Consider the following 112,762-nt stretch of genomic DNA (forward strand, 5'->3'; position numbering starts at 1 on the left):
GATGGCCCTGGTCAGCGGCACGCTCGCGTTCGGCAGCGGCCTGGCGCTCGTCGCGACCGGGCTGCTCACCTCGGGTGCCGACGCCGACTACCGCAACGCCTTCTGGATGGCGACCGGCTTCGCGGTCCTCGCCCTGCTCGCCGTGCTCCTGCTGGTCCCCGCGACCCGCCACAAGACCGGCGGCCGCACCGACTTCCTGGGCGCCCTGACCCTCGGCGCCGCCCTGCTGCTGCTCCTGCTGCCGATCTCCCAGGGCCACGAATGGGGGTGGGGCTCCGCGCGTACGCTCGGCGGTTTCGCGGGTGCGGCCGTCATGACGGCCGTGTGGGTCCTGGTCGAGCGAAAGGTCGACGAGCCGCTCGTCGACATGCGGATGTTCGTCCACCGCCCGGTGCTCATGGCCAACCTCGCCGGCATCCTCGTCGGCTTCGGCATGTTCGCGAACTTCCTGGGCGTCTCCTACCTCGTCCAGATGCCCGAGGCCCTCGCCGGCTACGGCTTCGACGCCTCGATCCTGCGCGCCTCCGTGCAGTTCCTGCTGCCCGGCGCGATCGTGTCGCTGCTCGCCTCGCCCGTCGGCGGCCGGCTCGTCCACCACCGCGGACCGCGCGCCGCCCTGGGCCTGGCCGCCGCGCTCGGCGCAGTCGGCTTCGGCTGGCTCGCCCTGGACCACCAGCACACGGCCTCGGTGATCGGCGCCGGGCTCGTCGTGGGTGCGGCCGTCAGCTTCGGCTACGCGGCCATGCCGGCCGTCATCATGGCCAGCGTCCCGCACCACCAGAGCGGTATCGCCAACGGCATCAACTCGATCTCCCGCTCCACGGGCAGCGCGATCGGCAGCGCCGTCGTGACCACGATCCTGGCCTCGCTGACCCTCGACCACCTGCCCCCGGGTGCACCGGCACTGCCCGCCGAGTCCGCCTTCACCCTCACCTTCGGCATCGGGGCCGCCGCCTTCGCGCTGGTGGCCGTGATCAGCCGGTTCGGCCTGCGCGGCGGACGGACGACGGTGACCCCGCCCGCGACGGCGACCCCGGCCCCGGCCGTGACCCCGACCGGGGCCGTGACCGCGCCCGTCGCCTCAGTCGCGGCCGCTGCCGACCCGGGTCGGCAGGACGTGCAGCGGAACGAGAAGGCGGAAGCCGCCGTCTGAGGCGCGTGTCGCCGGCCCCGGCGGCCCGTCGTGCCTTGCATGGTGGGTGCATGAAGGCTACGGACGTCATCGCCGACGGCTTCGGACGCATCCGGGAGATCGTGCACGAGACCGTCGAGGACCTCCCGGCGGACCGGCTCAACGCCCGCGTCGATCCGGCGGCCAACTCGATCACCTGGCTCGTCTGGCACCTCACCCGGATCCAGGACGACCACGTGGCGCAGGCCGCCGGCCTGGAGCAGGTCTGGCAGGCCGGCGGCTGGGCGGCCCGGTTCGCCCTGTCCCTGCCGGTGGGGTCGACCGGCTACGGTCACACCGCCCGGCAGGCCGGATCGGTCGAGGCCCACTCCGCCGAGCTGCTGCTCGGGTACTTCGACGCGGTCCACGAGCAGAGCGTCCGCTTCGTCCGGGGGCTCGGCGCGGCCGACCTCGACCGGGTGGTGGACGAGCGCTGGGACCCGCCGGTCACCCTGGGCGTGCGCCTGGTCAGCGTGCTGGCGGACGACCTGCAGCACGCCGGCCAGGCCGCCTTCGTACGGGGCCTGCTGGAGCGGCGCTGACCCGGTGAGCCAGGGGGCTCACCCGATCGGAGTCGCCCGCAAGGCGGTACCCCGGCGGGTGCGGCAGCCTCGTGGCACGGGAGGTGCACGATGGAACCGCGCGTCAAAGGGTTCGTCCAGTCGTACAACCGCGAGCGCGGGTACGGCTTCATCCTCCCGCTCGGCGAGACGGAGCCCGTCTTCGTCGAGCGGCAGGACATAGAGCACGATCCGCAGGTCCTGACCGAAGAGCAGCAGGTCACCTTCACCATCGAGCTGGGTCGGGGCCGGATGTCGGCCCGCCACGTCAGACCCTGACGCCCCTCGCCCGATCGCCTCGGCCCGTCACCCCCGGAAGGCGGGCGTGCGCTCCGGCGATGCTTCGGCGAGCGCCCTGGTGACTCCCCCGACGCCTTCGCGGAGCCCGTAGACGGGGGTGTCCGGCTGCTGGCGCCAGGAGTCGTCGAGGCCGCCCGCGTCGACGGTGTCGAAACCGAGCTGGTCGATGAGGGCGCGCACGGTCCTCTTCGCCGCCTCGTCGTCGCCCGCGACGGGCAGCGCGATCCGCTCGGGGTGGCCCGCCGGGCGGTGCCGGTCGAGGATGTCCTGCGCGAAGGTGCCGTTGAACGCCTTGACCACGGGGTGGCCGAGCTGCCGCTCGGTCCAGCGGCTCTCGGTCAGGCCCTCGTCCTCGACACCGGCGATCCGGCCGTCGCGCTGCCGGGGATAGTAGTTGCCGGTGTCGATCACGGCGAAGCCCTCGGCGGCCCCGTCGAACAGGCCGGAGGGCAGGTCGGGCACCTTTCCGAAGGGGATGCTGACCACGACGACTTCGGCGCCGCGGGCCGCTTCGGTGACGGTGACGGGGGTGGCGCCGGTCTCCTCGGCGAGGTCCTTCAGGCTCTGCGGTCCGCGCGAGTTCGCCACGGACACGTCGTGTCCGAGGGCCGTCAGGCGGCGGGTGAGGTTGCCGCCGATGTTTCCCGCGCCGATGATGCCGATCTTCATGAGCTCTCCAGTGCGTGGGGATCAGGTCTCGCACTGGTGACGAACTCCTCACGGCGCCGCGGCATTCCGCCGCGGCGACCGGTTCCGCGGACGGGTGAGGGCGAGCCGGAGGGCCGGGGGCCCGCCATCGGGTCCCCGGCCCTCCTCCGCCGTGCGCCGGGGAGGCGGCCGCCGGAAGTCACCGGGGCCCCGGCACGGCCTCAGGCTCCGCTGGCCTCGAGCATCTCGTCGCGCTCGACGATCTTCACGCGCTCGCGGCCCTGCGGCTCGCCGAGCGCCTTCTCGGCGGCGTCCAGCCGGTGCCAGCCCTCCCACGTGGTGTAGCGGACGGCGCGCTCGGCGAGGAATGCCTCGACGGCCTCCGGCGCGGGCGCGGCCGGGGTGAGCAGGCGGCCGCCCGCGTGGTCGGCCAGCAGGTTGGCGACGGTCTCGTTGGCGTCGCCCTTGGTGTGGCCGATCAGGCCGACCGGACCCCGTCGGATCCACCCCGTCACGTACGTGGACGGCAGGTGGCCGCCGGCCTCCATGACCCGGCCGCCCTCGTCCGGGACGGTGCCCGACTCCACGTCCCACGGGAGCTTGGGCAGCTCGTCGGAGAGGTAGCCGACGGCGCGGTAGACGGACTGGACGTCCCAGTCGGTGAACCGTCCGGTGCCCTTGACGTTGCCGGTGCCGTCGAGCTCGGTGCGCTCGGTGCGCAGGCCGACCACCTTGCCGTCCTCACCGAGCACCTCGGTGGGCGACTCGAAGAAGTGCAGGAACAGCTTGTGCGGGCGGTCGCCGATGTCGCGGATGGCCCAGTTCTCCAGGGTCTTGGCGACCATGTCGGCCTGCTTGTTGGCCCGGCGGGTCGCGATCGAGCCCTCGTCGTAGTCGATGTCCTCGGGGTTAACGATGACCTCGATGGTGGGCGAGTGGTCCAGCTCGCGCAGTTCCATGGGGCTGAACTTCGCCTGCGCCGGGCCGCGGCGGCCGAAGACGTGCACCTCGAGGGCCTTGTTCGCCTTGAGGCCGTCGTAGACGTTCGGCGGGATCTCGGTCGGCAGCAGTTCGTCGGCCGTCTTGGCGAGGATCCGCGCGACGTCGAGCGCGACGTTGCCGACACCGAGTACGGCCACCTTCTCGGCCTCCAGCGGCCAAGTGCGCGGGACGTCGGGGTGGCCGTCGTACCAGGAGACGAAGTCGGCGGCGCCGTAGGAACCGTCGAGGTCGACCCCGGGGATGGTCAGGGCGCGGTCCGCGGTCGCGCCAGTGGAGAAGATCACTGCGTCGTAGAAGGAGTGCAGCTCGTCCAGGCTGATGTCGTTCGGGTAGTCGACGTTCCCGAAGAGGCGGACCTGCGGCTTGTCGAGCACCTGGTGCAGGGCGGTGATGATGCCCTTGATGCGCGGGTGGTCGGGGGCCACCCCGTAGCGGATCAGACCGAAGGGGGCGGGCATCCGCTCGAACAGGTCTATGGACACACCCGGCTGCGCCGCGGCCTCGGACTTCAGGAGCGCGTCGGCGGCATAGATCCCGGCGGGGCCGGCACCGACGATTGCTACCCGCAGAGGTCGAGGCATGACAGGGGTTCCCTTCGAACGACGGCGCGTGGATCACGCGTGATCAAGGGAACCCTAAACTAAGGCAATCCTAACCCAGCACCCGGTATCGCCTTATGCCCCCATCAGCACAGCTTATGGCTTCCCCAAGGAACCCTTGGGTCCATCCCAGGGCGGCGGCTCCGCTTCCTCCCGGAACCCGCTGGTCAGCGCGGACGGCACCTGACAGACTGGATCCGCTTGATCACCCCAGGAGGACACATGGCAGACGAAGCAGAGACCCCGCAGGACGAATCGCCGGCCGAGGAGGCCAAGCGCAAGTTCCGGGAGGCGCTGGAGCGCAACGCCGCGAACGCCCACTCCCAGCAGGCGCACCAGTCCCGCGCGAAGGTCCAGGGCGTCAGCAGCGGCCCCGGCGGCAAGAACAAGAAGGTCCGCCGCAAGACCGGCTGACCCTCGCACGCGAGGAGCTCAGTCTCGCCGTCACGGGCGGCGGGACCGGGCCGCGCCGTCCCCGTCGCCGTTGGGCCACCCGGGTGAGTGGGGATAACCCGGGGCGCCGAAAGCAGTTGATCAGCCCGTCCCGCCGAGGGCGACCATCTCATGCGACCGTGCGACCGGAGGATCCCCCACGTTCAAGAAGTTCATGACCACCGCCGCGGTCACCGCCTCCGTCCTGGGAGCGGGCGCCGCCGTCGCCACCCCGGCGATGGCCATCGGCAACGACAACGGCGTCAACACCGTCAACGGCAACGGCGAGGCGCAGATCTACGGCAACCAGGAGACCCGGGGTGCGCTGAGCCCGCAGGCGAGCCTGGTCCAGGGCACCGCCAACAAGCTCTGCATCGGACTGCCGGCCAAGGTCAACGCCCAGTCGATCCTCGCCCTGGTCAACGTCGGCGTCCAGGACATCAACGTCCTGTCGAACCCGATGAACCAGCAGTGCGCCGAGAACTCCACCCAGGCGAAGGGCGACGAGTCGCTCTCCCACCTCGTGGACAACATCCCGGTCCTCTCCGGCAACCTCTCCGCCGGCAGCTGACCTTCTCTCCCTCCGGTTCCGCGCCGGCGTGGCATGCCACGCCGGCGCGTTTTCGTTTGGTCTAGACCTTGACAGGTTCAGACCATTTCGGTTCAGTGGGCACACTGCTGCCGCCTCCACGGCAACTCCCCCCACTGAAGGAGCAGTTACGTGATACGTGCGCTTCGTCGCCGTGCCCTCACCCTGGCCGCCGCCGCGACCGCCACGGCAGGTCTCGGTCTCGCCCTCCTCCTCCCCACCTCCCCCGCCGCCGCGGCGGCCCCGTGCGCCACCGCCTGGACTTCTTCCGCCGTCTACACCGGCGGCGCGAGCGCCTCCCACAACGGGCGCAACTGGCAGGCGAAGTGGTGGACTCAGGGCGAGACGCCGGGGACCACCGGCCAGTGGGGCGTCTGGGCCGACCAGGGCGCCTGCGGCGGTGGCGGCGGCCAGGAGCCGGATCCGGGCAATCCGTCCGGATTCGTGGTGTCCGAGGCCCAGTTCAACCAGATGTTCCCGAACCGCAACCCCTTCTACACCTACAACGGCCTGGTCGCGGCCCTCTCGGCCTACCCCGGCTTCGCGCAGACCGGCGACGACACGGTCAAGCGGCGCGAGGCGGCCGCCTTCCTCGCGAACGTCTCGCACGAGACCGGCGGACTGGTCCACATCGTCGAGCAGAACCAGGCCAACTACCCCCACTACTGCGACGCGAGCCAGCCGTACGGCTGCCCGGCCGGCCAGGCCGCCTACTACGGGCGCGGCCCCATCCAACTGAGCTGGAACTTCAACTACAAGGCAGCCGGCGACGCCCTCGGCATCAACCTCCTCGGCGACCCGTACCTCGTCGAACGCGACCCGGCGATCGCCATGAAGACCGCCCTGTGGTACTGGAACACCCAGAACGGCCCCGGCACGATGACCGCCCACGCGGCCATGGTGAACGGAGCGGGCTTCGGCGAGACCATCCGCTCCATCAACGGCGCGCTGGAGTGCAACGGCGGCAACCCCGCCCAGGTCCAGAGCCGGATCTCCAAGTACCAGAGCTTCACCCAGCTGCTCGGCGTCACCCCGGGCGGCAACCTGAGCTGCTGACCGGCTCCCGCCGCGCCGCACGCCCCGCGCCCCCGCGCCACTCTTTCTAGTGCGGAGGGCGCGGGGCGCCGGCCAGTGCGGTGGCGAGCTGGGCCCTGGAGCGGACGTCGAGCTTCTGGTAGATGCGGGTCAACCGCGCCTCCACCGTCTTGACGCTGAGGAACAGCTTGGCCGCGGCCTCCTGGTTGCTGGCCCCCTGGCTGACGAGCAGCGCGAGGCGGGTCTCGGCCTCGGTCAGCGCGGCGGCCGCCGTCTCCGTACGGCCGCCCTCCGCGGCCGGCTCCCGCGCGAGTTCGGACCACGGAGTGGCTCCGGCCCGCTCGAACACCTCGGCCGCCGCGAGCAGTGCGACACGGGCGGGTGCGCGCCGCCGGCGGCGGCGCTCCACGCGGGCCAGCGCGAGCAGGGTGCGGCCGCGCTCCAACGGCAGCCGCAGGGTGTCGAACCGCTGCGCGGTGGCCTCGAGGAGCGCGACGGCGGCGTCCGCCTCGCCCTGTGCGGACAGGCACAGCCCGCGGGCCCGGTCGAGTCCGGCGACGACTCCGGTGCGGCCGAGGCCGCGGGCCACGGGGCGTACGGAGTCGAGCAGCCGGGCGGCCTCCTCGGTCGCGTCGGCGGCGACCAGCGCCTCGGCCAGTTCCCCGTGCCAGCGCAGGATCGAGGGGTCCACCACCTTCTGGGCGGCTTCGAGCTCGGCGACCCGGCGCAGGGTGGCCACGGCCTTCGACGCGTCCCCGGTGGCCAGTTCGACCAGGCCGAGAGCGTGCAGGCTGCGGGAGAGGAAGACCTGGTCGTGCTCCTCGTGCGAGGCCTGGATGCCCCGCCGGGCGTATCCGGCGGCCCGGGCGAAGCTGCCGCCGCTCGCCTCGGCCATCGCGGCGACGTACCAGGCGGGACCGGGCGAGAGACCCGCCTCTATCGTCAGCTCCAGGGCCTGGCGGGCCCGCGCGGAGGCCGCCGTGCAGCGGCCGCTGCGCAGTTCCACTTCGGTGAGGCTGCGCAGGACCTCGAAGACGTCCTCCGCGGAGCCGGTGGCCTGGACGGCGGGCAGCAGGACCATCAACTGCTTGCGGGCGTCGTCCAGCCGGTCGTCGAACAGCGCGTGCCGTACGGCGAGGTACTGGGGTGCGTTGCGCATGCCGAGCGGCACCTCGGGGGCGGGCAGGGCGAGGGCCTCGGCCAGGATGGTCTCGGCTCCCGGGTCCCCGAGGATGCGGCCCATGCGGGCCCGCACGGTCAGCGCCATGGCCTCGGCGACCTGGTCGCCGCCGAGTGCGGCGAGGGCGCCGGCCCGCGCGGCGGCGTCGCGGGAGCGGACCGGGTCGCCGTCGCTGAGGTTGTGCTTCCAGGCGATGCGCAGCTGGACGGCGGCCTCCAGGGAGGGGTCCCCGGCGGCGTCGGCCATGGCGCAGGCGAAGGTCTCGTCGAGGGCGCCCAGGGCCTGCCCGGCGGCGTCGATGACGGCCAGCCGGGCCCGGACCCGGCTGGCGGGCGAGGCGTCACGGGCCAGGACCGCCCTGGTGGCGCGGCGCGCGAGGTCGGCGCGGCCGGCCCAGCCGGCGTCCTCGGCGGCGTTGACGAGCCGGGCCAGTTCCTCCCCGGGCAGGTGGGAGGGCGTGCGCTCGGCGGCGAGCAGGCCCAGCTCGGCGGCGAGGGCCCGCTGGCCGCGGCGGCGGCAGACGGCGGCGGCCTCGGTGATCTCCTCGGCGAGCCGCTGGTCGGGGGTGTCCACGGCCAGCGCGCGGTGGCGTACGGCCTGGACGGGGTCGTCGACGGCCTCGGCCAGCGCGGCGTGCCCGGCGGAGCGCTCGGGCCAGCCCGCGTCGGCCGCGAGCGCGGTGGGCAGGGCCCCGGCGGTGAACTCCACGCTGCCGTCCTCTCCCACCCTGACCAAAGCGGCCCGTTCCGCTTCGGCCAGCTCGGCCTCGGCGTCGGGGCGCCCGGCCCGGCGCAGCAGGGCGGTGGTGGGGCGCGCGGCGAGCGCGGCGAGCAGCAGGGTGCGCCGGGCCCGGGCGGGGGCCTCGGCGAGGAGTCGGCGGGCCACTTCGCGGGCCTGTCCGGAGACGGGCAGGGTGTCGGCGTGGTGGGCGCTGCCGTCGCGGGCCCCGGCGGCCTCGGCGAGGGAGTGGCCGAGGGCGAGGGCGAGGCGGGGGTTTCCGCCGCTGGCCTGGTGGATGCGGCCGGCGAGGCGGGCGGGCAGGCCGTGGCGGACCAGGAGTTCGGCGATCTCGTCGGCGCCCAGCGGGGGCACCCGGAGGGCGGGGACGCCGGCGCCGCAGAGGGATTCACCGACCGGTGAACCGCCCTGGACGCATTCGGCGACCAGGACGCGGACCAGGGGCGGGGTCAGGCGCAGGGCGAAGCGGAGCAGGTCGGTGCTCTCGGCGTCGAGCCACTGGGCGTTGTCGAGGACGAGGAGCACCGGGTGGCGGGCGGCGAGCGTACGCAGGACCTCCAGGACGGCGAGGCGCAGCGCGACGTGGTCGCGGCCGGCGCGGGGGGCGTCGGTCTCGCGGCGCAGGAGGGCGATGGCGGTGCGCTGGGGCCCGGAGAGCCGTTCGAGGGCGGCGGCGGGCACGGTGGCCAGGAGGGCCGCCGCGGAGGCTTCGGGTATCCACTGGTCGGCGGCCTCGGGGGCGAGGCGCAGCACCGTCTCGCCGCGGGCTTCGGCGGCGGCCGCGACAGCGCGCACCACCTCGGTCTTGCCCGCGCCCGCGGGGCCGGTGAGCAGGGCGCGGCCGTGCGAGTGCAGCGCCCGGCCGACCGCTTCGACCAGTTCGTCCTGTCCGACGCTCGTGTCAGCGTTCCCCGTCGCCGCCACCACGCACAGCCACCAGCCTCTCGGTCCCCAGTTCCTGTGCCATTCCTGTGAGACGCGACAATACGAGGTCGGATGCCGGGTGGACACGGATTGTGACGCAGAAATCAGGCCGCCGACCGGAAAAGCCCGCGGACCCGCCGATACGTGGGTATCGGCGGGTCCGCGGCGTGGTGCTTGGTCCGTACTATCGGCCCGTCAGGCCGGGTTGGCGGCCGGATCCGGAGCTGATCAGAAGGTCAGGCTCCAGAAGTCGATCTTGCCGGTGTCGCCGCCGGCGTTGTCGTTGACGCGCAGCTTCCAGGTGCCGTTCGCGACCTCGGAGGAGGCGTTGACGGTGTAGGTCTGGTTGATGTTGTCCGTGCCCGCGCCGGTCCGGTTGTGCAGGGTGTAGGCGGTGCCGTCGGGGGCGATCAGGTCGACCTTCAGGTCACCGATGTAGCTGTGCACGATGTTCACGGCCACCTTGAGCGTGGCCGGGGCGTTGCCGGTCTTGCCGGTGACGGTGATCGGGCTCTCCACGGTGGCGTTGTCACCGATGGTGTAGTCCGTGCCGTTCTCCAGGCCGACGGGCGTGGTGGTCACGGCGTTGATCGTCGCGGCCGCGTCGGCGAGGCCGGTGCCGCAGCCGCCGGAGCAGACGCCCGCCAGCGGGCGGGTGTTGTTCTTGATCGCGGCCTCGATCTGGGCCGGGGTCAGCGAGGGCTTGGCGGCCTTGGCGAGCGCGGCCAGGCCGGCGACGTGCGGGGCGGCCATGCTGGTGCCCTGGTAGGGCTTGTAGTTCTCGGCGCCGGGGGTGGTGGTGCCCGCGTTCAGCGTCGAGAGGATGCCGTTCTCGGGGGTGGTGACGGTGCCGGGGGTGTCGGTGCCGCGGCGGGTCTCACCGCCGGGGGCGGCGACGTCGATGCTCGCGCCGTAGTTGGAGTAGAAGGAGCGGTCGCCGGTGCGGTTGCTGGCGGCCACGTTGATCACGTTGTTGCAGCTGGCGGGCGTGAAGCCGGCCGCGTCGCTGTTGCTGTTGCCGGCGGCGACCACGACGGTCGAGCCGCGGCCGACGGCGCCGTTGATGGCGTTCTGGTAGGTGGCGCTGCAGGCGCCGGAGCCGCCGAGGCTCATGTTGATGACCTTGGCGGGGGTGGCGTTCGCCGGGACGCCGGCGACGGTGCCGCCGGAGGCCCAGGTGATGGCGTCGGCGATGTCGGCGGTCGTGCCGCCGCACTTGCCGAGCACCCGCACGGGCTGGATTTTGGCGCCGTAGGCGATGCCCGCGATGCCCTTGGTGTTGTTGGTGGCCGCGGCGATGGTGCCCGCCACGTGGGTGCCGTGCCAGGAGGAGCCGCCGGCCTTGGAGCCCACTCCGCACTCGTTGTCGGTGGCGTTCCAGTCGCCCTCGTCGGCGGCGTTGGCGTCACGGCCGCCGCCGTCGCGGGCGTACGTGGCGTTGCTGATGAAGTCGTAGCCGGCGACCACGTTCGGGGCGATGTCCGAGTGGGCGACGTAACCGGTGTCGATCACGGCCACGGTCACGCCGGCGCCGGTGGTCTTGTCCCAGGCGGCGGGGACGTTCATGCCGGCGGTGGGCTCGAAGAGGTCCCACTGCTTGGTGTACTCGGTGTCGTTCGGGGTGGCCATCGCGTAGGCGCGGGCGTCGACCTCGACGTAGGCGACGTCCGGGTCGGCGCGGAACTGGTCCATCACCTTGGCGGCGTCGGCGGGCGCGGTGGCCGAGCCGAGGTTGACCAGGGCCGCTCCGGTGCCGAGACGGCGGTCGAACTTGGCCTTCTTGCCGGCCTTCTTGCCCTTGGCCGCGGCGTCGTCGGCGGCGGCGGTGTTGGAACTGGCCTCGGAGGCGGAGGTCTTGTATCCGACGATGAGGTTCTCGACCGGGGTGGTGGCGGCGGCCGCGGCGGCCGACGCGGCCGGGACGTCGGCGGCGACGGCCACGGAGGCGGTGGCGGAGCCGGCGAGCAGGGTGACGGACATCGCCACCACGGATATGAGCCTGCGTCTCGATGCGTGCACGAAGTTCCCTTTCGCGGGCCGATTCCGGGCAGGCCGGAGCGGCCGGTCGGTGCAGTGTGGGAGGTGGCCGGCGGCCGCGGGACCGGAGCGAGCTGGTCGAACTCGCCCCGGCCGCCGCCGCGCGCCACGTTGCCCCCGCCTCGACGGTGGGGCGGGACAACGGCGGTACCGGAGATTCCCCCTGGTGGGACGGCATCATGCCATGTGGGGTTGGCGTGTGGGCCGTCGGGTCAGGGGCAGATCACCGATGGGCAGACAGTAGGCAACGCCGGAATGAACTCGATACGGGGAAAACCCTTGTCGACCCCCTGCCGGCCCCCGCGCCGCGACCGCGAGCCGGTCCTCAGGAGGCGGGCCCGCCCGCGTCGTCCGCCGTGTCGTCCGCCGTGTCGTCCGCCGTGTCGTCCGGCGTCTCGCGCGGCGGGAACAGCTTGCGGTAGTACGTCCAGCTGGTCTCGTTCGGTTCGGTCCACGTGTCCGGGGCCCGGGCGAATTCAGGGTGCTGGGCGGCGATGTGGGCGCGGGTGCGCTCGGGGACCTCGGCGTAGGAGCCGAGTTTGCGGCCGCGGCAGTGGAAGGTGAGCCCGCCGGGGCGCTGCCCCTGTTCCATCCAGGGCAGCCAGGGTGACATCCGGGTCCACGCCATCGTGGCGGGGACGCTCGGCGCCTCGGTGGTCAGCACGGTGGCGGGCGCGAAGAACTGGAAGAGCTCCAGGGCCCGGTAGGTGTCGTCGGCCGAGTGGGCCGGGTACTGGGCGACGGGCAGCGGGGAGGGGTAGGCCAGCGGGATCTCCAGGCTGAAGCAGACCTGGTCGCCCAACTCGGTCACGGGGACCGGGTAGGGCCGCAGCCTCTGGTTGGCCGGGTCGTTCCACACGTGCACCACGGGCCGGCCCTGCCAGGTCCGCAGGATCTCCCCGGTCTGCGGGTCCAGGTAGAAGGCGGCTTCCCTGGACAGCAGCCGGAAGCCGCCCGTCTCCTCGTCCTCCACGAGCCGCGCGACGTTGACGCCCTCGAAACCGAAGAGCCGCCGGTACGGCTCGCCCGGACCCCAGGCGTGGACGTCGCCCGTCCACCAGAAGGCCACCTCGGCGCCGTCGAGTGAGGCCCGCGTGCGGGCGAGGGCGCGCAAGCGCTCGGCGGGCGTCATCGTCTCCGCTGTCATGGGCCGTACTCTGCGCGGTCGCCACCCGGACCGGCAAGCGGGTCCCCGGCCACGCGGCGGCCGACGCGCCGCCGGTGGCCGACGCGGTGCGGACCTCCACCTCTGCGCGGACCGCGCAGTGACGCACGTCACGTGAACCGGCCCGGCGCTGCCGGCGTGTTCCGACCGCACCGGTAAGCCAGGAAGACGGAGAGGGTGAGATGGCCGGACCACTGTGGCCCCGCACTCGGCGGGGCTCGACCGATGAGGCACTGATCCGGTCGGTCTACGAGGAGCACGGCCATGCCCTGCTCGCGTACGCCACCCGGCTGACCGGGGACCGGGCCGCCGCCGAGGACGTCGTCCAGGAGACCCTGATCCGCGCCTGGCGGCACTGCGAGGTGCTGGTCAACGGGAAGGGCTCGGTGCGCGGCTGGCTGCTCACGGTCGCCCGCAACATCATCACCGACCGCTACCGGGCCAGGGCCGCACGGCCCCCGGAGGTGTCCGGGGTCGCGGCCGCTCCCCCGGTGGAGGAGGACCACGCCGATTCCGTCGTGGACACGATGACCGTGCTCGGGGCGCTCGACCGGCTCTCGCCGGAACACCGGGACGTCCTGCGGGAGCTGTACTACCGCCAGCTCAGCGTCGCCGAGGCCGCCGACCGGCTCGGCATCCCGGCGGGTACCGTCAAATCGCGGTCGCACTACGCGCTCAAGGCGCTGCGCGACGTCTTCCGCGACGACGCCGGCGGGGGCGGCGCATCTTCCGGACGAGGCGAACGGCCGGGCAGGCCGCCCCGGCAGCCCGGCGGACTGCGTGAGGTGGTGGCATGAACCGGCAGCGGCACATGGAGGAGGAGCTGCTCGGCCCCTACGTGCTCGGCGTCCTGGACGGCGCGGAGGTCCACCGGGTCGAGGAACACGTCATGGGGTGTGTGCGGTGCCGGGAGGAGGTGACCGCCTTGCGCGACATCGAGGCGGCGCTGGGCGAGGTGCCCGAGGAGGCGTTCCTCGACGGACCGCCGCAGGGCGGCGACCTGCTGCTCCAGCGCACCCTGCGCCAGATGCGGGGCGAACGGGCCGGTCAGCGGCGCCGGCGGGCGGCAATCGCGGGACTGGCCGCGGCGGCGGCCCTGGCCACCGTGTTCTGGGCCGGTGCGCAGCTGGGCGGCGGTGATCGGGGGGCGGTCGCGCTGCCCCGGCCCTCCCCGACGGTGTCGACGGTCCCCTCGCCGCCCCCGCCCGGGACCACGCTCGCCTCGGCGACGGATCCGGGCACCGGCGCGCGGATGACCGTGCGGATGACCCCCGCCGGCCAGTGGGTACGGGTGCACGCGGCGGTCACCGGGGTGCCACCCGGCGAGCGGTGCCGGCTCGTCGTGGTCGCCGCGGACGGCACGCGCACCATCGCGGGCGGCTGGGTGGTCGGGCGGCAGAGCGGCGAGGGCAAGGGCGCGTCGCTGGACGGCTCGGCCGCCGTGGACCCGGCGGAGGTGACGGCGGTCCTGGTGGAGAACGAGGCGGGCAGGACGTTCGTGTCCGTACCGGTGTGACCCGGCGGCCCCGGCCGCCGGGGCCCGAACCACCCGCCAACCCGGACTGATCGCCATATTGCGGTTCATGACATCCTGTGGCGTCACAACTCGCCGGACGGGATCGGCGGACGTCCGGGGAATATGGGGAAAGTCCATGAGGCTCTGCTTCCTGGTGGAGGAGCACTACCGCCACGACGGCATGCCGAACGAGGTGATCCGCCGGCTGACCGCGTGGGGCCACCGGGTCGACGTGGTGCGACCCGGCGGCTCGCTGCTGTGCATGACCGAGGCGGTGGGCGCGGGTTCGTACGACGCCTGGGTGCTCAAGACGGTCTCCGGCGGGCCCGGCCTGACCCTGCTGGAAGCCGCGGCCGCGGCCGGCCTGACCACGGTCAACGACGCCCGCTCGATCCGCGGGGTGCGGGACAAGGCGCTGGCCGCGGCCATCGGCCGGGCCCGCGGGCTGCCCCTGCCACCGACCTACGCCGCTGCCCGCCCCGACCTGCTGAGGGAGGTCCCGGCGGCCGAGTACCCCCTCGTGGTCAAGCCGGCCGACGGCAGCTCCGGACGGGCCGTGCACCTGGTGCCCTCGCCGGAGCGTCTGGAGGCGCTCCTCCCCGCCCTGGCGGGCGAGGGGCTGCTCATCGCCCAGCCGTACGTGCCCAACTCGGGCATCGACATCAAGGTGTACGCGGTCGGGGGCGAGCTGTTCGCGACCGAGCGGTGCTCCCCGCTGCACCCCGACCCCGCGGTGCGCGAACGCCGCGTGCCGCTGCCGCCCGAGGTCGCGGCGATCGCCGCGCAGGTGGGGGTGGTGTACGGGCTCGACCTGTACGGCGTGGACGTGCTGCTGGGGCCGGACGGGCCGGTGGTCGTGGACGTGAACGACTTTCCGAGCTTCCGTCAGGTCCCGGACGCGGTCGAGCGGGTGGCCCGGGCCGTGCTGGACCTGGCGCGCAGGGGCGGCTCGGGCGGCTTCCCGTCGGCGCCGGCCGGCTCGTACCCCCGGCCGCTGTCGATCCCGGCTCAGCTCTCGGTGGGCACGCGGGAGGGCGCGTGAGGATCGGACTGATCACTCCCGAGCCGGGTCATCCGCTGCTGGCGGCCACCGCGGCCCTGCTGGCGTCCGCACACGTCGTCGAGGCGGTCGACCCGGGCTCGGGCGGGGAGGTCCGCGGACCGGCGGCCGACGTCTACCTGCTGAAGTCGCGCACCGCACCGGCCCTGGAACTCGCCCGGCAGCTGGAAGCCCGGGGCGCCGCGGTCGTCAACACCCCGGCCGCGACCGCCCTGTGCCAGGACCGTACGGCGATGGCGGAGCTCGCCCTGCGGGCCGGGCTGCCGTTCGCCGCGACCCGGACCGTCGGCCCGCTCGCCGCCTGGGCGGCGAGCGGTGAGCCGCTGCCCGGCCCCGTGGTGGTCAAGAGCCGGCACAGCCGCCGGGGTGATCTGGTGGCCCGCGTGGACGACACCGCCGGGCTGCGCGCGCTGGCGGCGCGGTGGCCGGGGGAACCGGTGGTGGTGCAGGACTTCGCGCCCAACAGCGGCTGGGACCACAAGCTGTGGGCGATCGGGGAGCGGGTCTTCGCGGCCGCGCGCCGCTCCGAGCTGTCACCGGGCGGACGCGGGCCCGACGTGCCGCTGGCACCGGCCGAACTGCCCGCCGGATGGGCCGACCTGGTGCGGGCCGCGGGCGCCGCCTTCGCGCTGGACGTGTACGGCGTGGACATCATCGACGCCGGCGGCGGGAATCCGCTGATCGTGGATGTCAACGCCTTCCCGGGGATCCGCGGGCAGTCGGGCGCTCCGGAGGCCCTGGCGGCCCTGGCCGTGCGCCGGGCAGCGGCGTCCGGGGGCGGGAGGTCCGGGGGCATGGCGTCCGGGAGTGTCGCGGCCCGCTGAGGGGTGCGGGATGGGGCGGATGCGGGCCGGGTGCCTGGGCGCCCCGGGGGACGCGGGCGTCGGCGTGGCGCTGGGCGTGTTGCTGTACGAAGAGCACCTGCGGGCCCGCTGGTGGCCGCTGCCGCAGCTGTTCGGCCTGGCCCTGATCTGCGCGAGCGTGCTCGCCTTGGCCCGGGCGCCCCTTCCGGAGCAGGCGGGGCGGGAGACGGTCTGACCGCTTCTCGTCCGACCGCTTCTAGCCGGGGTCGCCCGCCGCGACCAGTCCCGTCTCGTACGCGGCGATCACCGCCTGGGCGCGGTCGCGGACCGAGAGTTTGGCGAAGAGGGCGGTGATGTGGTTCTTCACGGTGGACACGCTGAGGTCCATGGCCCGGGCCATCTCCGCGTTGTCCAGGCCCGTGGCCATCAGCCGCCACACCTCCCGCTCGCGCGGGGTAAGGGCGCCCAGAGCCGCCGCGGGCGGCTCCGGTCGGCGTGGGGCCAGGACGTAGGCGGAGATCAGCCGGGTCAGCAAGCGGGGCGCGACCGCGGCCTCGCCGGCGTGCACCACCCGCACCGCCGCGACCAGTTCCTCCGGGGAGATGTCCTTGGGCAGGAAGCCGTAGGCCCCGGCGCGCAGCGCCGCCACCACGTACTCGTCCATGTCGAACGTGCTCAGGGCCAGCACCCGGCACCCGGGGAGCGTCCGCGCGAGCCGTTCGGTCGCGCCGACGCCGTCCAGCACCGGCATGCGGATGTCCATGACCACGACGTCGGGCCGCAGCCGGTGCGCGAGGTCCACCGCCTCCTCGCCGTCACCGGCCTCGCCCACCACCTCGAACGCCGGGTCGGGGGCGAGGATCAGGGCCAGGCCGCGCCGCACCAGCGGCTGGTCGTCCGCGATGAGCACCCGGATCGCCTGCGTCTCCGGTTCCCCTACGGATGGTCCGCTCATCGCCGGTCCGCTCATCGCCGTGCCCTTCATCGCCGGTCCGCTCAGCGCCGGATCGCTCATCGCCGAGCCCCTTCCGCGGCCTCGAGCGGCAGCCGGGCCGCCACCCGGAACCCACCCCCGTCGAGCGGTCCGGCCTCCAGTGTGCCGCCGTGCAGGGCGACCCGTTCCCTCATGCCCAGTAGACCGTAGCCGGACCCCGCCGGTGCGGCGGTCGTCCCGGGCCCGTCGTCCGACACCTCCACGACGAGCCCGTGCGTCCCGTACGTCAGCCGTACGCAAGCCCGCGCGCGGCCCGCGTACTTGCGCGCGTTCGTCAGGGCCTCCTGGACGATGCGGAACACGGTCAGGCCCACGCTCGGCGGCAGGGGGCGCTCCGCGCCCCGCACGTGCAGTTCGACGGGCAGCCCGGCCCGGCACGTCTCGCCGACGATACGGGCCAGGTCCCCCACCCCGGGCTGCGGGGCGGTGGGCGGCTCCTCGGCCTCGTCTCCTGCCCGCAGCACGTCCAGCAGCTGGCGCATCTCGCTCAACGCCATCCGTCCCGACCCCTCCAGGGTGACCAGGGCCTCGCGGGCCACCTCGGGGTCGCTCGCCAGGTTGGCCCGGGCACCGCCGGCCATCAGCTGCATGGTGGTGATGTGGTGGGCGACGATGTCGTGCAACTCCCTTGCGATGCGGCGCCGTTCCTCGGCCACCGCGCGGTCGGCGAGCAGGATGCGGTGGGCTTCGTTCTCGCGGTGCCGGCGGTTCACCGCGGCGGCGGTCACGAGGACGAACAGCGGGTTGGCCACGCTGCCGACCACGTCCACGGGACCCGCCTGGGCCCACCGCCCCAGCAGCGGCAAGACCGCGCAGGCGACCGCCGCCCCCGCCACGACCGCCGCGCTCCGGGAGCGGGCGACCGTGTAGAGCGCGACGACGGCCGTCGCCGTGAAGTGCTGCCCCACCGGCACACTCAGGTTCAGGGCGAGGTCGAACAGCAGCACCACCGCGAGCGTGGACAGCGGGGCGCGCCGCCGGGCCAGCAGCGGCAGTGCGGCCACGAGGAGCAGCACGCAGCCGGCCGGCGGGACGTACCCGTGGTCGACCTGGCTACCGAGCGAGAAGCTGAGCAGGTCGGCGACGGCCGCTCCGACGGTGACCAGCGCGTCGTTGCGCGTCCAGGAGGTCCAGGGCGCCCGCGGTGTCACGGGGGGCCGGGGTGCGCCCGGTGTCCGAGGTGTCTCCGGTGTCCGGGGTGTGCCCGGTGTGCCCGGTGTGCCCGGTGTGCCCGGTGTGCCCGGTGTGCGGGGCGTCTCCGGTGTCCGGGGGGTCGCGGACGTCCGCGGCGCTCGGGGTGTCCGGGGCATCCAGGGCATCCGCGGCGCCCGGGGCATTCCGGGCGTCCAGTGCGTCCACGGCATCCGCGGCGGTCGGGGCGCGCGCGGCGCACGCTCGGCACGCCGCGGTCCAGGGGAGCCGGCGCGTCGGCTTCCCCGTGCGGTGGCTTCCTTCGGCATGGTGTGGTCCTCCCCCGCGGCCGCCCCCGCCGACCGCCGGTGCGCACGACCGGCTGTCGTCTCGTGATCCATTCTGGCACCGCTCCGCGACCCCGCTCCGGGCCCGGGGGCCGATTCCGGCCTGGGACCAGGGTCCCGGGTGGCGCTCCGGCCCGGCCCCCGCTCCCGGGTCCCGTCTCGTCCCGCGCTCGGACGATTCGCCCGCTTCCCGCTGATGAGCTGGAGATCGGCCGGGAGACCCCGGCGTACCGAACGATGCCGAAGGACGACCACGTGATCCGCGCCTTGACCGGGTTCTCCACCCGAAGCCCCTGGAAGGTGATCGCCGTCTGGGCGGTGCTGGGCATCTTCCTGACCGTGCTCAGCCAGCCGCTCGTCTACCGGGTGACCGAGACCCAGAGCGGCGCGTTCCTGCCCGCGCAGTACGACTCGGCCGCAGCGCTGAAGATCGCCGAGGACAAGTTCGGGGTGAAGGCGGACGGCAACGCGGTGACCGTGCTGGTCGCCCGCGCCGACGGCGGGCCCCTCACCGAGGCCGACGAGCGGCGCGTCGCCGCCGTCGCCGGGGAACTGGGCAGCAGGCGCGTGGAGATGCCCGCCCCGAAGGAGGAGGACCCGCCCGCCTTCCTGAGCGAGGACCACGCGCAGACCCCCACCGTCAGCCCTGCGATGACCGCGCCGGACCGCAGCTTCGGACTGCTCTCCGTCCGGCTGACCGGGAACTCCATGGACCCCGGCCTCCAGCGCGTCTACCGCGCGTTCCACGACCGGGCCGAGGAGGCGTTCGAGGAGGCCGGGATGCGCACCGGGTTCACCGGCGGCCTGGCCGACCTCACCGATACCGCCGACGCCGAGAAGACCACCCAGACCGTCGTCGGCATCGCCATGGTCGGACTGATCGTGCTCATCCACATCCTGGTGTTCCGCAGCGTCTTGGCTGCTTTCGTACCGCTGCTGGCGGTGGTGGTCGTCGGTGGCGCGGCGGCGGGCACGGTGATCGGCGGCGCGATGCTCAGCGGGATCAGGCTGGACCCCTCGACCCCGAGCATGATCAGCGTCGTACTGATCGGCATCGGCGTCGACTACTTCCTCTTCCTCCTCTTCCGCTTCCGCGAACAGCTGCGCTCCCGGCCGGAGCAGCCGGTCCGCGAGGCGGCGGCCGAGGTCAGCGCCCGGGTCGGCACGGCCGTCACCTCGGCCGCCCTGACCATCGTGGCCGCGTTCGCCACCCTCGCGATCGCGACCTTCGGGCAGTTCCGCGTCCTCGGGCCGGCCATCGCCGTCTCCGTACTGGTCATGCTGCTGGCCGCCCTCACCCTGATGCCGGCGCTGCTCGCGGCCACCGGGCGCCGGATGTTCTGGCCCTCGCGCGCCCTCGGTCGGCAGCCCGCCGAGGGGGCGGCCGCTCGGCTCGGGGCTCTGGTCGCCCGCCGTCCGCTGTCCCTCGTCCTCGCCTCGGTCGCCCTGCTGGGGGCCCTCGCGGCGGGACTGGCCGGCATCCGGATGGACTTCGGCCAGGGCGGCGGACACGCCGACACCCCGGCCGCGGTCACCGCCGCCGAGATCTCCCGGGCCCTGCCCGCCGGGGTGTCCGACCCCGCCACGGTCTACGTCACGGCGCAGGACGGCGGCACCCTCACCGCCGAGGGGATCGAGGCCCTGCCGCGGGCCCTCGGCGCGGTCGACGGCGTCGGCAGGGTCGGCGCGACCACCCTCAACGAGGACCGCACGGCGGCCCGTTTCGACCTCTACCTCACTCCCGGCCCCCAGACCGAGCAGGCCCGAGCCCTGGTCTCGGGGCCCGTCCGCGAGACGATCGCCGGCGCCGTCCCGGCAGGGGCCGAGGCTCATGTCGGGGGGACAGCCGCGATCTTCGCCGACATCTCCACCGCCGTCGACCACGACCTGAGGATCGTCTTCCCGGTCGCCGCGGTGCTGATCGCGCTGATCCTGTTCGTCCTGCTGCGCAGCCTGCTGGCCCCAGCGATCCTCATGATCGCCGTCGTCCTGGGCTTCGCCGCCACCCTCGGCGCCTCGGCGCTCCTCTTCCAGCACGTGCTCGACGAACCGGGCGTCAACTTCGTCCTCCCGCTGGTGCTGTTCCTCTTCGTCGTCGCCCTCGGCACCGACTACAACATCCTGATCAGCGACCGGATACGCGAGGAGATGGAACGCCCCGGACCGGCCCGCGCGGCCGTCGCCCGGGCCGTACGGCACACCGCGCCCGCGATCGCCACGGCGGGCATCGTCCTGGCGGCCTCCTTCGGCAGCCTCGCCGTCAACACGAACCCCTCCACCCGCCAGATCGGCTTCGCAACGGCGCTCGGCATCATGCTCTCGGCGTTCGTCCTGTCCATCGTCCTGGTGCCCGCACTCGCCGCGATCCTGGGCCGTGCCACGTGGTGGCCCCTCCGCCCGACCCCGACCCGCGGCGCCCACCACCAGCCCGTACCCCGAGCCCCGCACCCCGACCAGGCCCACGCCCACTCCCGCACCCCCGAACCCGACCGCGCCGACGACCGCCTCTCCGTCGACTAGGACGCACCCGGCCGACAATCGGTCCCGTTCAAGCACGCGGACGGCAGCATTCGCCGCCCCCGAGAGCCCCGGGACATCGCGGTACCGAGCCCAAGGCCCTCCCGAGGTGTGTCTCCGCGGGCGACGCGGAGCTGGTCTTCTATGCGGCACGGCCCCTTCGCATGTCCGGAACACCCGCCCCGCCGCGCCAGGCCGTGGCCTCCGCCCTGATCGCCGGGCTCCGCCCGTAGCCGACGGAGGGCGGCATGTGCCGCTCCGGCGAGCCGCCGTGCTGCCTCAGGCCGCCGTGCGGCGGCGCAGGCGTCGGCGGCGCAGGAGGACCACGGCCGACCCGGCGAAGGCGAGGAGCGCGGCGGTCACCGCCAGGAACCAGACGGGGATGCCGTGCCCCACCGTGAGCAGCTCGGCCCGGTGGACGACCCTGCGGTACGGGGTGTCCTGGGCGGTGGCCCGCAGTTCGTGGTCGCCGTCGATGCGGCCCGGTTCCGGGAAGCGCTGCTCGATCGCCGTGAGGAACACCGGTGCGCCGCCGGTGAGTTCGGTCAGCGGTCCGCCGCCCTCGGGGGTGACCTTCCCCGCGAAGGTCACCTCGGGGGCGGATCCGCCGATCGTCGAGCTCGGTTCCATGCGGTGGTCGGCCAGGACGTACAGGCCGAGGGACTGGGGGGTCTTCGCCATCCGGGAGAGCCGCATCGGGTAGACCGGTTGGGGGCTCTCGAAGCGGATCTTCAGCGGGTCCAGGTCCCCGCGCAGCGGCCTGCCCGGCTGCCGTGGGGCCAGGCGTACCGCCACGTACTCCCACCTCTGCTCGACGTACGGCCTGACCTCGGTGGCGAGCCGGTCCGGGAGCTCGAAGCCGTTGGCCTCCAGCCAGTTCTCCAGGGCGTCCGGATCGGTGGCGGTCAGGCGGGCGACGTCGAAGTCGCCGAGCTGCTCGCGGCCGACGACGCCGACCCCTGCGTCGGCGCCGCCGGGCGGTGGTGCGCCGGCGGTGTCCCCCCGGGAGGAGAAGGGCCAGTCGCCCTCGCGCGGCCAGAAGTAGCTCCGGGTCCTGCGTTCGGGCCGGGTCAGCCGGGAGAGTTCGCCGAAGACCTTCCCGTCGCCCAGTTCCACCGTGGCGCGGCCCGGCACGGGCATGATCCAGGCCGCCCGGTGCGCGTCCCCGGTGACGGTGAACCGCATCACGATCTGCTCCGTACGGCCGTCCCAGCGCACGACGGAGGTCTCCCGGTCGACGCCGATCCGGGACTGCCGGTCGGGCACCATCGCCCCGCATCCGCACGCATGGGCGGGGTTGACCAGGGCGCCCGCCTGGGTCGCGAGCAGGGTGATCAGCAGGGCCGCGATTCTTCGTCTCATCCACACGCGGTCTCAGACGAAGGTCCTCGAGATCCGGTTCCGGTTCCGGTTCGGCCGCCCGTGCCGCAACGGGGAGGGGCGGCTTCGTCGAGGACGTGGCCGCGAGTCCGGGCGACTGCACCGACCTCCGCTCCACGCCGAGTGGTGTTCGGGGTCACGTCCTTCGGCAGGAAGCCGCCGGCTCCGGCGGCGAGGGCGGTCAGCGTCATCACCCGGCAGAGCCGGGGACCTCGGCGAGGATCCGCCGGGCGGCCTCCAGACCGTCCTGCTCCGGCACTGCGGATGTCGAGCAGGACAACGCCGGGGCGCAGCCGGCGCGCCGCGGCCACCGCTTCGGCTCCGTCGGCGGCCCCGCCGACCACGTCGATGCCGCGAGCGGTGAGGATCATCCGGAAGCCGGTGCGGACGAGTTCCGGTCGCCTGCGATGACCGCCCGGGGCGCGGGCCCCAGGCGTGGACCCGGCGGGCGCGGTCACGACCGGTCAGCCGGGGTCCTCCGCGCCCTGCCCTGCCTCGTGCGGGTCGCCGTCCCCCTCGGGGGCGTCGCCCGTCAGGGCCTTCAGGCGCCGGGTGGCGGTGTCGGCCGCCCGGCGGGCCGTGCGGGCCGCCCGGTCGGCCTCGCGGTGACGCCTCTCGGCCTCGGCCAGGACGGCGTGCGCGTGGTCGCGGGCCGCCCGCGCGCGCTCCATCTCCGCGTCGGCGGTCGCCGCCTGCTCGACCGCCCGCTGCCGGGCCTCCTCGGCCGGCCGCAGTTCGCCCTCCCGGGCCGCGGCCACCCGCTGCGCGTCCTGAGCGGCCGCGCGGGCCGCGGCCACTTCGCGGTCGGGGCGCCGCTCCGGCTTCGGCCTCGGCTTCGGCTTCGACCTCGGCTCCGGCTCCGGCTCCGGCTCCGGGGCAGCGGGCCGTGCCGGCGCGGAGGGCGTACGGGCGGGCGCGACGGGCGGTACCGCGCCCGGATCCACGCCCGGGAACTCCGTCGACGGCGCCGGGGACTTGGCCAGCCGGCCCGAGGCCCATGCCTCGGCGGCGTCCGGGTCGGCGAGGGCGGCGTACAGGATCTGCTCGACCTCCCGCAGCACCGTCTCGGAGACGGCCGTCCCGGCCTCTTCCGCCAGCCGCAGCGCCTCACGGGCCAGGGCCCCGATCACCACGTGCTGCTCATGGGACAGCGCGCGCAACCGCTCCCCGTCCAGGGACCGGTGCGCCGCCCGCAGAGCGTCCCCGAGCCCGCGGAACCGCTCGACCTCCTCCGGTTTCGTCCGGACCAGAAGGTTCGAGGTCCAGGCCGCGAGCGTGGGCCGGCGCAGGCCCGCGATCCGCTTGCGCGCGGCCGCGTCCCCGTCACGTTTCGCGCGGGCCGCGGCTTCGTCCCGCGCCGCCGTGAACCGCGTCGGCGGCAGGGCGTACAAGGTGTCGACGACCTCTTCCACATCCACGCGGCCCACTGTCCGCCATGCGCGCGCCTGAACGGCGGGCCGCCCGCCCCCGCGCGCCGCCCGGCGGGCCGGGGGGCCAGGGGCCGGCGGCGACTCGCCGGCTCAGCCGCTCGCCGCCTGTCGACTCGTCGCCGACGCGGCCGTCCCGCAGCTCCACAACCCGGTCGGTCAGTTCGTTCAGGGCCGGGCCGGGCCATGGGGCGTGAAGGGCACCGTGACCCCCTCGCTCCGCACCACCGCGCGCAGCGGCCGCAGGATCGCGCGCCCCGTCTCGGAGTCCGGCCGGCCGGTCGGATCGTCCGCGTTGATCAGGTCGGGTTCCTCGGTGGGAGCGCGGGCCGGGGCCACCCCGCTGCTGCCGGCCTTCGGGGGCGCGTGCGCCACGACGACGCCGGTTCCGACGGGAGCGCCGAACCGCGCCCCGCCGCCGAATTCGTCACCTTCGCGCCCCGGGGGTCGTTAGGGCCTGGGGGTTGACTCGGGGGCGAAGGGATGAGCGGAATGCGGCAGTTTCCTCTGGAGATGCACCACGTGGCACCCGGCCGGGTGGTCGAATGGCGGCTGAGGTCGCAGGCGGCACAGGTCGGCGGCCCCGACGACGCGCCGGGCAGGAGGGCCTCGTTCAACCAGGAGAAGCACTTCACGGTCGCCGAGGAGAGCCGGGCCGCAGACGACCCCGTCGCGTCATGGATCGCCGTCACGTTCGAGGTTGCCGGACAGCTGGACGAACCGGCGCTCGCCGAGGCCCTGCTGGCCTTCGTCCGGCGCCACGAAGTACTCAGGTGCGCGTTCCGCCGACTGGCCGGGGAGCTGGCCTGTGAGCCCTTCGATCCCGCCGAACTCGCCCTCGAGGCGGAGACCGTGGACACCTTCGACACCGCCGGGGCCCTGCGGGACTTCCTCGTGGAGCGGTTCACCCGGAGCATCGACACGCTGTCCTGGCCGCTGTTCGTGATGGGCGCGGTGCTGCGCGAGGACTCCGCGACGGTCTACCTCGCCTTCGACCACATCGTGTGCGACGGCATGTCGATGCCGATCGTCGCCCATGAGGTGCTGACGGCCTACGAGGCGCTGTGCCGGGGTGAGGACACCGGACTGCCGCCGGCGGCCCCCAGCTACCTCGACTTCGCCGACGAGCAGCGCCGGCGCTACCTCTCCATCGACGCGGACGACGAGCGCCTGGGCTACTGGAAGGAGTTCATCGCGCGCGGCGGGGACTTCTTCCCCCGCTTCCCGCTGGACCTCGGCGTGCAACCGGACCGCATGTACCCGATCGTCAACGAAGCCTCCACGCTGCTGGACGCCGCCGAGGCCGAGGTCTTCGAGAAGACCTGCCTGACGGTCGGCGGCAAGCCCTTCATGGGGGTGCTCGCCTCCGTCGCGGTCTGCCTGCGCGAGGCCGGCGGACCGGGCCTGTACCGGGGCCTCATGCCGGTGAGCGAGCGCGGCCGGGAAGGCTGGGGGAACTCGGTGGGCTGGTTCGTCAACACGATGCCCATCGAGTTCGACGCCTCGCCCGGCCGGGACTTCGCCCAGGTGATGGCGGGGGTCCGGGCCGGCTTCGGGGAGATGATCGGTCACATCGACGTACCGTTCGTGCGGGCCTGGGAGCTGCTCGCCCCGCGGGAGTTCGCCGCCCGTTCCTGGCCGTACCCGGTGAACTTCTTCTCGTACATCGACATGCGCAAGTGCCGGGGTGCCGAGCGCCACGACGACTGGCGGCCCACGACCCACGTCTGGTCGGCGCGCGCCAACGGCGCCTGCTCCTGGTTCCAGCGGGACACGGACGGGCTGCACATGAACTCCCTGTACGTCGACACCCCGGCGGCCCGCCGCACGATGGGCGATTTCCAGGAGGCGCTGCGCCTGACCGTCCGGCACGTGGCCCGCACGGGCGGCTTCCGCCGGCCCGTCGCGCTGACCGCCCCGCGCCGGCCCGGTCGGACCCCGCTCGACGCGGCCGCCGGATACGCCCGGTAGCAGGGGCCGGCGAGGAGCCTGTTCGGCGTGACCGGCGGGTCCTCCGGCGGGGCCTGCCGTCACCGGGATGCGGTCCGGGACGGGCCCGGCGGGGTCACAGCCGTTCGGCCCGCCGTCGGAGCAGGGCGCGTTCGCGCTCGTTGCGGGTGAGCGAGGCCGCCCGTTCGAACTCGGCGCGGGCCTCCGCCGGGCGCCCGAGCCGCTCCAGCAGGTCGCCCCGTACGCTCGGCAGCAGGTGGTAGGCGCTCAGGGCCGGTTCCCGCGCGAGCGCGTCGACCAGCGGGAGCGCGGCCTGCGGTCCCTGCGCCATCGAGACGGCGACCGCCCGGTTGAGCTCCACCACCGGGGAGGGGACCAGGGTGACGAGCCGCCCGTAGAGGGTGGCGATGGCCGTCCAGTCGGTGTCCTCGTAGCGGACGGCCGCCGCGTGGCAGCCGGCGATCGCGGCCTGGACGGAGTAGGGGCCGCTGCCGGCGTGCCGCATGGCCTCGACGCCCCGGCGGATGAGCAGGCGGTTCCACCGGGCCCGGTTCTGGTCGGCGAGCAGCACCGGTTCCCCGTCGGGCCCGGTGCGCGCGGCCGTCCGCGACGCCTGGAACTCCAGCAGCGCGGCCAGGCCGTGCACTTCGGGTTCCGCGGGCATCAGTGCCGCGAGCACGCGGGCCAGCCGCAGCGCGTCCTCGCACAGGGCGGGGCGCACCAGGTCCTCGCCCGCGGTGGCCGAGTAGCCCTCGTTGAACACCAGGTAGATGACCTCGAGCACGGACGCGAGCCGGGCCTCGCGGTCGGCTCCGTACGGGACTTCGAAGGGCACGCCCGCCGTGGCCAGGGTCCGCTTGGCCCGGACGATGCGCTGGGCGACGGCGGACTCGGAGGCGAGGAACGCGCGGGCGATCTCCGGCGTGGTCAGGCCGCCCATCAGGCGCAGGGTGAGCGCGATCCGGCTCTCGGTCGCGAGGACCGGGTGGCAGGCGGTGAAGATCAGCCGCAGCAGGTCGTCGTCGATGTCCTCCGGGTCGGCCGGTTCGGCGGGGGGCGCCACGTCCTGAAGCGTCCGGCCGACCTCCGCGAGTTTGCGGGCGTACGTCTCCTTGCGGCGGACGAGGTCGATGGCCCGGTGCTTTGCCGTGGCCGTGAGCCAGGCTCCCGGTCGGTCCGGGACACCCGACTCGGGCCACTGCTCCAGCGCGGCGACCAGGGCGTCCTGGGCGAGTTCCTCGGCGATGCCGACGTCCCGGACGATGCGGGCGACGCCGGCGATGATGCGCGCCGACTCGATCCTGAACACCGCTTCGACCGCCTGGGCCGCACTCACTGCCGTCACGGCCACCCATCAGAGCAGCCGTGACGCGGCAGGGCAAACGCGGTGCGGCTCACATCTCCTGGATCTCCCGCACCTCGGCGCTGACGTTCCACTCCGCCGGGTGGATCTCCAGGAACCGCCTGGTCCACTCGATGGCCTCGGCCTTGTCCTTGCACTGGCTGAGGGAGTAGCCGCCGACGACCTCCTTGGTCTCGGTGAACGGGCCGTCGGTGTAGCTGATCTTCCCGCCGGACCAGCTGAGCCGGGTCGCCTCGGAGGTGGGGAGCAGTCCGGCGGTGTCGAGCATGACCCCGGCCTTGGTGATCTCCTCCAGCAGGGCGCCCATGCGCTGCTCGAACTCGGGCGGGAAGGAGACGTCGGTGGGGAGCTCCTGCTCGTTGATGCGGATCATCGTCAGAAAGCGCGGCATGGTGACTCCTCGATCGGGAGGGCGGGGGCTTTCCCTGCCTCTCACCCCTGCGTCGAACGGGAGACGCCCGGATCGACAGCTCTCCGGAAGATTCTTCAGAGGATTTCCGGGAGCCGCCACCGGTGCCCTGCCGCCCCCGAGCCCGCGAGCCATCCCGCAGCCCCCGCAGCCCCGAAGCCATGGCTCTGTAGCCCTGCCGGCCAGTGCGCAGGAGAAGACGGTGCCCTCGGTCCGGCCCGCCTTCTCAGCGGCTGTCCCCGGCCCAGTCCCAGCAGCCGGGGTCCGCCGCCCGGCGGCGGTAGTGGGCCCGGCCGCCCGCCCCGTAGCGCCCTATCTCCGTGGGCAGGCGGGCCTCCTCGGCGAGCTGCCGGCGGCTCCAGCCGGTGATGTCGAGGAGGAGCCCGTCCAGCGGGCCGCCCACGAGCTCGCCGTAGACGCGCCCGGGCCGCGGGCCGGGGTCGGGGTCTTCGTGGTCGGCGCCGTAGACCCGGCGCCGGAGCATCCTGTCGTCCATGCCGTCCAGGTTCCCAGGCACCACTGACAACCGGCTCGCGCGGGCAGCGGGGATGATGGGGGTGCCTCCCCGGTACGGGCAGGCCCGGGAGCGAGGAGCGGCACGCATGGCACGTCGGGTACACCAGCCACAGGAGGACCAGGAGTTCGACTTCATCCTCTCGATGGCACCGGGGCCGGTCCTCGCCTACTTCTGCGGTACCTGGCCGAAGGCCCTGGAGGCGTGCCGCGCGATGGACGCGGTCGTCGGCGACCTGGCGGAGGAGTACGGCACGCGGCTCACCGCCGTCCGTACCGACATCACCCGCTGCCCGGAAACGACCAGGCGTTACGGCGTGGCCGGCGCTCCGACCGCGGTCCTGGTCAAGGACGGCGAGGTGGTCGCGAGCCAGGCAGGGCCCATGGACCGCGCGGAGTTCCGGGCCTTCCTGGACGCCCGTCTCTGAGGTCGCGGGCAGCCGGCCGGGGCCCTGTGCGCCAACTCGGGCGATCTGGCCGAAAGTGGCATAGGGGGATAGGTGCCTGAGGCATGTAATGGAATCCGGCACATCGGAACCATCGCCCGCGAGGTGCTCATGTCCTTCACGTCGGAGACCGTTGCCTTCCCCCAGGACCGAACCTGCCCCTACCACCCGCCCACCGCCTACGAACCCCTGCGGGAGAGCCGGCCGCTCTCCCGCGTCACCCTCTTCGACGGCCGCTCCGTATGGGTGGTCACCGCCCTCGCCGAGGCGCGCGCCCTGCTCGCCGACGGACGGCTGTCCACCGACCGCCGCAACGCCGGCTTCCCCGCGCCCAGCCGGCGGTTCCAGGGCGTGCAGGACCGGCGCGCCGCGCTGCTCGGGTACGACGACCCCGAGCACAACGTCCAGCGCCGCATGCTGATCCCCTTCTTCACCCTGAAGCGGACGGCGGCCCTGCGGCCGCACATCCAGCAGACGGTGGACCGGCTGATCGACGAGATGGTCGCCGCGGGCCCGCGGGCGGAGCTGGTCTCCGCCTTCGCCCTCCCGGTGCCCTCGATGGTGATCTGCGCCCTGCTCGGCGTCCCGTACGCCGACCACGAGTTCTTCGAGGGCGAGTCCCGGCGGCTGCTGCGCGGCCCGGAGCCCGCCGATGTGGAGGACGCCCGCCGCCGGCTCGACGAGTACCTCGTCGGGCTGATCGGCCGCAAGCGCCGGGAGCCCGGGGACGGACTGCTCGACGAGCTGATCGCCCAGCGCCTCGAGACCGGCGAGATCGAGGTCGGGGAACTGGCCGACTTCGCCGCGATCCTGCTGATCGCCGGCCACGAGACCACCGCCAACATGATCTCGCTCGGCACCTTCACCCTGCTGCGCCACCCCGAGCAGCTGGCCGAGCTGCGGGCGGACCCGGCGCTGCTCTCCTCGGCCGTGGAGGAACTGATGCGCTTCCTGTCGATCGCGGACGGGATGCTGCGGGTGGCGACCGAGGACATCGAGGTCGGCGGGGTCACCGTCGCCGCGGGTGACGGGGTGGTGTTCTCCACCTCCGTGATCAACCGCGACGGCACCGTCTTCGCGGACCCGGACGCGCTGGACTGGCACCGCCCCGCCCGCCACCACGTGGCCTTCGGCTTCGGCATCCACCAGTGCCTCGGGCAGAACCTCGCCCGCGCGGAGATGGAGATCGCGCTGGGCACGCTCTTCGAGCGGCTGCCGGGGCTGCGGTTGGCGGCCGAACCCGACCTGATCCCGTTCAAGCCCGGAGACACCATCCAGGGCATGGTCGAACTGCCCGTGGCGTGGTGAGGGCGGTGCCGGGCGGGCGGCTGCACGTCGAGATCGACACGGGCGTCTGCATCGGCGCGGGCCAGTGCGCGCTGACCGCCCCCGGAGTGTTCACCCAGGACGACGACGGGTTCGGCGAGGTGCTCCCGGGACGCGCGGACGGCGCCGGGAGCCCGCTGGTCCGGGAGGCGGCCCGGGCCTGCCCGGTCTCGGCCATCTCGGTGCGGGAGGGCTGAGGCCCGAAGGACGTTCGCCGCGGACACCGCCTGCCTGACGGCGCCGCTCGCCGCCGACCCCCCTCCACCGGGAGCTGCGCGAGCGGGCCCGGGCGCCGGCTGGGCACCGCGCCGTCCGGCGAGCCGCCGCGGAGCCGGCGCGCGAAGGCCCCGCCGGAGGAGACCGGCGGGGCCTTCGCTCACGGGCACGCCCCGCGAAGCGGCACTACGAGAGGGGGACCACCCGCTCGGCCTGCGGGCCCTTGGGCCCCTGGGTGACGTTGTACTCCACCTTCTGGTTCTCCTCCAGCGACCTGAAGCCGGAGGCGTCGATGGCGGAGAAGTGCACGAACACGTCGGGCCCGCCGTCGTCCTGCTGGATGAAGCCGAACCCCTTCTCCGAGTTGAACCACTTCACGGTGCCTGTTGCCATCTGGCTGATCCTTCTCGACGTTCCACTGCGGGCCGCACACGCGGCCGTCTCGATCCTGCCCAAGGGTTCCGCACAGCACACGCCGGACGCGGCCAACCGGGGGCGTGCCGCGCATTCGAACTTCTGGTCGTGTCGTCCGTGGATCGGGGGAAGGCCGGTGCGCCAGGCCCGCCGCAGCGCCTCGGCACCGCGCCTCAGGCCCGGCCCTCCGCGGCCGGCACCGGCGGGACGGAGCGGGGCCGGGCAGCAGCAGCCGCCCCGGCCCTGCGGGGTCCGCCGAGCCGGCAGCCCAGGCAGTCCGCGTGGCCGGCCCGGGCGGCGGAGTCCCGGGTGCGCCAGTCCCAGTCGGTCTCAGGGCGGGGGCCGCTCGGCTTGCCCCACCCGGCGAGGTGCAGGAGCCAGGTGACGATCCCGGCCGCGGCGACGACTGCGAGGCCGATCAGGATTCCGGGGGGCCAGGCCGCGCACACCGCGAGCCCCGCGCCGGTGAAGCCCAGGAGGGCAAGACCCGTACCGGTCCAGCCGGCAACCGTGTGGCCGAGGTCGACGTGGCCGTGCGCACTCATGGGATTCTCCCGGGGTCGGACAAGCGGCAGTAGGCTCGGAGCAAGACCTTTTATCTCACGAGCTAAGTAACTTAGATGCTAAGGAGTATTCGCGTGCAGGGCAAGCCCCGCCCCGCGGCCACGGCCGGGGAGGCGCTTTCGCGCATGGACCAGTACGTCGCCCTCGGTGTCATCGCCCAGCAGGAGGTGGCGCAGCTCCTCGGGCTGAACGTCACCGATCTGACCTGCCTGGGCCACGTCCTGGGCGCCGGGGACACCCCCCTCGCCGCCGGTGAGCTCGCCCAGCTGACGAACCTCACCACGGGCGCGGTGACCGGGGTCCTCAACCGGCTCGAACGGGCCGGGTACGCCCACCGCCGGCCCGATCCGGCCGACCGGCGCCGCGTCCGGGTGGTGCCCGACCCGGTGGCGACCGCACGGATCTTCGCCGTGTACCAGCCCTTCTACGACCGGCTCGGCGCCTTGTTCGCCGACTACACGCCCGACGAGGTCGCCGTGATCGCCGACTTCTTCGGCCGGGCCGCGGCGGAGGCCCGCGCCCACCTGGCGCTGGTACGGGCCGGGGAGCCGGGGGCCGGGCCGCAGGACGGAACGCCCGGCTCCCCCGCTGGTACCATGGGCGGTTGACCATCTCGTTTCCCGCAGCACGCACATCCTTCGAAAGGTCCTGCATGAGGAACCCGTCAGCTCATGGCCGATTCGGCGTGAAGGGCGGCGCCAAGACCGGCGGCAAGCCCGCCGCCAAGGCCCCCCGGAGCACCGGGCCGCAGGGTGAGTTCACGATGCACGAGCCGAAGGTGCCGGGACTGCCGCCGGTGACCTCCTTCTCCGAACTCGACCTGCCCGCCGAGCTGACGACGACCATGGCCCGCCTGGACGTCAAGGAGCCCTTCCCGATCCAGGCGGCGACCCTCCCCAACGCGCTGGCCGGCCGGGACGTCCTGGGCCGCGCACGGACCGGTTCCGGCAAGACCCTGGCCTTCGGCCTGGCCCTGCTCGCACGGACGGCGGGCCAGAAGGCGGATCCCAAGCGCCCGCTGGCGCTGGTCCTGGTACCGACCCGCGAACTGGCGCAGCAGGTGACCGAGGCCCTCACCCCGTACGCCGAGGCCCTCGATCTGCGGATGGCCACGGTCGTGGGCGGGCTGTCCATCGGGCGGCAGGTGAGCGCGCTGCGCGCCGGCGCCGAGGTCGTGGTGGCCACCCCCGGGCGCCTGAGCGACCTGATCGGGCGGCGCGACGCCCACCTGGAACGCGTGCGGACCACCGTGCTCGACGAGGCCGACCAGATGTGCGACATGGGCTTCATGCCCCAGGTCACCGAGATCCTCGACCAGGTGCACCACGCGGGGCAGCGGATGCTGTTCTCGGCGACCCTGGACCGCAATGTGGACCAGCTGGTGCGCACGTACCTGAAGGACCCGGTCTCGCACTCCGTCGACCCGCAGGCCGGCGCGGTGACGACCATGGACCACCACGTCCTCCACGTCCACGCGGCCGACAAGATCTCGGCGGCCACCGAGATCGCGGCGCGCGACAAGCGCGTGCTGATGTTCCTCGACACCAAGCACGGCGTCGACCAGTTCGTGAAGCACCTGCGCGCGATGGGGGTCCGGGCGGAGGGCCTGCACAGCGGCAAGTCCCAGCCGCAGCGCACCAGGACGCTGGCCCAGTTCAAGACCGGGGCGGTGAACGTCCTGGTCGCGACCAACGTCGCGGCGCGCGGCATCCACATCGACGACCTCGACCTCGTGGTCAACGTCGATCCGCCCGCCGACCACAAGGACTACCTGCACCGGGGCGGCCGTACCGCCCGGGCCGGCGAGTCCGGCCGGGTCGTCACCCTGGTCGCACCGAACCAGCGCCGGGACATGGTCCGGCTGATGTCGGACGCCCGGATCAGGCCGACGATCACCCAGGTGCGGTCCGGCGAGGCCGCCCTGAGCCGGATCACCGGTGCGAAGGCCCCCTCCGGGGTTCCGCTGTCCGGATCCGCGCCGACGGACGCCAAGGGCCGGCCCTCGGGTTCGGACCTCGGCTTCCGCGGCATCGGGACCCGCCCGGGCCGGCCGGGCCGGGGCAAGGAGTCCCGCAAGACGGCGGAGGCGCGCCAGGCCGCCGAGGCCCGCCGCGCGGCCCGGGTCCGCAAGGGCATCTGACCTGGGGCGAGCGGGGCGCGTAGCGACGCGGGGCGCGCGGTGTACCGACCCGGGGTGTGCGTGTGCGGTGTACCGTCCGCGGACCGGTGCGCCCTGTCGGGTTGGGGGGCGCCGAGTCGTGCGCCGCGTACCGCGGGCGTATGGAAAAACGCATACGCCACGGCAACGGCTCTGCGGCTCCCATGGAGCCATGAACCACAGCGCACCCCTGTCGGAACGGCCGCGCCGCACGCGCGGGGCCGTCTTCCTCGGCCTCGCGGTCCTCGCTCTGGCGAGCGCCCTGTTCGTCATCCGCCGGCCGCTCCTGATGTCCGCTCCGGCGTGCTTGGCCGGGCGGTGGCACGGCTGCTTCGACACGTTCAACGGCGTGGTGCTCATGACGCTGGTCGCGCTGCCGCTGTCCGGGCTGGTGGTGTGGGTCCTGGCGCGCCGGCGGCGGGCCGCCGGCGGGGCGGCCGCCTGGCGGACGTCGCTGGCGGAGGTGGGCATGGTGCACGGAACCGTGCCGTTCGTCTGGATGATCCTGATGCCGGGCGGCGAGGTGGGCGCCGTGCCCGGCCGGGTGAGCCTGGTACCGCTGGTGGACCTGGTCACCATGGGCCTGCTGGGGATCGCCGGCAACCTGCTGGTCTTCGCGTCGCTGGGGTTCTTCGCGCCGATGCGCTTCGCGGCGCCGGCGTCCGTGCCGCGGATCCTGGCGCTGGGGGCGGGCTGCTCGGTCCTGGTCGAGACGGCGCAGTACGTGCTGCGGCTGGACCGGGTGTCCTCCGTGGACGACGTCCTGGTCAACGCCGCCGGCGCGCTGCTGGCCGGGCTGGCGTCGCGCCGCTGGTGGCGGACCGCGGCGCAGGCGCCGGCGGACCGGCCGCGCCTCGCGCCGGCAGCGGCGGGCTGAGCCGTGGGCCCGCCGCCGTCCACACACCGGCGGTATCCCGTGCTGCTCAGGTCCTGTCGTCGAAGTGGCGCCGGTCAGGCCCGCGGCGTCCGGTGCCGTGCATCGCACGGCGCAGGGGCGCCCGCGTACGGGACGTACGCGGGCGCCCCCGACAACGCGGCGAGGTGCGGTGCCGGGCGCCGCGGGCCAGGCGGGACTTCGACGACAGGACCTAGGCTTCGGACATGCGCGTACTGATCGTGGAGGACGAGCCCTACCTGGCCGAGGCCGTCCGTGACGGCCTGCGGCTGGAGGCGATCGCCGCCGACATCGCCGGCGACGGCGACCGCGCCCTGGAGCTGCTCGCCGTTCACTCCTACGACCTGGCGGTCCTCGACCGCGACATCCCCGGCCCCTCCGGCGACGAGGTCGCCCGGCGCATCGTCGCCTCCGGCAGCGGCATGCCGATCCTGATGCTCACCGCCGCCGACCGGATGGACGACAAGGCGTCCGGGTTCGGTCTCGGCGCCGATGACTACCTCACCAAGCCGTTCGAACTGCGGGAGCTCGTCATGCGCCTGCGGGCATTGGACCGCAGGCGCGCCCACGCCCGGCCGCCGGTGCGGGAGATCGGGGGCCTGCGCGTCGACCCCTTCCGCCGGGAGGTCTTCCGCGACGGGCGCCACGTGGCGCTCACCCGCAAGCAGTTCGCGGTGCTCGACGTCCTCGTCAGCGCGGAAGGGGGCGTCGTCGGCGCCGAAGAGCTGCTGGAGCGGGCCTGGGACGAGAACGCCGACCCCTTCACCAACGCGGTCCGCATCACCGTCTCCGCCCTGCGCAAGCGGCTCGGCGAACCCTGGGTCATCGCCACCGTGCCGGGGGTCGGCTACCGGATCGCCGCCGACGCCGACCCCCACCCCGGACCCGCACGTCCCGGCGGTACGCATGCGTAGGCGGTCCGGGCTCAGCGTCCGGCTGAAGCTCACCCTGAGCTACGCCGGGTTCCTCGCCGTCGCCGGCGCACTGCTGCTCGCCGTGGTGTGGGGGTTCCTGCTGCGCTACGTGCCCGACAACTCGCAGGGGCTGCTCGGGGTCTCGCCGAACCGCTACCTCCTCGTGCGCACCTTCGCCCCCGCCGCAGCCGTGGCGATGGCCTTCCTCCTCGTGTTCGGCCTGGTCGGGGGGTGGCTGCTCGCCGGCCGGATGCTGGCCCCGATGACCCGGATCACGGCGGCGGCGCGGCTGGGCGGGGCCGGCTCGCTGTCCCACCGGATCGGCATGGCAGGCCGCCGGGACGAGTTCCGCGAACTCGCCGACGCGTTCGACACCATGCTGGAACAACTCGAGTCGCACGTCGCCGAGCAGCGGAGGTTCGCCGCGAACGCCTCCCACGAGCTGCGGACCCCGCTGGCCATCTCGCAGACGCTGCTCGACGTCGCCCGCAAGGATCCGACGCGGGACCGGGACGAGCTCCTGGCCCGCCTGCAGGCCGTCAACACGCGCGCGATCGACCTCATCGAGGCGCTGCTGCTGCTCAGCCGCAGCGAGGGCGGCGGCCTCGTCCGCGAGAGCGTCGACCTCTCCCTGCTCGCCGAAGAGGCCGCCGAAACCCTGCTCCCCCTCGCCGAACAGCGCGGCATCACGCTGGACGTCACCGGCGCGGCGACCCGGACCGGGGGCTCGGCGGAGCTCCTGCTGAGGATGGTGACGAACCTCGTCCAGAACGCCGTCGTCCACAACCTTCCCGCGGGCGGCACGGTGACGGTCCACACCGGGGCGGAGGGCGGGGCGAGCGTGCTGCGGGTCGAGAACACGGGCCCGCCGGTACCGCCGGAACTGCTGCCGACCCTCACCGAGCCCTTCCAGCGCGGAACGCAACGCGCCCGCACGGACGAACACGCCGGCGTCGGCCTCGGCCTGGCCCTCGTGCACAGCATCGTCCGCGCCCACACGGGAACCCTCGCCCTCACGCCGCGCCCCACCGGCGGCCTCACCGTGACGATCCACCTGCCGGCCGGCCCGTAAAGACCACCCGGGGCGGGATGCTCCTCAGACGCCGGCGGACAGCCGGGCGGCGGCCTCGTCCCAGGGCCCGGGCTCAGCCACGTCGTCCCGGTCGTCGCCGTCCTCCTCGAACCAACCCCAGCCGGCGAGCCAGGTCTCCAGCCAGCCCGCCAGGCTGCTGGAGTCGAGGAACCAGCAGCCCTCCCACGACGCACCGCCGTACGCGTTCGGTTCGAAGAGCAGCACCTGACCGTCCGGGCTGGAACAGTCGACAGCGGCGTACATGCCGCAACCCCAGGTCCCGGCGGCGGGTGTCTGCTCAGACGCCGTCGGTCTCGCGGGGTTCCTCATCGGGATCCGGCAGCGGTGCGCCGGTCTCCAGGAGGGTCTTCAGGCTGGAGGCGAGCAGCGGCCAGGCCCGCCCGCACATGCCGATCAGGGTGCCGCCGGGTTCGAAGCCCTCGTGCAGGATCGTCAGCCGCGCGAGCGTGTCGCCGACCGGCTCGATCTCGTACGTCACCTTCGTGCGCCGTTCCCCGGCCAGGCGGGCCCGCAGCTCCTCGTCGATCCCCGCCGAGGCCGCCCACTGCGGCGAGAAGGTGTGCCAGGTGTAGGACAGCAGCCGGTCCGGGATGCAGTCCAGGACCACCTGCTCGGGGTCGCTGGTTCGGGCCCCCCGCTCCACCCAGTCCATCGGCGAGCCCACGGCCCAGTCGGTGTCGAAGCTCAGACCCCAGTACCGGCGGGTGAAGGCGGGCTCGGTGAGGGCCTGCCAGACCCGGTCCGGGTCGGCCTGGATGTACAGGGTGTAGGTGATCGCGCTGTCGCTCATGGCCCCATGCTGCGGGACCGCGGACGCGGGAGGCCGGATTTCCCGATCATGGCGACGGCTGCGGCCCGGCTCGCCGGGCCCGGCGGGCGTCCCTCAGGGCGGGGCAGGTCGGCGGGCTCGGCGAAGTGGCTGCCGGGAACCGCGTCCCAGGCGGGAAGCCGGGCGCTCCCGCAGGGATCCGGTCCACGGCGAGGCCGCGCGGATGCTGGTGCTCCCGGCTCCTCGCGCAGGCGCCGCGTCCACCGTCCCGCCGGGCGGGAACCGGTCGGAGCGGCGGTCGACGGCCGGTGCGGGGACCCGCCCGTCCGTGTCGGTGACGCAGGGCCACAGCCACGACCACACCCACGGCCGCGGTCCACAGGGTCGCGCGAGGCCCGTACGGCCGCCGGGTTCACCCGGGTCAACGCCGCCCGGTCCCCGCTGCCCGGTCCCGGCCGGGCGGGGACCCGTCGGACACGGACCCGTCCGACGGAACTCCGTGCACCGTCGGAGGACCCCTCCGACGGTGCAACACCCGGCGCGGCGGCCCTTTTCCAGCGTGCCTGCGCGGCGCGAGCACCCCCGTGCGGGCACCCGCTTCGCCGCCCCATCCTCCTTATGACCGGGTTACGCAGGCCCTGCTACCTTCCGGAGGCGGACTGGCGGCCTGAAAACCGCCGGTCCGACCAACGTCACAAGGCCGAACCGGCACCCGTACGGGTGACGGGGGCACTCTGCGCGCGGGCGGTGCGGCAGGGTGGGCGGATGCAGCTGTGCCGGGCCCTGACCCTGACCCTCGCCGCCCTCACCATGACCACCGGATGCGTGACGGTGCGCCCCACCGCGCCGTCGGACGCACCGCGCCCGGGGCCTGCGGAAGCACGGCCCGTTCCTGCTCAACCGGCGCCCCTGGCCATGCCGTTGGGCCGTCTGCCGGTCCCGGAGTCCGCATCCCCGCCCTCCCCCGCGTCGCCCGCGGCCGCGCCCGGCGCCACTCGCCAGGAGCGGCCCGCGCGCCGGCCCCGGGCGGCCAAGCCCGTGCGTTCCGCCCGCCCCGCTCCCCCGCCCAAGCCCCGCAAGCGGCAGGCGGCAAAGCCGGCGGACGGGCCCGCCGCGCCGCGGCACGCCTACGGCATGGCGGCAGTGTGCGAGGCGGCCCGCGGCACGGTGCCGCCCGCCCTCGTGGCCCTGTGCCGCCGGGCATGATCCCGAAGACCCGGCCCGGGTCGGGGTGGCACAGTGCCGGGCACCCGTTATTCGATGGAGGAGGCTGCCCCCGGATACCTAGAGTGACGGTGCCCACGTCGTCGAGCAGGAGCGGACCATGCGCACGCACTACCCCCGCACACCGCACCTGCCGTGGTCGCCGGGGGCCGCGCCGGACGACGTCCGGGTCGGCGGCCCGGATGCGCTCGCGGGGCTGGCCGGGCGCGAGGTCGTGGTGACCGAGAAGCTCGATGGGGAGAACACCACCCTCTACGCGGACGGCCTGCACGCCCGCTCCCTCGACTCGGCGCACCACCCGTCCCGGGCGTGGGTCAAGGGTCTCCAGGGCCGGATCGCCGCGCGGATCCCGGCCGGATGGCGGGTGTGCGGGGAGAACCTGTACGCCCGGCACTCGCTCGCGTACGAGGACCTCGACAGCTGGTTCTACGGGTTCTCCGTGTGGGACGGGGAGCGCTGCCTGGACTGGGACGCGACCGTACGGTTCCTGCGCGGGCTCGGGGTGCCCACGCCGCGCGTGCTGTGGCGGGGGACGTTCGACGCACGCGCGCTGCGCAGGCTGAAGCCGGACACCACACGGCAAGAGGGCTACGTGGTCCGGACGGTGGACGGTTTCGGCTACGAGGACTTCGGCCGGTGCGTGGCCAAATGGGTGCGCGGCGGGCACGTACAGACGGCGACGCACTGGATGTTCGCGCCGGTCGTGCCGAACGGGCTCGGTCCGGCCGCCCCGTTGTGGGCGGTCCGGTCTGGGGCCGCCGCCGGTGCGGCGGAGCTGCTGGCGGCGGTCGGGATGACCGGTGACGCATGGGGCACCGACGGCGCCGACCACGTCGACGGCCACATCGACGGCCAGGCATCCGCCGCCGAGGTGTGTGCCGATGTCACCGCCCGGTTGGACGCCTCGGGCCGGACGGGCGATGACCGGCTGGCCGGGGTGCTGGCCGCCGCGCTGCACCGCGCCCCGCGCGCCCGGATCGCGGCGCGGCTCGCCGGCGGACCGCTCGGGATGGAGCTCGCGCGGCGGGTGGCGGACCTCGTCGGGCTGTACCCGTACCTCCAGCGGCCGTTCGCCGACTCCGAGCGGCGGGCCGGACTGGTCCGCATGGCCGCCGCCGCCGATCCGGGGGTGCTGCACGCCCTCGCCGCCGCGACGGCCGGCGAGGACGCGCAGGCCCGCGCGAGCGTGGAGTGGTCCGCGCTGTACGCCGAGGAGGCGGGCCTGCTCGGTCCCGATCCCCTCGGCCCGCTGCGCTCGGAGCTCGGGGAGCGGCTGTCCGGGCTCGGTCCGGACGCGGCCGACCGCTGCTGGGCCGAGGCCCGGCGGGCCTTCGCGCAGGGCCGGATCGCCACGGCGGAGGAGGCGGTGGCGGCGACCTGGCGCTGGCGTGAGGGAACGTTTCTCCGGCTGGTGCAGCTGTCCGGCCCCTCCGGCAGCGGCAAGAGCACCTTCGGTCGCGCCCTGCCCGGCGTGGACGCGTACATCGGTCTCGACGAGCTGCGGTCCGCCCGGGGCTCCCGCGCGGATCAGCGGGCGAACGCGCAGGTGCTGAGCGAGGGCCTCGACCGGCTCGACGCCGCGCTGGCCCGCGGGGGCACCGTCGTGTGGGACGCCACCTCCCTGACCGATCAGCAGCGCGGACTGGCGGGCTCGGTCGCCCGCCGCCGCGACGCGCTGGTCACCCATGCCGTCGTCCTGGTGGACGAGGAGGAGCTGCGGCGGCGCAACACCGTGCGCCCGCATCCCGTGCCTCCGCAGGTGCTGGAGTCCCAGCTGCACCGGTTCAGCCCGCCGTATCCCGGTCAGGCGCACCGGACCTGGTACATCGGCGCGGGCGGAACCGTCGAGGACACGGCCGGCGCGCTGGCCGTGAAGGGCGGCGAGCTGTGATGCGCACCAGTGAGGAGGTCTACCACCAGGTCCGCTGGGACCCCCGGTTCGATCCCGCCCGGTTCGTCCTCGGGCTGCTCCAGCGCGGAACCGCCCCCAAGCGGGTGCCGCTGCCGTCGTTCGTGCCGGGCGGCGACATTCCGTGGCACCGCGTGCTGTTCGTCGAGGCGGACGGGGAGCTGGTGTGGGACCGGGCGACGGGGGTGGACCGGATCGGCGCCACCCGGGCCGGACGCGTGCGCGATCCGCGCCTGCTGCGGGCGCCGTTCTTCACCGCCCGCACCCCGCACGCCTGGGATCCGGCGGACGGCGGCGCATGGCGCCCGGCGCCCGCACCCGCCCCGCGCGGCACCGCGGCCGATGCTCCGGCCGCGGTGCGGCTGCTGACCTGGAACACCCTCTGGGACCGCTACGACGGCCCGCTGATCGCCACCGCCCGCCGCAGGCCCCTGCTGCTGGCCGACCTGGCGGCGGCCGACGCCGATGTCATCGCGCTCCAGGAAGCCGAACCCGAGCTGCTGCGCCTGCTGTTGCGGACGGACTGGGTGCGGGCCGGCTACACGCTCGGTACGGATCCGGGTGGCCGGGACGTCGCCGAGTGCGGGCTGCTGGTGCTCAGCCGGCTTCCTCTGCGGGAGGCCGGACTACACGTGCTCGGCCCCCACAAGGCGGTCGCCGCCGTGACGGTGGACACCGCGGCCGGGCCGCTCGTCGTCGCCGCCACCCACCTGACCAGCGACCACACGCAGGACGGGGCGAGCCGGCGACGGGCCGAACTGGCCCGTCTCGCCGAGGGGCTGAGCGGGGTCGAAGCCGACGTGGCGCTGCTGGGGGACTTCAACGACGGCGGCTCGGGGGCCGACGGACCGGCGGCCGCGCTGGGCATGCGGGACGCCTGGAGCGACGTGCACGGGCCGGGGGACGACACGCCCACCTTCGACCCGGTGGCGAACCCGCTCGCCGCAGTGGGCTCGTTGTCCGGCCGGGCGGCGCGGCTGGACCGGATCCTGCTGAGGACCGCGGGGGCGGCGCGGGTGACCCGGGCGGCCCTGCGCGGTGACGTGCCGGGCCCGGACGGCCTGTTCGTCTCGGACCACTACGGGGTGGAGGCCACGGTCGATTTCGGCGGCCCCGGCCCCGCCCGGCTCGACGCGCGGGCGACGGCGCGCACGGCCGTGGCCTGGTTGCCGCCCCGCCTCCCGGAGGCGGCGCACGCGCTGCGCCGCGAGCACGACCCTGGGGCGGACCGCTGGCCCGCCCACGTCAACCTGCTCTTCGGCTTCGTCCCGGAGTCCTCGTTCGAGGAGGCCGTGCCCCTGCTGGCCGACGCGGCGGCGTGCACACCGCCGTTCACGGCGCGCCTGGAGGGGGTGCACAGCTTCGGCCACCGGGAGGACGCGGCCGTCTGGCTGGACCCCGCGGCGGGGGGCGACGCGCCGTGGCAGGAGCTGCGGCAGGAACTCGTACGGCGCTTCCCCGGGTGCCGTGGGCGCGCCGAGGACTACACCCCGCACCTGACCCTGGGGCGCAGCCGCGACCCGCAGCGGGCGGTCGCGGAGTTCGCCGCCCGGCTCGGCGGCGGGATGAACGTGCGGGTCGGGGAGCTGGCCGTGCTGTCTCGGCGCGGGGACGGGCCGATGCGGACCCGGGCGGTGGTGGAGCTGGGCACGGGGCGGGTCCGGTGGCTGCCGGAGCGCGCACTCGGGGGTCGTCTGCCGGAGTACGCGCTCGGGGATCCGGTGGCGGAGCAGGCGCTCGGGGATCGAGTGCCGGAGTACGCGGTCGGGGATCCGGTGGCGGAGCAGGCACTCGGCGGTGCAGCCGGTCACCCCGTGACCCGGGGCGTCGCACCCGACCGGCGAGCCGCCGCGCTCGCCGTCCGGATCGCGGAGGCGCTCGGCGACGGCGCGGTGTGGGAGGCCGGTTCCCGGCGGATGGGGTGCGCGCTCCCCGGCGCCGACCTCGACCTGGTGGCGGCCGTGCCGGGCACCGCGGACATCGGGGAGGTACGGCAACGGCTCGCCGCGGCGCTGCCGGAGGCGGTACGGCTGCGCGAGGTGACGGGCGCCCGGGTGCCGGGGCTCCGGTTGAGCGCGGCGGGCCTGGACGTGGACCTGGTGGTCGTCCCCACCGGCGCGCTGGAGCCCGCGGCGGCGGTGGCGCGCCGTGCCGAACTGGGCGGGGCCGCCGGGGTGGCGCTGAGCGCGGTGAGCGATGCCGAGGCGGTGGTGGGCTTCGTGGGGCCGGAGCACGCCGCCTTCGCCCGCCTGGCCCGGACGGTCAAGGCATGGGCGCGGGCCCGGGGGCTGGACTCGGCTCCGTTCGGTGGGCTTCCGGGGCTGGCCTGGGCGGTACTTGCGGCCCGTACGGTGCGCGCGGCCGCCGACCGGTCCCCCGCGGCCCTGCTGCTCGACTTCTTCGGGAGCTGGGCTGCCTGGGACTGGCGCGAGCCGGTCGGCATGGACCGGGCGGCACTGCCGCCCGTACCGTCCGGCACGACGTCGGCCGCGGCGCCGGACCCGGTGACCGTCCTCACCCCCTCCGCGCCGGTCCGCAGCTGCACGGCCCAGGTGGGACCGGCGGTGCGGGATCTGCTGGGGCGGGAGCTGTACCGGGCGTGGGAACTGCTGGAAGCCGACCCGGGCGCCCTCGACGCCGTCCTGGCCGCGCCACCGCTGCACCGCCGGCACGCCGCGTGGGCGGTGGTGAGCGTATCCGCGCCCGCGGGGCGCGAGTTCGACGCCGCCCTGGGGCGGGTGCGCGGCCGGATGCGGGCCCTGCTGGGCGCCCTGGAAGAGGCGGGCGTCGCGGACGCGCACGCCTGGCCGCATCCCTTCGAGGCGGGCCCGGGATCGGCCCGGTACGCGATCGGGCTCGGTTCGGCGCCTCCCGACGCGGCGGGTCTCGCCGCGGTCACCGCGCCCTGGTCGCGGGGCCTCACGGGTGTGGAAACGGCATGGGCCGATTGCGGGGAGGTACCGGACCTGCACCGTGCAGGCGACGAGTAACGAACACACGGCATCGTTCGGCTCCTCCGAGCGGACACTTCCCGAAGGCTGACCCGGCTCCGCCCCGCGTCCGGCGGGGCCGGCGGGACGGGGCGGTCAGAGCATCAGTACAGCCAAGCGAAGTTTTTTCGTCAACACTTTTCACAAGGATTGAAGAAACTCCGAGTTCACGGGCCTGATGCACCGTTGACACACGATTTGATCTTCAGTTCGTGAACGCCGAAACCCTTGACGGCCCTCGCGGCGGGCAGTTCACTCACGCTTCGATCCCCCGGATCCAAGCGTCAGGAGTCCCCCCGCATGCCCCTCCTCTCCGATCGCCCGCCGCGCCTCACCGCGACGGCGCTCGCCGCCGCCCTGGTCGCGGCCCTCCTCGTCCTGCTGCCGGGCACCGCCGCCCAGGCGGCTCCGGTGCTGCTCTCCCAGGGCAAGCCCGTCACGGCCTCCAGCATCGAGAACGCCGGGACACCGGCCGGCGCGGCCGTCGACGGCGACAACGGCACCCGCTGGTCAAGCCAGTTCGCCGACCCGCAGTGGATACAGGTCGATCTCGGCGCCCCGGCCCAGCTGAGCCAGGTGGTCCTGCGCTGGGAGGCCGCCGCCGCCAAGGCCTACCGCGTCGAGCTGTCCGCGGACGGCACCAACTGGTCCACCGCGGCCTCGACCACCACCGGTACCGGCGGCACCGTCACCCACGACATCACCGGCACGGCACGCTACGTCCGCGTGTACGGGACGCAGCGCACCACCGGATACGGCTATTCCCTCTGGGAGTTCCAGGTCTACGGCACCACCGGCGGCGGGCCGGTCATCCCCGGTGGCGGCGACCTCGGCCCGAACGTGATCGTCTTCGACCCCTCCACGCCGAACATCCAGGCCAAACTGGACGAGGTGTTCCGGCAGCAGGAGTCGGCCCAGTTCGGCTCGGGCCGCTACCAGTTCCTGTTCAAGCCCGGCACCTACAACGGCCTGAACGCCCAGATCGGTTTCTACACCTCGATCTCGGGCCTCGGCCTCAACCCCGACGACACCACCATCAACGGCGACGTGACCGTGGACGCGGGCTGGTTCGGCGGCAACGCCACCCAGAACTTCTGGCGTTCGGCCGAGAACCTGGCGCTGAACCCGGTCAACGGCACCAACCGCTGGGCGGTCTCGCAGGCGGCACCCTTCCGCAGGATGCACGTCAAGGGCGGCCTGAACCTGGCGCCCAACGGCTACGGCTGGGCCTCCGGCGGGTACATCGCCGACTCCAGGATCGACGGCCAGGTCGGGAACTACTCGCAGCAGCAGTGGTACACCCGTGACAGTTCCATCGGCGGCTGGTCCAACGCGGTGTGGAACCAGGTGTTCTCCGGAACCCAGGGCGCGCCGGCGCAGTCGTACCCGAACCCGCCCTACACCACGCTGGACACCACCCCCGCGTCCCGGGAGAAGCCCTTCCTCTACCTGGACGGCAACGACTACAAGGTCTTCGTCCCGGCCAAGCGCACCAACGCCCGCGGCACCTCCTGGGGCAACGGCGCACCGCAGGGCACCTCGGTGCCGCTGAACCAGTTCTACGTGGTCAAGCCGGGCGCGAGCGCGGCGACGATCAACGCGGCGCTGGCGCAGGGCCTGCACCTGCTGTTCACGCCGGGCGTCTACCACGTGAACCAGACCATCCAGGTCAACCGGCCCGACACCATCGTCCTCGGCCTCGGCCTCGCCACGATCATCCCGGACAACGGGGTGACCGCGATGAAGGTCGCCGACGTGGACGGCGTCAAGCTCGCCGGGTTCCTGATCGACGCGGGCACCGTCAACTCGCCGAGCCTGCTGGAGGTCGGCCCGGCCGGCGCCTCCGCCGACCACGCGGCGAACCCGACCACCGTGCAGGACGTCTTCATCCGGGTCGGCGGCGCGGGCGCCGGCAAGGCCACGCTCGGCATGGTGATCAACAACGACGACACCATCGTCGACCACACCTGGATCTGGCGGGCCGACCACGGCGACGGGGTGGGCTGGGAGACCAACCGCTCCGACTACGGGTTCCGGGTGAACGGCGACGACGTCCTGGCCACCGGCCTCTTCGTCGAACACTTCAACAAGTACGACGTGGAGTGGAACGGGGAGCGCGGTCGGACGATCTTCTTCCAGAACGAGAAGGCGTACGACGCCCCCAACCAGGCCGCGATCCAGAACGGCTCGATCAAGGGATACGCGGCCTACAAGGTCGCGGACTCGGTCAACACCCACGAGGGCTGGGGCCTGGGCAGCTACTGCTACTACAACGTCGACCCGACGATCCGTCAGGAACACGGCTTCCAGGCACCGGTGAAGCCCGGTGTGAAATTCCACGACCTGCTCGTGGTCTCGCTTGGCGGCAACGGCCAGTACGAGCACGTCATCAACGGGATCGGCGCCCCGACCTCGGGCACCTCGACCATTCCCTCCACTCTCGTCTCGTTCCCCTGACCTGACCCACCCCTGACCCCGCCACGACGCGGGGCGGCCCGACGGCCGCCCCGCGTTTTCCGGACCGCTTGGGAGAGCGCTCTCCCACCGTGTCCGCAGAGCCGGCACGACGACCCGCAGCACGACCCGCAGCACGACCAGTACCACGCACGGCGCCAGAACCGGCGCCGCCTCTCCCTTCCGCCCCTCACGAAGGAGCTGCAGCGATGAAACTCCGCCCGCGGACCCCGTCCGCCGCCATGGTCTCGGTGGCCTTCGCCGTGACTGCCGCCGCCGGCCTCAGCGGCATCGCCCTGACCGCCCAGGCCTCCCCCGACTCCGGTGCGGCCGTGCACGCGACCATGGACCACACCGCCGTGGCCCCACTGGCCGGCGGCGACGACCCGGACGGTGACGGCTACATCCCGGCCGTGCCGCAGGTCACCGGAGTCACCCCGTCCTGGAACAACCCTCCGGACCGGTACTTCCACGAGTTCCAGGCCAACTGCGCCGTCACCCGGACGGCGTCCGACGACCCGATCGTCTACGCGGGCCGCCCCGGCGCCTCCCACAACCACACCTTCATGGGCAACACCACGACCGACGCGTTCAGCACGACCGCCTCGCTTTCCGCGGGCAGGACGGCCTGCAACGCCCCGGGCGACCTCTCCGGCTACTGGATGCCGACCCTCTACAACGGCAACCAGCCGGTCCTGCCGACCGGGCCGCAGGTGATCTACTACAAGACGGGTGTCACCGACTACAAGAGCGTGCGCCCGTTCCCCAAGGGCCTGCGCTTCCTGGTCGGCAGCCCGTCGCAGACGGCCGCCGAGTTCCGCGCCCACCGCGGCTGGGTGGAGGGCTGGGAGTGCGGGGACAGCTTCAAGAACACGGAGTTCCCCGCACACTGCCCGGCCGGCACCCAGCTCAACATCCGCATGCAGTCCCCGAGTTGCTGGGACGGCCGGTTCCTGGACACCCCCGACCACAAGGCCCACATGGCCTATCCGGTCGTGAAACCCGGCACCAACGACAACGTGTGTCCCGCCGGCCACCCCGTCGCCGTGCCCATGGTCGAGTTCAAGATGGCCTTCCCCGTGAGCGGTGACATGTCGCAGGTCAGGCTGTCCAGCGGCAGCGGGCACTCCTTCCACTACGACTTCTTCAACGCCTGGGACGACCGGACGCTGAACGCCCTGGTCGAGCACTGCATCAAGGGCGGCCTCCAGTGCAACGCCCGCGGCTACGACGAGACGCACCCGGAGGCGGGCGCCGCCCTGGGCCCGGACTACCGGCTCCCGTAAATCCCGGCTCCGGCCCCGGCCCGGCCGCGACCGGACCGGCCGGCAGCTCCTCCGCGGAATCCGCGCGCCGCCCCTCTCCGGGCGGCGCGCGGTCACGTGCGCGCCGACGGCCGCGCTCAGACCTCGATGACGATCTTGCCCGCCGTGTGTCCGCCCTGGCTGAGCTCGAAGGCCGCCGCCAGCTCGGCCAGCGGGAAGGTCCGCGCGACGGTCACCCTGAGCCGGCCGTCCTCGACGAGCCGGCCCAGCTCCTCGAGGTCACCGCCGACCGGCCGCACCCACATCCACTCGCCGCCCGAGCCGGTCACCGTGGGATCGGCGATGGAGGCGTGCCGGCCGTCGTCGTGCAGCACCCTGCGGGTGACGTCGAGGACGCCGCCGACGAAGTCCGCGACGACGGTCGCGCCGTCGGGGGCGAGGTCGAGGACCCGCTCGGCGAGCCCGTCCCCATAGGCGACGGGTTCGGCGCCGAGCTCGCGCACGCGGTCGTGGTTGCGCGGGGAGGCGGTGCCGATGACCCGGGCCCCCAGGGCGCGGGCGATCTGCACGCCGAAGGAGCCGACGCCGCCCGCGGCCCCGTGGATCAAGACCGTGTCGTCCTTGCCGGTGCGCAGCCGGGTCAGCACCTGGTAGGCGGTGAGCCCGGCGAGCGGGAGGGCGGCCGCCTCGGCCCAGCCGAGCGAGGCGGGCTTGTGCGCGAGGGCCCGGACGGGCACGGTGACGAACTCGGCGCACGTCCCGCCGTGCACGTAGTCCTTGCGGACGTAGGCCATCACCTCGTCGCCCTCGGCGAACTCGGGCGTGTCGATGCCGACCCGTTCGACGGTGCCGGAGACGTCCCAGCAGGGCACCACGGGGTACACGACGTCCATGAGGGCGTCGAGGCCGCCGCCCATGATCTTCCAGTCGACCGGGTTGACCGAGGCGTACTTCACGCGGACGAGCACTTCGCCCGGGCCGACCTTGGGGACCGGGAGCCGGGTCTCCTTCAGTACCTCCGTTCCGCCGTACGTCTCGTACGCCATCGCCCGCATGGTGTCGTCCTGCGCCATGTTCCGACCTCTCCGTGAGCTGCTGGGCCCGCCCCGGGCCCATCCCACCACGTGCCCCGCTCCCGGCCCGACAACGGTCGCGGGTATGTTGCGAAGCCATGTCACTGCGGAAGGGGCCGGATGACCACGGGGCGTAGCGGGCGAACGGTGCGGGACCTGCGGCGGGGGAACCGGAGCGCCGTCCTGCAACGGCTCTACTTCGGCGGGCCGATGAGCCGCCAGGAACTGGGTCCCGCCACCGGGCTGAGCTCCGGGTCCGTCAGCAACGTCGTCGGCGCGCTGGTCGCGGACGGACTGCTGGAGGAGGCCGGGATCGTCGACTCCGACGGCGGACGGCCCCGCACCCTGCTGCGGGTGGCCCCCGCCAGCGCCCACATGATCGGCGTCGACGTCGGCGAAACCCGGGTCCGCGTCGAGCTGTTCGACCTGACCCTCACCGAACTGGCGCGGGCGGAGGTGCCGTTGTCACCGCGCGGCTGCTACGACGTGGGGTCCGTCGTCGACCACGTCCGGCACGGCATCGGGACGGTGCTCGCCGAGGCCGGCGTCGGCACGGAGCGGCTGCTGGGCGTGGGCGTCGGGGTGCCGGGCATCGTGGACCGCGACGCACCCGGCGGGAGCGTGGTGCACGGCCAGACCATCGGCTGGGACGCCGTACCGCTGGAGCGGCTGCTGCGCGCGACCGGAGCGCTGCCGGAGGAGGTCCCCTACCTCATCGACAATGGCGCGCGGACCCTGGGCCAGGCCGAGATGTGGTTCGGCGCGGGCCGCGGGGCACGGGAGGCGGTTGTCGTGCTCTTCGGCTCCGGCGTGGGCGCGAGCCTGGTCACCGACGGCTCCCCGGACGGCGGGACCACGCAGGGCACCCCCCTGGAGTGGGGTCACCTCACCGTCTCCGTACGCGGACGGCGCTGCCGATGCGGGGCACTGGGCTGCCTGGAGGCGTACACCGGCGCCGAGGCCCTGCTGGCGCGCTGGGCGGAACGCGGCGGGGCGGCGGACGGCCGCCCGGTGGACTCGGTGGACGAGGAGGAGGCCCTGTCCGCCCTGCTCGCCGCAGCCGGCACGGGGGACGCGGTGGCACGGGAAGTGCTGGAGGAGACCGCGGAGTACCTGGGGGCGGGGCTGTCCGACCTGATCAACCTGTTCCAGCCGGAGCGCATCCTGATCGGCGGCTGGGCGGGGCTCATGCTCGGCCCGCACATCCTGCCGTCGGTCCGCGGGCACGCGACCCGGTACGCGCTGCGCCATCCGGCCGACCGGGTCACCATCGGCCTCGGTTCCCTCGGCCCCGACGCGGTCACGGTCGGCGCGGCCACCCTGCCCCTCTCGGCGTTCTTCGCCGCGGGCGGCCGCCGAGCGGCCCCCGAGCCCCGGCCCGAGCCACCGGGCTGGCGCACGGCCATGGAGGTCCGCGGCGCGGAACGGTAGCCGCGCGTCCTCCGTTGTGCGGCTGCGCCGGAGCGGATCAGGCGGAGTCGCGGACCACCAGGGCGGGCGGGAACAGGACCGAGGCCGGTTCCGGGGCGGCGGTGCCCGCGACCCGCTCCAGGAGCAGGCGGACCATCTCCGCCGCCATGTCCTCCACCGGCTGGCGTACGCTCGTCAGCCGGGGCCGGCAGGCGGATGCCGCGCCGGAGTCGTCGAAGCCGACGACCGCCACGTCCCGCGGGATCCGGCGGCCGTGCTCCTTCAGCACCAGGCAGGCTCCCTGGGCCATCAGGTCGTTCGCGGCGAACACCCCTTCCAGGTCGGGCTGTTCGGCCAGCAGGCGGCGCATCGCGCGCTCCCCGCCGTCGAGCGTGAAGTCCCCTTCGGCGACGCGGAGCACGGTGGGGCGGTCGAAGCCGGGGGCGGGGTGGCGAGCGGGGCCAGGGTCGGGGTCACGGTCGCGGTCGCGGTGGGAGCGGGGGGCGCAGCCGGGGTTCCGGTCGTCACGCGGTGCGTCCCCGCCGCCGCTGCCTCCCGCCACCGCCTCGCGGAAGCCCGCCACCCGCTCCCGGCTGGCCGGCACGTCCGCCGGGCCCCCGATCACCGCGAGTCTGCCGCGGCCCAGCGCGAGCAGGTGCCGGGCCGCCAGCGCTCCGCCCTCCCGTTGGCGCAGGTCCACGTGGTCGAGCGCCACCCCCGCGGGGGGCGTCGCGAACAGCACCGCGGGCAGGGCGGCGGCCGCGAGCATCCCCGGCAGCGGATCCCGGGCATGGGTGGTGACGAGCAGGGCTCCGTCCGCGCTGCCCTGCCCCAGGTAGGCGAGCACCTGCGCACGGTCCTCCGCGGTGTCGGCGAACATCAGGACCGGGTGCACACCGGCCGGTCGCAGCGCGCGGACGACCCCGCTGACCACGCGCCCGAAGAACGGGTCCTCGAACACCCCGGCGGCGAACCCGTCCCGCGCGCCGGCCGTGCCCGAGCCCGCGCCGGAGACCACCAGGGCGACGGTCCCGGACCGGCGCGTCACCAGGGACCGGGCGGCGCGGTTCGGCACGTACCCGGTCGCGGCGACGGCCCGCTGGACCGCCTGCCGGATGGCCGGGTCCACGTTCCGGACGCCGTTGACCACCCGGGACACCGTGGCCCGCGACACCCCCGCCGCACGGGCCACGTCCTCCAGGGTCGGCGATCCACCCGCCCCGGCTCCCGCTCCCGCCGGGCGCTTTCCCGTACGTCCCCCCGTGTCCATGGCCGCACTGTAGCGGCCGGGTGACGCGGTCCCGGCGGGGCGGGTGTGCGGCGAGCGGTGTGCGGGCAGCGGGCAGTCGGGAGTAGGCGTACCGACGGCGCGGGTCCGGCCCGGTAGGTGGGCCCGGGCCCCGCCGCGGATCACTCGTACTCCGTGCCGCCCTTGCGGGTCAGGTACGCCGGGCTGACCGCCTTGGCTATCGCGCGGCCGCCCACGACCGGGCTGTGGCGTTCCGTCGCCGGGCGGATGACGACCCCCTCGCGCAGGTGCACGCCCCGCCCGGACACGGTCTCCCGGCCGGTGGCCACCTCCAGCACCGTGTCGAGCTCGTACGGTCCCTCGTACAGCCTCGGCACAAGCGGCAGTTCGCCCTCCGCCAGGACCTCCGCCGGGTCCAGCCACCGCACCTGCCCGTCGATCTCCGCGGACACGTCGAAGACCGCGTACCCGGGGGGCGTGTCCGCGGTGCGCACGTCCGTGCCGTAACCCAGGTCCTGGACGCCCACCCCGTACACCTCCGCGAAGATCCCGACCCGTGACGCGCCCAGTCGAGCGGCCAGGGCGGCCGCGACCGCCGGTACGCCGTGGCCGCGCACGGCCCGCCAGTACACGTTGCGCTCGTCCTCCCTGAGCGCGAGCCCCTTCGCGCCGAAGCCCTTGGAGGAGACGAGCACCCGCTCGCCCTCGGTGACGTACGTGAACAGGCTGGCCGTGCCGTGCAGCTTCTCCGTGAGGACCACGGGCTCGCCCGGCTCGAACAGGTGCGGATAGCGCTGGAGGTTCTCGATGTCCACCCACGGCAGCAGGTCCGGAGCCGACTCCACCTCGCCGTTCATCGTGGTCGGGACGGGCGGCGACCACTTGGTGATGCCGAGCAGCTCCGCGAAGTCCGTGCCCTCCTCGGCCGCCTGCGCCAGATCGACCTCGGCGAGCGCGCGCGGCCGGCACACCAGCCCCTGCGAGAGCTCCCCGCGCAGCCGGACCGCCTTCACCCGGTCGGCGGAGCCGCCGGCGAGGCGGCCCGTCAGACCCAGTTCCTCGATCAACTCGGCGGGCAGCACGGCCTGCTCGGGTATGTAGAGGGCGAACTCGCCGGTGCGGTAAGCGCCCTTGGCCACGACGGCCCGGTAGAGGCCGACTTGGGCCAGCTCCAGCGCGTCGGCGTTCGGATGCTCGTGGACGGTCAGCTCTTCGGCGGTGACTCTCAGAGTCGACATGGAAGGTCCCCCTCGGACGTGCGGACGTACGGAGTCGCGGATGTGCGGAGTCGAGAATGCGCGGATGCGCGGATGCGCGAAGTCGTGCGGTCCTACTCTCGGTGCCGCCGTTCGTCCTGGTCCAGCGCTTTTCGGAGCGCGGGGACACACCGGGCGTCGTGCCGTGCCTGGCGTATCCTCGGCCCGGAAGTGCCGTCTGCCGCCGGGAGTCCGCCATGTCATCACGTCCCGTCACCGTCGTCACCGGCGGCAGCAGGGGCATCGGGGCCGCGACCTGCCTGCGGCTCGCGGCCGAGGGGCACGATCTTGCGCTCGGCTACGCCCGCGACGCGGCGGCCGCCGAGTCCGTCGCCGAGCAGGTGCGGGCCGCCGGTTCGCGCTGCGTGACCGTGCGCGGGGACACCTCCGAGGAATGCGCGGTCGAGCGCCTCTTCGACATCGCCGGAGCCGAACTCGGCACCGTGACGGGGCTCGTCAACAACGCCGCGGTGACCGGGCCCCTGGGGCGGCTCGCCGACGCCCGCACCGAGGACCTGCGGCGGGTCGTCGAGGTCAACCTCCTCGGCTACCTCCTCTGCTGCCGGCGGGCGGCCCGCGACATGGCGGAGTCAGGCGGCGGGGCCATCGTGAACGTCTCCTCCGCCGCCGCCACCCTCGGCAGCCCGGGCGAGTACGTGCACTATGCCGCGACCAAGGCCGCCACCGACGCGCTGACCATCGGGCTCTCGAAGGAGCTCGGACCGGACGGCATCCGGGTCAACGCCGTGGCGCCGGGCATCATCGAGACCGACATGCACGCGGCGATGGGCGACCCCGACCGGCCGGCCCGCGCCGCGGCCCGGATCCCGCTGGGGCGGCCCGGGCAGCCCGAGGAGATCGCCGCCGCGGTGTCCTGGCTGCTGTCCCCGGAGTCCTCGTACACCACCGGCGCCGTCCTGCGGGTCTCCGGCGGCCACTGAGGCCGCGCCGTCGGACGAACGCCGATCGGGCGGGCGCCGTCAGGCGAGCGCCGCCCGGGTGGCCGGGCCGTAGACGCCCTGCGGGTCGCCCTTGATGTCCCGGTCGCGCTGGAGCTGGCTGACACCGCGCTTGGTCTGGCCGTCGTAGACGCCCGTGATCGAGACGTACGTGAACCCCTGCCCGAAGAGCAGCTCCTGCAGGGCGCGCACCTCGGGCCCGCGGTCCCCCATGCGCAACGTCGGCGGCTGTGCCGAGGACGCCGCGGCCGGGGCGCCGCGCGAGGGCGTCGGCGGCCGGCCCGACGGTCCGGCGGACGGAGCGGACGCGCTCGGCGAGGCGGACGCCGGGGCGGTCGGGGCCGTCGCCGTGGGCGCGCCGGACGGGTTGGCGGCCCCGGCTCCGGGCTCGCCCACCGCGCCGGGACTGCGCGCGGGGAGCGCGGGCACGGAGAGCTCGGGCGCCCGCTCGGAGCGCGGCGGCGGTTGCGGGTCCGAGCCGACGCTCAGCAGGACGGCCCCGCCGGCCACGACCAGCGCCAGCAGGCCGGCCACGGCCATGGACCGGCCGCCGCCGCGACGGCCGGTCACACGGGAGGAGGCGGCCTCCGTGCGGGGCCCCGGGGCGGGTGCCCGGGCGGGCGCGGAGGCGCGGGACGGCGCCGGGCCCGGGAAGGAGAGCGGCCCGGTCTGCAACCAGGCGGGCGAGCCCGTCGGCCCGGCGGTCCCGTCCGGGGAAGCGACGTACGGCCGCACGAGCGGATGGCGGTCCTCGGGTGTGCCCGCGCTCTCGTCGCCGGCGTGGGCGCGGGGTCTGCCCGGGTGGGACATCGGCGGCCTCTCGGAAGTGCTGTTCGAGCGGTGGTTCTCGACCGGCGCACTCTCGCCCTCGACGACGGCCCAGGTCAAGCCGGGTGTCCGGTCTGCCCCGCGGCATCCGTATCGCCGGACTGCCGGCGGAACGACGTGGCCCAGACGGTGCCCGCGGCCACCAGCATCAGGGCTGCCCCGCCGAGCGGTGCGGCGGCGACCGCGATGCGGTCGACCGCGAGCCCGCCGAGCAACGCGCCCGCCGCGATGGCCAGGTTGAACATGGCGACCATGAGCGAGGTCGCGGCCTCGGCCGAGGCGGGAGCCGAGAGGAGCATCCACCGCTGCAGGCTCACCGACACACCGCCGTACGCGAGCCCCCAGGCGAGCAGCAGCGCGGTCCCGGCGGCCGCTCCGGGCAGGACGGCGATCGACGCGAGGACCGCCGTGAGGCAGAGGCTGACCGTGAGCAGCGTACGGGGCACGCCGCGGGCCCCGGCGAGGAAGTTGCCGGCGACACCGGCGAGGCCGTATCCGAGCAGGAGGGTGCTGATGTATCCGGCGTCGATGCCGGAGACGTCCTGGAGGACGGGCCGGACGAAGGTGTAGGCGGCGAACTGCCCGGTCACCACCAGGAAGGTGACGGCGACCCCGGCACGGACCCCCCGGTTGGAGCGGAGCAGGGCGGGGAGTTGGGCGAAGGAGACGTGCCCGGTCGGCGGCAGCGGAGGCAGCAGGAGGAGCAGGGCGGCCAGGGTGATCAGGCCGAGGGCGCCGACGGCGGCGAAGGCGGTGCGCCAGCCGCCGAGTTCGCCGAGCAGCGTACCGGCGGGCACGCCGAGCACGGAGGCGGCCGGGACGCCGCCGAAGACGAGCGCGGTGGCCCGGCCGACGTGGCGCGGGGGCACGAGCCGTACGGCGAGCCCGCCGGCGACGGCCCAGAATCCGCCGACGCCGACCCCGACGAGCACGCGGGCCGCGAGGAGCACGGCGAAGCCCGGGGCGAGGGCGGCGGCGATGTTGGCGGCGGCCGTGAGGGCGATGAGCGCGCAGAGCACGACCCGCCGGTCGAGCCGGCCGGCGCCCACGGTGACCAGGGGCGCGCAGAACCCGGCGACCAGGCCGGGCACGGTGATCATCAGCCCGGCGGTCCCGTCGGACACACCGAGCTCGACGCCGACGGGGGTGAGCAGCCCGACGGGCAGCAGCTCGGAGGTGATCAGACAGAAGATCCCGAGCGCAACAGCCCAGACCCCCGCCCACGCCTTCCAGTCGGACGCAGCGGCCGGGGACGCGGTGCGGGCACCGGGTCGGGGGGCGGTGGGGGCGGCCGCTTCGGACGGTGCGGGTGGAGCGGTCTTGGACGCGGTAGCCGAGGCGGGTGGAGAGCCCGGGACGGTGGGTGAGGCGGGTCCCGGTTCCGAGGGCGACCCGGGCTTCAGGGCGGCGGGCGACGCGTGCTCCGGGGCCGTGGCCGGGACGGGCGCGGGGCCGGGGAGCCCGGCAGGGTGCGGGGCCGTGGGTGCGGGTTCGCTTCGGTGGGCCGGGCCGGAATCGGGCGCGGGGGTGCCGGGCGCGGCGGCTGAGGTCATGGGTCGAGCTCCGTAGGGCTGTCGGCGGCAGGACTCGGCAGCACGCGGGCCCACCGGGGGTCGCGCCTCCCCGTCGCCCGCGCTGCCGTCGCCATTCTGCGTGCGCCCGGCACATTTCCCTAGGCTGCTGCCGCTCCTTCCGCTCCTGACCCCCGCCTCGGCGCCCGGCCGGGGATCCACGGCCTCCCCCGCGCCCCTCCCCCGGCTTCGGTCGCTCCCGGCGGTCGGCGTCACCCGGACGCGTGAGGCCGGGCATGGCCGTGCGGCAAGGTGGTCCGATGCAGTCGCGCCGGGCCGTGCCCCTCTCCCTCCTGGCGCTGCCCGCGAGCGCCGGCTGCGCGTCTGCGCCGGGCCGCAGCGCGCGGCTCCGGATCCGCCGGGTGGCTCCCTGCCGCGCACCGGGGCGCCCGACGCGCCGCCTTCCCGGTCGGCGGGCCGGGAGGCCACGGGCCGGGCCGCCGACCGGGCTCGGTTGCCCGCCGACCCTGGCCCGGACGCGGCGGCTCGACGCGAACGGTCAGGGGCGGCGGCCGCACACGGAGGCGCACCGGCGGGCCGTGCCCCGGCGGGCGGCGCGCAGCCGGTGCACCGTGCTGCGGCCCCGGCGGCCCCACTCCCCCCGCGGCAGCACGGCACGCTGGCCGCCGCCCGCGATGAGCGCGTTGACCGGCGTCATCGGGTCGGCTGCCATCGCCTTGGCGAACAGCACGCCGACGACGAGCGGGACCAGGGCGACGGCCAGGGCCGAACCGGCGGTGGTGACGTGCTGCATGCGCGGGCGGACCGGCGCGGTGCTGGAGGCCTCGGAGATCATGCTCCCATTCGACCAGCGGCGGCGCGGCGGGGAATCGGGTCGGATACTCAGGCCGTTGGGCACGACGTACTCAGACGGACAGGACGCGGCGTACGGGGCGCGTCCCGGCACAGGGGGTGGTGGGGTGGCGGCGGTGCCCGGGCAGGGCTTCGAGCCGGCGACCGGTGACGGCCCGGCGGCCCCCGAGGCGGGGCGGGCGGCGGAGCTGCGCACGGCCCGCGAGGGGCTGTTGCAGATCCGCCGAGTGGTCAACGGTCCCGCGGGCGAGGCGGTTCCCGCACCCTGGGAGGTTCGCCGGCCCGTGCGTGCGGTGGCCCTCGCCCTGGAGGCGTCGGGGATCACGCCGTCCGCGGCGGACGCGGAGGGCCGGCCGACCAGGACGGGCTACCGCGTGACCGCCGGCCCGGACCCGGGGCGCGTGGAGGTGACCTGGACCGGGCCCAAGGGCAGTGGCGCGGTGGAGGAGGAGCAGGAGCGGCTGACGGCCTGCGCGGCGGTACTGGAACGGTTCGGCTGGGTCTGCCTCCTCTACCGGGGCCCGCGCCGACGCCGCTTCCTGGAGGTGGAACCCCCGCGCTGACCGGCCTTCCGGCGCCCGAAATCCGGTGGCCCTCGCCGCCCGCAACCCCGACACTCGCCGCATGGGAATGCTCGGCACACTGACAGGCCCCCTCACCCGCGCCGGCGCCGCGGAGCCCCGACCGACGGACGGCGGTTCCACGGCGCTGCGGCCGCGCCGCTCGGTGGTGTGGCCGGGTGCCGTCGGGGCCCGGCGTCTCGATCTGGTGCCGCTGCGTCCCTCGCACGCCGAGGAGATGGCTGCGGTGCTGCGCGATCCGGCGCTGTACTCCTTCATCGGCGGGGCGCCGCTGTCGCCGACCGCGCTGCGCGCGCGGTACGAGCGGCTGGTGGCGGGCTCCGCCGATCCCGCGGTCGTCTGGGCCAACTGGGCGCTGCGGCTGCGCGGGCCGGGCCGCCTGATCGGTACCGTGCAGGCCACGATCCGCCCGGCTGACGACCGGGCCGAACTGGCCTGGACCGTCGGCACGGCCTGGCAGGGGCAGGGGTTCGCCACGGAGGCCGCCCGGGCCCTCGCCGGCTGGCTGCGGCGGCTGCCCGTCGGCCTGCTCGTCGCGCACGTGCATCCGGACCACGCCGCCTCCGCAGCCGTGGCGGCGGCCTGCGGGCTGCGCCCGACCGCGTACCGCCAAGACGGCGAAGTCCGCTGGGAGTCCGCCGGTCCCGGCTCCGGGTGAGGTCAGCGGGACCGCGTCGTGTCCGGCCGGCCGCGCACGCGGGGGCGCGGAGCCGGACCGGCCCCGCGCCCCCTGCCACCGGCGTCCGCGGCCGGTTCCGTGCTACCTCACGGCGCGCCGAACGTCAGGGTCAGCTGCGGGGTGCCCTCATGGGCCTGCGCCTCCGAGGACCACAGCCACAGGGCGTCGGTACCGGTGCTGCTCAGGGCCAGACTGTAGCCGCCGCCGAGAGCCCCGGCGATGGTCTGCGTGTCCAGCCCCGCGGTGTGCACCGCCGAGCCGTCCGGGATCCCGGCGAAGCCGCCGAGCGCCGGTGCGCCGAGGGCGGGCCGGCTGTCGTACGTCGTGCCGGCCTCCGTCCACGAGCCGGTGACCGGGACGACCGAGACGGTGTCCGCCGTGCCCGCGCCGCTCATCGTGCTGGTCTTCACGCTGAGCACGGCCGACTTCAGCACCGTGCCCGCGGGCGCGGCGGGCAGGTCGAAGCGCAGGTAGCTCGCGTAGAACGAGGTGCCCCGCACGGCGAGCGAGCTCGACGCCCCGTAGTTCGCGCCGGGGGCCCCGGCGTTGGCGTAGGTGTCCTCAGAGGCGGTCACCCGCACCACCGAGTCGGCCGGGGCGGTGGCGAGCGCGTAGTGGTGCTGCACCTGCGCCGCGCTCAGGACGGTCGGGTAGACGGCCGTCTCGTCCAGTCGGCCCGCCCAGTGGTCGCTGGTCGGGCGGTCCGGCCAGCCGCCGAGGCTGTCGCCGCCGGCGTGCCAGTAGCCCGAGAAGTTCTCGTGCGTGGTGACGCCCAGCGTGCCCTTGACCGCGCCGTCCACGTACAGGGTCATGCCGCCGGGTCCCTGGGTGGCGACGGCGTGGTGCCACTGGTCGTCGTTGTAGGAGGCACCGGTGGTGACCGTGCGGGTGGCCCCCGTGTAGACGCCGAAGACGAGGCGGCCGTCGTTGGTCATGTAGAGGTGCTTGTCGTACTGGTTGCTGCCGCGCGACTGGTTGTTGCCGAAGCCGAAGAGCTTGCCGCCGCGCGTGGTGCCGGTCTTGAACCAGGTCTCGATCGTGTAGCTGCTGCCGACCGTCTGGCGCTTGTCCCCGTACACCTGGGTGTCCGTGCCGTTGAAGCCGATCGCCGTGCTCGCGCCGGAGACCGCGCCGGGCGTCTGGCGCAGGGCGGGGGCGTTCAGGTGCACACCGCTCTGGTTGCCTCCGTCGGAGGAGTCGGCGGCGAAGGGCAGGGCGGACTCGTCGTAGCGCCAGTACTGCTGGGCGCCGTCGGCGCGTACCTGGTGGGGGTAGCCGTCCACCGACGTGGGGACGGTCACGGTCGCGGCGGCCGACAGGGCGCTGGTGTTGCCGGCCGCGTCGGTCGCGCTCACCCGGTAGGTGTAGGTCTGGCCCGGGGTCACGGCGGTGTCGGTCCAGGATGCCTGGGGGCGGCGGAAGAACAGCGAGTCGGCGTTGACCGTGGCGATGGGTGCGGCCGCGCCGTTGCGGTGGATCCGGTAGGTCAGCGTGCTGTCGTCCAGGTCGAGGCCGGTGCGCCAACGCACCTGGACCTCACCGGGCGTGAAGCTGACGGCGCCCGCGAGGGGTGCGCTGGGCGCTCCGGTGTCCCCGGTGGACGCGAAGCGCGTCAGGCTCTGCTGCGCGGCGCCGTTGACGGTGGTGAACTCGCCACCCACCCACAGGTACTGGACGCCGCCCTTGGCGCCGACGGTCATCACACGGGGGCCGATGCCCTCGCCGATGCCGTCGTTGGTGTCGGGGGACCAGCCGAGTTTGCCGGTGGCGGTGGTGGGCTGGGCGAGCAGGTGGTGGCGCTGGCCGTCGGGGAACTCGCCGACGCTGGAGCAGTCGTGGGCGTGTGAGGCGCTGTAGAGGACGCCCTGGTGCGGCAGTACGGCCTGGGTCGCGCCGAGGCAGGTGTCGCGCCAGCGCTGGCCGAAGCCGGGGAGGTCGAGGGCGATGCGGCCGTCGAAGACGCCGCCGCCCGTGCCCTCGTTGGCGGTGTAGAAGCCGGTCGCGTCGGTGGCGATGTCCTTGACGACCGAGTTGGCCTCGATGAAACCGGGATAGGCCGTGGTCAGCGCACCGGTCGTCGCGTCCACGACGGCCAGCGCGTGGCTGTTCGCCCCGTTGACGGTGAAGAAGTCGCCGCCGAGCAGCACGCGGGTGCCGTCGGGGGTGACCTCGACGGCGCGGCCGGGTTCGTCGGCGTGGGCGGTGAAGGGCCGCAGGGATCCGTCGTCGGCGTCGACGGCGGCGAAGCGCTCGCGCCGCTGGCCGGCCACGGTGAGGAAGTCGCCGCCCGCGTAGACGGTGTCACCGGCGACGGCGAGGGCGCGGACGGTGGCCGCGAAGGCGGGCCGGAAGCCCTGCTTCACGGTGCAGGTGGCCACGTCGATGGCGGCCAGGCTGGAGACCGGGGTGCCGTTGACGGCGCCGAAGTAGCCGCCCGCGTAGAGGGTCTGCTTGTCGGGCGAGAGGGTGAGCGCGCGGACGGTGGCGGTGCCCGAGCCGATGGTGAAGGAGAGCGTGCAGGAGGTGGGCGCGCCGGTGGCGGCGTCGAGCGCCGCGAAGTTCACCGCCGGCTGTTCGCCGCCGGCTCCGCCGGCGGGCGGGCGGACGGTGGAGAAGGTGCCGCCCACGAAGACCTTGCCGCCGGCCTCGGCGAGGGCCCAGACCACGCCGTTGGGCTGCCAGGTCGGCAGGGCGTCGGCGGTGAACGCCACGGGCGGGGTGACGGCCGCCGCCCGCGGGATCAGGCCGAGGCCCGGTAGGGCCGCGGTGGCGGCCAGGGACAGGGTGAGAGCGGTTGCCAGTCGTCGTCCGGATCCACGCATGAAACCCCCCGGTTCGGTGTGGTGGGCGGCCGCGCCGTGCCCGGTCGCCCGTCATGGCCGGAAACCGCCGTACGGTGGTCCGCGGTCATGCGTACGGGCGCACCCTAGGGCGGATCGGCCCTCCCTTCACCCCACTTGACGCATCAGATACCGAATCGCGCCGGGACCTCCCCGTGTCGCCCCCGCCGGGGGCCGGCGCCCGGGTCCGGCCGGATGACGCCGTCCGGATGGCCGGCCGGTCAGCGCCCGCGGGAACCCGCCCCGGCGAAACGGCCCCGCGCGGGGCCGCGTCCCTCTACGGTGCCCTGAGGTGATGGTCACGGTGCGCGGCGGAGGGGTGGGGCGGATGGACGAGGAAGAGGACATGCGGCTGGCGAGGCTGACCCCGGAGATCTCGCGCCGTACCCTCGCGATGCTGCGACGCCTCGCGGGTCTGGAGCCGCCCGAACAGGTACCGGAGGAGGCCATGGCGGTCACGGACGAGATCCTGGCCGAGTACGGCACCGACGGGCTCCGGGTCCTGGCGATGACGCTGGCGGCGTGGGCGACGGCGCAGATCGAGAACGCCGCCGAGTTGAGCGGGCGCAGTCACGAGGCGGTGCTGGACACCATGGAAGTGGCCTGCCTGGAGGCGAACGCGGAGGACTAGGCCCTGTCGTCGAAGTGGCGCCGGTCAGGTCCGCGGCGTCCGGTGCCGTGCATCGCACGGCGCAGGGGCGCCCGACGTACTGGACGTACCCGGGCGCCCCGACAACGCGGCGAGGTGCGGCACCGGGCGTCGCGGGCCAGGCGGACTGTGACGACAGGGCCTGGGGGCGGGTCTTTCGGATCATGCCCGGCCCCGGCCTTCCGATCACCGGCCCCCGGCCGCCCGGGTCTGCGCGGAAGAACCGCCGCCCGGAACGGTATGGATCGGGCACGCGTCGGCGACACTGGATGTAGCAGTGCGCCGTGGGGGGTCGTGATCGGAGGCCGTCGTGAGCACACCTTCCCCCGTCCGGATGGCTGCCGTGCTGGCCACCGAGCATCGTGGCCTGCTGATGTCCCAGGCCCGCGAGGTCAATTTTCCCGAGGGTACGCGGATCTTCGACGAAGGCACCCGGGCGGAGTCCTTCTGGATCGTGCGCTCCGGCACGGTGACCTTGCAGATCCCCGTGGCCGGCCGCCGCACGCCCGCGCCGGTGGAGAACCTCGGCCCCGGAGAGCTGGTGGGCTGGTCCTGGCTGTTCCCGCCGTACGCGTGGCAGCTGAGCGCCGAGGCGATGACGCCGGTGCGCGCCTACGAGTTCGACGGTGCGAACGTGCGGATGCTCATGGACGCCGATCCCGCGTTCGGGTCCGCCATCGGCCATTGGGTCGGGCGGGTCCTGGCACTGCGACTGCACCAGACCCGCACCCGGCTCCTCGATCTGTACGCCCCGCACGCCTCCGCGGGCTGACCTCCCGCACCGTTCCGCAGCGGTTTCGGGGGCGTGTCCCGTCGGAGTTCGGCCGATTCGCCCGCTCGCTGCGCCACAGGTCAGCCGGGGCGCACCGCTGCGGGCTGCACGCATGCGCACACGATCAGTGACGGAAAACGGCGGTCCGAACGGGCGTTCACCGTCCGGTTGGGCGAGACTCCTGTCCGTTATCCGACACAGCAACCTGAAGGAGTGTTCGCAATGCGGTCCATCACCAGGGGTCTCGGGCTCGGTTCCGCCGCCATGGCGCTCACCGCGCTCACCGCGCTGGCCTGGCCCGGGTCGGCAGGAGCCGCCCCGTCCGGCACGCAGAGCCTGTACGCCCCGTCCGCGCTCGTCCTCGCGAAGACCACCGGGGACGACGCAGCGACCGGCACCGTGCTGCGCGCGGTGACGCTGGTGTGCGCACCGACGCCGGGCGGGACGCACCCGGACCCGGCGGCCGCCTGTGCCGAGTTACGGTCGAACGCGCCCGAGCTGGACGCCCTCGCGGCGCCCGAGCCGGGCACCGCGTGCACCAGGGAGTGGAACCCGACGACGGTGACGGCCGAGGGGGTGTGGCAGGGCCGCCGGCTCACCTACGCCTACACGTACGCGAACCCGTGCGGCATGCGGAACAGCAGCGGCACGCTGTTCGACTTCTGAGGTCACCCCAGTTCCAGGCTGGTGACGCCGTAGACGCCGTCCCGTTCGATGGCCGGGGGCGCCCCCGTGTACATCCGGGCGGTCTCGAACACCGGGGCCAACCCGAGGCCGGCGAGCACCGGGGCGGCCCCCGGGTTCGCGTCCGGTACGTCCAGCGAGACCAGCCCGCCGGGAGCGTGGTCCGCGAGACCGCGCAGCAGGGCGGCCGCCACGTCGGGGCCCGCCGCGTAGAGCGGCCCGACACGGAAGGCGCCACCGGCCGGGCGGACCACGCCGAGGCCCGCGATCCGGCCGTCGCGGACGGCGGCCAGGGCCGTCCGGCCGGGCAGCGCGGTCCAGGCCGAGAGGAAGGCGTCGCGCGCCTCGGGGAAGAAACGGCGGTCGTAGGCGGCGAGTTCACCGAACGGCAGCGAGCCCGCGTCCACCAGCCGCACCTTCCGCTCACCCGCCACCCCGCCCAACGGGCTTCCTTCGTAACGGTGGTTGTTCCAGGCGTGGTGGAAGCCGGACCGGCGGTAGTTCCCCTGCTGCTGCACCACCCCGTCCAGGCCGATGAGGCGGCCTTCGAGCCGCTTCATCGCCGCCTCCCACAGCCGCAGGCCGTAGCCCTGTCCGCGGAAGGCGGGGCGGGTGATGTAGAGACCGATGAAGCCGAAACGGGCGCCGTAGCGGACCGCGGAGACACAGGCCACCGGCTCGCCGTCGAGCCGGCCGACGAGGAAGCCCTCCGGGTCGGCGACCGCGAAGGCGAACCGGTCGGAGTCCCCCGGGTTCCATCCCTCTTCGGCGGCCCAGACCCGGATCATCTCCATGTCCGCGGCGCTCGCGCCGGTGATCTCGAAACCTGTCATGCCGATGTTGTAGCAGTCCGGGCGGAGCGGGTGGCCCGGTTCGCCGAACCGGGCGTCAGCCCGCGCAGATCACGTCGTCGACCAGGATCGGCCGGGAGTCGAGGCGCACGTAGACGGTGAAGGTGTCGGTGCGTCCGGCGTCCCAGTGGGTGGTGATGGTCGACCACCCGACCTCGGCCGAATGGGCCACGGTGACCGGTCCGATCACGATGTCCGACGGCTCGTTCTGGGCGCAGAGCAGGACGTCGATGCCGGGGCTCTCCTTCTGGCGGTCCTTGAGCACCTGCGAGACCCGTGTCTCGCGGTGGTAGGGGGACGGGCCGTGGTGGCCGTAGAACTCGGCGAGGAAGCGGCCGATCACATCGGCGGAGTGCCGCTCCGGACCCGCGGAGACCACTACGGGCGAGGCGAGGGCGGGGGCGGACGACAGGGTCGCCGGCGCCAGCAGGGTCAGCAGCAGGGCGCCAAGGGTGTACGGCTTGAGCTTCATGCCGGGTTTGTACCCGCCCGTCGCGGCCGAGGGCAGGGGCGCGGCCCGGATCTCACCCCTGTGGAGGGCCCGAATGACCGCAGACGGCCGAGCGGGTGGCAGTGAAGCACCGGGCGTCTACGGGCGGCGCGGAAATGGGTCGCGGCGGCCCCGGGCGCCTCCGTAGGGTCGGATCATGGTGAAGCCGCTCGTCGCAGTGTTCAGTGGGGCCGGGATGTCCACCGATTCCGGGATTCCGGACTACCGGGGGCCGCAGGGGCTGTGGAGGCGCGAGCCCGACGCCGAGAAGCTGTTCACCTACGCGTACTACATGGCCGATCCGGAGATCCGGCGCCGGTCGTGGCTGATGCGCGCCGAGCTCGGCACCCTCGGGGCGCGGCCCAACGCCGCGCACCTGGCCGTGGCGGAGCTGGAGCGCGGAGGCACCCCGGTGCGGGTCATCACGCAGAACGTCGACGGGCTGCACCAGCTCGCCGGAATGCCCGCCCGCAAGGTGTTCGAGCTGCACGGCACGGCGCGGGCCGTGGTGTGCACGGCCTGCCGCGCCCGGTCCGGGATGGACGAGGCGCTGACCCGCGTCGCCGCCGGGGAGCCCGATCCCGCCTGCCTGGCGTGCGGCGGGATCCTCAAGGCGGCGACCGTGATGTTCGGCGAGCGGCTCGATCCGCAGGTCCTGGCCCAGGCGGTGGCCGTGGCCAAGGGCTGCCAGGTGTTCATCGCCGTCGGCTCCACCCTCCAGGTGCAGCCGGCGGCATCACTGGCCGGCATGGCGGCGGAGGCCGGGGCGCGGCTGATCATCGTGAACGCCGAGGAGACCCCGTACGACTCCCTCGCCGACGAGATCGTGCGCGAACCGATCGGCACCGCCCTGCCCGCTCTGCTGGCCCGGATCTCCGGCTAGCCGGAGAAGCCGTCGGCCGCCCGCCTCATCTCCGCCACGTCCAGCTTCTTCATCGTCATCATGGCGGCGGTGGCGCGGGCGGCCCGTTCCGGGTCGGGGTCGCTGATCAGATCGATCGCGCCCGGCGGGATGACCTGCCAGGACAGCCCGAACCGGTCCTTGACCCAGCCGCAGTTCGACTCCTGGCCGCCGTCCTTGGTCAGCTCGCCGTAGTAGTAGTCGGCCTCCGCCTCGTCGGCGCAGTGGATCTGGAAGGAGATCGCCTCGGAGAAGGTGAACGCCGGGCCTCCGTTGAGGCCGACGAACTTCTGCCCGTTGATCTCGAACTCGACGACCGTCACCGCGCCGGGCTCCCCGGGGCCCGCCTCCGTGTACCTGCCGATCCGGCCGATCCGGCCGTCCTTGAAGACGGACAGGTAGTAGTCGGCGGCGGCTTCCGCGTTGCCGTCGAACCACAGGCACGTGGTGAATCCCTTGCTGCTCATGGCTGTCTCCGTGTGAGTGCGTGCGGTGTGCGTGCGTCCTCACATGGAGACAGGCCCCGGGCCCGAAATTCATCGGTGGGTCCGGGGCCTGTCCGTGGTCGGGCGTCTCGTTCGCCCGTACGGCCTACCGGGCGGGGCCGGCGCCCCGCTCGAGCATCCGGTCGACGACGCGCTCGGTGGCGTGGCCGTCGTCCAGGTCGCAGAACTCCTCGCGGAACGCCGCCCGCGCCTGCGCGTACTGCGCGCCGAGGGCGTCCGCGTTCCGTACGGCCTCGATCAGGCTCGCCGAGTCCGCCAGCAGCGGGCCCGGGGCCTTCGCCTCCAGGTCGAAGTTGAAGCCGCGCAGGGTGCTCTTGTAGTGCGCGAGGTCGTAGGTGAAGAGCAGGATCGGCCGGTCGGTGTGCGCGAAGTCGAAGATCGCGGAGGAGTAGTCCGAGATCAGCACGTCGGCGACGAGCAGCAGGTCGGTGGCGTCGGGCCAGCGGGACACGTCGACGACGAAACCGTCGCGGACGCCCTCGCGGACCTGCTCCCCCACGTGGTGGTGGCCGCGGACAAGCAGCACGTGGTCCTCGCCCAGCTCGCGGCGGGCCTGCTCCAGGTCGATCCGCAGGTCGAGCTTGTAACCGCCGGACCAGCCCTCGCAGTTCTCCCGCCAGGTCGGCATGTACAGGACGACCTTCTTGCCCTCGGGCAGGCCGAGCCGGCGCCGTACCTCGGCGACGCGGTCCGCGTCGGTCCGTATCAGCGCGTCCGTGCGCGGGCTGCCGGCCTCGATGACCTCGCCGTCGTAGCCGAGGGCGCGCTTGAGGAGGGGCGTCGCGTACGAGCCGGGGGATGCGAGCAGGGTCCACTGGGCACTGTCGTGCGCCAGCCCCTCCAGGATCTCCGGGCTCGTGTAGTAGTCGTGCACGAAGTCGTGCCCGATCTGCTTGATCGGCGTGCCGTGCCAGGTCTGGACGACGACCTGCCCGGCGCGGCGCTCGAAGTGCTGCGGCACGCTGTCGTTCGTCACGAAGTAGCGGGCGCGGGCCATCAGCTCCCAGAACTCCACGCTGTCGTACTGCACGGCGCGGGCGGTCGCCGGGACCTCGGCGCGGCCGTCGCGGACCAGCCAGATGTGCTCGAGCTTCTCCCCGCGGCGCACCAGCTCCTCGTGGATGGCGCGCGGGGAGTCGCCGGCGCCGTTGCCCCGGAAGGTGTCGTAGACGACGACGTCCTTGACGGGCAGGGCGCGCTGCGCCGGGTAGGTCTCGAAGCGGGCGACGCGCTGGGCGTAGCGGGAGCGGTCGTGCGGGCTGAGCAGCGGGTCCGCGACCAGCACCATGCGGTCGTGGAAGCGGGTCTCGACCCGCATCCGGCGGCCCTGCACGGTGAGCGGGTGCGGTCCGGCGAAGAGCAGCTGGGGGCTCATTTGCACGGGGGCGCCGCGGTCCACGCCGAGCAGGCCCGCGGTCGTGCCGCCCTGGGCGGCCGGACGCAGGGTGGGCCACCAGCGGCCCTCGGGCAGCGTGGTGCGACCCCCGTACGCCTCGGGGAGCACGGGCGCGAAGGTGGTGTGGAAGGTCTCGCCCTCCCGCGTGACGGGGTAGCTGAACTCCGCGCCGTGCGCGTTGTGCAGGACGATCTCGTACGCCTCGTCGGTGGGGGCGGCGAACCGGCCGCGCAGGCTCACGGTGCCGTCCTTGGCCTCGACGGCGTCGATCAGCGGCGGCGAGGGCTGCACGGAGAGGGTGAGGTGCCCCGTGGTGCCGCGCTTGGCGAACAGGACGCGGTTCGCGTCCTCGCCGGGCAGGGGCAGGACCAGGCCGTTGAAGCCGCCGCGCTCGTCGTGGGCCAGCCGGTGCTCGGTGCCGTCGGCGGCGATCACGGCCAGGCTCCAGGGCTCGGGGGTCCACTCGCCGGGCTCGCACGGGGCGTCCGGTACGGCGGCCAGCTCGGCGAGCGGCACACGGGCGGTGAAGGGGGTGCGGCCGGACACGGCCGCGCCGCTCTCCAGCGGGAAGGTGCGGGTGGTCTCGGTGGAGATGTGGACGGCGCGCAGGACGGCGCCGGCGCCGATCGGGGCCGCGAGCTCGCCGATGATCTCGACGGCGTCGTCACCGGCGGGGCGCACGTCCAGGGCGCGGGCGCGGACGACCTCGACCTGGATGGTCAGGGAGCTCGTGACCGTCGGTATGACGCGGACGTCGGGGGCGACCCAGTGGGCGGGCGGGTTGTGGCCGGTGTCGTGCTCGCCGCCCCGCAGGCGGGCGCGGTGCAGGCCGCCTGCGCCGGTGACGGCGACGGAGGTGGTCCATATGCCCTCGTGCCACTTGCCGCCCGACTGGAAGATCGAGGGGTCGACGACCGCGGTGAAGCCGGCCCAGTCGGCGTGGCGCAGCGCGAGGTGCGGGGCCATGACGGTGGCCATGGGGGAGGCGACCGTGCGGGTGCCGACCACGGAGCGGCGGCGCTTGCCCCCCTCGCGGAAGATCAGCATCTTGCGGGAGCCGAGGCGGCTCTCCGCGCCGAGGTGGCCGGGCAGGGCGTAGCCGCGCAGGAGGAGCTTGCCGTCGGCCCAGGCCGCCTGCTCCAGCCGGCTGACGACGCGGCGCTCGCGCGGGCCGAGGGTGAGGATCTTGGCGGGGACCGGCGGGCGGCCCTGCAGGAACGGGTAGTCCGCCTGCGGCCGGGCGAGCCCCTTGACGGGCACGCTGTAGTGGTAGTCGCGCTGGTGGTTCTGGAGCGCGATGAAGTCCTCGACGCGGCCCTCGCTGGCCAGGAAGGCCTTCAGGCGGTCGGCGACGGTCAGCCCGGACCAGGGGGCGGTGCCGATCTCGCGGACGAGGCCGCCGACCTCCTTGACGAACGCGGCGCGGAAGTCGGCGCCGCCCTCCCCGACGTACTTGTAGATGAGCGGGAGCTCCTCGCTCAGCACGTTGTAGTCGTAGTCGCGCAGGTAGCGGACGTACTTGGCGCCCTGCTTGGCCTTGAGGGCCTCGCGGACCAGGCGGACGGACGTCACGCGGTCGATGAGGGAGACCGGGTCGGTGGAGCGCTGGGTGATGGACCGCTCGCCGGTTTCGCGGACCCGCCAGTGGTAGACGCAGTCGCTGAGGATGTCGACGCTGGTGGCGAAGTAGTGCGCCGGGATGCTGACCGGGGCGTCCTCGTAGAGGATGCCCTCCGGGTACTGGAAACCGTGCTCGTCCCAGAAGGTGCGCCGGTAGACCTTGTTCCACGCGGTGCGGTCGGTGACCAGCGCCGGGAACTTCGAGATGTGGGTCTTCAGCTGCGTCTTGGCGAAGGCAGCCCGGTGGCCCCAGGACTGGTTCATGCCGACGGAGCGGAAGCGCTTCACGTTGCCGCCGGCGAAGTCCGAGCCCGTCTCGTCGAGCGCTTCGATCATGCGCTGGTAGGCGTAGTCCGGCATGGTGTCGTCGCTGTCGACGAAGGCCAGGTACTCGCTCTCCGGGTGGATGTGGCGGGCGCCGGTGTTGCGGGCCGCGCCGAGTCCGGCGTTCTCCTGCATGACCACTCGGAAACGCTTGTCCCGCGCGGCGAACGCCTTGGCGATGACGGCGCTCGTGTCCGTGGACCCGTCATCCACGAGGATGACCTCGAAGTCCTCGAAGGTCTGAGCGGCGATGGATTCCAGGCACTCGTCGAGGTAGAGCTCGACGTTGTAGACGGGGACGACGATGCTCAGGCGCGGGGGCATGGGTGGCGGGTTCTCCAGCGTTTTGGTGCTTTATCGATGATCAGCTACTCACAGCATCTTACTAGGTGACGGAATCACGAACTCCTCCGATAGCGGGCATACCACGGCTCATCGCCGGGGCGGACGGCAAAGAATTCAACCGCCCGCCACCTCGACGACGCGCGGCCGCGCGGCCGGGAGGACCCCTCCGGTCAGATCTCCAGCTCCGCCTCGATCCTGCTCAGCTGGTGGCGGGCCATCGCGAGGTTGGCCCGCCCCCGGTCGAGGGCGAGGTAGAGGAAGAAGCCCGAGGAGCCCCTGCCCTTCAAGAGGCGGATCAGGTGGTACTGGTTCCCCAAAGTGATGAGGATGTCCTCGATCTCGTCCTTGAGGCCCAGCATCTCCATCGTGCGGACCTTGGCCCGGACCACGTCGGTGTTGCCCGCGGCGGCGACCCCGAGGTCCAGGTCCTTGCCGCCGCCGACGGTACCGAGGGCCATTCCGCTGCCGTAGTCGACCAGGGCGGCACCGAGCGCACCGTCGATGGTGGTGGTGGCGTCCTTGAGCGTGGTCTCGACGTTTGCCATGACTGTTTCCTCTTTCTCGTTCCTTGCGGGGAGTTGCGGGATCGGTCCGCTGCCGGCCGGCACGGGGTTCAGGCGGGAAGGGCGGGCGGTGAGGGCGGGACCGGGGGCAGGGGCGGGGCGGGGAGCGGGCCGCCGCCGCGCCGGCCGAGCGTGTGGTCGATGAGTTCGGCGATGCGCACGCTGGAGCGCCGGGCCTCGAGGTGCAGGCGCCCGACGTTGACGCGCGTCTCCGCGGTGAGGGTGAGGACGGCCGCCTCGCCTGCCGCATAGGTGGCGACGTAGCCGTGCTCCCCGCGCACCAGCAGTTCGCGGAATCCGCCCTGGCCGGTGCTGTCGCTCAGCCGCTGGGCGACACCGAGGGCGGCCGCCGTCAGCGCGGCGACGGTCTCCCCCTCGGCGGCGGCACTGTCCTGGGCGAGCACGAGGCCGTCGGCGCTGGCGGCGAGGGCGCCGGTCAGCTGGGGCACGCGGGCCCGCAGCCTGCGGAGCTCGGCGAGTATCTCTGCCTCCGCCTCGGGCGGCACCGTGCTCATGTCTGCCTTTCTCCCTTCGGACTGCCTCCGCTCGGAGCGGTCGGCTCGCAGGGCCGGTCGCAGCGGGAGCCTCACAGGCTTGCCTCCAGTGCGTCGCGTAACCGGCGGAGCAGCGCCACGTCCGGGGATTGGGCCTGGGTCATCCAGTCGGGCAGGGGTGCCGCGACCGGTGGCGGCGGGGTGTGCGGCGTCTCGACGAGTCCGGCCGCCGCGAGGCGCCGTACGTCGAGCAGGGTGTGGAAGGCCGGTCGGCCCAGGACCCAGGCGAGGTCGGCCGGGGTGCGGATGCCGTCCGCCTGGTGCAGCAGTGTCCGCTGCCGGGGCGTGATGGTCTGGCCGGGTGCCGCGGCCCGCGGCACCACCGGGGAGGTGTCCAGCAGCGGATAGGGCCAGACCGCGTCGAGGAGTTCCCTGCGGCGCCGGGTCTCGCGCTCCACGGCGGCGGCCGGAACGGACCGGACGGAGCCGATCCAGTGGGTGGCGCCGCGGCGGAAGCGGGAGGGCCCGCTGCCCGGGGAGAGGGCGAAGAAGGCGGCGTCGAAGATGGCGGCCAGGTGGCAGATCTCCAGTTCCCCGCCGGCGAGGCCCCCGCTGTCGACGAGGAACCGGGCGACCTGGCGGCGGGCTCCGGCCCGGTCCACGGCCTCCCGCCAGCGCTCGGGGGCGAGGCCGCCTCCGGTGGTGAGCAGGACGTCCAGGCCCGGGGTGGCCGGGCTCTCGGCGTGGACGACGCGTCCGTTCTCCAGGAAGAGGGTGCCCCGGTCGCGTAAGAGGGCGCCGGTGGCGCGCTCGGCGGCGAGCCGGGTGAGCAGGGGGGAGACGGCGACGGAGACCGCGGGGGCCGGGGCGGTCATCTCAGCACCAGCCCCTCCGCCAGGGAGCGGAGTCTGTGGCGCGCGAGGGCGAGGTTGCCGTCGGTCCGGTCCAGCCACAGGTGCAGGAAGACGCTGCTGTCGAAGCTCGTCTCGACGAAGCGCAGCACGTGGTAGCCGGTGCGAGTGGTGACGATCAGGTCCTCGACGGGCTGTCCGGTGGCGTCGCCGGGTATGACCCCGCCGGGCGCGGGGTCCGCGGCGGCGAAGGATTCGTACTCGGCGGCCGCCCGGGCCAGCTCGGCGGTCTCGGCGGCGGTGGTCTCGTGGTCGCCCACGGGCGAGTCCCCCGCTGTGCCGAGGGCCAGTCCGCTGCTCCAGTCGACCAGCGCGGCCCCCCGCGCACCAGGCAGGGCCATGGCTTCGAGCAGGCATTCGTCGATCCCGGGCACGCGGGCTCCCCTCCCGGCCGGACGTGCGGAGTGCACGGTCGTACGGCGCGACAGGAGGGAACTTACTCAAGTTCCGGAGGCTGAAAGGGCGTTCTGGCATTTTCCGCTGGAACATGCGCCGAACCCCGCGAGAGCTTGGCCGGAACCGCTCGACTTCTGATCACGAAGCGAGCGGGAGGTCGTCCGCCAGCCGGAACGACCCGCCCTCGCGCAGGACGTACCCCTCGTGGCTGAGGGTGCGCAGCAGGTGGTAGACGGTGGGCAGGGGGATCCCGGTGAGTCTGGCGAGGCGCTTGGCCGTCACCCCGCCTTCCGCGTACATCGCCTCGAGGAGGCGCAGCGCGCGCTGGACGGAACCGATCAGGGTGGGCGTGGTGTCCTTCGGGCCGTGGGCCTGGGCTTGGGTCCGGGTCCCGATCTGGGTCTGGGTCTGTGTCTGGGTCTCGATCTGGGTCTGGGTCTGGGTCTGGCTGTGCTGCTGGCTGTGGTCGGCGCCCATGAGTGGTCCCCCTGCTCCGGTGCGAAACCTGGCAGAGCCATCAAAGTCCTTCACCAGCCGCAAAACCAGCGGACTCGCGTAAACCTGAGCATAAGATCACCGGACCTCGGCCCAGTCCTCGAAGCGCCAGGGCCTGTCCACCGCGAGGGCGTGCGCGGTCGCGGAGACCGTGAGGCCGCTCTCGCGCGGGGTGCCCCGTTCGAACGCGAGGACCAGGGATCCGTCGGGCGCGGTCCGCGCCGAGTCGACGGTGCACAGGGTGAGTTCGCCGAGCAGGGCCAGGGGGTGGGTGGGCAGCGTACTGCCCGGGGAGGGATCCGCCCGTACGTCGCCCTCCGGGCCGTAGCCGACCCGTACCCAGCCGAAGAGCGGCTGTTCGAGGCGCCAGGGGGCATCGATGTGGAGCCTGGTCTCCCGGCGCGCCGAGGCGGCGAGGAAGGTGAGCACGTAGCTGGACCGGCGTTCGCCGACCTCGATCACCTGGGCGTCCCCGAGCTCGTCGGGCGTGGCGGCGGGCCCGGCCGGGCGCGGCGCGGCGCCGCTCCCGAAGCAGTACGGGTCCAGGCAGTCGGGCACCGGTTCCCGTAGGGGCCCGTGCTCCGGGGTGAGGGCGTCGAGCCCGGCCCACAGGGCGGGCACGGCATGGCGCAGGACCAGGGCGAGGACGTCGTCGGCGGCCCGGTCGGCGCTGCGCGCGTCGGTGATGGTCCACCAGTGGTCGTGCGGGTGGCCGAGGAGCCGGCCGATCCGCGTGTGCCATCCGACGGGCCCGACGCGATTGGCCGAAATCCTGCTGCCGAGGGCCGGGCGCCGCAGCCGCATCGCCTCGTGGTCCCGGTGGGGGACGGCCCGCAGGTTGACCGTGAACCTGCACCGCTCCTGCCCGTCCCCGTCGCCGGCGCTGCGCTGGAACCCGATCAGCGCGTGGTCGGGCGCGGCCTCCCGCAGCCGGTACTCGAGCCCGGCCCCGGTGAACCCGGCGTCGCGCAGGGCGGGCGCGATCTTCCGGCGCAGCGTCTGGTGGAACAGGTCGGTGGCATTCACCCCGCCAGTTTCACAAACCCCCCGGGCCCGGGCAAAAACCCATCCGCCCGGGTCGGCGGCGGCTTCTAGGATCTGCGGCATGGCAACTCGACTCGTGCAGATCAACATGAAGGCCCAAGACGACTCCGCGCTCGGCCGGTTCTGGGCGGAGGCACTCGGCTGGGGTATCGACAGCGAGGGACCCGGCGTGACCAACCTCGAACCCGTGGGTTTCGCCTACCCCGACCCGGCGGCCGTGTGCATCGACATCATCAGCCGCCCGGAACCCAAAACGGTCAAGAACCGGGTGCACCTCGATCTGGCCACCACCTCGGCCGCGCATCAGGCGGAGTTGGTCGCGCGCCTCGGGGATCTCGGCGCGACGCTCGCCGACGTGGGTCAGGGGGACGTCCCGTGGACGGTCATGGCCGACCCGGAGGGCAACGAGTTCTGCGTCCTGGAGCCCCGCCCGGTCTACCGGGACACCGGGCCGATCGCCGCGGTGGTGGTCGACTGCGCCGACCCACGGGGGATGGCCCGCTTCTGGGACCAGGCGATGGACTGGACGCTGCACGAGGTCACCGACGACCACGCGACCCTGCGCTCCGCCCAAGGCGTGGGCCCCTACCTGGAGTTCCTCCGCACCCCCGACCCCAAGACCGGGTGGAACCGCGTCCACCTCGATGTCCGCCCCTACCCCGGTGACGACATGGCCGCGGAGGCGGCCCGACTCCGCGCCCTCGGCGCCGGCGACCCCGGTATCGACCAGTCCGCCATCTCCTGGACGGTTCTGACCGACCCGGAAGGCAACGAGTTCTGCCTCCTCACCCCTCGCTGACCGGGATGGTCGCCTCCTCCTTCAGGAGGCGCTCGGCCATCGTCTCGATGAGGCCCTCCACCGGATGGTCGTCCAGGAGGGTGGGCGCGGTCAGGTCGTCCACCATGAGGCCCAGCATCGCGAGGTAGAGCAACACCACTCCCCTGCGGTCGCCGGGCAGCCCCGACTCCAGGTGCCAGGCGACGTTCTCCTCCAGTTCCGCGCCCAGGAACCCGGCCAGCTCGGCCTGGAGTTCGGGCCGGCGGGTGGCCTCCAGGCGCAGTTCGAGCATGGCGATGTGGACGCTGCGCTCGCGGCGCATGCGGTCCAGCAACCCGCCGAGCAGCACCTTGGCCTCCAGCGGACCGGTCAGGTCCGCCGGGTCGGGCACCAGCCGTTCGCGCGTGCGGTGCAGGATCTGCACGAGCAACTGGGCGCGGTTGGCGAAGTAGTTCGAGGTGGTTCCGGTGGGCACGGCCGCCTCCGCGTCCACCGCGCGCAGCGTCAGGCCCCGCGAGCCCTCGCGGGCGAGGACTTCGATGGCCGCGTCGAGCAGCGCGGCGCGGCGCTGCGGGTTCTGGCGCATGGGCAGGTCCCTGGTCGGGGGCGGGGGTCGGGTGAGCACTGCGCGCGCAGTGCTTCGCACAAGGTAGCGGATGGCTCGGTCCGGGCCCTCCCCACCGCGCCCCGCCCCGTGTCAGGCTGGCCCGTCATGGAGCGGATCATCGAGGAGATACGCGAGGACCTGGACCGGCGCCTGGCCGTGGCGGCGGACCGGCTCGCCGACCGGACGCTGGCCGAGGACCCCGCGTACGCCGCCCTGCTCGGCCGTGCCGAGCTGCGCGAGCGGATCCACCACGGTCTGGGCCGGGCCGTCGAGAGCCTGGTCCGCACGTCCCGCGGCCTGCCGGTGGAGCTCGACGAGGCCCGGTCCGCGGGCGCGCTGCTGGCCGAACGGGGGCTGCCGCTCGGCTTGTTGCTGCGCACCTACCGCGGTGGCGGCCGGCTGCTCTGGACGGCGCTGACCGAGGCCGTGGCCGCGCACGACCGCTCGGCGCTGCCCCGCCTGCTGCCGGGTGCGAGCGTGCTGTGGGACGTACTGGATCAGATGACCGACGCTGTGTCCGACTCCTACCGGCGCACGGAGGCGTCTCGAGCGGATCGCGACCGGGAGCGCCGGGCGGCCCTCCTGGATGCGCTCCTCGAAGGGCCGCCGGCATCCGGCGGGCCTTCGGCAGCGGAGGCGGCGGCGCAACTGGGACTGCCCGCGCGCGGGCGCTTCGCCGTGTTCGTGGTGGCCGCCGGCGGCTCCCCCGGGGCGGCGCGGGCAGCCGCGGACAAGCCCGTCGCCGGCGCGCCCCGCGTGCTGTGGCGGATCCGCGCCGGTGGTGAGACGGGCCTGGTGGAGCTGGGCCACCACCCGCTGGAAGCCGTACGGGACCTGCTCGCGCCGCTCGGGGTCCGCGCGGGCGTCAGCCCGGTCGTGGAGGCCCCCGCCGACCTGGTCCGGGCGTACCGGCTGGCCGCGCTCGCCCTGCGGACCGCCCCCGAGTCGGGCGGTCCGCGCACCGCCCTGCTGGACGAGGGGCTGCCGGCGGCGCTGGTCGCCGCCCAGGCCGAACTCGCCGGACGGCTGCGGACGGTGGTGCTCGGTCCGGTGCTGGCGCTGCCTGTGGAGGACCGCCGGTTGCTGCTGACCACCCTGGGCACCTGGCTGGCCTGCCAGGGCTCGACGTCGCACGCCGCGCAGCGGTTGTACTGCCACCGCAACACCGTCTCGAACCGGCTGCGGCGCCTGGAGCAGCTCACCGGCCGCTCGCTGGCGGACCCCCGGCACGTGGTGGAACTGGCGCTGGCGCACGCGGCGGTGGCCCAGCGGGCCGCCACCGCTACGGCGCCGGCGGGGTCTTCGCGGACTCCAGCAGGTACGGCACGTCGATCACCGCGACCCCCGGGGTGAACAGCAGCCTCGCCTTCAGGCGCAGCGCGTTCTGGTTGTGCAGGGGTTGCTCCCACCAGTGGCCGACCACGTACTCCGGGATCACCACCGAGAGCATGTCCGTCGCGCTGTCGGCCGCCAGTTCCTCGATGTGGGCCAGGATCGGGCCCACCACCTCGCGGTACGGGGAGTGCAGGATCTTCAGCGGCAGGTCGGGGGCGTGCCCGGCCCACTCCTCGCGCAGCCGGGCCGCCTCCGCCCCGTCCGCGGCGACGCTGACGGCGGTGAGGGTGTCGGGGCGCAGGCCCTGCGCGTAGCCGAGGGCCTTCAGGGTGGGGGCGTGCACGGAGGCGACCAGCACCAGGACGTGGTGGCGGGCGGGTTTGCGCGGCTTCGCACCGGGGCTGACCGCGACCTGCCGGGCGACCTGGTCGTAGTGGCGGCGCACGCCCTTCATGCCGAGGAACAGCAGCGGCATGGCGATGACGACGAGCCAGGCGCCGTGGGTGAACTTGGTGACCAGGACGACGACGAGGACCAGGGCGGTCAGGCAGGCGCCGACCGCGTTGATGGCGAGCCGTCGGTGGATAGGCACCCGCTCCTCGCGCGGGATGGCGGGTGAGGCCAGCTCCCGCCGCCAGTGCCGGACCATGCCCGCCTGGGAGAGGGTGAAGGAGACGAAGACGCCGATGATGTAGAGCTGGATGAGGCGGGTCAGTTCGGCGTCGAACGCGACGATCAGGGCGATGGCGGCGAGCGCGAGGAGCACGACGCCGTTGGAGTACACGAGCCGGTCGCCGCGGTTGAAGAGCTGACGGGGTGCGTATCGGTCCCTGGCCAGGATCGAGGCGAGCATCGGGAAGCCGTTGAAGGCGGTGTTCGCGGCGAGGACCAGCACGCCCGCGGTGACGGCCTGGAGCAGGTAGAAGAGGAAGTGCCAGCTCCCGAAGGTGGCGCGGCCGATCTGGGCGAGGGCCGTGGAGGTGGGCGTGCCCGGCGGCAGGCCCAGCTCGGTGGGGTCGGCCGCGACGTGCACCTGGTAGGTCATGGCGAGCGCGGTGATGCCCATGAACATGGTCACCGAGAGCCCGCCCATCACGGCGAGGGTGGTCGCCGCGTTCTTCGCCTTGGGCTTCCGGAAGGCGGGGACGCCGTTGCTGATGGCCTCGACCCCGGTGAGGGCGGTACAGCCGGAGGCGAAGGCGCGCAGGGCGAGGAGCACCACGGCGAGGCCGGTGTAGGTGCCCGCCTCGGTGATGGGCAGGTGCGCGGACTCGGCGCGGATCGTGTCGCCGGTGGCGAGCCGGACGGCGGCGCAGGCGAACATGACGTAGATGACGAGGACGAAGCCGTAGGTGGGGACGGCGAAGACCCGGCCCGACTCGCGTACGCCCCGCAGGTTCATCAGCGTCAGCAGCACCACGAAACCCACCGACAGGCCGACCTCGTGGTCGTCCAGGGCGGGGACGGCGGAAGTGATCGCGGCGACACCGGAGACCACGGAGACGGCCACGGTCATCACGTAGTCCACCAGCAGGGCGCTGGCGGCGGTCAGGGCGGCGGTGGGTCCGAGGTTCTCGGAGCTGACGACGTACGCCCCGCTGCCGCCCGGGTAGGCGTGGCAGGTCTGCCGGTAGGAGGCGACCACGACGACGAGCAGGAAGACGATGGCCGCGGCGGCGTACCAGGTGAGGTGCAGCAGCGCGACGCCGCCGAGGGCGAGGATCAGCAGGATCTCCTCGGTGGCGTAGGCCACGGAGGAGAGCGGGTCGCTGCAGAAGATCGGCAGGGCGAGCCGTTTGGGGAGCAGGGTCTCGCCCATCCGGGCGGTGTCGAGGGGTTCACCGACCAGTGCGCGTTTCAGATGGATACGCCTCATGGGGGCATGATCGAGCACCCTTTGCGCAATGCGTCCGTTTTGGCCGAGGTGTCACCCGGCGAGCTCCTCCGCCCGGTACGCCAGCCACAGGTCGTGCCGGGCGCTCGGGGACTGCAGCAGGGAGCGCTCGAGCAGCGCCTCGATGCGGGCGAGCCGCTTGCGGGCGCCGGGGACGGAGACCCCGAGGGCCGCGGCGGCCGGGGCGAGCCGGGCGTCGTGGGCGAGCCAGGTGCGCAGGGTGGCGCGGGCGCCCGCGGGCGCGTCGGGTCCGGTCAGCGGGGCCAGGTGGGCGCGGGCCCAGGCCGTCAGGCGCGGATCGCGGAGCACCGCGTCGAGGTCGGGCGCGACCTGCGGAACGGCCGTCGCTTCCCCCTGCCCGGACGGCCCCGGGGTCAGCCGCAGGGCCAGCGAGAGGGCCGCCTGGTCGCCGATGCGCGCCAGGTCCAGGCCGAGCAGGGTCTCGACCAGGCGGATCCGGGCGGCCAGGGTGTTGCGATGGATCTTCAGCAGCCGGGTGGCGTGCGAGGAGAAGTTCAGCCACGCGTGTGCGGTGGTCCGCAGTTCCGGCCCGCCGGGGTCCTGGGGGCGCCGCGGCCGGTGGGCGGAGAGGGGTGCGAGCAGCGCCCCGGCCCAGTCGGCCCCGGCGCCGTGGGCGGCGAGCGCCAGCTCCGGGCCCGGCCCGAACCGGGCGTGCCGCTCGCCCCGGCCGCGGGCGACGGCCAGGGCGTGGAACGCCTGGGTGTAGGCCGCCGGAGCCTCGCGCAGGCACGTCCGCCCGCTGACCCCGGCCGCGCAGTCCGGGGCCGCCTCCACCAGGGCGACCGCCAGGGGGTCGTGGTCGGGGCCGGCGGCCGCCAGGTCCGCCGGGACGAGCGCGATGAGGTGGCGCACGTAGACGGGGCAGCGCACGATCCAGGCCCGGCCGGCCGTCAGTTCCTCCAGCCGCCGGATCACTTCGCCGCGAGCACCGGTCCGGCACTCCACGACGTACATCCGCATCGGCTCGGGCAGCGAAGGGCCCAGCGCCCCGGCCACCTGGCGGGCGGCGGAGAGCCGGCCGTTCATCAGCAGGTGCAGCACCGCCTCGCGGGCCCGAGCCTCGGCGAGCGCGGCCCGCGCCTCACGCCGCTCGGCCTCCTCCGCGCGCAGGACCATCTCCAGCGGCACGGCGGCGTCCGCGAGCAGCGTGGTCGCCTGCGGGGCGTGCGACCGGTCCAGTACGGCGGCCAGCGCGCGCCCGCCGTCGAGCGCGAACAGCAGCGTGGCGGTGCCCTCGCCGTGCAGGACGGCCGACCGGACGCCGCGGGCGTTCATCTCGGCGATCCCCCGCAGCGCGGACTCCGGCCCGCGCCCGCGCCCGGCGTCCACCACGCCGGCCCATCCACCCAGGCGGGCGGCGAGCCACTCGAGCAGCGCGGCGGACCCTCCCGTGCGGGCGAGCCGGTGGAGCCTGAGCACGTCGTCGGACCGGGACACCGCGGCATTGAACCATCCGCCGCACACTGTGCGCTGTGATACCGGTCTCCCGCCGTCACTGGGCGGAGCGAACCCCGTAAGCGGCCCCCGGGCCGCATAGGTTGAGCCATGAGCGGCCGGATCCCGGCATGCGCGGGGGAGACTCCGGGGTCCGCCGCCGCTCACCCGCGGCCCGGCCGCGCCGCATCGTCCTCGGCGGTTGCGGGCGTACGAAGGTCATCCGTTCGGGGGTACCGCGTCAGAGGTGGCGTTCCCGACCCGAACGGAGGCGCGCGACTCGTACGGTTCGGCCGTGCGCTCGAACCGCCGCGGCCGGGGGGCCTCTTTCCGGCCGATGCTTCCGGACCGCTCGGGGGCCGCCGGAACCTCCCGGCGGAGGATCGGGGAGGCGGGCGGGACGGGGCCGACCAGGAGGTCCCGACCTCGGCTGACCGGATTCGTTCGTACGGGACGGGCGCACCGGAAGGCCCGAGGTATATGCCACGAGCAAGAACGTTGCGGATGTTGCCAAACGCCTTACACGCCGTCGGGGCCTGTGCAACAGTCGTAACCGGTCCTTCCTTCAGACTTGGCCGTGCCGCGCCTGTATCGGAGTTCTCATGCCGTCCCACCTGTTCGCGGACCGTCCCGCACAGCCGCCCGAGCCGGGATCGGTGGACGCACTGATCTCCCAGACCCGGCGCCTCCGAGGTGACGTGGACGCCGTCCGCCGCGACACCGTCGTGGACGACGACGACGCCCAGGGCCGCTGGCAACGCGCCCTCTGCGACCTCGCCGTGCACCAGCTCGACGACCTGCGCGAGCACCTCGGCCAGCTCAAGGAAGGGCTGCCGCCCGCGCCGGAGACCATCGTGCTCCCCCAGACGGCGCCCGAAGCCGGACCGGAGACCCAGACCCGGGTCGGCAGCGCCGAGTGGAACCTGCTGACCGACGAGGTCACCTGGTCCGACGAGCTGTTCCAGATCTTCGGCCGGTCCCCGGAAGCGGGCGCGCTCCCGCTCGACGAACTCGGCTCCACCCTGTTCTCCGAGGACCAGCCGCTGCTCACCGCCTGGGTCACGGCCTGCCTGGTGGACGGCAAGGCGATCGACGGCGAGTTCCGCATCGTCCGGGCCGACGGCCGGGTGCGGACCTTGCACATGAGGGGCGAGCCGGTACTCGACTCCGACGGCTGCACGGCCTCCATGTGGGCCGTGCTGCGGGACGTGAGTGAACTGCGCCGGAGCCAGCGGGCGGTGCGCGAGTCCCGTGACTCGCTGCAGCGCCAGCGGCAGATCGCGCAGACCGAGCACCGGCTGGCGGTCGAGCTGCAGGAAGCCGTGCTCCCCCCGTGGCGCGGCTCCCTGCGGTTCCCGCACAGCAGTTCCGGCACGCTCGACGTGGCCGCGCACTACCTGCCGTCGTCCACCAGCGCCCTGATCGGCGGCGACTGGTACGACGCCCTCGAACTCCCCGACGGCCGCTCCCTGCTGACGGTCGGTGACCTGACCGGACACGGGGTGACCGCCACCTCCGGGATGGCGATGATGCTCGGCGCCCTGCGCGGCATGGCGATGGCCGGCATCGAGCCCGGCCCCCTGATGGGCTGGCTGAACCAGCTCCTGGAGACCTCCGTGCAGCCGGCCCTCGGCTCGGCCGTGTGCTGCCGCTACGACCCCGCGCGCCGCGTCCTGTCCTGGGCGCAGGCCGGCCACCCGGCCCCGCTGCTGTTCCGCCGCGGCACCGGCCGTTCGCTCGTTCCGCCGGAGGGCGTCCTGCTGGGCGCCACCTCCGGCGCCTCGTACGGCCAGGCCGAGGAACGGCTCGAGGAGGGCGACGTGCTCGTCCTGCACACGGACGGACTGACGCCGCGCAGCATCGAGTTCGGCCGGGCCGACGGAACGGAACGGCTCCTGGCGCTCGCCCCGCGGTTCTCGGCGGCGCGGTCGGCCCAGGACTGCGTGCGCATGGTGCTGGAGGAGTTCGGCGACGGCGAGCGCGAGGACGACGCGTGCGTGCTGGTGGCGCGGGTCGGCTCGTAGCGGGGTCCGTTCTCCTCGCGGGGACTTCGGCAGTTCGACACCGGGGTTCGACCGGGACGTGGGGGCCGCGCCGGAAGGCGCGGCCTTCTCCGTCCGCCTACGCCTCCCCCCACTACACGACCGAGCCGCGCGGGCTGCGCGCCGCCGGGATGTCGGGGAGGGCCCGTTCGATCTCCTCGCGCAGGTCCTCGATGCGGGCGTACCCGGCGTACTGGCCGGTGAGCCGGTACATCTCGCGGAGCCGGTCCCAGGTGCGGTGCGAGGAGGTCTCGTTCATCGACACCAGGGCGAGCCGGGCATAGCGGTCGGCCTGTTCGGGTTCGTCGGCGATGAAGCAGGCCGAGGCCAATGAGATGTAGTCGAAGATCTGCGAGCGCTGGTAGCCGTCGCCGCGCAGCCGCAGGGCCTCCTTGGCATGGCGGGCGGCGACGGGGGCGGCGCTGGCGTCGTGGTCGGCGAGGGTGCGATACGCCAGGGCCTGCATGCCGTGCAGGTCCGCCTCGTCGAAGTGCTGCATCCAGCTCGGGGGCGGTACGTCGCCCTTGTCGGAGACGAACAGCTCCTCGGCCTCGCCCAGGGTGCGGCGCATCGCCTGGCCCTTGCCCATGGCCGCCTGCGCCCACGCCTCGATGGTGCGCAGCATGGCGCGGGTTCGCGGCAGGGTCTGCTCGCCCGACCCGGACTGGGCCAGCTTCATCAGGTCCAGGGCCTCGTTCGGCTTGCCGAGGTGCACCATCTGGCGGGCGGCGCGCGACAGCGCCTCACCGGCGCGCGGCCGGTCGCCGCCCTCCCGCGCGGCGTGCGCGGCGATGACGAAGTACTTCTGAGCCGTGGGCTCCAGGCCCACGTCGTGGGACATCCAACCCGCGAGCACGGCGAGGTTGGCCGCGACTCCCCACAGCCGCCGCTGGAGGTGGTCGGGGTGGTGGTAGGCGAGCATGCCGCCCACCTCGTTGAGCTGGCCCACGACCGCCTTGCGCTGCAACCCTCCGCCTCTGGAGGCGTCCCAGGCCCGGAAGACCTCGACGGAACGCTCCAGTGCCTCGATCTCCTGGGAGCCGATCGGGGCCGCCTCGTAGCGGTCGTAGCCCGCCGGGTCGGCCTGGAAGGCGTCTCCGAAGCGGTGCGCCTCCTTGGCGAGCGCGGGGTCGGTGTGGAGCCAGTCGTACATGGCGTTGGTGAGGGCGGAGCCGGCGGTGAGCACGGCGCCCGCGCCCATAAGACCGCGACGGTTGAGCATGAGGTCCATTCCCGTGAATTCGGTGAGGACCGCGGCTGTGCGTTCGGGCGCCCAGGGCATTCCGTCGGGGTTCTCCTGCATCCCGTCGGGCTGCCGTCTGCTGGTGCGCCGCTGCCGTACGAACCCGAGGTCCTCGATGGTCACGACACGACCGAGCCGCTCGGTGAACAGGGCTGCCAGTACCGTGGGAACCGGTTCGCGCGGGGTTTCCCCCATGTCGATCCAGCGCCGCACCCGCGAGGTGTCGGTGGCCAGCTGGGGGTGGCCCATCGCCGCCGCCTGCCGGTTGACCATCCTCGCCAGTTCGCCCTTGGACCAGCCGGCCAGGCCGAACAGGTCGTTCAAGCGGGTGTTTGGACCTTTGCTCACGTCAAGCCCCCAGGTTCTCGGCTGAGTTGACAGTAGCCCGCCGTCAGGTGCCCAGCGACTATTCGCCAGGCTTCGCCAGGGCACGCCTGATGGTCCGCCACCCGCCGCCGGGTGTCAGGTAGGAATGCGCCTCCCCGACCCGGTCACCGGCGGAACTCCCCAGGGTGATGCACGGGATCCGTCGGGGCGGCGTACGCAACTCGTCGGCGCACGAAGGGATCCGTAACGCCATGTACGCAGCAACGTCCTCCGTGTCCGCCCCGGTCCGGCCGCACCGGACGCTCCCCGCGAGCGGCGGCCCCTACCTCGAACCCGGCCGTCCCGCGGCTCCGGCGCAGGCCGCGCTGCGGGCCCGGCGGATGCCCGGGGGCGGATCGCAGCCGCTCAGCGGAAGAATCGACCTCTCGGGGCCCCAGGGGGCGCAACTGCGCACCGCGCTCGCCTCGGTGCAGCGGATCTGTCCGGAGTTCGCGCCCGTCCAGGTGTTGCGGCGCAGCGGCCGGTCGGTCCTGCTCGTGGGCACCACCGGGCGGATGACCGCCGTCGCCAAGGTTTTACTGGACCACTCGCCCGAGTGGCGCGAGCGGTACCGGCACGAAATAGCGTCGTACCGGGCGTTCGTCCGGCACCGCCCGCCGGTCCGGGTGCCGCGGCTGATCGCCGCCGACCCGGAGAACTGCGTACTGGTCGTCGAGCGGGTGGCGGGCCGGGTCGCGGCGCTCCAGCGGCATCCTGTGGAAGCCCCGCCGCGGGTCGACCTGCGGGCGGCGCTGGGCGCGGTGTGCCGGGTCAACCAGTGGCGTCCGCCGTCCGATCTGTTCGGGACGCCGCTGAACTACGCGCGGCGGATCTCGCGGGACTACGAGCTGGGTCTGCTGACCGACCGGGACCTGGGCGACCTGCAGAAGCTGCTGCATGGCGTCAAGCTGTCGGGCACCGCGCTGCAGTTCAACCACGGTGACGCCCTGCTGTCGAACCTGCTGCTCTCGCCGGCCGGCCCGGTGCTGCTCGACTGGGAGCACGCGGGCTGGTACCTGCCGGGTTACGACCTCGCCACCTTGTGGACGGTACTGGGCGACGCCCCGGCCGCGCGCAGCCAGATCAGCCGGCTCGCCCAGTCGGCCGGCCCGGCGGTGCGGGACGCGTTCCTGGTGAACCTGATGCTGGTGCTGACCCGGGAGATCCGGATGTCCGAGACGGCCGTGCAGCGCTCGATGCTGGCGACCGCCCCGGCCCAGCCGACGACGGCGGGCGCCCTGTCCTCGGGCGAGGAGCAGCGGCTGCTGCTGCGCCGCCTGCACGACGACGCCGGTATGGCGCGCAGGGCGGTCCGGGCGGCGGTCGGCACGCGCTGACCCCTCCCCGCCCGTTTCCCCTACGCGAAGTCCCGTGGCTCCCACCGCCGCGGGACTTCGCTCGTGTGCGGGGGGCCGTATGCCTTGACATCACATGATCCCCCGAACACCTTTTCAGACTCAGCATCAGACGTGCTGAGTCCGTCCCCCTCCCCACCCCGCCGGAGCCCGCCCATGTCCGCAAGCGCTGCCCGCACCTGCCCCGGAGCCCTCCCCTCCCGCCGCGGCGTCCTGGCCGGGACGGGCGCGGGGGTGCTCGCCGCCACCGTGCTGCCGGCCGCCACGGCACGGGCCGACGGTGCCCAGGCCGCACCTCCGCTCGGTGAGTACGACGTCGTCGTGGTCGGCTCCGGGGCGGCCGGGATGACCGCCGCGCTCACCGCCGCCAAGCGGGGGCTGAGCGTGCTGGTGGTCGAGAAGGCCCCCACCTTCGGGGGATCCGCCGCCCGGTCCGGCGCCGGGATCTGGCTCCCCAACAACTCGGTGATCCTGCGCGCCGGCGTACCGGACACCCCGCAGAAGGCGGCGGCGTACCTGGCGGCCGTCGTGGGGCCCGGGGTACCGGCCGACCGGCAGGCCGCCTTCCTCGCCCACGGCCCGCGGATGCTGGACTTCGTGATGGCCAACAGCCCGCTCCGGTTCCGCTTCATGGAGGGGTACAGCGACTACTATCCCGAGCTTCCCGGCGGTCTGCCGAACGGCCGGTCCATCGAGCCGGACCAGATCGACGGGAACGTCCTGGGCGCCGAACTCGCCCGTCTGAACCCGGCGTACCTGTCGGTGCCCGCCGGAATGGTGGTCTTCAGCGCGGACTACAAATGGCTCAGCCTGGCCGCGGTCAACGCCAAGGGCCTGGCCGTGTCCACGGAGTGCCTGGCGCGCGGCACGAAGGCCGCGCTGCTCGGGCAGAAGCCGCTCACGATGGGCCAGGCCCTCGCGGCCGGGCTGCGCGCCGGCCTGCAGCGGGCGGGCGTCCCGGTCTGGCTGAACAGCCCGCTGGTGGACCTGGTCCAGGAGGGGGGTGCGGTGACCGGGGTGGTCGTGGAGAAGGAGGGCGCAGGGGGCACCGTACGGGCCCGGCGCGGGGTGATCGTCGGTTCGGGCGGCTTCGAGCACAACGCGCAGATGCGGGCGCAGTACCAGCAGCAGCCGATCGGCACCCAGTGGTCGGTGGGCGCGAAGGAGAACACGGGCGACGGGATCCGGGCGGGACAGCGGGCGGGGGCGGCGCTGGCGCTGATGGACGACGCCTGGTGGGGTCCGACGATCCCGCTGCCCGGGGAGCCGTACTTCTGCCTCGCCGAACGGACCCTGCCCGGCGGCCTGATCGTCAACGGCAACGGCGCGCGGTTCGTCAACGAGGCGGCCCCCTACAGCGATGTGGTGCACGTGATGTACGAGAAGGACCGGGGCGCACCCGGTTCGCACATCCCGGCGTGGCTGATCGTGGACCAGAACTACCGCAGCAAGTACCTCTTCAAGGACGTGCTGCCGACCATCGTGTTCCCGGACTCCTGGTACGAGACGGGGGCGGCGGAGAAAGCCTGGACGTGGGACGCGCTGGCCGGCCGGATCGGGGTCCCGGCCGCGGCGCTGCGGGCCGCCTTGAACCGGTTCAACGCTCAGGCGTGGCAGGGCACGGACTCCGACTTCCACCGGGGCGACTCGGCGTACGACCACTACTACACGGACCCGGGGGTCCATCCGAACTCGTGCCTGGCCCCGGTCTGGGCCCCGCCGTTCTACGCGTTCAAGATCGTGCCGGGCGATCTGGGCACGAAGGGCGGCATCGTCACGGACGCACGGGCACGGGCTCTGCGGGAGGACGGTTCGGTGATCCGGGGGCTGTACGCGGCGGGCAACGCCAGCGCCGCGGTGATGGGGCGCAGCTACGCCGGGGCCGGGTCGACGATCGGGCCCGCGATGACGTTCGGCTACGTGGCGGCGAATGACATCGCGGACGCGTGACGGGCGGGCGGCGCCGGGCCCGATCCGCAGGAGGAGGCGCGTCAGCCCTGCTGGAAGAGCTCGGCGGGGAGCGGCTTCAGGAGGGCGTAGAGGTCGTCGGTGATCGGGCGGTCCCAGCTGGCGATGGTGACCAGCACGTTGTCGCTGCGGTCGAACTGGACGCAGGAGATGCGGGACTCCGACAGCTTGACCTTCCGCACGATCAGGAGGTTGTCGCCCTGCATGACGGGGCAGTCCTCGACGCCGGTGACCTCGACGTCCTCGTCGTTCTCCAGGGCGTCGAGCAGTTGGGCGACCTCGAACGGGACCTGGCCCTCGGAGAGCTCGCGGGCGGGGGAGCCCTCCGGCAGGTTCCCGATGATCATCGCGGGGCCGCGTCCGCCGAACAGGTCGTAGCGGAGGAAGACACCCTGGCAGCTGCCGTCGGGCGCGGGCAGCAGCCCGGCCCCGAGGTTGCCCGGCCAGTCCCCCGGATCCATGGCCAGGACGTCGAAGTCCGGGCCGGCGGGTGTGGCGGCGCGGTGGCGGCGGAGGAAGGACATGCCGCCATGGTACGTGGCCGGGCGAAGTTTTCCGGCCCGGGGCCCCTGATCGGGCCCCTGTCCCCGCGGTCCCCGCCCCCGTCGGGCCGCCGCCCGGCCGGGCCCGTCAGACGGACGGGACGAGGGTGAACCAGTGCGGGAGGAGGGTGCCGTCGCCGGTGACCTCCAGGTCGGCAGGGCTCAGGCGGCCCCAGAGGAAGAGGGCGAGGTCGGAGGCGGAGCCCGCGGCCTCGACGTCCACGGGGGCCGTGGAACGCGGCTCCACGACGACCTCGTCCGCCGCGAAGGCGACCGTCCAGGATTCCGGGCCGTCGGTGCGGCGGAAGCGGTAGCGCTCCCCCTTGCCGGCGGGAGCCGAGAACCAGGCGCGGCGGGCCGGCGCCATCACCTCGAAGGTCTGGCTCACCGCGTCCGCGGCGAGGGCCGGGTCGAGGGGCTCCTGGGTGCCGGTCGCGGACTGCGCGTCCCATCGGTGGACCGCCAGTTCGATGCCCTGCATGCGCAGCCAGAATCCGGAGGTCCGCTCCGGTCCCCAGGTCCACACCGGCAGGTCCGGGCCGATCTCGGCGAACAGCTTCGCCAGCTGCTCGGCGCCGTCCGCGAACCAGGCCGTCAGCGCGTCGGGCACCGGCTCGCGGTTCGGTGCCCGCTCGGGCCGCGGCCAGGCGGCCAGCGCCGCCGGGTCGGCGGGGAGCCCGTACAGGGAGAGGTCGCTGGGGTCCGGCCGTTCCTGGAGGCGCTCGCGCAGGAGGTGGGTCACGTAGCGCTGCACCCCTCCGAGGTGCGCGATGAGATCGGACACCGACCAGTCGGGGCAGGTGGGGACCAGGGGCGGGGCGCCGCCGGGGCGCAGGGCGCTGCGGACGGCCCGCTCGAAGGCGTCGGCCTCGCGGCGGAAGAGGGAGATCCTGTCGTTGGGGTCCATGCGGTCCACCCTGCCCGTCGGGTCACGCGACCGCTCCGCTTGAGCTACGGGCGAACGGAGCGGGGGCGGCGAACGGGGCGGGGCGGCGGGCGCGGATGACCGGGCACCACCGCGGGCGGCACGGTCCGGGCCGGCGGGTCGCGGTCCCCCGGTCGGCGCCGAACCCGGTCCGGGAGCGGACCGGTTCGGACCCGGCCGGCGGCCGCAGGGCCGCCGGGGCAGCAGCCCGAGGCTCCCGCGGTCGGCGCGTCACGGACCGAACGGCGCGGGCGGTACGGGCGGCACGCCAGGGGCCACCCGCGCGGCGTGCCGCGTACCGCCCGTGCGGCGCGTCACGTCAGGTCGAACTCCCCGCCCCGCGCGTCCAGGACGAACTTGTTCCACTCGTCCGGCGCGAAGATCAGGGAGGGGCTTTCGGGCCGCTGGCTGTTGCGCATCGCCACGAACCCCTCGACGAAGGCGATCTGAACGTCACCCGCTCCCCGGCTGCTCGAGCGCCACTGCGCCCCGGTGAGATCGAGGTCCGGCTTGTCCCAGCCTGCCAGGGGCTGTGAGGTCATGCTCTCGGCCACGTGCGTGCTCCTCCCGGTACGTCGTCCGGGGGCAAGGTTAACCAGCACGGCGGGCGCCGCACAGGCCACGGTGCGTCACACCTGGCCGGTCCGGCACTCCGCCCGCCGGTGCCCTTGCGCTCAGGAGGCCGGCGGCTGCGCCCCCACGAGCCACATCGCGAAGAACTGCGCACCGCCGCCGTACGCGTGCCCGACGGCCCGGCGGGCTCCGGGGACCTGGTGCTCCCCGGCCCGGCCGCGGACCTGGAGGGCCGCCTCCGCGAAGCGGATCATGCCGGAGGCGCCGATCGGATTCGTGGACAGCACCCCGCCCGAGGGATTGACCGGGAGGTCGCCGTCGAGTTCCGTGACCCCCGCCTCGGTGAGCTTCCAGCCCTCGCCCTCCTCCGCGAACCCGAGGTTCTCCAGCCACATCGGCTCGTACCAGGAGAACGGCACGTACATCTCCACCGCGTCGATCTCCCGGCGCGGGTCGGTGATCCCGGCCTGCCGGTAGACGTCGGCCGCGCAGTCCTTGCCGGCCTGCGGGGAGACGAAGTCCTTGCCCGCGAAGAGGGTGGGTTCGCTGCGCATCGCCCCGCCGTGCACCCATGCCGCGGGGTGCGGGGAACGGGCCGCGCCCGCCCGGTCGGTGAGGACCATCGCGCAGGCGCCGTCCGAGGAGGGGCACGTCTCGGAGTACCGGATGGGATCCCACAGCATCGGCGAGGCCTGGACCTTCTCCAGGGTGATGTCGTGCTCGTGCAGGTGCGCGTAGGGGTTCTTCAGCGCGTTGCGCCGGTCCTTGTAGGCGACGAGCGAACCCACCGTGTCCGGCGCGCCCGTGCGCCGCATGTAGGCGCGTACGTGCGGGGCAAAGAACCCGCCCGCGCCCGCCAGCAGCGGCTGCTGGAAGGGCACGGGCAGCGAGAGCCCCCACATGGCGTTGGACTCCGACTGCTTCTCGAAGGCGAGGGTGAGGACCGTCCGGTGGACGCGCGCCGCGACCAGGTTCGCGGCGACGAGCGCGGTGGACCCGCCGACCGAACCGGCCGTGTGCACGCGCAGCATCGGCTTGCCGACCGCGCCGAGGGCGTCGGCCAGGTACAGCTCCGGCATCATCACCCCCTCGAAGAAGTCGGGGGCCTTGCCGATGACGACCGCGTCGATGTCCGACCAGGTCAGCTCGGCGTCCGCGAGGGCGCGGGCCGCCGCTTCGCGGACCAGCCCGGCGATGGAGACGTCGTGGCGGGCCGCGACGTGCTTGGTCTGGCCGATCCCGACGACGGCGACCGGCTCCTTGCCCGAGCTGCTCATACGGGGTCCCCTTCCAGGACGGCGACCAGGTTCTGCTGGAGGCAGGGGCCGGAGGTGGCGTGGGCGACAGCGCGGTCGGACGCGCCGCGGTGGATCCGGGCGGCGGCCTCGCCGATCCGGATCAGCCCGGCGGCCATGATCGGGTTGGCGGCGAGTGCGCCGCCGGACGGATTGACGGCGACGACGCGTTCCCGGCCTGAGCCCTCACCGTCTCCGAAGCCGTCACCGCCGTCGCCGATCCGCAGGGCCTTGCGGAGCACGACCTCCTGGGAGGAGAAGGGCGCGTGCAGTTCCGCCGTGTCCACCGGGGCGTCGAACACCCCGGCGCGTTCGGCGGCGAGCCGGGTGGACGGGGAGTCGGTGAGGTCCCGCAGGCCCAGGGAGTGGGCCTCGATGCGGTGGTCGATGCCGGTGATCCAGGCAGGGCGCCCGCACAGCCGCCGCGCGGTGTCCCCGGCGGCGAGGACCACGGCCGCCGCGCCGTCGCCGATGGGCGGGCAGTCCCCGGTGCGCAGGGGCCGGACCAGGTAGTCGCCCTGGGGCACCGCGCCGCTGAGCTGGGCGTGCGGATTGTCCCGCGCGGCCGCGCGGCTGCGGGCGGCGATGGCGGCCAGCGCCGCCTCGTCCGTCTCGCCGGCGTCGATGAGGGCCTGGGCCTGGAGGGCGGCCAGGGCGACCGAGTCGGGCCAGAGGGGGGCGAGGTAGTAGGGGTCGAGCTGCCGGGTGAGCACGTCCCGCACCGGGCCGGGCGAGGACTTCCCGTACGAGTAGACGAGCGCGGTGTCGGCCTCACCGGTCTGGATCTTGACCCATGCCTCGTAAAGCGCCCAGGCGCCGTCCATCTCGACGTGCGATTCGGAGATCGGCGGCCAGGCTCCGACGCCGTCCAGGGTCATGGTGAAGGAGAAGGCCCGGCCGGCCAGGTAGTCGCTGGAGCCGGAGCAGGTGAAGCCGATCTCGCCGGCCTTCAGTCCGGTCTGCGCCAGGACCTGGTGCAGGACCGGCATGACCATCTCGACTTCGCTGAGTTCGTCGGTACGGCGCAGGTGGTCGCTCTGCGCGAAGGCGACGACGGCCACGTCGCGCGCGTGCCTGCTCGTCCTGGGCATCAGATGAGCTCCTTGTACGCGTCGTAGTCCGCGTCCGGTTCGCCGGTGGGGCGGTAGTGGTCGGGGTAGCGGCCGCCTTCGGTCCACACGGGTTCGACGCGCAGGCCCATGCGGACCTGGTCGTAGGGGATTCCGCCGATCCGGCCGTGCAGCGCGAGCCCAGCGCCGTCGAGGGCGATGTGGGCGTAGACGTAGGGGACCTCGATGTCGAGGTTGCGCGCCTTGATGTTGACGATGCAGTAGGTGGTGACGGTGCCGGCCGGGCCCACCTCGACCTGGTCGGTGGTGGCGACCCCGCAGGTGGGGCAGGCGCCGCGCGGCGGGACGTACACCTTGTGGCAGGAGGGGCAGCGCTCGCCGATGGTCTTCCGCCGGGAGAGGCCGTCGATGTAGGCGGTCTGGGCGCGGCCGGGGCTGTACGTGTAGTCCAGGCGTGCCTCGGCGACGATGCCGGTGACGGGCTCCGGGAAGACCCCGTCGTGCGGGGTGGCCCCGCGGGTGGCGGGGCCGTCGTCGGGTTCGAAGCAGGCGATGTCGGTGATCGCCCCGGTCCGCTCGGCGGCCCACCGCACGCGTACCCGCATGCCGGTGCGCACGGCCTCGGGGCCGGGGGCGTCGAGGGCGTGCAGCAGCGCGGTGTCGGCGCCGTCGAGCCTGACCAGCGCCCAGGCAAAGGGGGTGTCCAGGGGCTGGTTGGGCCGGGGCCGGTCGTTCCAGGCCCAGGTGGTGACGGTGCCGGTGGCGGCGACTTCGACGAGTTCGCGTATCTCCTCGGCGGTCCGGGGGTCGTACTCCACGGGCGGCACCATGACGGTGCCGTCGGAGGTCCTCACCCCGAGCACGAGCCCTTCGCGCAGTCCGGTGAGGAACGCGGACTGCACGGGCCCGAGGGACCGGGTGAAGGGGAACTCGACGACAAGAGGCGCACGGAGCACCTCGGGCGGGGACGCGGGTGCTGTCACGACTGACTCTCCCTGTGCGATCGGGGCGGGCCCTCGAGCCCGCCGACATCCAAACCACGAACCACCGGCCCCGAAGACCAAGCCGCCCCCCGCATCGAGCTCCGCGACCGCACAAGGGCGGCGGCACCACATCCAGCCCCGCAACCGCACAAGGGCAGCGGGGCCACATCCAGCCCCGCCGGCGTTCGAGGCGCGGGGCCCGGGGCAGCGCCCCGGCAACGGCGCCGCACCCGACCCCCAGCCGCAACCGCACAAGGGCGGCGCAGCCACCGGCGGACGGCGGCCCGAGAACCTACTCCCGCCGATACACCGCCGGCCGCTTCTCGGCGAAGGCCCGCGCCCCCTCCTTCGCATCGGCGGTGTCGAAGATCGGCCAGCCCCGCAGCAACTCGGACGCCAGCCCCTCCGACTCCGTCAGCCCGGCGGTCTCGTAGACCGAGGCCTTCACGGCCTCCACCGCCAACGGCCCGCACTGGTTGACCCGCTCGGCGATCTCCAGCGCGGCGGTGAGCGCCGTCCCCTCCGGCACGACCCTCCCCACCAGCCCGATCCGAGCGGCCTCCGCAGCGGAGTACGGTCGCCCCGTCAGCAGCATCTCCAGGGCGTGCGTCCGCGGGATCTGCCGCGGCAACCGCACCGTCGAGCCGCCGATCGGGAAAAGCCCGCGCTTGACCTCGAACAGCCCGAAGGTCGCCCCCTCCCCCGCGACCCTGATGTCCGTGCCCTGGAGGATCTCGGTCCCGCCGGCCACGCAGTGGCCCTCCACGGCGGCGATGACCGGCTTGCGCGGCCGGTGGTGGCGCAGCATCGCCTTCCAGTGGAGGTCCGGGTCGGCTTTGAGCCGGTCCCGGTACTGGTCGCCCGCCATCCCCTTGCCGGCCAGCGCCTTGAGGTCCATGCCGGCGCAGAAGTCACCGCCCGCGCCGGTCAGGACCACGGAGCGGATGGTGTCGTCGGCGTCCGCCTCCAGCCACCCGTCGTACAGTCCCACCAGCAGCGGCAGCGACAGCGCGTTCTTCGCCTCGGGCCTGTTCATGGTGAGCACCAGCGTGGCGCCGTGCCGTTCCACGGTCAGGTGTTCCGTCCCACCCATTGCCGTTCTCCCGTCTGAAGACCTAGAACAGGTTGCAGTAGGCGCGGGTGCAGTTCAATAGTTTTCTGACAGACAGTCAGCTTTCTTGGGCGACTCCCTTCCCACTTGCCTTCGGCGGGGCTTCAATGACCGGCGGAGCAGCCCAGCCATGGACATTCCAGGGTCAGGAGGAACGGTGGAGTACAACCTTGCCGACCTGTTCGAGTCCGTCGTCGACGTGGTCCCGGACCGTGAGGCCCTCGTGTACGTGGACCACCCCGGGACCGGCGCCGAGCGCCGCCTGACGTACGCGGAACTGGACTCGGCGGCGAACCGGATCGCGCACCACCTGCTGGACAGCGGGCTGAAGCCCGGCGAGCACCTGGGCCTGCACCTCTACAACGGGGTCGAGTACCTCCAGACCGTACTGGCCTGCCTGAAGGCCCGGCTGGTCCCGGTGAACGTGAACTACCGCTACGTGGAGGAGGAACTGGTCTACCTCTACCACGACGCCGACCTCGCCGCGCTGGTCTTCGAGGGCGAGTTCACCGAGCGGGTCGCGGCCGCGCTGCCGCAGACGACGAAGCTGCGCCACCTGGTCCGGGTCGGCGCCGCCCCCGCGGGAGCCCCGGAGCCCGCGATCGCGCCGGTGGCCTTTCCGGACGCCGAGGCGGCCGGCTCCCCCGAACGCGGTTTCCCGCCCCGCAGCCCAGACGACCTGTTCATCATCTACACCGGTGGCACCACCGGCATGCCCAAGGGCGTCATGTGGCGGGCGGAGGACCTGTTCTTCGCCGGGCTCTTCGGCGGCGAGCCGTCCGGCGAACCGGTGAAGCGGCCCGAGGAACTGGCCGAGCGGGTCGCGGCGCGCGGCGCCGGACTGACGTTCTTCCCCGCCCCTCCGCTGATGCACGGCACGTCCACGCTCACGTCGTTCATCGCCTTCAACTACGGGCAGCGGGTGGTCATCCACCGCAAGTACGCCCCGGAGGAGGTGCTCCGCACGATCGAGAAGGAGAAGGTCTCCAGTGTGTCGCTGGTGGGGGACGCCATGCTGCGCCCCCTGATCGACGCCCTGAACGGCCCCCTGGCGGGCACGGACCTGTCCTCCCTCTTCAGCGTCTCCTCATCCGGCGCGATCATGTCGGAGACGGTGCGGGCGGAGTTCCAGCGGCTCGTGCCGCACGTGCTGCTGCTGAACAACTTCGGCTCCTCCGAGTCCGGTTCCAACGGGCGGGCGACCGACGACTCCGGGCCGGAGAAGGGCTTCCGCCTCCACGTCAACGACCGGACGCAGGTGGTGGACCCCGTGACGCACGAGCCGGTGGCGGTGGGTGAACCAGGGCGCCTGGCGCAGCGCGGCCACGTCCCGCTCGGTTACTACAACGACCCGGCCAAGACCGCCGAGACCTTCTTCCAGAAGGGCACGGAGCGCTGGGTGCTGCTCGGCGACATGGCGACGGTGGACGAGCAGGGCGTCGTCACCGTCCTCGGACGCGGTTCGCAGTGCATCAACACGGGCGGCGAGAAGGTCTACCCGGAGGAGGTGGAGCAGGCCCTGAAGTCCCACCCGGACGTGTACGACGCCCTGGTGGCGGGCGTCCCGGACCCGACGTGGGGCAACCACGTGGCAGCGGTGGTCCAACTCCGCGCGGGCGCCACGGCGCCGACGCTGGACGACATCCAGACCCACTGCCGAACCCGTCTGGCGGGCTACAAGATCCCCCGCCAACTGGTCGTCGCCCCGACCATCCAACGCTCCCCCAGCGGCAAGGCGGACTACCGCTGGGCCAAGTCCATAGCCACAGAGGCAAACACCACTCCGTAACCCCCCACCGCCCCCCAAGACTCCCGCTCTCCTGGGCACAGCCCCAGCGCCACCACCCGACGCCGCACACATGCAGCCCCACCAGGCGCGGGGTCAGGGCGGACCCCCAGGTCTTCGACCGCCACCGCAAGCATCCAAGCCCCGCCGGCGTTTGAGGCGCGGGGTCCGGGGCGGAGCCCCAGGTCCCTGACCGACGCCCCAGCACAGAGGCGGACCGATTCAAGCCCCGCCGGCGCTTGAGGCGCAGGGTCCGGGGCCGAGCCCCAGGTCCCTGACCGACGCCCCAGCACAGAGGCGGACCGATTCAAGCCCCGCCGGCGTTTGAGGCGCGGGGTCCGGGGCGGAGCCCCGGGTCTGTGACCCCGGCCGACAAGGCGCCCGGCCCCGACCGAGACACCCCCGCCCCGCCGGTGCATCAGGCGGAGCCCCGGCTCACCCCAGGCCCGGGCCCAGCCGATCAAGCCCACCCCCGACCGCAGCCGGAGGCGCCCCCGCACGATCACTCGTTCGAGTCATTGCCCTCCACCCCCACCCCCTGGCAATCTACCGAATGATCGGTCGGTACCCGAGGAGCAAGGCGGCGGACATGGCGGCACACACCAACCCCCACGGCACGGACGACGACCGCGCCGAACGCCTCAGCGGCGACGAGCTGGCCACCCTCCAGCTCACACGCCTCCGCAGGACCTTGCAGCGCGTCTACGCCCACGTCCCTTTCTACCGCCAGGCCTTCGACAAGGCCGGCGTCCACCCCGACGACTGCCGTACCCTCGCCGACCTCGCCCTGTTCCCCTTCACCACCAAGGCCGACCTCCGCGACCAGTACCCCTTCGGCATGTTCGCCGTGCCGCGCGACGACGTCCGCCGGATCCACGCCTCCAGCGGGACCACCGGCCGCCCCACGGTCGTCGGCTACAGCGAGCGGGATCTGTCCACCTGGGCGGATGTCGTGGCCCGGTCCATACGCGCCGCCGGCGGCAGACCCGGCCAGATCGTCCACATCGCCTACGGCTACGGCCTGTTCACCGGCGGCCTCGGCGCCCACTACGGGGCCGAGCGCCTGGGCTGCACGGTCGTGCCCGCATCCGGCGGGATGACCGACCGCCAGGTGCGGCTGATCCAGGACTTCCGCCCGGAGGTCATCATGGTCACCCCGTCGTACATGCTGACCCTGCTGGACGAGATGGAGCGCCAGGGCATCGACCCGCGCTCCACCTCCCTCCGCACGGGGATCTTCGGCGCCGAACCGTGGACCGAGGAGATGCGCGGGGAGATCGAGGACCGCCTCGGTATCGACGCGGTGGACATCTACGGCCTGTCCGAGGTCATGGGACCGGGCGTGGCTCAGGAGTTCGCCTCGACCAAGGACGGGCTGCACATCTGGGAGGACCACTTCTACCCGGAGGTGGTCGATCCGCTGACCGGGGCGGTGCTGGCGGAAGGCGAGCCGGGCGAGCTGGTGTTCACCTCCCTCACCAAGGAGGCCATGCCGGTGATCCGCTACCGCACCCGGGACCTGACGCGGCTCCTGCCCGGCACCGCCCTCCCGGCCTTCCGCCGGATGGAGAAGGTGACGGGCCGCAGCGACGACATGGTCATCCTGCGCGGGGTGAACCTGTACCCGACCCAGATCGAGGAGGTCCTGCTGCGGACGGAGGGCCTGGCGCCGCACTTCCAGCTGCGGCTGACGAAGGAAGGGCGGATGGACGCCCTGACGGTGCGGGTCGAGGCCCGCCGGGGAGTGGACGCCTCCCGGCGGGAGTCCGCGGCCGCCTCGGTGGTCCGGGCCGTCAAGGAGGGCATAGGGGTGTCGGTCCACGTGGAGGTGGTCGAACCGGAGACCCTCGAGCGTTCGGTGGGCAAGATCCAGCGGATGGTGGACCTCCGGGAGGCGGGACGGGAGGAGCGGACTGCCTGAAACCACCCCTTCGGGCCCATTTCAGGGCGGCGTCCGAGAGCCGCCGGAGCCACCCGGGTAGTGCATAGCGCGTGACCTCGTTCTTGCGGCAGCTCCACGCCCGGCTCCAGGGCTCCCACGCGGGGCTGGCCTGGAGTCGCGGCCGGGAGATGGAGCTGATGCACCGGGCGATGGGCTTCGCGGCCCTGGGGTTCCTCACCCTGGTACCGCTCCTGGTGGTCGTGGCGGCGGCCGCACCCGGTAGCGGCTCGGGCTTCGGCCGGTGGCTCGGACAGGCCCTCGGGGTGACGGAGTACTCCAGGGACCGGGTCGAGATGGTCTTCGGGGCGGCGGACCTGGCACTGGAACGGACCACGGCGTTCGGGCTCGGGGCGCTGGCCGTGTTCGGCCTGACCTTCGGCTCCGCCGTGCAGACCGGTTACGAGAAGGTCTGGGATGTGCCGACCGCCCGGTGGCACACCATGTGGCGGCACGTCGTCTGGCTCGCCCTGCTGGTCTGCTACCTCGCGCTGCTCGTCGCGATCCCGGCGCCGTCGAACGACGCCGTCGGCACCGTCCTCAGCACCGGGGCCGACCTGCTCGGCACCTGCCTCTTCTTCATCGCCTCGCAGCGGCTGCTGCTCGGCGGCCGCGTCCGCTGGCGGGCCCTGGTGCCGGGAGCGGTGGCCACCAGCGTCGGGCTGCTGGGGCTGCGCGTCTTCTCGCAGCTGGTCTTCTCCCCGCTGATCGCCTCCAACGCCGTGACCTACGGCCCCTTCGGAACGCTGCTGGTCGTCCAGTCCTGGCTGGTCGGCGTCGGGTTCGTGGTCTACGGCGGCGCCCTCGTCGGCCGCCTCGTCCACGAACACCGCACGCTCCGCCGCCTCCAACGCCTCGGGCACCTCCCCGCGGAAGGCGCCCCACCGCCCCCACCGCCCCCTCCGCCCGGCGCCGGAGACGCCGGGACGGGCTGACGACCCCACGGATACCAAACGGGATGTTGACAGACCCGCAAGCAGCCTGCATGAGTGTGGGGGCACGGACGCTCCGCCCTTGACACGGGCAACCTCGCTCATCCGCAGGCTACTTGGGAGGTACGTTGCTCCGCACCCGCCCGATACTCCGGCGCGTCGCCCTCACCGGCGCCGCGCTGCTCGCCACGACCGCCGCGCTCCCGCAGGCCGGCGCGGCCGCCGCGGCCACCGGGCCCGCCGGCCCGTCCGGCGGGGGCCTGTCCGCCGTCATCCGCTACACGGAGAACGGCATCCCGCACATACTCGCCCGCGACTACGCGCACCTGGGTTTCGGGACCGGCTGGGCCCAGGCCGCCGATCAGGTGTGCGTCCTCGCCGACGGGTTCGTCACCGTCGCCGGTGAGCGTTCGCGCTGGTTCGGCGCCGAGGCCGCGCCCGACGGGTCACTCTCCTCGGCCACCCGCAACCTCACCAGCGACCTGTACTTCAGGGGCGTCCGCGAGTCCGGCACGGTCGAGAAGCTGCTGGCCACCCCCGCCCCGGCCGGTCCCAGCAAGGACCTGAGGGAACTCATGCGCGGCTGGGCCGCCGGATACAACGCATGGCTCGCCCAGAACAAGATCACCGACCCCGCCTGCAAGGGCGCCGGCTGGGTACGCCCCGTCTCCGCCACCGACGTGGCCGCCCGCGGGTTCGCGGTCTCGGTCCTCGCCGGCCAGGGCCGCGGGATCGACGGCATCACCGCGGCCCAGCCACCGGGGACGACGACGGGCCCGACCGGCTCGGACGGACCGACCGGCGCGGCAGGCCCGGACGCCCGTACGTCCACGCCGCCGGGGCCCGCCGAACCCGACCCGGCGGCCGCGGCCGAGGCGGCCAGGGAGTTCTTCGACACCACCCGCTACGACATGGGGTCCAACGCGGTCGCCTTCGCCGGTTCCACCACGGCGAGCGGCAGCGGCCTGCTGCTGGGGAACCCCCACTACCCGTGGCAGGGCGGGCGCCGCTTCTGGCAGTCGCAGCAGACCATCCCGGGCGAGCTGAACGTCTCGGGCGGCTCCCTGCTCGGTACCACCGTGGTCAACATCGGTTTCAGCGAGAAGGTGGCCTGGAGCCACACCGTGGCCACCGGCACACCCGTCAACCTGCACCAGCTCACCCTCGATCCGGCCGACCCGACCGCGTACCTGGTCGACGGAGTGCCGGAGAAGATGACCCGGCGGACCGTCACCGTCCCGGTGGCGGGCGGCGATCCGGTGACCCGCACCCAGTGGTGGACACGCTACGGGCCGGTCGTCTCCCACCTCGGCGCGGGCCTGCCGCTGCCCTGGACGGCCACCGCGGCGTACGCGCTGAACGATCCCAACGCGGCGAACCTGCGCGGTTCCGACACCGCGCTCGCGATGGGCAGGGCCCGCTCGGTGGCCGGGATCCAGGACGCCCTGCGGCGCACCCAGGGCCTGCCCTGGGTCAACACCGTGGCCGCCGACTCGGCGGGCGGCACCCTCTTCACCCAGTCCCAGGTCCTGCCCCGGATCACCGACGAGCTCGCGGCCCGCTGCTCCACCGCCCTCGGCCGGGCCACGTACCCCGCGTCGGGGCTGGCCGTACTGGACGGGGCGCGCGGCGACTGCGCACCGGGCTCGGACCCGGACGCCGTACAGCCCGGGGTGTTCGGGCCGGGCAGGGCGCCGACGCTGCGCGACGCCCCGTACGCGGAGAACTCCAACGACAGCGCCTGGCTGGCCAACGCGGAGCAGCCGCTGACCGGCTACGAGCGGGTCTGGGGCAGTGTGGGCACCCCGCGTTCGCTGCGCACCCGGGGTGCGATCGAGGACGTCGCCGGGATGGCGGCGAAGGGCGGCCTGACCGTGGCCGACCTGCAGCGGCAGCAGTTCGCCAACCGGGCGCCGGCAGGCGACCTGGCGGCGGCCGACGCGGCGAAGGCCTGCGCGACGCTGCCCGGCGGTAGGGCCACGGCGAGCGACGGCACGGCGGTGGACGTGTCGGCGGCCTGCCCGGTGCTGGCGGGCTGGGACCGCACGGTCGACAGCGCCAGCCGCGGCGCGCTGCTCTTCGACCGGTTCTGGCGCAGGCTGACGGCGTCGACCCCGGCCAAGGACCTGTGGCTGGTGCCGTTCTCGGCGGCCGATCCGGTGCGCACGCCCCGGACGCTCAACCAGGCGGCGCCCGGCGTCGGGCGGGCGCTGGCCGACACGGTGGCGGAGCTGCGGGCGGCGGGGACCGCGCTGGACGCGCCGCTGGGCGAGCACCAGTACGTGGTCCGCGGCGGCGAGCGGCTGCCGGTCGGCGGCGGCACGGAGGCGCTCGGCATCTGGAACAAGATCGAAGCGCCGTGGAGCGCGGCGGCCGGGGCCTATCCGGAGGTCGTGCACGGCTCCAGCCACATCCAGGCGGTCGGCTGGGACGGCGGCCGCTGCCCGGTGGCGCGCACCCTGCTGACGTACGGGCAGTCGGCGAACCCGAACTCGCCGTACTACGCCGACCAGACGCGGATGTTCTCGCAGGAGCGCTGGGTGACCTCCCGGTTCTGCGAGCGGGACATCCTCACCTCGCCGAAGTTGAAGGTGGTGTGGCCGCGCGAGCGCCGGTGAGGTCCGGACCCTTCCTGGCCGCGGCCCTCAGGGGCTGACGGCCAGGAAGAGGTAGGCGGCCATCAGCACCAGGTGGACACCGCCCTGGAGCAGGGTCGCGCGGCCCGGGGCGATGGTGAGGGCACTGACCACGACGGTCAGGGTCAGCAGCACCATGTGGAGGGGATCGAGGCCCAGCAGGAGCGGGCCGGAGAGCCAGATCGAGGCCAGCGCGATGGCGGGGATGGTCAGGCCGATACTGGCGATGGCCGAGCCGTAGGCCAGGTTGAGGCTGGTCTGGACGCGGTCGCGGCGGGCCGCGCGGACGGCGGCCAGGGTCTCGGGCAGCAGGACGAGCAGAGCGATGATCACACCGACGACGGCGCCCGGCAGTCCGGCCGCCGCCACGCCCTTCTCGATGGTCGGGGAGACGGCCTTGGCGTCTCCGACGACGGCGACGAGTGCGACGAGCAGCAGGCCGAGACTGACCAGCGCGGCCCGGGCGGTGGGCGGCGCGGCGTGCTCGGTGCCGTCGGCGGGTGCGCCGCCGCCCGCCGGCGCCGCCGTCCGGGCGCGGCCGTCGCGGTCATCGCGTACGCCGCCTCCGCCTGCCGTGTCCACCGGCAGGAAGTAGTCCCGGTGCCGGACCGTCTGGACGGTGACGAACAGGCCGTAGAGGGCGAGCGAGGCGACGGCGGCGAAGGTCAGCTGGGCGGTGGAGAACTCCGGTCCGGGCTTGCTGGTGGTGAAGGTCGGCAGTACGAGGCTGAGGACGGCCAGCGTCGCGACGGTGGCCAGGGCCGCGCCGGAACCCTCGGCGTTGAAGACGGCGACGCGGTTGCGCAGGGCGCCGACCAGCAGGGACATGCCGACGATGCCGTTGCAGGTGATCATCACGGCGGCGAAGACCGTGTCCCGGGCGAGGGAGGCGGTCTTGTCGCCGCCGTCGGCCATCAGGGTGACGATGAGCGCCACTTCGATGACGGTGACGGCCACGGCGAGGACGAGGGAGCCGAAGGGTTCGCCGACGCGGTGGGCGACGACCTCGGCGTGGTGCACGGCCGCCAGCACCGCTCCCGCGAGGCAGAGGGAGACCAGGGCCACCGCGTATCCGGGCAGGTCGCGTCCCCAGGTGAGGACGAGCGCGACGAGCGCCACCACGGGGACCACGACGGTCCAGTCGGTCAGGGGTGATCTGCTCGTTGCCGTCCGCATACGGGCCAACCTGCCAGATGCGTGCCGTGCGTGCGCCGCACGGCGCGCGTGCGTCCCCGACGTGGCGCTTCCCTCGGGATGCCCGGGCGCCGCGGCCGGGGGCCCGGGCGCGGCGGCCCGCGACCCACCGCGGACCTCACGCGGCCGGGGGCCGCCCCCGGAGGGGATCGGCCGGAACAACGGCCGGCCCCGGACGCCTCGTCACATCGCGCGCTCGCGGCCCTCCCAGTACGGGTCGCGCAGCCGGCGCTTGTAGAGCTTGCCGTTCGGGTCGCGCGGCATCGTCTGGATGAAGTCGACCGTCTTGGGCCGTTTGTAGCCGGCGAGCTGCCGCTCGCAGTGGTGCAGGATCTCCGCGGCCAGGGCGTCGCCCGCCACGAAGCCCTCCGCCGGTTCGATGACCGCCTTGACCTCCTCGCCCCAGTACGCGTGCGGGATCCCGAACGCGGCGGCGTCCGCGACCGCCGGATGGGTGAGCAGGGCCGACTCGATCTCGGCCGGGTAGATGTTCACCCCGCCCGAGATGATCATGTCGATCTTCCGGTCGCGGAGGAAGAGGTAGCCCTCCTCGTCCAGCAGGCCCAGATCGCCGACGGTGAAGAAGTCGCCGATGTGGTTCTTCCGCGTCTTGCCCTCGTCCTTGTGGTAGCTGAAGCCGCCGGTGTTCATCTTGATGTAGACGGTGCCGAGTTCACCGGCGGGCAGCCGGTTGCCGTCGTCGTCGAAGACGGCCAGCTCACTGATCGGCCATGCCTTCCCCACCGTTCCCGGCCTCTTCAGCCATTCCTCGGCGGTCGCGAAGGCGCCGCCGCCCTCGCTCGCCGCGTAGTACTCCTCCACGCACCTCCCCCACCAGTCGATCATCGCCCGCTTGACGTGGTCGGGGCAGGGGGCGGCCCCGTGGATGGCGTGCCGCATCGAGGAGACGTCGTAGGCGTCCTTCGTCTCCTGCGGGAGGGCGAGCAGCCGGTGGAACTGGGTCGGGACCATGTGGGTGTGCGTGCAGGCGTGCCGGTCGATCAGGCGCAGCATCTCCCGCGGGGTCCACTTGTCCATCAGGACCAGCGGGTGCCCGATGTGCAGGGCCGCGCCCGCGAACTGCAGGACGGCCGTGTGGTAGAGCGGTGAGCAGACCAGGTGGACGTTGCCGTCGAAGGGCCGGATGCCGAAGATGCCGAGGAAGCCGCCGAGGTAGGTCTCCTCCGGGAGCTTGCCCGGCAGCGGGCGGCGGATCCCGCGCGGGCGGCCGGTGGTGCCGGAGGTGTAGTTCATGACCCAGCCGAGGGTGCGCCCGGCGGGCGGCGTCGCGGGTTGCCCGTCCAGGAGGTCCCCGTAGGGGCGGAAACCGGGGACGGTTCCGACGGCGTAGCGGTGGCTCGCGGGCAGGTCTGCCTCGTCGGCCGCCGCGGTGGCGGCCTCGGCGAACCGTTCGTGGCTGACGAGGACCTTGGCACCGGAGTCGGACACGATCCAGGCGATCTCCGGACCGACCAGGTGGTTGTTGACGGGGACCAGGTAGAAGCCGGCCTGGGAGGCGGCCAGGTAGGCGGTGAGGAACTCGACGCCGTTGGGCAGGACGACGGCGAAGACGTCCCCCTGCTCCAGACCGGCGGCTCGCAGGCCGTGGACGAGGCGGTTGACGTCGGCGTGCAGCCGGCCGGCGCTCCACTCCTCGCCTTCGGGCGTGACGAGGACCGTGCGGTCCGGGTCTGCGGCGGCCTGCGCCCAGAATCCGTTGGGGGGCTGCTCGGTCACGCGGATCACGCCTCTCGGACTCGGCCGGCGATGCGGTTGAGACGGTCGACGGCGCGCTCGAACCCCGCCGTCAGGTCGTCGAACACCGCTTGGACGCTGCGCTCTTCGTTCATCCGGCCGACGATCTGGCCGACGGGGGTGCCCAGCAGCGGCTGGACCTCGTACTTCTGGATCCGGGAGACGGCCTCGGCGACGAGCAGGCCCTGCAGCGGCATGGGGAGTGCGCCGGGGCCCTGCGGGTCGTCCCAGGCGTCGGTCCACTTGGTGCGCAGCTGGCGGGCGGGCTTGCCGGTGAGGGCGCGGGAGCGGACGGTGTCGCCGGAGCCCGCGGCGAGGAGCTTCTCGGTGAGGGCTCGGGAGTGGAGGTCGGCCTCGGTGGTGGTGAGCCAGAGCGAGCCGAGCCAGGCCCCCTGCGCGCCGAGGGCGAGGCCGGCGGCGATCTGCTCGCCGCTGCCGATGCCGCCCGCGGCGAGGACCGGGAGCGGGGCGACGGCCTCGACGATCTCGGGGACCAGGACCATGGTGGCGATGTCCCCGGTGTGCCCGCCGGCCTCATAGCCCTGGGCGACGACGATGTCGATGCCCGCCTCGGCGTGGCGGCGGGCGTGCTTGGCGCTGCCGGCGAGGGCGGCGACGAGGACGCCGTGGTCGTGGGCGCGGGCGATGACGTCGGCCGGCGGGGAACCCAGCGCGTTCGCCAGGAGTTTGATGGGGTAGTCGAAGGCGACGTCGAGCTGGTTGCGGGCGACCTGCTCCATCCAGCCGGTGATCCGCCAGCCGGAGGCCTCGCCCTCGGCGAGCTCGGGCACGTGGTGCTTGGCGAGGGTGTCGCGGACGAACTGGCGGTGGCCGGCCGGGATCATCGCCTCGATGTCGGCTTCGCTGATGCCGTCGACGGCCTTCTTGGCGGGCATGACGACATCGAGGCCGTAGGGCTTGCCGTCGGTGTGCGCCTGCATCCAGTCGAGGTCGCGTTTGAGGTCGTCGGGTGCGGTGTAGCGGACCGCGCCCAGCACGCCGAATCCGCCCGCCCTGGTGATGGCGGCGGCGACCGCCGGGAAGGGCGTGAAGCCGAAGATGGCGTGCTCGACTCCCAGTTTCCTGCTCAGCTCCGTCTCCATGGGCCGCAGGATGCCGCAGCCCGGCAGCCGAGGGAAGAGGTTTTCTGATAGAGCGTCAGATTCTTTGCGGCCCGGTTGGTGCGGAGGGTGCCCACCGGGCGGGCAGATACCCACTAACGTGCGGCGCGCCGGGCCGGACGCCGGCCTCCCCGGAGCCCTGAGGCGCATCCGGCTTCCGCGCGCGTGCACGGCGTGGCTGTCCCGGGCGGAGGCCGGGTGCGTCCCCGGAGGGCCGGTCCGGGGCGGCGCCCCGGGGAGCGGCGCGGCAGGCGGACTCGGACGGTGACAGGAGGGCCGGACATGGCAGCAGGTACGGGGGCCGGCGGATCGACGGACAGGACAGCCCCGGCAGCGGTCCCGCCGGGGCCGGGGCCGGGGCGGCCAGGACCGGAGCCCGGGGACGGGCACGGGTACGCGCGAGGCGACGGGCGAGGCGACGGGCGAGGGCCGGGAAAACAGCCCGGACCCGGGCCCCTGCATGGGACCGGGCGAGCCGACGGGCAAGAGCCGGCTGCGGTACGGGTTCTGAGTCGGCGTCGCCTCGGCGCCCGCCTGCTCGCGCTCGGCGGTGTGCTCGTCCTGCACGCCGCCCTGCCGGGCGGCCCCGGCAGCCCCGCGGCGGCCTCCGGCGGCCCGGCCGAGCGGCGCGACCTGCAGGGTCTGCGGCTGCGGTACGGGTCCGCGCGCCAGGCCGGGCTGCTGGACCGCCACCTCGAAGAGGTGGCGGACGAGGCACGGCGGTTCCTGGGCCCCTCCCCCGAACACCCGCACTACGCCGGCGCGGTGGTCCTGGCCGGCCGCGGCCGCACCATCGCCCTGCACCGCGCCATGGGCGACGCCGTGCGGTACGCGGACTACGACGGGCGGACCGGCCGGGCACGCGAGTTCCCGGCGGCCGAGCGCATCGCGATGGCCGAGGACACCGTCTTCGACCTGGCCTCGCTGACGAAGCTGTTCACCTCCGTCCTCGCGGTGCAGCAGATGGAGCGGGGCCGGCTGGAGCTGGAGGCACCGGTGCGCAGGTACCTGCCGCTCTTCACGGGCGGCGGCAAGGAGCTCGTCACGGTCCGCCAGCTGCTCACGCACACCTCGGGGCTGCGTTCGTGGGCGCCGTTCTACCGGGAGTCCACGCGCGAAGGCCGGCTGGGCCTGCTGTGGTCGGTGCAGCCGCAGGAGACCCCGGGGAGCGTCTACCGGTACTCGGACCTCAACCTGATCACCCTCCAGCTGCTCCTGGAGGAGATCACCGGTCGCACGTTGGACGTCCTGCTCCGGGAGGAGATCACCGCTCCGCTCGGGATGAAGCGCACCCGCTTCAACCCGCCCCGCTCCTGGCGCCGGGTCACCGCCGCCACCGAGGTGCAGCGCCCGCCCTGGTCGGGCCTGGACCGCGGGCTGGTGTGGGGCGAGGTGCACGACGAGAACGCCTACGCGCTCGGCGGCGTCGCGGGCCACGCGGGGGTCTTCGGCACCGCGTTCGACCTGGCCGTGCTGGCCCGCGCCCTCCTCGACGGCGGGGTGTACGCGGGCCGCCGCATCCTGCGCCCCGGCTCCGTCGAACTGCTCTTCACCGACTACAACACCGCCTTCCCGGGCGACGACCACGGCCTCGGCTTCGAGCTCTACCAGCACTGGTACATGGGGGCCATGGCCACACCGAACTCCGCCGGCCACACCGGCTTCACCGGCACCTCCCTCGTCCTCGACCCCTCCACCGACTCCTTCCTGATCCTGCTCGGCAACTCCGTGCACCCCGTCCGCACCTGGCGGGCCGGCAGCGCGCCCCGGGTCGCCGTCGGCAACCGCTTCGCCCGCGCCGTCCCGGTCCGCACCAGGCACGGCGGCCCGGCCTGGTTCTCGGGGATCACCCCCGCGGCCTCGGGCACCCTGACCCTGCCGCCGCTCACCCCGGCGACGGCCTCCGCCCGGCTGCGCTGCGCGCTCTGGTGGGACACCGTGCCGGGCGAGGGCGCCCTGCACCTCGAGGTCTCCTCCGACGGGGGGCGCTGGGAGCCGCTGCCGTTCAGCACGCTGCGCTCCACCGGCGGCGTTCCCGAGAGCTGGCCGCGCGGTGCGGCCGACGGCTGGTCCGGGCGGATCTGGCACCGGCTGGAGGCCCCGCTCACGGCGGCCCGGGCGGGCCGGGAGGTCCGCCTCCGCTTCCGCCATTCGGCGAACGGGCGGTACGTGGGGCGCGGGGTGTACGTGGACCTCATCCGGGTCGCGGAACCGGCCCGGCTCCTCTTCGCCGAGGACCGCCCCGCCGACGCCGCCCGGCTCGAAGCGGTCGGCTGGGTGCGGTCGTCGGACTAGAGCGCGTCCGGGTCCCCGGCGCCGTCGCGCTCGAGGAGGGACGGGCGGGGCGGGGTGGGCCGCGGGTCCGGCCAGGAGAGTGCCGCGTCGATCATCCGGCGGGTGACGGAGGTCAGTTCCGCCAACTCCGGCGCCGGGCGGGAGCGGGCGAAGGCACCCGCCAGCCGGTCGTAGAGGATCCCGTCGGCCCAGGCGATCAGCAGGTCGGCCGCCTCCTCGGGACGGTCCGCGCCGAGGGCGGCGAGGATCCCCGCCGCCCGGGCCCGCGCACCGCGGCCGGCCTGGTGGAGGTCCGCCTCCAGCTCCGGGTTGCGGGCCGCCTCCAGGCTGAGTTCGAAGCGGGCCAGCTGGCGGGGGCGGCCCGTCGTCAGCCAGCGGTGCAGCAGCCCGGCGAGCGCCGCCGCGGCCGTCTCGCGGTCCAGGGGCGCGGGCGGGGCGGGGGCGGGGGCGGACCTGCCACCGTCGAGGGGCGCGGGGGGCGCGAGGAGGGGCGGCCCGTCCGCGTCGAGGTCCGCGAGGTCCAGCTCGGCGAGCCGCTGGTAGCAGGCGGCGATCAGCGCCGTGCGGGTACGGGCGTAGTAGGAGGTGCTGCCCGCCGGCAGGCCCGCCGCCGCGTCGACGGCCCGGTGGGTCAGCGCCCGCAGGCCGCCCGAGGCGACGAGGTCGATCGCGGTGTCCGCGATGAGGGTCCTGCGGTCGGGACCGCGGTCTGGGGTGGGCGTCGAGGACATGAAGCCACTCTACAGATGTAGAGCAACCTCCGGAGGAATGGCGGCGTGTCCGGAGGCGTTGGGCTTCGTTGTTGAGGTTCGTGGACCGTTCGACGCGAAGGCAGGCGAATCGCATGACGACCGAGATCGACTGGGACCACCCGACCGACCCCCGGCCCGGCAGCTGGCAACGCGACCACGTCAGGCAGTACGTGGAGTCGAACGGGTCCGAGGGCCATGACTGGAACGGCACGCAGACCCTGTTGCTCACCACCGTGGGCCGGGTCTCCGGGAAGCCGGTGCGGACACCCCTGATCTACGGCGAGGACGACGGCCGGTACCTGCTCGTCGCCTCCAAGGGCGGCGACCCGGCGCACCCGCTGTGGTACCGGAACCTGATCGAGCACCCCGAGGTCCGCATCCAGGTCGGCCCGACGATCATGCAGGGCACGGCCCGCACCGCGACGGCCGAAGAACGCGCCGCGTATTGGCCGGTGATGGTGAAGCACTGGCCCGCCTACGACGAATACCAGACCAAGACCAGCCGGGAGATCCCGATCGTCGTGATCGAACCGGCCGACGCCGGCCGGTAGGCCGGGCGGTCAGTGCCCCAGCACCGCCATCGCCGCGTTGTGCCCGGGGACCCCGCTGACCCCTCCGCCGCGGACCGCCCCCGCACCGCACAGCAGTACGTTGCGGTGGGCGGTCTCCACGCCCCAGCGCCCGGAGTCCCCGTACGGCCAGGACAGGTCCCGGTGGAAGATGTGGCCGCCGGGCAGCCGCAGTTCGCGCTCCAGGTCCAGCGGCGTCTTCGCCTCGATGCACGGACGGCCGTCCGCGTCGAAGGCGAGGCAGTCGGTGAGCGGTTCGGCCAGGTGCGCGTCGAGTTGCGCGAGGGTGGCGGTCAGCAGCACCTCCCGGGCCTGCCGGTTGTCCCGCGCGAACAGCCGGGCCGGGGTGTGCAGGCCGAACAGGGTGAGCGTCTGGTAGCCCTGCTCGGCCAGTTCCGGTCCGAGGATCGTCGGGTCGGTCAGCGAATGGCAGTAGATCTCGGACGGCGGTACGGAGGGCAGTTCCCCGGCCGCCGCCTCCGCGTGGGCCCGGGCCAGTTCGGCGTAGCCCTCGGCGATGTGGAAGGTGCCGCCGAAGGCCTCGCGCGGGTCGACGGCGGTGTCCCGCAGCCGGGGCAGCCGCCGCAGCAGCATGTTCACCTTGAGCTGGGCGCCCTCCGGCGCCGGCTGCGCCGGTGCCCCGCCGAGCAGTTCGGCGAGCGCCCTCGGGGAGGCGTTGACCAGCACCGTGCGGCCGACGGCCCGCCCCTCCCCCACCGCCGTGCGGAACACCACCTCGGCCGGGGCGGCGCCGTCCGTGTCGATGCGCAGTACCTCGTGCCCGACGGCGATCTCCGCCCCGGCCGCCCGCGCCGCCCCGGCCAGCGCGTCGGTGAGCGCGCCCATGCCGCCGACGGGTACGTCCCAGTCCCCGGTGCCGCCGCCGATGACGTGGTAGAGGAAGCAGCGGTTCTGCGCCAGCGAGGAGTCGTGCGCGTCCGCGAAGGTACCGATCAGTCCGTCGGTCAGGACCACGCCGCGCACCAGGTCGTCGGCGAAGTGCCGTTCCACCGCCTCGCCCAGGGGCTCTTCGAACAGCATCCGCCAGGCCGCGTCGTCGTCGATCCGGGCGCGCAGGGCCTCCCGGGTCGGGAGGGGCTCGGTCAGGGTCGGGAAGACCTTCCCGGCGACGCGGCCGGTGGTCCCGTAGAAGGACCGCCAGCTCTCGTACTCCCGGTCCGAACCGGTCAGCCGGGCGAAGGACTCCCGGGTGCGCGCCTCGCCGCCACCGACGAGCAGCCCGCCCGGGCGGCCGTCGCGCAGGGTGGGTGTGTAGGAGGAGACGGCGCGCTTGCGGACCTCGAACCGCAGCCCCAGATCGCGCACGATCTTGGCGGGGAGCAGGGAGACGAGGTACGAGTAGCGCGAGAGGCGGGCGTCGACCCCGGCGAAGGGCCGGGTGGAGACGGCCGCCCCGCCGGTGTGGCCGAGCCGTTCCAGGACGAGCACCGAGCGGCCCGCCCGGGCCAGGTAGGCGGCTGCGACCAGGCCGTTGTGGCCCCCGCCGACGATCACCGCGTCGTAGACGTCGTGCCCGAACCCGCTGGAGCCCCGCATCGCTGTCATGGCTCTTGGTAACACACCTGGCCCAGGCGCTCCAGACAGTGGGCCTCGTCGGCGTGGGCGAGCGCGGTGTCGGGATGCGCGTCGCCGAGGGCCCGCTCACGGATCCCGGAGAGTTCCCGGTAGACGGGCAGCGCCTCCTCCCAGCGGCCCAGGCGGCCCAGCCCGGCGGCGAGTTCGCGGCGGCTGGCCAGGGTGTCGGGGTGTTCGGCGCCGAGGACCGCGGCCCGTGCCTCGCCCACCGCGCGGGCCTCGGCCACCGCCTCCTCCCAGCGGTCGAGGCGGCCCAGGTTGACGCCGAGGACGTGCCGGGCGCGCAGGGTCTCGGGGTCGGCGGCCCCGTACGCGCGGGTGCGGTCGCGGACCAGCGCCCGGAACAGGTCCAGGGCCTCGGCACTGCTCCCGGTGCGGCCGAGCGCGATGCCGACCTCGTAGCGGGCGGCCAGGGTGTCGGGGTGGTCGCGGCCGAGCACCCGTTCCCGTACGGCGGCCACCTCGCGGAACGCGGCCAGGGCCTCCTGCCAGCGCTCCAGGCGGCCGAGCGCGTACGCCGCCTCGTAGCGGGTCAGGAGGGTGTCGACGTGCTCGTCGCCGAGGACGGCCGCCCGGTCGGCCGCGACCGCGGCGGCGGTGGTGTGGGCCTCGGCGAACCGGCCGAGGGCGCCGAGGGCGCAGGCCAGGTTGTGGCGGCAGCGCAGGGTGTCGGGGTGGAGCGCCCCCTCGGTGCGTTCGCGGGCGACGAGGACCGCGCGGTAGATCGCGTACGCCTCGGCGTGCCGCCCGAGCCGGCCCAGTTCGTAGGCCGCCTCCTGGCGCGCGGCGAGGGTGTCGGGGTGGTCGGGGCCGAGCACCCGGGCCCGGCCGTCGGCCACGGCCTCGTACTGGGCGAGGGCCTCCTCGGGGCGACCGGCCCGGCTGAGGGCGAAGGCGCGGGTGTGGCCTGCGGCCAGGGCGTCGGTGCCCTTCTCGCGGGGGCCCGGCAGGCGCGCGGACCCGTACGGGGCGGTGAGGCGGGGGTCCGCCGCGGGCGCGGGACGGACGATCCGCTGGGCGCCGCTGGGCCGTGCGGCCGTCCAGGCACCGGTGAGCACGGCCCACTGGCCGCTCGCGGGGCGGGCGTCGGTCCCCGCCTTGCGCCCGGCGGTCATGCCCTGGGCCCAGGCGGGGAGGGGGGCGTGGGCCCCTGCCGGACCGCCCGGCCGGAGGCGGCCCTCGACGAGCCTGCGGTGCAGGTGGCGGGCGTCGCCGGGCCGGTCCTCGGGGCGTTTGGCGAGGAGGTCCAGAACCACCCGCTCGAAGGAGGCGGGCAGTTCCGGCCGGTGCTCGCGCAGCGGCACGGGGTCGGTGTCGCGGTGGCCGACCAGCACGGACCAGGAGTCGCCGAGGTCGAAGGGCGGCGCACCGGTGGCGATCTCGTAGAGGACGCAGCCGAGGGAGTAGAGGTCGCTGCGGTGGTCGACCTCGCCGCCGGCGATCTGCTCGGGCGACATGTAGTGCGGGGTTCCCATCGCCATGCCGCCGCCGGTGAGCTTGGCGGTGAAGCCGATGTCGTGGGCGAGGCGGGCGATGCCGAAGTCGCAGATCTTCACGGTGCCGTCGGTGAGCCGCATGATGTTGGCCGGCTTGAGGTCGCGGTGCACGACGCCCTGCTCGTGGGTGTAGCCGAGGGCGGCCGCGAGCTGCTCCGCGATGTCCACGACCACGTCGACGGGGAGCGGGCGGGTGTCGTTGTCCTCCAGGAGCTGGCTGAGGTTGCGGCCTTCGAGGAGCTCCATGACGAGGTAGAGGGGGCCGCCCGCGGCGCTGTCGTCGCCGAAGTCGTGGACGACGGTGACGCCCCGGTGCTGGAGTGAGGCGGCCACGCGCGCCTCCCGGCGGAAGCGCTCGCGCAGCACCTGGGTGAAGTGGGCGTCCTGTTCGGTGCCGATCGGTTTCAGACACTTCACGGCGACCTGCCGGCCCAGCGATTCGTCCCGGGCCCGCCACACCTCGCCCATGCCGCCGCGGCCGATCAGGTCGAGCGACCGGTAACGCCCCTGGATCAGTCCGGACTCCGCCATCGCTTGAAGTCGCCCCCGTTGTCGTGCCTCGCCCTCCCCGGCCGGTCCAGTATGGCCGCTGATGTACGCAGTGTGTACGGGGAGGGGCGACTCGCGGGGCCCATGCGGCGCATCGCTTTCAAGATGTGACCTGGGGGGAGCTGCCAGCGCAGACCTGCGGGAACGGTGCGCAGCGCGTGTCCGGTGAGACGCAGGCGTCGGGTGATGACCCGTGGGGAGGGTGCGGGTCGGCCGTAGAGCTGGTGCGCCCAGCCGGGGAGGGATCCGTAGGCCAGGTCGGCGAGCGGCCGCCACAGCAGGTTTCGGCCAGGGACGAGGAGCGGGTGGACGGGCGGACCGCGCAGGAAGTCGTCGACGGCGTGGGCGTCGGCCCCGGCGGCAAGCTCGGGGCGGACCTCCTCGAAGTACGCGGCGAGCCGCGCGGTGTCGGAGGGGACGGCGGCCGGGTCGAGGCCGACGAGGCGGGCGTTCACCCGGTTCTCGTCGACGTAGCGGTCGGCCTGGGCGGGGGTCAGGGGGACGCCGGAGCGGCGCAGGACGTGCAGGAAGCTGTCGATCTGGGCGCAGTGGATCCACAGCAGCAGCGCGGGTTCGTCGACGGGGAAGCGCGCGCCGGTCTCCGGGTCGGTGGCGGAGAGCGTGCGGTGGATGGCCCGGACGCGAGCGCCGGCGCGTTCGGCCTGCGCGGCCGTGCCGTAGGTGAGCGTGCCGACGAAGTCGGCGGTGCGCAGCAGCCTCCCCCAGGCGTCGCGCCGGAAGTCGCTGTTCTCCATGACCCCGCGGACGGCGCGCGGGTGCAGGGCCTGGAGGTACAGCGCGCGGACGCCGGCGATCCACATCATCGGGTCCCCGTGGCACTGCCAGGTGACGGACCGCGGTCCGTACAGGCCGGGGTCGGCCGCGGTGGCGCTGCCGTCCATCCGGGACCTCCATTGCCGCGCGTGCCGGTGGTTCCAGCGTACGGGCGGTGCGGGTGCGGCGGCCAGGAGACGCGGCCGGCTGTCCGGCGGGTCCGGGTGGGGACGCCCGTCGGCGGTCAGGGCGTGTCGTGCCAGGCGAACGCCGAGATGCGCCAGCCCTGCGGGGTGCGGACGAACTGGATGGTCTTGGTGCCGCCTCCCTCGAGGGGTTCGCCGTCCAGGATGCCGGACTTGCGGTAGGTGCCGAACCGGGAGGCGATGTCGCCGGCGATCTCGGTCCGTTCGGAGGTCTCCCATTCGGCGAACTCGAGCAGCCGGCCGTCCGCCAGCAGCCGTTCGCGGGGCCGGATGAACTCCTCCACCGTGTAGACGGTGAAGTCCGGCCCGGCCATGACGATCACCCCGCCCGGCACGACCAGCCGGCGGATCCGGCCCACGTCGGCGGCCTTCCCGCCCCGGTTGTCGAAGGCACCGAAGAACTCGGCGGTCACCGCGTCGATCTCGCTCTTGGACATGCGCCCGACGGTAACACCTGCGTTCCGCACGCCTGTTCGCAGCGGACTCGGGGAGCCGTCCGGGCCGGTCAGCGGCGGACGCGGGGCATTCCGAGGCCGATCCAGGAGATGATCTCGCGCTGGATCTCGTTGTTGCCGCCGCCGAAGGTGAAGATCACGGCGCTGCGGTAGCCGCGTTCGAGTTCGCCGTGCAGGACCGCGCCGGCGGAGCCGTCCTTCAGGGAGCCGGCCGTGCCGACGACCTCCATCAGCCAGGCGTAGGCGTCGCGTCGGGCCTCGGAGCCGTAGACCTTGACCGCGGAGGCGTCCTGCGGGGTGAGGGTGCCGGCCTGGACGGCGCCCACCATCTGCCAGTTGAGGAGCTTCATCGCGTCGAGCCGGGCGTGGGTGCGGGCGAGGCGGCCGCGGACCCAGGAGAGGTCGATGACGCGCCGGCCGTCTGCGAGCTTCGTCTCGGCGGCCCAGCGCGAGACGTCGTGCAGGGCGCGGATGGCCATGGTGCCGTGGGCGGCGAGGGTGACGCGCTCGTGGTTGAGCTGGTTGGTGATCAGGCGCCAGCCCTTGTTCTCCGGGCCGACGCGGCGGGTGGCCGGGACGCGGATGTTCTCGTAGTGGCTGGCGGTGGTGTCGTGCGAGGCGAGGGTGTTGATGAGGGTGCAGGAGTAGCCGGGATCGGAGGTCGGCACCAGGAGCATGGTGATGCCCTTGTGGGCGGGGGCGTCCGGGTCGGTGCGCACCGCGAGCCAGACCCAGTCGGCGGTGTCGCCGTTGGTGGTCCAGATCTTCTGCCCGTTCACCACGTAGGTGCCGGTCTCCTCGTCACCCTCGCGGACCGCCTTGCACCTGAGCGCGGCGAGGTCGGTGCCGGCGTCCGGCTCGCTGTAGCCGATGGCGAAGTCGATCTCGCCCGCGAGGATCCTGGGCAGGAAGTACGCCTTCTGCTCGTCGGTGCCGAACTGCATGAGGGTCGGCCCGACGGTGTTGAGCGCCATCAGGGGCAGCGGTACGACGGCCTGCGCCGCCTCGTCGAAGAAGATGAACTGGTCCATGGGGGAC

98 protein-coding genes (2 of these 98 only partly in view) are annotated in these 112,762 nt (G+C 73.9%); 44 read left to right on the forward strand and 54 right to left on the reverse strand.

Features of this window, described 5'->3' with window-relative positions:
* The 3 genes from AC07FY_RS14960 to AC07FY_RS14970 form a co-directional block, all read left to right on the forward strand.
* Window positions 1–1,153, forward strand: the 3' portion of a protein-coding gene (locus tag AC07FY_RS14960; RefSeq protein ID WP_479005617.1) for an MFS transporter. The gene continues 428 nt to the left of window position 1, outside the view; only the last 1,153 of its 1,581 coding nucleotides appear in the window; its start codon lies beyond the left edge, outside the window; its stop codon occupies window positions 1,151–1,153.
* Between the two features lie 50 nt (window positions 1,154–1,203).
* On the forward strand, window positions 1,204–1,713 hold the full coding sequence (locus AC07FY_RS14965; RefSeq protein WP_479005619.1) for a mycothiol transferase: 510 nt from the start codon (window positions 1,204–1,206) through the stop codon (window positions 1,711–1,713).
* A 90-nt stretch (window positions 1,714–1,803) separates the two neighbouring features.
* Entirely contained in the window at window positions 1,804–2,010 is a 207-nt protein-coding gene (locus AC07FY_RS14970; protein WP_479005622.1) for a cold-shock protein, read from the forward strand.
* Between the two features lie 27 nt (window positions 2,011–2,037).
* On the opposite strand, the gene AC07FY_RS14975 is transcribed toward AC07FY_RS14970, so the two are convergent.
* Together AC07FY_RS14975 and AC07FY_RS14980 are read right to left on the reverse strand one after the other, a co-directional pair.
* Window positions 2,038–2,700, reverse strand: coding sequence for an NADPH-dependent F420 reductase (locus AC07FY_RS14975; RefSeq protein ID WP_479005625.1), 663 nt, complete (start codon window positions 2,698–2,700; stop codon window positions 2,038–2,040).
* Between the two features lie 200 nt (window positions 2,701–2,900).
* Window positions 2,901–4,262 carry an FAD-dependent oxidoreductase gene (locus tag AC07FY_RS14980; protein ID WP_479005628.1) on the reverse strand — a complete coding sequence of 454 codons (1,362 nt, stop codon included), beginning with the start codon at window positions 4,260–4,262 and terminating at the stop codon, window positions 2,901–2,903.
* 240 nt (window positions 4,263–4,502) lie between these two features.
* Between AC07FY_RS14980 and AC07FY_RS14985 the strand changes: the two genes are divergently transcribed.
* From AC07FY_RS14985 to AC07FY_RS14995, 3 genes are all read left to right on the forward strand, one after another.
* On the forward strand, window positions 4,503–4,694 hold the full coding sequence (locus AC07FY_RS14985) for a DUF5302 domain-containing protein (RefSeq protein WP_479005631.1): 192 nt from the start codon (window positions 4,503–4,505) through the stop codon (window positions 4,692–4,694).
* Window positions 4,695–4,887: 193 nt separating this feature from the next.
* Window positions 4,888–5,283, forward strand: coding sequence for a rodlin (locus AC07FY_RS14990; protein WP_479005634.1), 396 nt, complete (start codon window positions 4,888–4,890; stop codon window positions 5,281–5,283).
* Window positions 5,284–5,433: 150 nt separating this feature from the next.
* Window positions 5,434–6,357 (forward strand): glycoside hydrolase family 19 protein, encoded by a 924-nt coding sequence (locus tag AC07FY_RS14995; protein WP_479005636.1) that lies wholly within the window; start codon window positions 5,434–5,436, stop codon window positions 6,355–6,357.
* Window positions 6,358–6,403: 46 nt separating this feature from the next.
* On the opposite strand, the gene AC07FY_RS15000 is transcribed toward AC07FY_RS14995, so the two are convergent.
* From AC07FY_RS15000 to AC07FY_RS15010, 3 genes are all read right to left on the reverse strand, one after another.
* Window positions 6,404–9,181 (reverse strand): helix-turn-helix transcriptional regulator, encoded by a 2,778-nt coding sequence (locus tag AC07FY_RS15000; protein WP_479005639.1) that lies wholly within the window; start codon window positions 9,179–9,181, stop codon window positions 6,404–6,406.
* A 225-nt stretch (window positions 9,182–9,406) separates the two neighbouring features.
* Complete coding sequence (locus tag AC07FY_RS15005) at window positions 9,407–11,158, reverse strand: S8 family peptidase (RefSeq protein ID WP_479006326.1); 1,752 nt, start codon at window positions 11,156–11,158, stop codon at window positions 9,407–9,409.
* Between the two features lie 382 nt (window positions 11,159–11,540).
* Window positions 11,541–12,362, reverse strand: coding sequence for a DUF1838 family protein (locus AC07FY_RS15010; RefSeq protein WP_479005642.1), 822 nt, complete (start codon window positions 12,360–12,362; stop codon window positions 11,541–11,543).
* A gap of 200 nt (window positions 12,363–12,562) precedes the next feature.
* Here AC07FY_RS15010 and AC07FY_RS15015 point away from each other — a divergent pair, with 200 nt between their 5' ends.
* From AC07FY_RS15015 to AC07FY_RS15035, 5 genes are all read left to right on the forward strand, one after another.
* Window positions 12,563–13,177 (forward strand): sigma-70 family RNA polymerase sigma factor, encoded by a 615-nt coding sequence (locus tag AC07FY_RS15015; protein ID WP_479005644.1) that lies wholly within the window; start codon window positions 12,563–12,565, stop codon window positions 13,175–13,177.
* The gene (locus AC07FY_RS15020; protein WP_479005647.1) at window positions 13,174–13,896 is read left to right on the forward strand and encodes a zf-HC2 domain-containing protein; all 723 of its coding nucleotides are present in this window, start codon (window positions 13,174–13,176) and stop codon (window positions 13,894–13,896) included. Before AC07FY_RS15015 ends, AC07FY_RS15020 begins: the two co-directional genes overlap by 4 nt.
* A gap of 136 nt (window positions 13,897–14,032) precedes the next feature.
* The gene (locus tag AC07FY_RS15025) at window positions 14,033–14,938 is read left to right on the forward strand and encodes an ATP-grasp domain-containing protein (RefSeq protein WP_479005649.1); all 906 of its coding nucleotides are present in this window, start codon (window positions 14,033–14,035) and stop codon (window positions 14,936–14,938) included.
* Window positions 14,935–15,780, forward strand: coding sequence for an ATP-grasp domain-containing protein (locus AC07FY_RS15030; RefSeq protein WP_479005655.1), 846 nt, complete (start codon window positions 14,935–14,937; stop codon window positions 15,778–15,780). The genes AC07FY_RS15025 and AC07FY_RS15030 overlap by 4 nt, the downstream gene beginning before the upstream one ends.
* A 10-nt stretch (window positions 15,781–15,790) precedes the next feature.
* Window positions 15,791–15,994, forward strand: a complete 204-nt coding sequence (locus AC07FY_RS15035) for a hypothetical protein (protein ID WP_479005658.1) — start codon at window positions 15,791–15,793, stop codon at window positions 15,992–15,994.
* Window positions 15,995–16,015: 21 nt separating this feature from the next.
* Here AC07FY_RS15035 and AC07FY_RS15040 read toward each other — a convergent pair whose 3' ends face one another.
* On the reverse strand, window positions 16,016–16,714 hold the full coding sequence (locus AC07FY_RS15040) for a response regulator (protein ID WP_479006329.1): 699 nt from the start codon (window positions 16,712–16,714) through the stop codon (window positions 16,016–16,018).
* Window positions 16,715–16,770: 56 nt separating this feature from the next.
* Window positions 16,771–17,904, reverse strand: a complete 1,134-nt coding sequence (locus AC07FY_RS15045) for a sensor histidine kinase (protein ID WP_479005661.1) — start codon at window positions 17,902–17,904, stop codon at window positions 16,771–16,773.
* A 582-nt stretch (window positions 17,905–18,486) separates the two neighbouring features.
* Here AC07FY_RS15045 and AC07FY_RS15050 point away from each other — a divergent pair.
* Window positions 18,487–20,751 (forward strand): MMPL family transporter, encoded by a 2,265-nt coding sequence (locus AC07FY_RS15050; protein ID WP_479005663.1) that lies wholly within the window; start codon window positions 18,487–18,489, stop codon window positions 20,749–20,751.
* A 276-nt stretch (window positions 20,752–21,027) separates the two neighbouring features.
* Here the strand turns inward: AC07FY_RS15050 and AC07FY_RS15055 are convergent, their stop codons facing one another.
* The 3 genes from AC07FY_RS15055 to AC07FY_RS15065 form a co-directional block, all read right to left on the reverse strand.
* Window positions 21,028–22,110 (reverse strand): DUF2330 domain-containing protein, encoded by a 1,083-nt coding sequence (locus tag AC07FY_RS15055; RefSeq protein ID WP_479005666.1) that lies wholly within the window; start codon window positions 22,108–22,110, stop codon window positions 21,028–21,030.
* A 482-nt stretch (window positions 22,111–22,592) separates the two neighbouring features.
* Window positions 22,593–23,546 carry a hypothetical protein gene (locus AC07FY_RS15060; RefSeq protein ID WP_479005669.1) on the reverse strand — a complete coding sequence of 318 codons (954 nt, stop codon included), beginning with the start codon at window positions 23,544–23,546 and terminating at the stop codon, window positions 22,593–22,595.
* 177 nt (window positions 23,547–23,723) lie between these two features.
* Window positions 23,724–23,930 (reverse strand): hypothetical protein, encoded by a 207-nt coding sequence (locus tag AC07FY_RS15065; RefSeq protein WP_479005671.1) that lies wholly within the window; start codon window positions 23,928–23,930, stop codon window positions 23,724–23,726.
* 117 nt (window positions 23,931–24,047) lie between these two features.
* Here AC07FY_RS15065 and AC07FY_RS15070 point away from each other — a divergent pair, with 117 nt between their 5' ends.
* Entirely contained in the window at window positions 24,048–25,526 is a 1,479-nt protein-coding gene (locus tag AC07FY_RS15070; protein ID WP_479005673.1) for a condensation domain-containing protein, read from the forward strand.
* 94 nt (window positions 25,527–25,620) lie between these two features.
* Here AC07FY_RS15070 and AC07FY_RS15075 read toward each other — a convergent pair whose 3' ends face one another.
* The 3 genes from AC07FY_RS15075 to AC07FY_RS15085 form a co-directional block, all read right to left on the reverse strand.
* Window positions 25,621–26,841 (reverse strand): RNA polymerase sigma factor, encoded by a 1,221-nt coding sequence (locus tag AC07FY_RS15075; RefSeq protein WP_479006332.1) that lies wholly within the window; start codon window positions 26,839–26,841, stop codon window positions 25,621–25,623.
* A gap of 58 nt (window positions 26,842–26,899) precedes the next feature.
* Window positions 26,900–27,259, reverse strand: coding sequence for a YciI family protein (locus AC07FY_RS15080; RefSeq protein ID WP_479005675.1), 360 nt, complete (start codon window positions 27,257–27,259; stop codon window positions 26,900–26,902).
* A gap of 244 nt (window positions 27,260–27,503) precedes the next feature.
* Window positions 27,504–27,773 carry a hypothetical protein gene (locus AC07FY_RS15085; protein WP_479005678.1) on the reverse strand — a complete coding sequence of 90 codons (270 nt, stop codon included), beginning with the start codon at window positions 27,771–27,773 and terminating at the stop codon, window positions 27,504–27,506.
* Window positions 27,774–27,879: 106 nt separating this feature from the next.
* Here AC07FY_RS15085 and AC07FY_RS15090 point away from each other — a divergent pair, with 106 nt between their 5' ends.
* From AC07FY_RS15090 to AC07FY_RS15100, 3 genes are all read left to right on the forward strand, one after another.
* Complete coding sequence (locus AC07FY_RS15090) at window positions 27,880–28,218, forward strand: thioredoxin family protein (protein WP_479005680.1); 339 nt, start codon at window positions 27,880–27,882, stop codon at window positions 28,216–28,218.
* A 129-nt stretch (window positions 28,219–28,347) separates the two neighbouring features.
* A complete protein-coding gene (locus AC07FY_RS15095) occupies window positions 28,348–29,544 on the forward strand; it encodes a cytochrome P450 (protein WP_479005682.1) in 1,197 nt (398 codons plus the stop codon).
* Window positions 29,545–29,564: 20 nt separating this feature from the next.
* Window positions 29,565–29,759, forward strand: coding sequence for a ferredoxin (locus AC07FY_RS15100; protein ID WP_479006335.1), 195 nt, complete (start codon window positions 29,565–29,567; stop codon window positions 29,757–29,759).
* Window positions 29,760–29,964: 205 nt separating this feature from the next.
* Here AC07FY_RS15100 and AC07FY_RS15105 read toward each other — a convergent pair whose 3' ends face one another.
* Window positions 29,965–30,171 carry a cold-shock protein gene (locus AC07FY_RS15105; protein ID WP_479005685.1) on the reverse strand — a complete coding sequence of 69 codons (207 nt, stop codon included), beginning with the start codon at window positions 30,169–30,171 and terminating at the stop codon, window positions 29,965–29,967.
* Between the two features lie 194 nt (window positions 30,172–30,365).
* On the reverse strand, window positions 30,366–30,737 hold the full coding sequence (locus AC07FY_RS15110; protein WP_479005688.1) for an HGxxPAAW family protein: 372 nt from the start codon (window positions 30,735–30,737) through the stop codon (window positions 30,366–30,368).
* Between the two features lie 93 nt (window positions 30,738–30,830).
* Between AC07FY_RS15110 and AC07FY_RS15115 the strand changes: the two genes are divergently transcribed.
* The 5 genes from AC07FY_RS15115 to AC07FY_RS15135 all read left to right on the forward strand — a co-directional run bounded on the left by AC07FY_RS15115 (window position 30,831) and on the right by AC07FY_RS15135 (window position 35,795).
* Window positions 30,831–31,364 carry a MarR family transcriptional regulator gene (locus tag AC07FY_RS15115; protein ID WP_479005691.1) on the forward strand — a complete coding sequence of 178 codons (534 nt, stop codon included), beginning with the start codon at window positions 30,831–30,833 and terminating at the stop codon, window positions 31,362–31,364.
* A 44-nt stretch (window positions 31,365–31,408) separates the two neighbouring features.
* Window positions 31,409–32,896: a DEAD/DEAH box helicase gene (locus AC07FY_RS15120; RefSeq protein ID WP_479005694.1), complete on the forward strand. Its 1,488-nt coding sequence runs from the start codon at window positions 31,409–31,411 to the stop codon at window positions 32,894–32,896.
* Window positions 32,897–33,086: 190 nt separating this feature from the next.
* Window positions 33,087–33,791: a VanZ family protein gene (locus AC07FY_RS15125; protein WP_479005696.1), complete on the forward strand. Its 705-nt coding sequence runs from the start codon at window positions 33,087–33,089 to the stop codon at window positions 33,789–33,791.
* Between the two features lie 224 nt (window positions 33,792–34,015).
* Window positions 34,016–34,723: a response regulator transcription factor gene (locus AC07FY_RS15130; protein ID WP_479005699.1), complete on the forward strand. Its 708-nt coding sequence runs from the start codon at window positions 34,016–34,018 to the stop codon at window positions 34,721–34,723.
* Window positions 34,716–35,795, forward strand: coding sequence for a sensor histidine kinase (locus AC07FY_RS15135; protein WP_479005702.1), 1,080 nt, complete (start codon window positions 34,716–34,718; stop codon window positions 35,793–35,795). Before AC07FY_RS15130 ends, AC07FY_RS15135 begins: the two co-directional genes overlap by 8 nt.
* A 24-nt stretch (window positions 35,796–35,819) precedes the next feature.
* On the opposite strand, the gene AC07FY_RS15140 is transcribed toward AC07FY_RS15135, so the two are convergent.
* On the reverse strand, window positions 35,820–36,059 hold the full coding sequence (locus AC07FY_RS15140; RefSeq protein ID WP_479005704.1) for a hypothetical protein: 240 nt from the start codon (window positions 36,057–36,059) through the stop codon (window positions 35,820–35,822).
* Window positions 36,060–36,093: 34 nt separating this feature from the next.
* On the reverse strand, window positions 36,094–36,606 hold the full coding sequence (locus AC07FY_RS15145) for an SRPBCC family protein (RefSeq protein ID WP_479005707.1): 513 nt from the start codon (window positions 36,604–36,606) through the stop codon (window positions 36,094–36,096).
* A gap of 1,303 nt (window positions 36,607–37,909) precedes the next feature.
* Between AC07FY_RS15145 and AC07FY_RS15150 the strand changes: the two genes are divergently transcribed.
* The 4 genes from AC07FY_RS15150 to AC07FY_RS15165 all read left to right on the forward strand — a co-directional run bounded on the left by AC07FY_RS15150 (window position 37,910) and on the right by AC07FY_RS15165 (window position 46,448).
* Window positions 37,910–39,700: an RNA ligase family protein gene (locus AC07FY_RS15150; protein WP_479005710.1), complete on the forward strand. Its 1,791-nt coding sequence runs from the start codon at window positions 37,910–37,912 to the stop codon at window positions 39,698–39,700.
* Entirely contained in the window at window positions 39,700–42,708 is a 3,009-nt protein-coding gene (locus tag AC07FY_RS15155; RefSeq protein ID WP_479005713.1) for a poly(A) polymerase, read from the forward strand. Before AC07FY_RS15150 ends, AC07FY_RS15155 begins: the two co-directional genes overlap by 1 nt.
* 300 nt (window positions 42,709–43,008) lie before the next feature.
* Window positions 43,009–45,165, forward strand: a complete 2,157-nt coding sequence (locus AC07FY_RS15160) for a discoidin domain-containing protein (protein ID WP_479005716.1) — start codon at window positions 43,009–43,011, stop codon at window positions 45,163–45,165.
* A 206-nt stretch (window positions 45,166–45,371) separates the two neighbouring features.
* Window positions 45,372–46,448: a DUF1996 domain-containing protein gene (locus tag AC07FY_RS15165; protein ID WP_479005719.1), complete on the forward strand. Its 1,077-nt coding sequence runs from the start codon at window positions 45,372–45,374 to the stop codon at window positions 46,446–46,448.
* 116 nt (window positions 46,449–46,564) lie between these two features.
* On the opposite strand, the gene AC07FY_RS15170 is transcribed toward AC07FY_RS15165, so the two are convergent.
* Window positions 46,565–47,482, reverse strand: a complete 918-nt coding sequence (locus tag AC07FY_RS15170; protein WP_479006338.1) for an NADP-dependent oxidoreductase — start codon at window positions 47,480–47,482, stop codon at window positions 46,565–46,567.
* Between the two features lie 138 nt (window positions 47,483–47,620).
* Between AC07FY_RS15170 and AC07FY_RS15175 the strand changes: the two genes are divergently transcribed.
* Window positions 47,621–48,931 (forward strand): ROK family transcriptional regulator, encoded by a 1,311-nt coding sequence (locus AC07FY_RS15175; RefSeq protein WP_479005722.1) that lies wholly within the window; start codon window positions 47,621–47,623, stop codon window positions 48,929–48,931.
* 37 nt (window positions 48,932–48,968) lie between these two features.
* Here the strand turns inward: AC07FY_RS15175 and AC07FY_RS15180 are convergent, their stop codons facing one another.
* Both AC07FY_RS15180 and AC07FY_RS15185 read right to left on the reverse strand, forming a co-directional pair.
* Window positions 48,969–50,180: a LacI family DNA-binding transcriptional regulator gene (locus AC07FY_RS15180; protein ID WP_479005725.1), complete on the reverse strand. Its 1,212-nt coding sequence runs from the start codon at window positions 50,178–50,180 to the stop codon at window positions 48,969–48,971.
* Between the two features lie 140 nt (window positions 50,181–50,320).
* Window positions 50,321–51,397: an RNA ligase (ATP) gene (locus AC07FY_RS15185; protein ID WP_479005728.1), complete on the reverse strand. Its 1,077-nt coding sequence runs from the start codon at window positions 51,395–51,397 to the stop codon at window positions 50,321–50,323.
* Window positions 51,398–51,612: 215 nt separating this feature from the next.
* Between AC07FY_RS15185 and AC07FY_RS15190 the strand changes: the two genes are divergently transcribed.
* Entirely contained in the window at window positions 51,613–52,356 is a 744-nt protein-coding gene (locus tag AC07FY_RS15190; RefSeq protein WP_479005730.1) for an SDR family NAD(P)-dependent oxidoreductase, read from the forward strand.
* A gap of 39 nt (window positions 52,357–52,395) precedes the next feature.
* Here the strand turns inward: AC07FY_RS15190 and AC07FY_RS15195 are convergent, their stop codons facing one another.
* From AC07FY_RS15195 to AC07FY_RS15205, 3 genes are all read right to left on the reverse strand, one after another.
* Window positions 52,396–53,262, reverse strand: a complete 867-nt coding sequence (locus tag AC07FY_RS15195) for a peptidoglycan-binding domain-containing protein (RefSeq protein WP_479005733.1) — start codon at window positions 53,260–53,262, stop codon at window positions 52,396–52,398.
* Window positions 53,259–54,755: an MFS transporter gene (locus AC07FY_RS15200; RefSeq protein WP_479005736.1), complete on the reverse strand. Its 1,497-nt coding sequence runs from the start codon at window positions 54,753–54,755 to the stop codon at window positions 53,259–53,261. Before AC07FY_RS15200 ends, AC07FY_RS15195 begins: the two co-directional genes overlap by 4 nt.
* Before the next feature lie 517 nt (window positions 54,756–55,272).
* On the reverse strand, window positions 55,273–55,569 hold the full coding sequence (locus AC07FY_RS15205; protein ID WP_479005739.1) for a hypothetical protein: 297 nt from the start codon (window positions 55,567–55,569) through the stop codon (window positions 55,273–55,275).
* Window positions 55,570–55,693: 124 nt separating this feature from the next.
* Here AC07FY_RS15205 and AC07FY_RS15210 point away from each other — a divergent pair, with 124 nt between their 5' ends.
* Window positions 55,694–56,149 carry a hypothetical protein gene (locus AC07FY_RS15210; RefSeq protein ID WP_479005742.1) on the forward strand — a complete coding sequence of 152 codons (456 nt, stop codon included), beginning with the start codon at window positions 55,694–55,696 and terminating at the stop codon, window positions 56,147–56,149.
* 61 nt (window positions 56,150–56,210) lie between these two features.
* Window positions 56,211–56,825 carry a GNAT family N-acetyltransferase gene (locus tag AC07FY_RS15215; RefSeq protein ID WP_479005745.1) on the forward strand — a complete coding sequence of 205 codons (615 nt, stop codon included), beginning with the start codon at window positions 56,211–56,213 and terminating at the stop codon, window positions 56,823–56,825.
* A 107-nt stretch (window positions 56,826–56,932) separates the two neighbouring features.
* On the opposite strand, the gene AC07FY_RS15220 is transcribed toward AC07FY_RS15215, so the two are convergent.
* A complete protein-coding gene (locus AC07FY_RS15220) occupies window positions 56,933–59,668 on the reverse strand; it encodes a DNRLRE domain-containing protein (RefSeq protein ID WP_479005748.1) in 2,736 nt (911 codons plus the stop codon).
* A 346-nt stretch (window positions 59,669–60,014) separates the two neighbouring features.
* Between AC07FY_RS15220 and AC07FY_RS15225 the strand changes: the two genes are divergently transcribed.
* From AC07FY_RS15225 to AC07FY_RS15235, 3 genes are all read left to right on the forward strand, one after another.
* On the forward strand, window positions 60,015–60,317 hold the full coding sequence (locus tag AC07FY_RS15225; RefSeq protein WP_479005751.1) for a hypothetical protein: 303 nt from the start codon (window positions 60,015–60,017) through the stop codon (window positions 60,315–60,317).
* 328 nt (window positions 60,318–60,645) lie between these two features.
* A complete protein-coding gene (locus AC07FY_RS15230) occupies window positions 60,646–61,107 on the forward strand; it encodes a Crp/Fnr family transcriptional regulator (protein WP_479005753.1) in 462 nt (153 codons plus the stop codon).
* Window positions 61,108–61,329: 222 nt separating this feature from the next.
* Complete coding sequence (locus AC07FY_RS15235; RefSeq protein ID WP_479005756.1) at window positions 61,330–61,773, forward strand: subtilase-type protease inhibitor; 444 nt, start codon at window positions 61,330–61,332, stop codon at window positions 61,771–61,773.
* A 2-nt stretch (window positions 61,774–61,775) separates the two neighbouring features.
* Here the strand turns inward: AC07FY_RS15235 and AC07FY_RS15240 are convergent, their stop codons facing one another.
* Window positions 61,776–62,624: a GNAT family N-acetyltransferase gene (locus AC07FY_RS15240; RefSeq protein ID WP_479005759.1), complete on the reverse strand. Its 849-nt coding sequence runs from the start codon at window positions 62,622–62,624 to the stop codon at window positions 61,776–61,778.
* 55 nt (window positions 62,625–62,679) lie between these two features.
* Entirely contained in the window at window positions 62,680–63,114 is a 435-nt protein-coding gene (locus AC07FY_RS15245) for a hypothetical protein (RefSeq protein ID WP_479005762.1), read from the reverse strand.
* A gap of 175 nt (window positions 63,115–63,289) precedes the next feature.
* Here AC07FY_RS15245 and AC07FY_RS15250 point away from each other — a divergent pair, with 175 nt between their 5' ends.
* A complete protein-coding gene (locus AC07FY_RS15250) occupies window positions 63,290–64,015 on the forward strand; it encodes an SIR2 family NAD-dependent protein deacylase (protein WP_479005764.1) in 726 nt (241 codons plus the stop codon).
* Here AC07FY_RS15250 and AC07FY_RS15255 read toward each other — a convergent pair.
* The 8 genes from AC07FY_RS15255 to AC07FY_RS15290 form a co-directional block, all read right to left on the reverse strand.
* Window positions 64,012–64,500: a VOC family protein gene (locus tag AC07FY_RS15255; protein WP_479005767.1), complete on the reverse strand. Its 489-nt coding sequence runs from the start codon at window positions 64,498–64,500 to the stop codon at window positions 64,012–64,014. The genes AC07FY_RS15250 and AC07FY_RS15255 overlap by 4 nt on opposite strands.
* A gap of 124 nt (window positions 64,501–64,624) precedes the next feature.
* Complete coding sequence (locus AC07FY_RS15260) at window positions 64,625–68,203, reverse strand: bifunctional glycosyltransferase/CDP-glycerol:glycerophosphate glycerophosphotransferase (protein WP_479005770.1); 3,579 nt, start codon at window positions 68,201–68,203, stop codon at window positions 64,625–64,627.
* A gap of 191 nt (window positions 68,204–68,394) precedes the next feature.
* Window positions 68,395–68,769 (reverse strand): hypothetical protein, encoded by a 375-nt coding sequence (locus AC07FY_RS15265; protein ID WP_479005772.1) that lies wholly within the window; start codon window positions 68,767–68,769, stop codon window positions 68,395–68,397.
* Window positions 68,770–68,837: 68 nt separating this feature from the next.
* Window positions 68,838–69,302 carry a roadblock/LC7 domain-containing protein gene (locus AC07FY_RS15270; protein ID WP_479005775.1) on the reverse strand — a complete coding sequence of 155 codons (465 nt, stop codon included), beginning with the start codon at window positions 69,300–69,302 and terminating at the stop codon, window positions 68,838–68,840.
* 71 nt (window positions 69,303–69,373) lie between these two features.
* On the reverse strand, window positions 69,374–70,156 hold the full coding sequence (locus tag AC07FY_RS15275; protein WP_479005778.1) for a transcriptional regulator: 783 nt from the start codon (window positions 70,154–70,156) through the stop codon (window positions 69,374–69,376).
* A complete protein-coding gene (locus AC07FY_RS15280; protein WP_479005781.1) occupies window positions 70,153–70,566 on the reverse strand; it encodes a hypothetical protein in 414 nt (137 codons plus the stop codon). The genes AC07FY_RS15275 and AC07FY_RS15280 overlap by 4 nt, the downstream gene beginning before the upstream one ends.
* Window positions 70,567–70,726: 160 nt before the next feature.
* Window positions 70,727–71,065 (reverse strand): helix-turn-helix domain-containing protein, encoded by a 339-nt coding sequence (locus AC07FY_RS15285; RefSeq protein ID WP_479005784.1) that lies wholly within the window; start codon window positions 71,063–71,065, stop codon window positions 70,727–70,729.
* Between the two features lie 96 nt (window positions 71,066–71,161).
* Window positions 71,162–72,109: a DUF4304 domain-containing protein gene (locus AC07FY_RS15290; protein ID WP_479005787.1), complete on the reverse strand. Its 948-nt coding sequence runs from the start codon at window positions 72,107–72,109 to the stop codon at window positions 71,162–71,164.
* A 79-nt stretch (window positions 72,110–72,188) separates the two neighbouring features.
* Between AC07FY_RS15290 and AC07FY_RS15295 the strand changes: the two genes are divergently transcribed.
* Window positions 72,189–72,926: a VOC family protein gene (locus AC07FY_RS15295; protein ID WP_479005789.1), complete on the forward strand. Its 738-nt coding sequence runs from the start codon at window positions 72,189–72,191 to the stop codon at window positions 72,924–72,926.
* On the opposite strand, the gene AC07FY_RS15300 is transcribed toward AC07FY_RS15295, so the two are convergent.
* A complete protein-coding gene (locus AC07FY_RS15300) occupies window positions 72,913–73,491 on the reverse strand; it encodes a TetR/AcrR family transcriptional regulator (RefSeq protein WP_479005792.1) in 579 nt (192 codons plus the stop codon). The genes AC07FY_RS15295 and AC07FY_RS15300 overlap by 14 nt on opposite strands.
* 126 nt (window positions 73,492–73,617) lie before the next feature.
* Between AC07FY_RS15300 and AC07FY_RS15305 the strand changes: the two genes are divergently transcribed.
* Window positions 73,618–74,865, forward strand: a complete 1,248-nt coding sequence (locus tag AC07FY_RS15305; RefSeq protein ID WP_479005795.1) for a PucR family transcriptional regulator — start codon at window positions 73,618–73,620, stop codon at window positions 74,863–74,865.
* Here AC07FY_RS15305 and AC07FY_RS15310 read toward each other — a convergent pair.
* Window positions 74,795–76,723, reverse strand: a complete 1,929-nt coding sequence (locus AC07FY_RS15310; protein WP_479005798.1) for an APC family permease — start codon at window positions 76,721–76,723, stop codon at window positions 74,795–74,797. The genes AC07FY_RS15305 and AC07FY_RS15310 overlap by 71 nt on opposite strands.
* A gap of 51 nt (window positions 76,724–76,774) precedes the next feature.
* Entirely contained in the window at window positions 76,775–78,199 is a 1,425-nt protein-coding gene (locus AC07FY_RS15315; RefSeq protein WP_479005801.1) for a helix-turn-helix domain-containing protein, read from the reverse strand.
* Between the two features lie 599 nt (window positions 78,200–78,798).
* Between AC07FY_RS15315 and AC07FY_RS15320 the strand changes: the two genes are divergently transcribed.
* Window positions 78,799–80,220 (forward strand): PP2C family protein-serine/threonine phosphatase, encoded by a 1,422-nt coding sequence (locus tag AC07FY_RS15320; RefSeq protein ID WP_479005804.1) that lies wholly within the window; start codon window positions 78,799–78,801, stop codon window positions 80,218–80,220.
* Window positions 80,221–80,332: 112 nt separating this feature from the next.
* Here AC07FY_RS15320 and AC07FY_RS15325 read toward each other — a convergent pair whose 3' ends face one another.
* Window positions 80,333–81,829 (reverse strand): DNA-binding protein NsdB, encoded by a 1,497-nt coding sequence (locus AC07FY_RS15325; RefSeq protein ID WP_479005807.1) that lies wholly within the window; start codon window positions 81,827–81,829, stop codon window positions 80,333–80,335.
* 230 nt (window positions 81,830–82,059) lie between these two features.
* Between AC07FY_RS15325 and AC07FY_RS15330 the strand changes: the two genes are divergently transcribed.
* Both AC07FY_RS15330 and kstD read left to right on the forward strand, forming a co-directional pair.
* A complete protein-coding gene (locus AC07FY_RS15330; protein WP_479005809.1) occupies window positions 82,060–83,184 on the forward strand; it encodes an aminoglycoside phosphotransferase family protein in 1,125 nt (374 codons plus the stop codon).
* Between the two features lie 174 nt (window positions 83,185–83,358).
* On the forward strand, window positions 83,359–85,152 hold the full coding sequence (gene kstD, locus AC07FY_RS15335) for a 3-oxosteroid 1-dehydrogenase (protein WP_479005812.1): 1,794 nt from the start codon (window positions 83,359–83,361) through the stop codon (window positions 85,150–85,152).
* 41 nt (window positions 85,153–85,193) lie between these two features.
* Here kstD and AC07FY_RS15340 read toward each other — a convergent pair whose 3' ends face one another.
* The 7 genes from AC07FY_RS15340 to AC07FY_RS15370 form a co-directional block, all read right to left on the reverse strand.
* On the reverse strand, window positions 85,194–85,694 hold the full coding sequence (locus tag AC07FY_RS15340) for a hypothetical protein (protein ID WP_479005814.1): 501 nt from the start codon (window positions 85,692–85,694) through the stop codon (window positions 85,194–85,196).
* 106 nt (window positions 85,695–85,800) lie between these two features.
* Window positions 85,801–86,619 carry a maleylpyruvate isomerase family mycothiol-dependent enzyme gene (locus tag AC07FY_RS15345; protein ID WP_479005817.1) on the reverse strand — a complete coding sequence of 273 codons (819 nt, stop codon included), beginning with the start codon at window positions 86,617–86,619 and terminating at the stop codon, window positions 85,801–85,803.
* A gap of 332 nt (window positions 86,620–86,951) precedes the next feature.
* Entirely contained in the window at window positions 86,952–87,179 is a 228-nt protein-coding gene (locus tag AC07FY_RS15350; RefSeq protein WP_479006341.1) for a DUF397 domain-containing protein, read from the reverse strand.
* Between the two features lie 132 nt (window positions 87,180–87,311).
* Window positions 87,312–88,487, reverse strand: a complete 1,176-nt coding sequence (locus tag AC07FY_RS15355) for a thiolase domain-containing protein (RefSeq protein WP_479005820.1) — start codon at window positions 88,485–88,487, stop codon at window positions 87,312–87,314.
* Window positions 88,484–89,596, reverse strand: a complete 1,113-nt coding sequence (locus tag AC07FY_RS15360; RefSeq protein WP_479005823.1) for a thiolase domain-containing protein — start codon at window positions 89,594–89,596, stop codon at window positions 88,484–88,486. Before AC07FY_RS15360 ends, AC07FY_RS15355 begins: the two co-directional genes overlap by 4 nt.
* Entirely contained in the window at window positions 89,596–90,558 is a 963-nt protein-coding gene (locus AC07FY_RS15365) for a Zn-ribbon domain-containing OB-fold protein (protein WP_479005825.1), read from the reverse strand. The genes AC07FY_RS15360 and AC07FY_RS15365 overlap by 1 nt, the downstream gene beginning before the upstream one ends.
* Before the next feature lie 292 nt (window positions 90,559–90,850).
* Window positions 90,851–91,651: a crotonase/enoyl-CoA hydratase family protein gene (locus tag AC07FY_RS15370; protein ID WP_479005828.1), complete on the reverse strand. Its 801-nt coding sequence runs from the start codon at window positions 91,649–91,651 to the stop codon at window positions 90,851–90,853.
* A gap of 175 nt (window positions 91,652–91,826) precedes the next feature.
* Here AC07FY_RS15370 and AC07FY_RS15375 point away from each other — a divergent pair, with 175 nt between their 5' ends.
* From AC07FY_RS15375 to AC07FY_RS15390, 4 genes are all read left to right on the forward strand, one after another.
* Window positions 91,827–93,458 carry an acyl-CoA synthetase gene (locus AC07FY_RS15375; RefSeq protein WP_479005831.1) on the forward strand — a complete coding sequence of 544 codons (1,632 nt, stop codon included), beginning with the start codon at window positions 91,827–91,829 and terminating at the stop codon, window positions 93,456–93,458.
* A gap of 586 nt (window positions 93,459–94,044) precedes the next feature.
* Window positions 94,045–95,376 (forward strand): phenylacetate--CoA ligase PaaK, encoded by a 1,332-nt coding sequence (gene paaK / locus AC07FY_RS15380; RefSeq protein WP_479005834.1) that lies wholly within the window; start codon window positions 94,045–94,047, stop codon window positions 95,374–95,376.
* Between the two features lie 71 nt (window positions 95,377–95,447).
* The gene (locus AC07FY_RS15385; RefSeq protein ID WP_479005837.1) at window positions 95,448–96,329 is read left to right on the forward strand and encodes a YhjD/YihY/BrkB family envelope integrity protein; all 882 of its coding nucleotides are present in this window, start codon (window positions 95,448–95,450) and stop codon (window positions 96,327–96,329) included.
* A gap of 125 nt (window positions 96,330–96,454) precedes the next feature.
* Entirely contained in the window at window positions 96,455–98,944 is a 2,490-nt protein-coding gene (locus AC07FY_RS15390) for a penicillin acylase family protein (protein ID WP_479005840.1), read from the forward strand.
* A gap of 27 nt (window positions 98,945–98,971) precedes the next feature.
* Here the strand turns inward: AC07FY_RS15390 and AC07FY_RS15395 are convergent, their stop codons facing one another.
* The 3 genes from AC07FY_RS15395 to AC07FY_RS15405 form a co-directional block, all read right to left on the reverse strand.
* Window positions 98,972–100,138 carry a calcium:cation antiporter gene (locus AC07FY_RS15395; RefSeq protein ID WP_479005843.1) on the reverse strand — a complete coding sequence of 389 codons (1,167 nt, stop codon included), beginning with the start codon at window positions 100,136–100,138 and terminating at the stop codon, window positions 98,972–98,974.
* A gap of 201 nt (window positions 100,139–100,339) precedes the next feature.
* The gene (locus tag AC07FY_RS15400; protein ID WP_479005846.1) at window positions 100,340–101,893 is read right to left on the reverse strand and encodes an acyl-CoA synthetase; all 1,554 of its coding nucleotides are present in this window, start codon (window positions 101,891–101,893) and stop codon (window positions 100,340–100,342) included.
* Window positions 101,894–101,898: 5 nt separating this feature from the next.
* Entirely contained in the window at window positions 101,899–103,014 is a 1,116-nt protein-coding gene (locus AC07FY_RS15405) for an NAD(P)H-dependent flavin oxidoreductase (protein ID WP_479005849.1), read from the reverse strand.
* Between the two features lie 474 nt (window positions 103,015–103,488).
* Between AC07FY_RS15405 and AC07FY_RS15410 the strand changes: the two genes are divergently transcribed.
* Window positions 103,489–105,327 carry a serine hydrolase domain-containing protein gene (locus AC07FY_RS15410; RefSeq protein WP_479006344.1) on the forward strand — a complete coding sequence of 613 codons (1,839 nt, stop codon included), beginning with the start codon at window positions 103,489–103,491 and terminating at the stop codon, window positions 105,325–105,327.
* Here AC07FY_RS15410 and AC07FY_RS15415 read toward each other — a convergent pair.
* Entirely contained in the window at window positions 105,324–106,058 is a 735-nt protein-coding gene (locus AC07FY_RS15415) for a TetR/AcrR family transcriptional regulator (RefSeq protein WP_479005851.1), read from the reverse strand. The two genes, AC07FY_RS15410 and AC07FY_RS15415, sit on opposite strands and share 4 nt — an antisense overlap.
* Window positions 106,059–106,171: 113 nt before the next feature.
* Here AC07FY_RS15415 and AC07FY_RS15420 point away from each other — a divergent pair, with 113 nt between their 5' ends.
* A complete protein-coding gene (locus AC07FY_RS15420; RefSeq protein ID WP_479005854.1) occupies window positions 106,172–106,630 on the forward strand; it encodes a nitroreductase family deazaflavin-dependent oxidoreductase in 459 nt (152 codons plus the stop codon).
* A 9-nt stretch (window positions 106,631–106,639) separates the two neighbouring features.
* Here the strand turns inward: AC07FY_RS15420 and AC07FY_RS15425 are convergent, their stop codons facing one another.
* The 5 genes from AC07FY_RS15425 to AC07FY_RS15445 form a co-directional block, all read right to left on the reverse strand.
* Window positions 106,640–108,214: a phytoene desaturase family protein gene (locus tag AC07FY_RS15425; protein ID WP_479005857.1), complete on the reverse strand. Its 1,575-nt coding sequence runs from the start codon at window positions 108,212–108,214 to the stop codon at window positions 106,640–106,642.
* On the reverse strand, window positions 108,211–110,271 hold the full coding sequence (locus AC07FY_RS15430) for a serine/threonine-protein kinase (RefSeq protein WP_479005859.1): 2,061 nt from the start codon (window positions 110,269–110,271) through the stop codon (window positions 108,211–108,213). Before AC07FY_RS15430 ends, AC07FY_RS15425 begins: the two co-directional genes overlap by 4 nt.
* Window positions 110,253–111,191 (reverse strand): oxygenase MpaB family protein, encoded by a 939-nt coding sequence (locus AC07FY_RS15435; protein WP_479005862.1) that lies wholly within the window; start codon window positions 111,189–111,191, stop codon window positions 110,253–110,255. The genes AC07FY_RS15430 and AC07FY_RS15435 overlap by 19 nt, the downstream gene beginning before the upstream one ends.
* A 116-nt stretch (window positions 111,192–111,307) precedes the next feature.
* Complete coding sequence (locus tag AC07FY_RS15440; RefSeq protein ID WP_479005865.1) at window positions 111,308–111,706, reverse strand: Cif family virulence factor; 399 nt, start codon at window positions 111,704–111,706, stop codon at window positions 111,308–111,310.
* Between the two features lie 68 nt (window positions 111,707–111,774).
* Window positions 111,775–112,762, reverse strand: partial view of an acyl-CoA dehydrogenase family protein gene (locus AC07FY_RS15445; RefSeq protein ID WP_479005868.1) — the 3' portion only. Its footprint extends 203 nt past the window's final position; the window shows 988 of its 1,191 coding nt (coding positions 204–1,191); its start codon lies beyond the right edge, outside the window — the gene reads right to left on this strand; it ends in the stop codon at window positions 111,775–111,777.

The organism is Streptomyces sp. NPDC045967 (assembly GCF_056430495.1).

Bases quoted from the DNA above. Each gene is read 5' to 3' on its own strand.
- AC07FY_RS15150 (WP_479005710.1), top strand. From the start codon at position 37,910: ATGCGCACGCACTACCCCCGCACACCGCACCTGCCGTGGTCGCCGGGG.
- AC07FY_RS15205 (WP_479005739.1), bottom strand. From the start codon at position 55,569: ATGATCTCCGAGGCCTCCAGCACCGCGCCGGTCCGCCCGCGCATGCAG.
- AC07FY_RS15140 (WP_479005704.1), bottom strand. From the start codon at position 36,059: ATGTACGCCGCTGTCGACTGTTCCAGCCCGGACGGTCAGGTGCTGCTC.
- AC07FY_RS14990 (WP_479005634.1), top strand. From the start codon at position 4,888: ATGACCACCGCCGCGGTCACCGCCTCCGTCCTGGGAGCGGGCGCCGCC.
- AC07FY_RS15300 (WP_479005792.1), bottom strand. From the start codon at position 73,491: ATGCGCCAGAACCCGCAGCGCCGCGCCGCGCTGCTCGACGCGGCCATC.
- AC07FY_RS15275 (WP_479005778.1), bottom strand. From the start codon at position 70,156: ATGACCGCCCCGGCCCCCGCGGTCTCCGTCGCCGTCTCCCCCCTGCTC.
- AC07FY_RS15190 (WP_479005730.1), top strand. From the start codon at position 51,613: ATGTCATCACGTCCCGTCACCGTCGTCACCGGCGGCAGCAGGGGCATC.
- AC07FY_RS15035 (WP_479005658.1), top strand. From the start codon at position 15,791: ATGGGGCGGATGCGGGCCGGGTGCCTGGGCGCCCCGGGGGACGCGGGC.
- AC07FY_RS15040 (WP_479006329.1), bottom strand. From the start codon at position 16,714: ATGAGCGGACCATCCGTAGGGGAACCGGAGACGCAGGCGATCCGGGTG.
- AC07FY_RS15200 (WP_479005736.1), bottom strand. From the start codon at position 54,755: ATGACCTCAGCCGCCGCGCCCGGCACCCCCGCGCCCGATTCCGGCCCG.
- AC07FY_RS15080 (WP_479005675.1), bottom strand. From the start codon at position 27,259: ATGCCGCGCTTTCTGACGATGATCCGCATCAACGAGCAGGAGCTCCCC.
- AC07FY_RS15255 (WP_479005767.1), bottom strand. From the start codon at position 64,500: ATGAGCAGCAAGGGATTCACCACGTGCCTGTGGTTCGACGGCAACGCG.
- AC07FY_RS15225 (WP_479005751.1), top strand. From the start codon at position 60,015: ATGGACGAGGAAGAGGACATGCGGCTGGCGAGGCTGACCCCGGAGATC.
- AC07FY_RS15120 (WP_479005694.1), top strand. From the start codon at position 31,409: ATGAGGAACCCGTCAGCTCATGGCCGATTCGGCGTGAAGGGCGGCGCC.
- AC07FY_RS15350 (WP_479006341.1), bottom strand. From the start codon at position 87,179: ATGACCTCACAGCCCCTGGCAGGCTGGGACAAGCCGGACCTCGATCTC.
- AC07FY_RS15330 (WP_479005809.1), top strand. From the start codon at position 82,060: ATGTACGCAGCAACGTCCTCCGTGTCCGCCCCGGTCCGGCCGCACCGG.
- AC07FY_RS15270 (WP_479005775.1), bottom strand. From the start codon at position 69,302: ATGAGCACGGTGCCGCCCGAGGCGGAGGCAGAGATACTCGCCGAGCTC.
- AC07FY_RS15425 (WP_479005857.1), bottom strand. From the start codon at position 108,214: ATGACAGCGATGCGGGGCTCCAGCGGGTTCGGGCACGACGTCTACGAC.
- AC07FY_RS14980 (WP_479005628.1), bottom strand. From the start codon at position 4,262: ATGCCTCGACCTCTGCGGGTAGCAATCGTCGGTGCCGGCCCCGCCGGG.
- AC07FY_RS15130 (WP_479005699.1), top strand. From the start codon at position 34,016: ATGCGCGTACTGATCGTGGAGGACGAGCCCTACCTGGCCGAGGCCGTC.
- AC07FY_RS14965 (WP_479005619.1), top strand. From the start codon at position 1,204: ATGAAGGCTACGGACGTCATCGCCGACGGCTTCGGACGCATCCGGGAG.
- AC07FY_RS15010 (WP_479005642.1), bottom strand. From the start codon at position 12,362: ATGACAGCGGAGACGATGACGCCCGCCGAGCGCTTGCGCGCCCTCGCC.
- AC07FY_RS15110 (WP_479005688.1), bottom strand. From the start codon at position 30,737: ATGAGTGCGCACGGCCACGTCGACCTCGGCCACACGGTTGCCGGCTGG.
- AC07FY_RS15175 (WP_479005722.1), top strand. From the start codon at position 47,621: ATGACCACGGGGCGTAGCGGGCGAACGGTGCGGGACCTGCGGCGGGGG.
- AC07FY_RS15265 (WP_479005772.1), bottom strand. From the start codon at position 68,769: ATGGCAAACGTCGAGACCACGCTCAAGGACGCCACCACCACCATCGAC.
- AC07FY_RS15025 (WP_479005649.1), top strand. From the start codon at position 14,033: ATGAGGCTCTGCTTCCTGGTGGAGGAGCACTACCGCCACGACGGCATG.
- AC07FY_RS15005 (WP_479006326.1), bottom strand. From the start codon at position 11,158: ATGTCCGTCACCCTGCTCGCCGGCTCCGCCACCGCCTCCGTGGCCGTC.
- AC07FY_RS15165 (WP_479005719.1), top strand. From the start codon at position 45,372: ATGAAACTCCGCCCGCGGACCCCGTCCGCCGCCATGGTCTCGGTGGCC.
- AC07FY_RS15355 (WP_479005820.1), bottom strand. From the start codon at position 88,487: ATGAGCAGCTCGGGCAAGGAGCCGGTCGCCGTCGTCGGGATCGGCCAG.
- AC07FY_RS15345 (WP_479005817.1), bottom strand. From the start codon at position 86,619: ATGGACCCCAACGACAGGATCTCCCTCTTCCGCCGCGAGGCCGACGCC.
- AC07FY_RS15015 (WP_479005644.1), top strand. From the start codon at position 12,563: ATGGCCGGACCACTGTGGCCCCGCACTCGGCGGGGCTCGACCGATGAG.
- kstD (WP_479005812.1), top strand. From the start codon at position 83,359: ATGTCCGCAAGCGCTGCCCGCACCTGCCCCGGAGCCCTCCCCTCCCGC.
- AC07FY_RS15430 (WP_479005859.1), bottom strand. From the start codon at position 110,271: ATGGCGGAGTCCGGACTGATCCAGGGGCGTTACCGGTCGCTCGACCTG.
- AC07FY_RS15170 (WP_479006338.1), bottom strand. From the start codon at position 47,482: ATGCGGGCGATGGCGTACGAGACGTACGGCGGAACGGAGGTACTGAAG.
- AC07FY_RS15220 (WP_479005748.1), bottom strand. From the start codon at position 59,668: ATGCGTGGATCCGGACGACGACTGGCAACCGCTCTCACCCTGTCCCTG.
- AC07FY_RS15245 (WP_479005762.1), bottom strand. From the start codon at position 63,114: ATGAAGCTCAAGCCGTACACCCTTGGCGCCCTGCTGCTGACCCTGCTG.
- AC07FY_RS15095 (WP_479005682.1), top strand. From the start codon at position 28,348: ATGTCCTTCACGTCGGAGACCGTTGCCTTCCCCCAGGACCGAACCTGC.
- AC07FY_RS15340 (WP_479005814.1), bottom strand. From the start codon at position 85,694: ATGTCCTTCCTCCGCCGCCACCGCGCCGCCACACCCGCCGGCCCGGAC.
- AC07FY_RS15145 (WP_479005707.1), bottom strand. From the start codon at position 36,606: ATGAGCGACAGCGCGATCACCTACACCCTGTACATCCAGGCCGACCCG.
- AC07FY_RS15405 (WP_479005849.1), bottom strand. From the start codon at position 103,014: ATGGAGACGGAGCTGAGCAGGAAACTGGGAGTCGAGCACGCCATCTTC.
- AC07FY_RS15360 (WP_479005823.1), bottom strand. From the start codon at position 89,596: ATGCCCAGGACGAGCAGGCACGCGCGCGACGTGGCCGTCGTCGCCTTC.
- AC07FY_RS15185 (WP_479005728.1), bottom strand. From the start codon at position 51,397: ATGTCGACTCTGAGAGTCACCGCCGAAGAGCTGACCGTCCACGAGCAT.
- AC07FY_RS15160 (WP_479005716.1), top strand. From the start codon at position 43,009: ATGCCCCTCCTCTCCGATCGCCCGCCGCGCCTCACCGCGACGGCGCTC.
- AC07FY_RS15415 (WP_479005851.1), bottom strand. From the start codon at position 106,058: ATGTCCTCGACGCCCACCCCAGACCGCGGTCCCGACCGCAGGACCCTC.
- AC07FY_RS15320 (WP_479005804.1), top strand. From the start codon at position 78,799: ATGCCGTCCCACCTGTTCGCGGACCGTCCCGCACAGCCGCCCGAGCCG.
- AC07FY_RS15420 (WP_479005854.1), top strand. From the start codon at position 106,172: ATGACGACCGAGATCGACTGGGACCACCCGACCGACCCCCGGCCCGGC.
- AC07FY_RS15260 (WP_479005770.1), bottom strand. From the start codon at position 68,203: ATGCCCCCGCGCCTGAGCATCGTCGTCCCCGTCTACAACGTCGAGCTC.
- AC07FY_RS15055 (WP_479005666.1), bottom strand. From the start codon at position 22,110: ATGAGACGAAGAATCGCGGCCCTGCTGATCACCCTGCTCGCGACCCAG.
- AC07FY_RS15285 (WP_479005784.1), bottom strand. From the start codon at position 71,065: ATGGGCGCCGACCACAGCCAGCAGCACAGCCAGACCCAGACCCAGACC.
- AC07FY_RS15310 (WP_479005798.1), bottom strand. From the start codon at position 76,723: ATGAGGCGTATCCATCTGAAACGCGCACTGGTCGGTGAACCCCTCGAC.
- AC07FY_RS14985 (WP_479005631.1), top strand. From the start codon at position 4,503: ATGGCAGACGAAGCAGAGACCCCGCAGGACGAATCGCCGGCCGAGGAG.
- AC07FY_RS15395 (WP_479005843.1), bottom strand. From the start codon at position 100,138: ATGCGGACGGCAACGAGCAGATCACCCCTGACCGACTGGACCGTCGTG.
- AC07FY_RS15090 (WP_479005680.1), top strand. From the start codon at position 27,880: ATGGCACGTCGGGTACACCAGCCACAGGAGGACCAGGAGTTCGACTTC.
- AC07FY_RS15155 (WP_479005713.1), top strand. From the start codon at position 39,700: ATGCGCACCAGTGAGGAGGTCTACCACCAGGTCCGCTGGGACCCCCGG.
- AC07FY_RS15240 (WP_479005759.1), bottom strand. From the start codon at position 62,624: ATGACAGGTTTCGAGATCACCGGCGCGAGCGCCGCGGACATGGAGATG.
- AC07FY_RS15180 (WP_479005725.1), bottom strand. From the start codon at position 50,180: ATGGACACGGGGGGACGTACGGGAAAGCGCCCGGCGGGAGCGGGAGCC.
- AC07FY_RS14975 (WP_479005625.1), bottom strand. From the start codon at position 2,700: ATGAAGATCGGCATCATCGGCGCGGGAAACATCGGCGGCAACCTCACC.
- AC07FY_RS15085 (WP_479005678.1), bottom strand. From the start codon at position 27,773: ATGGACGACAGGATGCTCCGGCGCCGGGTCTACGGCGCCGACCACGAA.
- AC07FY_RS15435 (WP_479005862.1), bottom strand. From the start codon at position 111,191: ATGGACGGCAGCGCCACCGCGGCCGACCCCGGCCTGTACGGACCGCGG.
- AC07FY_RS15250 (WP_479005764.1), top strand. From the start codon at position 63,290: ATGGTGAAGCCGCTCGTCGCAGTGTTCAGTGGGGCCGGGATGTCCACC.
- AC07FY_RS15305 (WP_479005795.1), top strand. From the start codon at position 73,618: ATGGAGCGGATCATCGAGGAGATACGCGAGGACCTGGACCGGCGCCTG.
- paaK (WP_479005834.1), top strand. From the start codon at position 94,045: ATGGCGGCACACACCAACCCCCACGGCACGGACGACGACCGCGCCGAA.
- AC07FY_RS15105 (WP_479005685.1), bottom strand. From the start codon at position 30,171: ATGGCAACAGGCACCGTGAAGTGGTTCAACTCGGAGAAGGGGTTCGGC.
- AC07FY_RS15070 (WP_479005673.1), top strand. From the start codon at position 24,048: ATGCGGCAGTTTCCTCTGGAGATGCACCACGTGGCACCCGGCCGGGTG.
- AC07FY_RS15135 (WP_479005702.1), top strand. From the start codon at position 34,716: ATGCGTAGGCGGTCCGGGCTCAGCGTCCGGCTGAAGCTCACCCTGAGC.
- AC07FY_RS15020 (WP_479005647.1), top strand. From the start codon at position 13,174: ATGAACCGGCAGCGGCACATGGAGGAGGAGCTGCTCGGCCCCTACGTG.
- AC07FY_RS14970 (WP_479005622.1), top strand. From the start codon at position 1,804: ATGGAACCGCGCGTCAAAGGGTTCGTCCAGTCGTACAACCGCGAGCGC.
- AC07FY_RS15440 (WP_479005865.1), bottom strand. From the start codon at position 111,706: ATGTCCAAGAGCGAGATCGACGCGGTGACCGCCGAGTTCTTCGGTGCC.
- AC07FY_RS15125 (WP_479005696.1), top strand. From the start codon at position 33,087: ATGAACCACAGCGCACCCCTGTCGGAACGGCCGCGCCGCACGCGCGGG.
- AC07FY_RS15370 (WP_479005828.1), bottom strand. From the start codon at position 91,651: ATGGGTGGGACGGAACACCTGACCGTGGAACGGCACGGCGCCACGCTG.
- AC07FY_RS15295 (WP_479005789.1), top strand. From the start codon at position 72,189: ATGGCAACTCGACTCGTGCAGATCAACATGAAGGCCCAAGACGACTCC.
- AC07FY_RS15215 (WP_479005745.1), top strand. From the start codon at position 56,211: ATGGGAATGCTCGGCACACTGACAGGCCCCCTCACCCGCGCCGGCGCC.
- AC07FY_RS15235 (WP_479005756.1), top strand. From the start codon at position 61,330: ATGCGGTCCATCACCAGGGGTCTCGGGCTCGGTTCCGCCGCCATGGCG.